The following is a 114,754-nucleotide window of genomic DNA, read 5'->3' as shown; positions in this document are numbered from 1 at the left end:
GCCGCCGTGCGCCTCGGTGATCGCCGCGGCGATGGCCAGGCCCAGGCCCGAACCGCCCGCCTTGCCCGCCGTGCGGGAGCGGGAGACGTCGGCCCGGGTGAAGCGCTCGAAGATGGCGGGGAGAAGGCCGGGCGGGATGCCGGGACCGTCGTCCCGTACGCGGATCACGCACCCTGGTACGGAGTCCGCCGCTTCCGTGGTCTCCAGCGTCTCCAGCGTCTCCACGACGACCGTGATCTTCGTGCCCGCGGGTGTGTGCACACGGGCGTTGGCCAAGAGGTTCGCCACCACCTGATGGAGCCGGGACGCGTCGGCGATGATCGACACCGGCCCGTCGAGGCGCAGCGCGAGCTGCCAGTCGTGCCCGGCGCCCGCGGCCTGCGCGTCCCAGACCGCCTCGGCGACCAGCGTCGCGAGATTCACCTCGGTCAGTTCCAGCGGCCGTCCCTCGTCGAGGCGGGCGAGCAGCAGCAGGTCCTCGACGAGATCGGTCATCCGGGCCGACTGGGCGCAGACGCGGTGCCAGGCCAGCTCCGGATCGATCGTCCGGTGGTCGCCCCTCATGTATTCGGCGTAGCCCGCGATGGAGGCGAGCGGCGTGCGCAGTTCATGGCTGGCGTCGGCGAGGAAACGCCGCATGCGCTGCTCGGTCCGGCGGCGTTCGGCGAGGGACGATTCGACGTGCTCGATGAGCCGGTTGAGCACCGCGCCGACCTGGCCGGCCTCGGTACCGGGGTCGGTGTCCCGCGCGTCGACACGGGTGAGCGGGGCGACCTCGCCACGGTCCAGGGGTACCCGGGCGACCTCGGCGGCGGTGGCCGCGACCCGGCCGAGGGGGCGCAGCTGGCGCCGTATGACCACCGCGGAGGCGCAGGCCGCGGCGGCGAGGCCCGCGCAGGCGATCACCGCTTCGACGGCGACCAGCCGGTCGATCACCCGCTGGACGTGCCCCATGGGCAGTCCGGCCAGCACCGGGACGCCGTCGCCGCCGATGGCGGTCACCCGGTACGTGCCCAGGCCGGGGACGGTACGGGTGTGCAGCTCCCCGTTCGCGGTGATGCCCTTCAGGGCGGCACGCTGGTCCGCGGTCAGCACCTGCTGGTGGCCGTCCTCGGTCACCACCTCGGCGGCGACGACCTTCCCGGCGGCGAACCGGGCCGCCAGCGTGCCGGTCGGCTGGCCGCGCTCGTTGAGGAAGCCCAGATCCGTCGCACCGCCCGCCCGACGCTGCAGCCCGCCCTGGCTGCGCTCCGCCGCGTCGGTGACCCGCTGGTCCAGATCGCCCAGCAGATAGACGCGTTGGACGAACACCGTGGTCAGCGCCATCGCCGTACACACCACGACCAGGGTCACGGAGACGAAGAGCACCAGTCGGACACGGAGCGAGCGCCAGCCCAGAGCGGGGCCCGGTCGGCCCGTCACGCCCCGGTGTCCGCGGCTCTGATCGCGTACCCCACCCCGCGCACCGTACGGATCATCGGAGCCCGCCCCTTGTCGATCTTCGCGCGCAGCCCGTGGATGTACACCTCGACCAGGTTGCCCTCACCGTCGAAGGAGGCGTTCCACACGTGGTCGAGGATCTGCGCCTTGCTGAGCACCTGGTGCGGATGGTCCATCAGGAACTGCAGGAGGTCGAACTCCTTGGTGGTCAGCGTGACGGGTGTCCCGCCGCGCTGCACCTCGCGGGTGTTCTCGGCCAGGACGAGGTCGCCCAGCACCCGTACGCCGCCCCGGTCGGAGGTGTCGGCGGGGCCCGATCGGCGCAGCAGACCGCGCAGCCGCAGCATCACCTCCTCCAGGGAGAAGGGCTTCGTCACATAGTCGTCCGCACCGGCCGACAGACCGTCGAGCCGGTGTTCGAGCGCGTCGCGGGCCGTGAGCATCAGCACGGGCAGCCGGGCGTTCTCGCTCCGCAGCCGGCGCAGGACCTGCACCCCGTCGACATCGGGCAGCATCCCGTCCAGGACGACGAGGTCCGGAGCGCAGTCCCGCGCCAGGCGCAACGCGCTGCGCCCGTCCTCCGCCGCGAGGGAATGCCACCCCGCCTCGGTCACGGCCGCGGAGAGCAACTCGGTGAGCTCGGGCTCGTCGTCGACTATCAGCACGCGAATCGTGCCGTCACGGGTACCGGAGGCGCCAGACATGCACCGATCCTCTCTCGAAGAGCCATGAGAACCCGGTGCGTGAGCTGAGTGTGCGCCGTGCGAGACCGGAAACCCGGGTGCGGGCCGGTCGCCGGGCACGGGACGATGCGCCGATGGGACAACCGCTTGACGTACCTGACCTCGCCGCCGGGGGATACACGCTCCGGCCGTGGCGCCTGTCGGATCTCGACCTTGTCCGTGAGGCGTCGGAAGACGCCTACATCCCGTTGATCACGACAGTGCCTTCGTCCTGGTCCGAGGCGGAGGGTGTCGCATTCGTCGAGCGGCAGTGGGCTCGTGCGACCACGAGGGCGGGCTATACGTTCGTCATCGTGAGCCCCGGCGGCCGGCCCGTCGGGCAGGTGGGGCTGTGGCTGCGGAACCTGCGACAGGGCCGGGCGTCGCTGGGCTACTGGGTCGTCGAGTCGGCGCGTGGCCGGGGCGCGGCCGTGGCCTCCGTCCGGGCCGTGGTCGACTGGGCCCTGCGTGAGCTGCGGATCCCCCGGCTCGAGCTGTGGGTGGAGCCGTGGAACACGGCCTCCGTGCGGACCGCCGAGCGTGCGGGTTTTCAGCTGGAGGGGCTGCTGCGGGGTTGGCAGCAGGTGGGCGACGAGCGCCGGGACATGTTCATGTACGCGCTGCTGAACGGCGAGCTGTGACGGTTGCGGCGGCATCCGTGGCCTGAGCCGTCAGGGCCGCGTGGAGGGCCGGGCGGTACAGGCCCGTCGGATGGTCGCCTGCCGCCGAGCGGCCGCCCGCCTGGCCGCCTCCCGGCTCACGCGCTCGCCGACCCCAGCACCAGCACCTGGATCGCCAGCACCGCCGCACCCCGGGCCCAGTCGTGGAAGTCGGAGACCTTCGTCTCCAGGTCGACCGGCGCGGCCAGCGGGTGCCGGTTGCGGCGGATGGTGTCCCGGACCGTCTCCCCGGCCACGTCCATCAGACCGACCCCTTCCCCTGCGAGCAGGATCTTCTGCGGCATGGCGAAGTTGGCGATCTGGGCCACGAGCGTGCCGAGGGCGCGTGCGGCCTCGTCGATCACCCGGGCCGGCATGGGGTCACCGGCCACGGCGAGCCGGAGGATCTCCTCGTAGCTCGTCTCGCGGCCGGTCGCGGCGTGGATCTGGTAGCGGATGCTGGAGATGGTCAGCAGGGAGACCGCGCTGCCGCGCCGGCCCTCGGGGGTGAGCGGGCCCTGGGGGTCGAGGATCCAGTGCCGGCCGAAGCCGCGGTCCTCCTCGGGGGCGGGCACCCGCCTGCCCCCGAGGACGAGCCCGTAGCCGATGCCCGCGCCGATGGTGAGCACCACGAAGCGGTCGAGGCCCCGTCCGGCGCCGAACCACGTCTCGGCCTCGACCAGGGCGGCGACGTCGTTCTCGACGACCACCGGCAGCCCGGTGCGCTCCTCGACGAGTTGGGCCAGCGGCACGTCCTGCCACTGCAGGAAGGGCGACTCGCCGACCACGGCGCGGCCCCGCACCAGGCCGCCCACCCCTATGCCGATTCCGGCGAGACGCGGATGGACGCGGGCCAGTTCGGCGGTCATCTCTGCCAGCAGATCGGCGACCTCGGCGGGGTCGTGCGTGGCGAGGGGACGGTCGTGGCGGGCGACGATGTCACTCCTGAGCGTGGTGACGACGCCGTAGACCATGTCCTCGGTGATCTTGAAGCCGAGGAAGGAGCGGGAGTCGGCGACGACGTCCAGCGGCTGGGAGGGGCGGCCCTGGCGTGCCTCCGCGGAGGTCCCCGCCTCGGGGACCTCCACCAGCAGGGCCGATTCGATCAGCGGCTTGGTCAGCCGGGTGAGGCTGCCGGCCGACAGGCCGAGGCGCCGGGCGAGTTCCGTGCGCGACAGCGGCCCGTGGACGAGCACCTCGATCGCCACGGAGCGTTCGCCCGGGCTCAGGGGAAGCCAGCTGGCGGCACCTGCGGTCATGACGGTCGCTCCCCTGATTTTTTCCTGGTTTTTTTCGACACGGAAACAACAAGGCCACTCTAGATCGCCGCGCGGCGGCCGGGAAAGATGTTTGCACGCCCCTTGACGGCTGGATTGTTTCGCATCAAAAGTAAGTGCCACCCGAGCACGAGCCGCCGCAAGCGAGGGAGTAGCCCCATGACCATCGCCTCCAGCAGCCCTCCGTCGCGCCTGCCGCTGAGCGGCGCCCAGGGGGCGAAGGGCAGGCCGAGGACACGCCGTACCGCGGCAGGAGAGAGCAGGGGGGACGGACGCCTCGCCGCGGTGTTCATCGCACCGGCACTGCTCGGCTTCCTGGTCTTCCTGCTCTGGCCCACGCTGCGGGGCATCTACCTGAGCTTCACCCGCTACAACCTGCTGACGCCGGCCGAGTGGGTGGGCCTCGACAACTACGTCCGCATGGTCAACGACCCCATCTTCTGGGACTCGTTGAAGGTCACCGTCGAGTACGTCGTCATCAACATCGGTGTCCAGACGGCCGCGGCGCTGGCCGTCGCGGTGCTGCTGCAGCGGCTGACCCGGTCGGCGCTGCTGCGCGGCATCGTGCTCACCCCGTACCTGATGTCGAACGTCGTGGCCGGCGTCGTCTGGCTGTGGATCCTGGACACCCAGCTCGGCATCGGCAACGAGATCGTCTCGGGGCTCGGGTTCGACCGGATCCCGTTCCTGGCGGACGAGACCTGGGCCATCCCGACCATCGCGCTGATCAACGTCTGGCGGCACGTCGGCTACACCGCACTGCTGCTGTTCGCCGGTCTGCAGGCGATCCCGGCCGGGCTCTACGAGGCCGCCAAGGTGGACGGCGCGGGCGAGTGGCGGATGTTCTGGCGGATCACCCTGCCCCTGCTGCGACCGGTGCTCGCCGTCGTGCTGATCATGACGGTGATCGGTTCCTTCCAGGTCTTCGACACCGTCGCCGTGACGACCGCCGGCGGACCGGCCAACGCCACCAACGTGCTCCAGTTCTACATCTACGGCGCAGCCTTCGGCCGTTTCCAGTTCGGCTACGCCTCGGCGATGTCCGTGGCCCTGCTCGTCGTGCTGAGCGCGATCACCTTCGTCCAGTACCGGCTCACCCGGGCCGGCCAGAGCGACCTCGGCTGACGGAAGGGAGCGACCGACATGACTGCCGTGACAACGACGACGACCGTACGGCCCACCTGGCGCCGGCCCTCCATCGGCCGGATCGCGGCCTGGGCGGTGATGACCGCGATCGTGCTGGTCACCCTGCTGCCGTTCTACTGGATCCTGCGCACCGCGCTGTCCACCAACACCGCACTCGCCGCCCACCCCGGCGACCCCTTGCCCGTGGACCTCACGGCCGGCGGCTTCGAACGGGCCCTGGGACTGCAGTCCACCAAGGAGGCGATAGCCCAGGGCGGCTCGGGCGGCGGGCTGAAGTTCTGGCGCTATCTGCTCAACTCCGTGGTCGTCTCGACCCTGATCACCGTCTGCCAGATCCTCTTCTCCGCGATGGCCGCGTACGCCTTCGCGCGGCTGCGGTGGCGCGGCCGGGACACGGTGTTCGGGCTGTTCCTGGCCGGGCTGATGGTACCCGCGATCTTCACCCTGCTGCCGAACTTCGTACTCATCAAGCAACTCGGCCTGGTGGACACCCTGTTGGGCATCGCCCTGCCGACGATGTTCATGACGCCGTTCGCCGTGTTCTTCCTGCGGCAGTTCTTCCTGAACATCCCCCGGGAGGTCGAGGAGGCGGCCCTGCTGGACGGCGCCGGGAAGGTACGGGTCTTCTTCAGGGTCATGCTGCCGATGGCGTCCACGCCCGTCCTCACCCTGGCCGTGCTGACGTACATCACCTCCTGGAACGACTACTTCTGGCCGCTGATGGTGTCCTACAGCGACAGTTCGCGCGTGCTGACGGTGGCACTGGCCATCTTCCGGGCACAGACCCCGCAGACCGGCTACGACTGGTCGGGCCTGATGGCGGCCACGCTGATCGCAGCGCTCCCGATGCTCGTCCTGTTCGGCGTCTTCGCCCGCCGCATCGTCGGCTCCATCAGCTTCACCGGAATCAAGTAAGGGGACAGGTATGCGAGTTCGTATGCGTACGGTCATTGCGCTGACCGGAACTCTGGCGCTGTCCCTGACGGCCGGCTGCGCACAGGGCGGGGCCGCCGGAGCGGGCGCGGACACGGTGACGTACTGGCTGTGGGACGCCAACCAGCTGCCCGCCTACCAGGCCTGCGCGAAGGGCTTCCAGAAGGAGAACCCGGGCCTGAAGGTGAAGATCACCCAGATGGGCTGGAACGACTACTGGACCAAGCTGACCGCGAGCTTCATCGCGGGCACCCAGCCGGACGTCTTCACCGACCACATCCAGAAGTTCGGGCAGTTCGCCGACCTGAAGGTGCTCGAGCCGCTGGACGACCTCGGCATCGACCCGGCGGACTACCAGGCGGGGCTGGCCGACAACTGGACCGGCCAGGACGGCCACCGGTACGGGGCGCCCAAGGACTGGGACACCGTCGCCCTCTTCTACAACCGGAAGCTGACCGAGAAGGCCGGCCTGACCGCCGGGCAGCTCGACGACCTGAGCTGGAACCCCGAGGACGGCGGCACCTTCGAGAAGGCCGTCGCGCATCTGACGGTCGACCGCAACGGCAAGCGCGGCGACGAGCCCGGCTTCGACAGGCACCACGTCAAGGTCTACGGCCTCGCCAGCGGCGGCGGGGGCGACGGCGACGGACAGACGACCTGGAGCAGTTTCGCCGCCTCGGCGGGCTGGACCTACACCGACAAGAAGCGGTGGGGCACCGAGTACCGGTACGACAGCAAGACCTTCCAGTCCACCGTCAAGTGGTTCTTCGGGCTGGCGAAGAAGGGGTACATGGCACCGCTCACGGACTACAGCGAGGGCGCCAACCCGGCCAACGCCCAGCTCGCCTCCGGCAAGGCGGCGACCGCCCTCGACGGGGCGTGGATGATCTCGACGTACTACGGCTTCAAGGACCTGAAGGTCGGCACCGCCGTCACGCCGGCCGGCCCCACCGGCAGGCGCGCCACGATGATGAACGGACTCGCCGACTCCGTCACGAAGAACGCCCGGAACAAACAAGGTGCGTTGCGCTGGGTGAAGTACCTGTCGTCCGACAAGTGCCAGAAGAAGGTCGGGAGTTACGGCATCGTCTTCCCGGCCACCCCGGCCGGCACCGAGGCCGCCGTGGCCGCGTACCGGAAGAAGGGCTACGACGTCTCGGCGTTCACCGACCCGGTCGCCGACAAGAAGGACTTCACCACCTTCTCCTTCCCGATCACCAACTACGCGGCTGACGTGTACGCCCTCATGCACCCCGCCATGCAGGCCGTCTACGGCAACGGCAAACCCGTGAGCAGCCTCGACCAGACCAACGACCAGATCAACCTGATCCTCGACCAGTGACTCGACCACTGAATTGAAGGGCACGCCATCCATGACGTTCTCGATCGGCATCGTCGGCGCCGGCCAGTTCTCCGGCCAGTTCGCCACGCTGTTCCAGGCCCACCCCGGCGTCGGTGACGTGTACGTCACCGATCTGCTGCCGGAGCGGGCCGAGCAGCTCGCCTCGGCCCAGGGGCTGGCCGGCACCTTCCCCTCGTACGAGGCGATGCTGGAGTCACCGGCGGTCGACGCGGTGGCCGTCTTCACCCAGCGCTGGACCCACGGCCCCCTGGTGCTCCAGGGCCTGAACGCCGGCAAGCACGTGTACTCCGCGGTCCCCATGGCGATCACCACGGAGGAGATCGCGGCGATCATCGACGCGGTCAAGGCGACCGGACTGACGTACATGATGGGGGAGACCAGCCAGTACAACCCGGCCACGGTCCACGCCCGCAACCAGATCGCCAAGGGCGCCTTCGGACGGCTCTTCTACGCCGAGGGCGACTACGTGCACGACATGGACCTGGGGTTCTACGAGGCGTACCGGTACAGCGGCGGGGACAACTGGAAGGCGACCGCCAGCTATCCGCCCCTGCTGTACCCGACGCACTCGGTGGGCGGGGTACTGGGCGCCTGGCAGACGCACGCGGTGAGCGTGTCGGCCATCGGGGTGGCCGACGACCGGGGTGACGGTGTCTTCGACCGGTCGGTCAGCCAGTTCGACAACGACTTCTCCAACGCCACGGCACTGTTCGAGGTGGCGGGCGGCGGGGCCTTCCGTACGAACGAGTTCCGGCGGGTGGGCTACCCCTCGCACATCCGGGAGTCGCGCTTCCGGTTCTTCGGCACGGAGGCGAGCATGGAGCAACTCGCCACGGCCGCTCTCTGGCAGGACAAGAACGGGGTCGAGGACATAAGCGAGCTCCTCGAACCCAAGCCCACCATGGCGCCCGACGACCCCTCCCTCCAGCACATCGCGCCGGAGCTGCGGGCCGCCTTCACCTCCGGCTCTGCGCCCGTGCACGACCGGTCGCGGCTGCCCCGGGAGTTCGACAACCTGCACAACGGGCACGAGGGCAGCCACCACTTCCTGGTGGACGACTTCGTCACCGCGGTCACCACCCGCACCCTGCCGTCGGTGAACGCGTGGACGGCGGCCCGCTACACCCTGCCGGGCATCATCGCCCACCAGTCCGCGCGGCAGGGCGGGGCCCGACTGGAGATCCCGGACTTCGGAGCCGCGCCGGAGGCCTGACCCGTCCCGTCAGCGCAGTCCCGTCCGCCCGTCGGCCGTCGGTCCCTTGTCACGTCACGACGAACCTCCGTCCCCCAGGACTCATCTCCCGCAAACAGAGCGGCGATCACCTGGGGACGCTCCCGCATCGCTGCCATATTCGAGAACCACTTCGGAGGTGGCAGCGATGCGCGAGGCGACGACATCCCGGACGGCGCGGACGACACAGACGACACAGACGGCGGATCGCACCGCCGCACGCCTGGCGGACCTGGCGAACCGGCACTCACAGGCGGTGGCGGCGGGCCCGCCGAGGAGAGCCGGGGCCCTGAGCGCCCGGGAGCGGATCGAACGGCTGGTGGACGAGGGCTCCTTCACGGAGACCGGGCTGTTCGTCCGGGCCCGGCCCACGGGGGAGGACGGCCGCCGGCCCTATGGCGACGGAGTCGTCACCGGGTACGGCACGGTCGACGGACGGCCGGTGTGTGTGTTCGCCCAGGACTCCACGGTCTTCGGCGGCAGCATGGGCGAGGCGTTCGGCGAGAAGACCGTGGCCCTCATGGACCTCGCGCTGAAGACCGGCTGTCCCGTCATCGGTCTCAACGACTCCGGCGGCGCCCGCATCCAGGAGGGCGTCGCCTCGCTGGCCCTCTACGCCGAGCTGGTCCGCCGCAATGTGCGGGCGTCCGGGGTCGTCCCGCAGATCTCGGTGATCCTCGGCCCCTGCGCCGGCGGAGCCGCGTACTCGCCTGCCATCACCGACTTCACCGTGATGGTGGACGGCGTCTCGCACATGTTCGTCACCGGGCCCGACGTCATCGAGGCCGTCACCGGCGAACGCACCACCGCCGAGGAACTGGGCGGCGCCCGCGCCAGCAACTCCGTCAACGGCAACGCCCACTTCCTCGCCGCCGACGAGGAGGACGCTCTCGACACCGTACGCGACCTGCTGTCGTACCTCCCGGCCAACAACCTCGGGCGGCCGCCGGAGTACGCGCCCGGCGGCGCCCCCGCCGACGACCGCCTCGACCGGGTCGTCCCCGACCGGCCCGGGCAGGCCTACGACATGCGCGACATCCTGCACGCGCTCGTCGACGACGGCGAACTGCTCCAGGTGCAGGAGCTGTTCGCCCCGAACATCATCTGCGCCCTGGCCCGGATCGAGGGCGCCACCGTCGGCGTCGTCGCCAATCAGCCGCTGCACTCCGCCGGTGTCCTCGACATCGACGCCTCCGAGAAGGCCGCGCGGTTCGTACGGTTCTGCGACGCGTTCGGCATACCGCTGCTGACCTTCGCCGACGTCCCCGGCTACCTCTCCGGCGTCAGCCAGGAGCAGGCCGGCATCATCCGCCGCGGCGCCAAACTCCTCTACGCGTACGCCGAGGCGACCGTCCCCAAGATCACGGTGGTGGTCCGCAAGGCGTACGGCGGCGGGTACGCGGTGATGGGTTCCAAGCATCTCGGCGCCGACCTCAACCTCGCCTGGCCCACCGCCCGCATCGCCGTCATGGGCGCGGAGGGTGCCGTAGGAGTACTGCACCGGCGTGAACTCGCCGCCGCCGACGACCCCGAGGCGCTGCGCGCCCGCCTGGTCGCCGCGTACGAGGCCACCCACGGGACGCCGTACCCCGCCGCCGAACGCGGCTACGTCGACGCCGTCATCGCCCCCCGCGACACGCGCGCGCAGCTGTGCCGCGCCCTGAGAGCCCTGCGCGGCAAACGCGCCCCGATGCCGGAACGCCGGCACGGCAACATCCCGCTCTGATCCGCCCGACACCGTGACGTGAGGAGCAACGCCCGATGGACGACAGCCGGACTCTCCCCGAGTACGTACGGCACTGGGCCGAAACCACCCCCGACCGCCGGGCGTTCACGTTTGTCGAACACCCCGTCCCGAACGCACGCGGCATCCACCGCACCCTGACCTGGCGACGCCTGGACCAGAGGGTACGAGCGGTCGCCGCGCGGCTCGCCGAGGAGGCCGAGCCCGGGGCGCGGGTCGCACTGCTGTGCCCCCAGGGTTTGGACTACGTCACCGGCTTCCTGGCGGCGCTGACGGCCGGGCTGGTCGCCGTACCGCTGTATCCTCCCGGCCTGCCCGGGCAGGGGGACCGGCTCGTCGGGGTGCTGGCCGACGCCCGTCCCGCCGCCGTGGTGACCACCAGCCCTGCCCTGGAGCAGGTGGCGGAGCACTGCGAACGCGCGAACGTGGCCGTGATCGCGGCGGACCTGGTCCCCGACAGCGCCGCCCGGGACCGGCCCGCGCCCGTGCCGGACCCCGGGACGACCGCCTATCTGCAGTACACCTCCGGATCCACCCGTGCCCCGGCGGGCGTGGAGATCACCCACGCCAACGTGGCCGCCAACGCCCGCCAGGCGCTGACCGCCTACGGCGCCGACACGGATCCGGTGACCTGCGTGGGCTGGCTGCCGCTCTACCACGACATGGGCCTCGTGCTGAGCGTCGCCGCCCCCGTCGTACGGGGGCTGCTGTCGGTCCTCATGGACCCCGCCGCGTTCCTGCACGAGCCGGCCCGCTGGCTGCGGCTGCTCGCCGCGCACCCGCGCACGGTGAGTGCCGCGCCCAACTTCGCCTACGACTACTGCGCCGCCGCCGTCACCGAGGCGCAGAAGGCGGACCTGCGGCTGGACGGCGTCGCCGCGCTGATCAACGGCAGCGAACCGGTCCGGCCCGCCACCGCCGACCGCTTCCACGCGGCGTTCGCCGCCCAGGGGCTCGCCGCCGACACCCACTGTCCGTCGTACGGGCTCGCCGAGGCCACCGTCTTCGTGAGCGCGGCCCGTCCCGGGGAGCCCCTGCGCCGGTTCACGCTCGACCGCGACGCCCTCGCCGCCGGCAAGGCCCTGCCCGCGCGACCCGACGACCCCCACGGCGTGCCGCTGGCGGGCTGCGGCACCCCTGCGGGACAGGAGGTCCGGGTCGTCGATCCCGTCTCCTGCGCCGTCCTGTCCGACGGGGAGGTCGGCGAGATCCGGGTGCGGGGGCCGAATGTGGGGCGCGGCTACTGGAACGGCGGCGAGCACTTCGGGGAGCACTCGGGCGGCTGGCTGCGCACCGGTGACCTGGGAACGGTGCTGGACGGTCAGTTGATCGTCACCGGCCGGCTGAAGGACCTCATCGTCGTCGACGGCCGCAACCACTACCCGCAGGATGTGGAGGCCACGGTCCAGGAGGCGCATCCGGCGGTGCGGCGCGACCGGCTGGCCGCCTTCGGCACGGCGGGCGACGACGGTGAACGCGTGGTCGTCGTCGCCGAGCACACCCGGGCCGCACGCTTCGCCGAGATCGACGTACCGGCCCTGGCGCGGGCCGTGCGCGCGGCGGTGTCCGTCCGGCACGGGCTGCGGCTCGCCGACGTCGTCCTCGTACCGCCGGGCACCGTGCCCCGGACGTCGAGCGGCAAGGTGTCGCGTGCCCTGACCCGGGCCCGGTATCTGGCGGGCGCCTACCCGGCGGAGGGCGCGCGATGAGCTCCGCGGACGCGGACGCGCTGCGGCGCCTGATCGCGGAACGGATCGCCGGGTGGACCGGCGGCGAAGCACCGACGGACGTGCCGCTGGCCGACCTCGGCATGTCCTCGCGGGACGCGGTCGTCCTGGCCGGGGAGCTGTCGGCGGCGACGGGACGTGAGCTGCCGGCGACGCTGCTCTGGGCGGCGCCGACGGTGGAAGCGCTGGTGGCGCATGTGTGCGGCGACGCCGAGGAGCGGCCCGTGCCCGAAGTCCGGGCGGCGCCCGACGAGCCCGTCGCGGTCATCGGGGTCGGCTGCCGGCTGCCGGGCGGGGTGCGCGGCCCGGCCGACTACTGGCGGCTGCTGGTCGACGGGGTCGACGCGATCGGACGGGTCCCCGGGGACCGCTGGCGCGACTTCACCGCCTTCCCGCCCGCCGACGCCCCCGTGTACGGCGGCTACCTCGACGACATCGCCGGCTTCGACGCCGACTTCTTCCGCATCAGCCCGCGCGAGGCCGCGGTGATGGACCCTCAGCAGCGGATCCTCCTGGAGGTCGTCCGCGAGACCCTCGACCACGCCGCCGTGCCGGTCACCGCCCTGGCCGGCTCGGCCACCGGTGTCTTCGTCGGGATCTCCGCCCCGGAGTACGGACAGCTCACCGGCGCCGACGCGGCCGCCGTCGACCCGTGGGCCCCGGCGGGCGCGGCGCTCAGTGTGGCCGCGGGCCGACTGGCCTACGTCCTGGACACCCGCGGGCCGTGCATGGCCGTCGACACCGCCTGTTCGTCGTCCCTCGTCGCCGTCCACCAGGCCTGTGTCAGCCTGCGCACCGGCGAGAGCGACACGGCGATCGCCGCGGGGGTCAATCTGCTGCTGTCGCCCGTCGTCGGAACCGCGTTCGAGCGGGCGGGCGCTCTGGCTCCCGACGGGCACTGCAAGCCGTTCTCCACGGCCGCCGACGGCATCGGGCGCGGCGAGGGCTGCGCTGCCGTACTCCTCAAACGGCTGTCCGACGCCGAGCGGGACGGCGACCGCGTCCTTGCCGTCGTCCGCGCCACCGCGGTGAACTCCGACGGCCGCTCCAACGGTCTGCTGGCCCCCAACCCCTCAGCCCAGCAAGCCCTGTTGAGGACGGCCTACGCGCGGGCCGGACTGGCCCCGTCCCACCTCGATCTCGTCGAGGCGCACGGCACCGGTACCCCGCTCGGCGACCCGATCGAGGCGGGCGCGCTCGGCGCGGTCCTGGGCGCGGGACGCGACCCCGACCAGCCGCTGCTGCTCGGATCCGTCAAGGGCAACCTCGGCCATCTGGAGTCCGCGGCGGGCCTCGCCGGCCTGGTGAAGACGGTCCTCGCGCTCCACCACGACCTCGTCCCGCCGTCGCTGCACTGCGCGCACGGCAGCGCCCTGGACGACGTACGGCTGCGGGTGGTGACCGAGCCCGAGCCGTGGCCCCGCTACGGCGGCACGGCCACCGCCGGGGTCTCGGGATTCGGGTTCGGCGGCACCAACGCCCATGCCGTACTGGAGGAATGGCGGCCCGACGTCCTGCCTCCCCCGGTCGAGGAGCCGGCCGCGCGCCTGCACCTCCTCTCCGACGTCGACACCGGGCGGGTCCGGGACACCGCCGCCCGGCTCGCCGCCTGGCTGCGCACGCCCGAAGGAGGCCGAGCCCGCCGGGCCGACGTGGCCCGCACCCTTGCCGGGCGCACCGGCCGGGGAACCGTGCGGGCCGCGGTCGTCGCGCGCGACCGGGACGAACTGGCCGACGCCCTGGGCGCGTTGGCGCAAGGCCGGCCGGACGCCCGGGTGGCCACCGGCGACGGCGACCGCATCGGACGCGGCCCGGTGTGGGTGTTCTCCGGGTACGGCAGCCAGTGGCCGGGCATGGGGCGGCGTCTGCTGGCCGAGGAACCGGAGTTCGCCGCGGCCGTGGAGAAGCTCGACGCCCAGCTCGCCGACGAGTTCGGCTTCTCCTTCCACGACCGGCTGGCGTCCGGCGGGGACCTCGACCGCCTTCAGGTCGCCCAGCCCGTCCTGTTCGGGCTGCAGTTGGCGCTGGCCGAGTTGTGGCGGGCCCACGGCGCCGAACCCGCCGCCGTGATCGGCCACTCCCTGGGCGAGGTGGCCGCCGCCGTCTGCGCGGGCGCCCTGGACGTGCCGGACGCCGCCCGCGTCGTCGCCGTACGGGCCCGGCTGCTGAGCGGACTGCACGGCGGCGCGATGGCCGTCGTGGACCTCGACGACGACGAACTCGACCACCTGGAAGGGGACTTCCCGGGCGTGCGGGTCGCCGTGCACTCCTCGCCCCGGCAGAAGGTCGTCACCGGCGACGAGGCCGCCGTCACCCGGCTCGTGGGCCGGCTCGAGGAGCGGGGGCGCACCGCACGGGTCATGCGGGTCGTCGGCGCCGGACACTCCCCTCAGGTGGACCCGCTGCTGCCGGAACTGACCGGCGCCCTGTCCGACATCCGGGGCCGGCGTCCGCGTGTCCCGGTCTACTCCACCGTCCTCGACGACCCGCGCGGCGACTGCGCGTTCGACGCCGGGCACTGGGCCGCCAACCTGCGCCGCCCGGTGCGCCTCGACCGGGCCCTCGCGGCAGCCGCGGCCGACGGCCACACCGCCTTCGTCGAGATCTCGCCGCATCCGGTCCTGGCCCGTTCGATCACCGACACCGTGCCCGGCGCCCTCGCCGTGGGCACGCTCCGCCGCGCCGCGGACACGTCCGCCGCGTTCCTGTCGGAGGTGGGCGCCCTGTACGCCGCGGGCCTGCCCCTGCCGCCGCCGTCCGGCCGTGTCGTCGACGTGCCCGTACCGCGCTGGCGGCCCGTCCGATACTGGTGGACGGACGGCCGGGCGGCCGTTCCGACGCCCACGGCGGACCGATGGACGGAGCCGGACCCACGGGCCGAACCCGCCGAGCCGGCCGGCGTCTCCGCTTCGGTCACGGCCCGTCTGACCCGGCACATCGCCGCCGTCACCGGCCATCCGGCGGCCCGCATCACACCCGCCACACCGCTGTCCGACCTCGGTCTGGACTCCCTGATGGCCGTCCGTGTCCGCACCGCCGTGGAACACGACTTCCGGATCGAACTGCCGCTGCGCGACCTGCTCACCGCCGCCACGGTCGCCGAGGCCGCCGACCGCATCCGACGGACGACGGGCGCGTCCTCCCCGCTGCGGGCCCTGCGCACCACCGGATCCCGGCCCCCGCTGTTCCTGTTCCACGCGGCCGGCGGCCCCACGAGCGTCTACCGCGCGCTCGCCGAACGGCTGGGCGACGAGCGTCCGGTGCACGGACTGGAACGGCTGGACGACGCCCGTACCGTGCCGGAGAAGGCGAGCCGCTACGCCGAGGCCGTCACCGCCGCCCACCCGACCGGGCCCGTGCTGCTGGGCGGCTGGTCCTTCGGCGGCTTCCTCGCCCAGGAGACGGCACGCCGTCTCACCGCCGACGGACGAGACGTGCGGCTGGTGGTGCTCATCGACTCCGTACGGCCCCTCCCCGGCCCCGACCGCGTCCGCGCGCACCTCACGGGCTTCGCCCGTCACATCGCCGACACGTACGGCGTCGAACTGCGGCTGCCGTACGACGAACTCGTGGCGACGCAGGACGACGCCGAGCGCATCGACCTGGTCCTGCGGGCCCTGAGCGGGGTGGTGGACGTACCGGCCGCCGCGCTGGAGCACCAGCGTGCCTCCTACCTGGACCTCAGGGTCGGCGAGGCCCACCGTCCCGGCCGCCACGACGGCCCGGTGGTCCTGTACCGGGCCACCGAACCGGCCCCGCACACCGTGCGCGACCCGGCCTACGAACGGGACGACGAGGCCCTCGGCTGGGACGAGGTGTGCCAGGACCTGACGGTCGTACCGGTCCCGGGGCACCACCTGTCGCTGCTCGACCCGCCACACGTCGACGAGCTCGCCGCCCATCTGCGGCGCACGCTCGCCGCGGCGGACAGCGCCGACCGAGGAGTTCGACGAGCCCGAGGATCCTGAGGAGCCGCCATGCCGCATCACACCCCCGGAATGTCCCGACGCGCCGTCACCAGGGCGGCGGTCACGGGTCTTGCCGCCCTTCTCGGCGCCGGCGCCGCCGCACGCGCCCGGGCCGCCACCCAGGTCGGACCGCGCACCTTCGACGTGTCCGTGTCCTCCCCGGCCCTGGGACGCACCGCGCCGGTCCGGCTGATCCTGCCGTCGGACTTCGACGCCCGGCCGACGCGGACCTACCCGGTCCTGTACCTCCTGCACGGCGCCCACGACGACTACACGTCCTGGACCCGGGAGACCGACATCGAGGCGTTCACCGAGGGCCGCGACCTCATCGTGGCCATGCCCGACGCGGGCCCCACCGGCATCCCCACCGCCTGGAGAAGTGGTCCCGACTACGAGACCTTCCAGATTCAGGAGGTCCCGGCGCTGCTGGCCCGCGACTACCGGGCGTCCGGGGTACGGGTCGTCGCCGGGGTCTCCACCGGCGGCTACGGCGCGATGGCGCACGCGGCCCGCCATCCGGGCGTGTTCGCCGCGGCGGCCTCCTACAGCGGCATCCTCGACACCACCGCCCCCGGTGTGCCCACCCTGGTGGACGCCATCGTGGCCCGCGAGAACCTGCTGCCTCTCTCCCTCTGGGGCAACCCGGTCCTCAACGCCCTGACCTGGCGCGACTTCAACCCGCGCGCCCGCGCCACCGGACTGCGCGGCACACCCCTGTACGTCTCCAACGGCAGCGGGATACCCGGCGACCTCGGCGACTGGCTGCCCGGGGCGCTGGAGAGCACCCTCTGGCCGTCCGCGCACCTCTTCACCGACTTCCTCGCACTCCTGGGCATCCCGGTCACCACGCACTACTACACGGGGGGAGGACACAGCTGGACCTACTGGAAGCGGGAGTTCACCGCCTCGTGGCCGATGCTCGCCGGTGCGCTGGGAGTGGCGGAGTGACGCCGGTGCAGCCGGGGCACGGAACGGAGCGCAGGGGCCGTCCGTCCAACACGGGACGTCCCCCTCGTCCCACGGGCAACAGCGCGTGGGCGAGCCGCCTCCGGGTGAAAGGAGTGTCCGTCGTGGCCGGCCCCACACCGCGCGGCGTGCCCACCGACTCCGCGGCCGCCTCTGTTCCGAAGGACCTCGCCGATCTGCTGCGCGCCCAGCTGGAGGGCGTCGCCGACGAGGTGGAGGAGGAGGTCCGCAGACAGGTCCCCGAGTACGCGCGGCCGGGCGACGGGGCCTACGGCCGTAATCTGCGGGCCGGGGTGGTGCAGGCGCTCACGCTGTTCGTCGACCACATAGCCGACCCGCGCGGCCAGTCGGCCGCCATCGCCGCGACCTACTACGAACTCGGGCGCGGCGAGGCCGTCGAGGGCCGCAGCCTGGACGCCCTGCAGTCCGCGTTACGGGTGGGCGGCCTGCACGCCTGGCGGCTGATGGGCTGCACGGCGGAGGAACTCGGGCTGGACTCGACGGTCGTGGCCGCGCTCGGCGAACTGGCGTTCCGGACCGTGCACGAGGTCGCGGAGGCGGCCGCCGCGGGCTACGCGGAGGCGCAGTCGCACAGCACGGACGAGCTGGAACGGCGCCGCGGACGCCTGCTGGATCTCCTGCTGGGCGACGGGCCGGTGTCCCCGGAGGCGGTGCAGGACCTGGCGCACGGCGCACGCTGGCGGGTGCCCGCGCGGGTAGCCGTCGTCACCCTGGCGGCCGCCGCGGACCCGAACACGGGGGAGCGGCCGCCGGCGATTCCCGGCGCCCTGGCCGACATGGAGTCCCGGCCGCCGCGCGTCCTGCTGCCGGACCCGGACGCCTCCGGCCGGTTCGGCGGCCGATCGTTCGTCCTCGGTCTCCAGGGCCGCCCCGCGGCGATCGGCCCGACGGTCCCCGTCACCGAGGCCGCCCAGTCCCTGCGCTGGGCCACGCGTGCCCTGGGGCTGATGGGCCGCGGGATCCTGCCCCGGCAGGGCGTGGTGCGCTGCGCCGACCACCTGTCCACCCTGCTGCTGCACAGCGACGAGCAGCTGCTCGCCCGGGTTCAGGCGCGCGCCCTCGCGCCCCTCGACGCCGCTTCCGGGGGACAGCGCGCCCGGCTGGCCGAGACGCTGCTGGCCTGGCTGCTCAGCGGCAGCAACGTGCCCGATGTCGCCGCCCGGCTCCACATCCACCCGCAGACGGTCCGCTACCGCCTGCGCCAGCTGGAGAAGCTCTTCGGCGACGCCCTGCACGACCCCGACACCCGCCTCGACCTGATTATCGCCCTGCGCTCCGCCGCACCGACACTAACTTCGAAACAATAACGAGCGGGATTTCTGAATTCCCGTCCATAACACCAGTCCGGGATACGCGAATACCTTCGGGACCGTCCTTTTCATCAGGCGCTTCACGCGCCCCACCCGCAAAGGATCCCCATGCGTATCCGCTTGTGCCTCGCCGCGCTCTCGCTTGTCGGCGGGGCCGGACTGGCCACCCTGCCGGCCCCCACAGCCTCGGCCGCCACCTGCTCGGACATCGACGTCGTGGCGGCCCGCGGCACTTTCGAACCGGGCACCCTCGGCCTGATCGTGGGCGACCCGGTGTTCTCCGCGCTCCAGAAGAAACTGACGGGAAAAAACCTTTCCAGCTACGCGGTGAACTATCCCGCGGACCTCTCCCTCACCTCCGCCGCGCAGGGAAACGCGGACCTGGTGAACCATGTCAGGACGCAGGCGGCGGCCTGCCCGAGTCAGCGTTTCATTCTCGTCGGCTATTCGCAGGGCGCGAACGTCGTCGACAACTCCATCGGAATCAGCAGCGCGGGCGCGGTCGTCGGCAGCCCCATCGTGGCGACCCTGCCCGCGGCGGTCGAGCCGAAGGTCGCCGCCGTGCTGCTCTTCGGCAACCCGATCCGGGCCCTCGGCAAGAGCGTCACCGGCACCTACCAGAGCCGCACCATCGACTTCTGCGCCACCGGCGACCCCATCTGCGAGAACGGCGGCGACGACGTCCTGGCGCACCTCGGCTACACCTCCGACGCCACCGCGGCGGCGACATTCGCCGCGAGCAAGGTCTGAACCGGCCGTACGGGGAAGGGGCCCGGGAGGAGTCTCCTCCCGGGCCCCTTCTGCCGGGTCCGGTCTACTGGGGCGACCTGGCGAACGCGGCGAGGCTGCCGGAGACGGGCTCGGGCCGGCCGTCGTTCTGCACGGGCGCCGCGGTCAGCACGTCGAGGTGCTGGTAGCCGGGGGCCACCACGGGGTGCAGATCGGCCGGGACACGGCCGGCGAGCAGCCCGTCGCCCGCGAGCACCGTGAGCGTGGGCCGGGCCGTCAGCCCCTCCGGATGCACGAGGAGCCTCTGCACCTGCGGCGAGGTGGCCAGTTCGATGTCGGTCACCAGCTTGGTCGGGAAGTACTGCTCGGTGAAGTCGAGCGGCTGCTCCACCAGACTGCGCGCCAGCTCCTGGAGGTCGGTGACCTCCTTGCCCGCGGCGGTGAACGGCGTGCCGTCGGCGGACCGGTACCCGGGGTCGTCGGCGTCGCCGACACGGTCGTACTCGCGCCAGGTGTACAGCGGCCCGTGCGGTTGCGCGGGGATGGCCTTGTACTCGACGCCGAACAGCTGCGTCGGCTGCGAACTGCCGTTGGCGGCGGGGAAGTTCTTGTCCGTGATCGGCCCGCCGTCGAAGAGCCCCACGCTGCTCTGCAGGAACGCCAGCGGGACGGAGTTGTCGTCCATCAGCGCCCCGAGCACCGCGGCGTTGGTGAGCCGGAAGTCCTTCACGCCGGGCGAGCCGGTGAGGAACGTGGCGGTGTCCTCGGAGAACAGGAACCGGTTGGTGGCCTCGATGTTGACGTCGGACGGCAGATAGGACGGGAGGTCCGCCTCGCCCTCCGGGTCCTGGAGGGCGCCCACGCCGGCGATGGCGAGCAGGGTCATGGTCGCCGGGTTGAGCAGGACCGGCGCGGACAGCGAGCGGGGCAGCACCCCGGTGTCCAGCCCCGCCTGCACCGCCGCGTAGCCGAGCCCGACGTCCGGCAGGCCGGTGTCGTCCGGAATGCTGCCGCTCAGGTCGGCCAGCGAGGTGGAGATCGTCGTGTCGAGGGCGAAGTACCCGGCGCACTGGTTCTGTCCCGCGTCCGCCGTCGTGGCGGGGTCGCCGTCGAAGTCGGCCGCGGCGAAGAACCCGGTGACCACCCCGCCCAGCGAGTGGCCGCCGCACAGCACCTTCTCCCGGCGTGCCGCCTGGTCGGGCAGCTCCCGGGTGAGCAGGTCGTACTCGTCCCGCACGGTCTGTTCGATCCCGAGTTTCGCCATCCACCCGAGCCGGTCGTTCCCGGCGAACCCGTCGAAGGTCCGGCCGTCGACCGCCCTGCCCCGGTAGTAGTAGTCGACGGCCGTGTGCTGGTCGCCGGAGGCGATGCCGGTCCGGTCCTCCAGACAGTTGGAGCGCCGGTCCAGTGCCCAGAACTCGATGTGCCGACCCTCGGCGGCGGCCTTGGCGACGGTCTGCCGCGCGACGCTGTCGAACGCCCCCGCACCCTCCAGGATGCCCGGCTGGGCCACGAGGATCCGGTCGGCGTCGGCCGACGCCTCCGGTCCGCCGGCCGAGCGATAGCGCAGGTACGACAGCCAGTCGCACGCCGCCGGACGGGTGCCGAACGACGGCGGCAACGGCACCTTCACCCGCACCGTCGTCTCGGTCACGCCGTCGGCCGGGTGCGTGGACGCCACGGGCGTCTCGGTCCGTGCGCCGGCGCCCTGGGCGTCCGGGGCGGCTGCGGTGAGCGCCCCCGAGGTCAGCAGCACCGCCAACGCGGCGCTGCGCCAGGTCCTTCCTCTGCTGCGACTCGTGTTCATAGCCGGACGGTAGAGCCGTCGAAAGCCCGTGGTCCGGCGGTGCTCACAAGAACGCAGCGCCCGGGACCGCCCTTGTCACCGGCCGCAGAGAACGGGAAGGCAGGAGTAGGACAAGATTCCCTGGGTAGTCGCGCCGTGTCGGTGGGGAAGCGGCGGAGCGCCTGGGGAGGTCGACGCCGCTTCCCCGCCCACCGTCCCGCCGCAGGTCTTGAGGGGCACTCGCATGGTGGACATGGACGCGTTCATCGACCGGCTGAACCCCGACATGTGCGTGGTGACGGCCGCGGCCGGCGGCGAGCGGGCGGGCTGCCTGGTGGGGTTCGCCTCACAGTGCTCCATGCGGCCGGTGCGGTTCGTGGTGTGGCTGTCGAAGGTGAACCGGACCTATGAGGTGGCCCGTGCCGCCGACTTCCTCGCCGTGCACCTGCTGACACCGGAGCAGCACGGACTGGCCGCCCTGTTCGGCGGCGAGACCGGTGACCGGGTGGACAAGTTCGCGCACACGGCCTGGACCGAGGGCCACGGCGGGGCCGTCGTCCTGCGGGAGGCGTGCGCTTGGTTCGTCGGCGGGATCGGGGAGCGGATCGACGGGGGCGACCACGTCGGCTTCGTCCTGGAGCCCGTTCAGTGCGGCGAGCACGGGAAGGCCGACGGCCGGTCGCTGCTGCGGCTCGCGGACACCCTCACCATCACCCCCGGGCACCCCGTGGACTGACCTGTCGCTCACCCCGGGCCTGACCGGCGGTCGGGCCGAAGGGTTGATTCCGGTCATGCGCCCGCGTATAAATAAGCAACTTTCTTTCTTACAGAGTGCTGATGGCGCGCTGATGGCGAGATGAGGGCTCGGTGACCCGCCGGTATCCAGCAGGTCCGCAGCGATTGCTGCGTTCGCTCAACGGTCGCGCCGTTCTGGAGGCGATCGACGAGGCGGGCCCGGTCACGACCACCGACCTGGCCGGTCGGATTCCGCTGTCGCGCCCCACCGTGGCCGCCGCGGTCGGGCTGCTGCTGGAGCGCGGTGTGATCACCGAGGTGGGGCCGGCCACGGGCCGCAAGGGTCCGGCGCCGGCGCAGTACGGGGTGAACGCCGACTGCGCCTTCGCGATCGGCGTGGACGTCGGACACCGGAAGATCCGCGCGGCGGTCGCCGACGTCACCGGCCGGGTGCGCGGGCGGGCCGAGTCCGAGCGGCGGGGAGCCCGGGACGCGGACGCACTCGTCGGACAGATCCTGGACATGTGCGTCGACCTGGCCGGACAGGTGGGGCGCCCCCTGGGGGAGATCACCCAGGTCGTCGCGGGAATGCCGGCCGCGGTCGGCCCGGACGGACGCCACCTGTCGTACGCCACCGGCCTGCCCGACTCCGGGCGGGGGTTCGGCGAGGCACTCGGCCGGGCCATGCCGGTGCCGCTGGTCCTGGAGAACGACGTCAATCTCGCGGCGCTGGCCGAGCGCACCCATGGCCGCGGCACCGACACCGACGACTTCGTCCTGGTCAGCCTGGGGGTCGGACTCGGCCTCGGACTGGTCGTGGACGGCCGTGTCCGGCGCGGCGCCACCGGCGTCGCCGGAGAGGCCGGCTATCTGCCCAGCGACCGCATGGTCGCGCCGGTCGGGCAGCGCCGGGACCTCGTACAGGAACATCTGGGCGCGCGCCACATCAGCGCGGAGGCCCAGCGGCTCGGACTGCCCGGTGACGGCAGCCCGCGCACCGTCTTCGAACTCGCCCGCGCCGGAGACCCCGGCGCGCTGGAGATCGTGGACGACACCGCACGCAGCGTCGCCTACGTGGTGGCCTGCGTCGTACCCCTGATCGACCCGGCACTCATCGTGCTGGGCGGCGCCATCGGCGCCAACGGCGATCTGCTGCTGGAGCCGGTCGCCCGTCATCTGGCCGATTTCAGCACTTTCCGGCCGCCCATCGTCGCGTCGGGCCTCGGCCAGGACGCCGTGCTCACCGGAGCGACCACCATGTCGGCGGAGCTGGCCCGCGAGGCCGCCTTCGCCGCCGCCACCACTCCCGTCCCACAGCCAGAGCCGTCGTCGACTCTGTCCTGAAACACCGCGGCGACGCCGTCTTGCCGGACAGCGCCGCCGCTCGGGGTCACCGGGCGTTGCCGCGCCCGATCGACCTACGACCGATCCGTCACCCAGGGAATCCCGTCTCCGAGGAAGGACGATCAGTGTTCAAACCTATCACCGGGGCCGCGGCCGTCACGGCCGCCGGCGTGCTGCTGCTGGCAGGCTGTACCTCCGCAGGACCCGCCTCCTCCCAGCCCGGCTCCGCCATCTCGGCGGGCGCCTCGCACCAGGCCACCACCGTCACGGTCTGGACGTTCAACCACCTCCCCAACGAGGTGGCGGCATTCAAGGCGACACTGGACCGGCTGCACACCAAGTACCCGTGGCTGACCGTGAAGTTCGTGTCCAACAAGGATGACGCCGCCTACGCCAAGGCGGTCGCCGCGGGGAACCCGCCGGACGTGTTCATCAGCTCCACGCCCGACAACGTGGCCAAGTTCTGCTACAACGGCACCGTCGCCGACCTCGGCCCCTATCTGTCCTCGGCCAAGATCGACACCGCGAAGACCTTCCCGTCCGCGACCCTCGTCTACACCCGCTACCAGGACAAGCAGTGCGCGCTGCCGCTGCTCACCGATGCCTTCGCGCTCTACTACAACAAGAAGATGTTCGCCGCGGCCGGCATCACCAAGCCCCCCACGACGCTCGCCGAACTGACCGCCGACGCCAAGAAGCTGACCGTGAAGAACGCGGACGGCTCCATCAAGACGTACGGCTTCGTCCCCCGCTCCGACTACGACGTCAACCGGTACCTCTATGTCGGAGCGCACAGCGGCACCGACTTCTACGGCAAGGACGGCAAGACCACCTTCGCCTCCGACGCCAAGTGGCAGCAGCTGCTGAAGTGGGACCAGGACCTGATCGACTACTACGGCGGGGCGAACGTCCAGAAGTTCGTCGGCCGTTACCAGCCGCACGCCGACGACGCGGGCAACCCGCTGCTCACCGGCGCCGCGGCGATGGAGTACGACGGCGAGTGGCACGTCGGCGAGATCGCCTCGGAGAAGAAGGACTTCGACTACGGCGTGGTGCCGATGCCGGTCCTGGACGGATCGTCGGGCACCTACGGCGCGGGCAGCACGCTGGGCACCGTGGCGTACATGTCCGCCGGCTCGAAGCACAAGCAGGAGGCGTTCTTCGCGCTCCAGCAGCTCACCACCGACACCACGTTCCTGAACACCCTCGCCGACACCGTCTACAACATCCCGACCACGTTCGCCGCGCTCAAGGCCTGGGACCAGCGCGACGACCCGCACTGGAAGCCCCTGGTCGACGTCTTCGAGAACCCGCACTCCTCCTACAAGACGCTCACCCCGGCGGGCATCGAGGACATGGACACCTGGCGCGCGTTCCTGCTCGACTACGAACAGGGCAAGGTGAAGGACGCCGCGAGCGGGCTCGCCGACGTCGGCAAGAAGATAGACAGCCTCAACTCCGAGAGCGGACAGTAGAGATGACGACCGTTCTCGCCCCCGTGGGCGACGCCCCGGGCACGGCGCATCCGCGCCCTGCCCGGGGCGGGCGGCGCCGTCCGAGCAGGGCCCGCTGGTGGGTGGTCCTCGCCTTCCTGTCCCCGTTCGTCATCGGGTTCGCCGTCTTCGTGCTCTACCCCGTGGCCGCCACCCTCTACTACTCGCTCACCGACTTCCAGGCCGGTTCCTACCGGCCGGTGCAGTTCGTCGGACTGCGCAACTACCGCGCCCTGTTCACCCAGTCCGACACCTTCTGGGTGGCCGTGCGCAACACGTTGTGGATGGTCGTCGTCATGGTGCCGCTGCGCACCGCCTGGGCCATGCTCACCGCCTGGGTGATCATCCGGGTCAAGCGCGGCAGGGCCGTGTACCGCACGCTGTTCTTCCTGCCGTCCATGGTGCCGGTGGTGGCCGCCGCCCTGTCGTTCATCGTGCTGCTCAACCCGGTCGGCCCGCTCAACCGGCTGCTCGGCCTGGTGGGCGTGGGCGGCCCCGGATGGTTCTCCGACCCCGCCTGGTCCAAGCCCAGCCTCGTCCTGATGGCGCTGTGGGCCAGCGGCAACGTGATGGTCATCTTCTCCGCCGCCATGCTCGACGTACCACGCGAGCTGTACGAGGCAGCCGAACTCGACGGCGCCGGCACACTGCAGAAGTTCCGCAGCGTCACCCTCCCGGCGATCTCCCCGGTCATCTTCTTCGCCCTGCTCACCGGGATGATCTACACCTTCCAGTACTTCACCGAGGCGTTCGTCGCCTCCAGTTCCGCGAACGCCACCTCCTCCAGCAACGACCTGATCGGCTACCCCGCGGGCTCGCTGCTGTTCTACTCCACGGAGCTGTACCGGCAGGGCTTCGGGTACTTCAAGACCGGCTACGCCTCCGCCATGGCCTGGCTGCTGTTCCTGGTCATCTTCGCGGCGACCGTGGTGTTCATCCGCGCCTCGCGCCGCTTCGTGCACCACGCCGGCGGTGGCCGATGAGCACCCTCGAACTGACAGAGCGTCAGTCCCGTCAACCCCGTCCCGGACGACGCCTGTTGTACCTCCTGGCCGAGCACGCGCCGGCCGTCGCCATCGCCCTGTGCTTCCTGCTGCCGCTGACCATCGGTGTGCTCACCGCGTTCATGACCCAGCAGCAGGCCGGCACCGGTTCGCTGTGGCCCTCGCCCTGGGAGTTCGGCAACTTCCGCAAGGTCTTCTCGGCCATGCCGTTCGGCCGCGACCTGCTCAACACCATGGTGTACGCCGGGCTTTCCACCGTGGGCGTCGTCGTCTCCTCGGTGCCCGTGGCCTACGCGCTCGCGCGGCTGCGGTGGCGCGGCCGGGAGGGCGTCTTCCTGGTCGTCCTCGCCGCGATGATGATCCCGGCACAGGTCACCAGCCTGCCCCTGTACGTCATGTACGCGCACATCGGCTGGGTGGGCACACTGAAACCGCTCATCGTGCCGTCCTTCTTCGGCGACGCGTTCAGCATCTTCCTGCTGCGTCAGTTCTTCCTCACCATCCCCGACGAGTTCACCGAGGCGGCACGGGTCGACGGGGCGGGAGAACTCCGCATCCTGTGGCGGGTACTGATCCCGATGGCCAAGCCGGCGATCGCCGCGGTGGGGCTGTTCGCCTTCCTGTACGCCTGGAACGACTTCTACAACCCACTGCTCTACACCGGGAACAGCGACACCGGCCAGACCCTCGCGGTGGCCCTCAGCCAGCTCGCCAAGAACGGGCACCAGAACGCCTACGAGCTCCAGATGGCGGCCTCGCTGATGTTCCTGCTGCCCGTCCTGGTGCTGTTCTTCCTGGCACAGAAGGTCTTCGTCGAGGGCATCGCGCTGACCGGCGTCAAGGGCTGAGACCGCGCCTACGGCCCCGGCGCCCGCACACACCCATGGGAGCACGATGAAGATCACCGTTGTCGGCGGTGGCAGCACCTACACACCCGAACTGATCGAGGGCTTCGCCCGGCGCGCCGACGTGCTGCCGGTCGACGAACTCGTCCTGCACGACATCGACACCGAACGCCTCACCGTGATCGGCGGCCTGGCCCGCCGCATCCTCGCCCGGCACGGCTTCCCCGGCCGCCTGACCACCACGACCGACCTCGCCGCGGCGGTGGACGGAGCGGACGCGGTGCTCGTCCAGCTCCGCGTGGGCGGACAGGCGGCCCGCCTGGTGGACGAGACCCTCCCGAACCGCTTCGGACTGCTGGGCCAGGAGACCACCGGCCCCGGAGGTTTCGCCAAGGCCCTGCGCACGGTGCCGGTGGTCCTCGACATCGCCGCCGAAGTCCGCCGGCGGGCCCGGCCCGGCGCCTGGATCGTCGACTTCACCAACCCGGTCGGCATCGTCACCCGCGCCCTGCTGGACGCCGGCCATCGCGCGGTCGGCCTCTGCAACGTGGCGATCAAGTTCCAGCGGCAGCTGGCCGCCCGCCTGGGCACCGACCCCGAGCGCGTACGGCTCGGCCACGCCGGCCTCAACCACCTGTCCTGGATCCGCTCGGTCACCGTCGACGGAGTGGACCGCCTCCCGGAACTCCTCACCGGCGACGCGCTGGAGGAACTCGCCGCACAGACCCGGGTCCCCGCCGGAGCCCTGCGCGACCTCGGCGCCATCCCCTCCTACTACCTCCACTACTTCTACTGCACGGAGGACGAGGTCCGCACCCAACGGGCCGGAACCCACCGTGCCGACCAAGTCCTCGCCATCGAGCGGGAGCTGCTCACCCTGTACGCGGATCCGAGCCTGGACCGCAAACCCGGCCTGCTGGAGCAGCGCGGCGGGGCGTACTACAGCGAGGCCGCCGCCGCCCTGGTCACCAGCCTGCTCACCGGAGACGGCGCCCACCACTACGTGAACGTACGCAACGAAGGAGTCCTGCCCGGCCTGCCCGACGAGGCCGTGGTCGAGGTGCCGGCCCACGTCGACACCGCCGGACCCCACCCCGTTCCCGTTCCGCCCCTGCCGCCCGAGATGCTCGGGCTCGTCCAGGCCGTCACGGCATACGAGACCCTCACCGTCGAGGCGGCTCTCACCGGTGACCGTACGGTGGCCCGGCGTGCCCTCATGGCCAACCCGCTCGTCCGCGAATGGGCCGTCGCGGACGCACTTCTCGACGCGCTGCTGGAGGCCAACCGCCGCCATCTGCCCCGGTTCCCCGCGAGCGAGGCCGCCGATGCCTGACCTCGTGGTGGGGGTCGACGGAGGGAACTCCAAGACCGATCTCGTCCTCGCGGACACCGAGGGACGCCTGCTGTCCTGGGTACGGGGCGCGGGCACCCGCCCGCACACCGAGGGCATGGACCTCACCACCGAACGTCTCGCCCGCCTCGGCCGGCACGCGCTCGCGGAGGCGGGCCTGGCCGGCACCACCCCCGTCTCGGTCGGCGCGTACTTCCTCGCCAACGTCGACCGTCGCGCGCACGAGGGGCTGGCGCTGCGGCAGCTGACCCGGCTGGGCGTGGCCGGGCGGACCGTCGTACGCAACGACACGTTCGCCGTGCTGCGGGCCGGCGCACCGGACGGCTGGGGCGTGGCGGTGGTGTCCGGCGCCGGGATCAACGCGGCCGCGGTCCATCCCGGGGGCCGCTCGGCCCGCTTCCTCTCCCTCGGCGACATCACGGGGGACTGGGGCGGCGGGCTCGCCGTCGCCCGGGCCGGCCTGGGCGCCGCGGTCCGCGCGGGCGACGGCCGCGGACCGGCGACCCGGCTGCGGCAGGACCTGCCGGGGCACTTCGGCCTGAACAGCGTGGAGTCCGTCGCGCTGGCGGTCAGCAGCGGGGACATACCGGTGACCGCCCTGCACGGCCTGGCACCCCTGGTCTTCGCCACCGCCGCGGGCGGCGACACCGTGGCCCGGGGCATCGTGGAACGCCTCGGCGACGAGATCACCGCCATGGTGACCGCGTTGCTGCGCCGACTGCGCCTCCTGCGCACCCCCACACCGGTGGTGCTGGGCGGCGGCACCCTGCAGAACGACCAGGTCCTGCTGCGGGACCACATCCGGGCCCGGCTGGCCGTCGAGGCCCCGCTCGCCCGGCCCCGGGTCCTCGACGTACCTCCGGTCGCGGGCGCGCTGGGGGAGGCACTCCTGACCGCGGGCGCCCCGGCCGCCGCGCAACGCCGCCTGCGCGAGGCCGTCGCCGACCGGAAACCACCGCCCCTGCTCGCGGCGCCCGGGGGGACGGTGCCGTAGCCGGGGCCGAGGCCTGTGCCGCCGGCCTCCGCGCACGGTCAGCCGTCGGCGCACACGAAGGCAGGCTTGGGCCGGGCGACCGCCGGGACGCTCGGCCCGGCTGCCGCGGACGTCGGCTCCTCCGGGCCGGTCAGGGGTGCGGCGCGATGTCGTGCCGGCGCGCCGCGGGCCCCGGGCGGACGGTGACCTCGGCCGACGTCAGCTCGGTGTGCTCTGCGCAGCACTCGACGACCACCCGCACGGCGGACCCGCAGGTGTCGTGCCTGATGTCCAGCACGGGTCCCACCGGGTCGCCGGCATACGTCTCGCCCCACTGCCGCAGCGCCAGGAGGACGGGCCACAGATCCCGGCCCTTGCCGGTCAGGCGGTACTCGTGCCGGGTCCTGCTGCCCTGTTCCTGGTAGGGGACCGTCTTCAGGATCCCGGCCGCGACCAGTTTGCGGAGCCGGTCGGCGAGGACCGCGTCCGAGAGCCCGACATGGCGGCGGAGGTCGTCGAAGCGGCGGACCCCGTTGAAGGCGTCACGCAGGATCAGCAGCGTCCACTTCTCGCCGACCACCTCGAGGCTGCGCTGGACCGGGCAGTTCTCGGTGCCCATCTCGAGCCACTTCATGCCGTCATCGTAGAGAGGCGATCTGGCTTTGTCATTGACAGCCAGCTCTCGGCGGAGCTAACTTCACCGAACAGAGCCAGGGATCGAGGAGGATGCGCAGCCGCATGGAACGGTCACGTACGTACGACTGGGAGGACCCGGCCGTCTCGGCGGCCGCCGTCGGGCAAGGTTCGGGGCTGGAGTTCCTCCGGGACATCCTCGCCGGCCGGCTGCCCGCGGCGCCGATCGGTGCCACGGTGGGCCTTGCGCTCGAAGAGGTGGAGCACGGACGGGTGGTGTTCTCCCTGGTGCCGGGGGAGGAGCACTACAACCCCATCGGCAGCATGCACGGCGGGATCTACGCGACGATGCTCGACTCGGCGGCCGGCTGTGCGGTCCAGTCCACCCTGCCGCAGGGCATGGGCTACACGTCGCTCGACCTCACCGTGAAGTTCCTCCGTCCGGTCACGGCCGACACGGGCAAGATCCGCGCTGTCGGCGGCGTCCTCAGCGGCGGCCGGCGCACCGCACTCGCCGAGGCCCGGCTGCTCGACTCCGAGGACCGACTGCTGGCGCACGCCACCAGCAGCTGCATGCTGTTCCCCATGCCGGCCGCCTGACTCAGGCGCGACGGCTCCTCGGTCGCGCTGCTACGGGGTGGGTCCGGGAGGGGCGACCAGGTTGTTGCGGTAGGCGTACCCCACGGCCTGGGCGCGGTCGTTCGCGCCGATCTTCGTGAAGATGCGGTTGACATGCGTCTTCACGGTGGCCTGGCTGACGACGAGCCGGGCGCAGATCTGCGCGTTGGACAGGCCCTGGGCGATGAGCGTGAGCACCTCGGTCTCACGCGGGGTGAGGCCGTCGGGCAGCTGGTCCGGTGCGCGTCGCCCCGGAACGGGCGCGGCGGCCGCGGGCGGGGTGTCGCCGGTCCGCAGGGCGGTGACCAGGCGGGCCTGTACCTCGGGATCGAGCCAGGTGCGGCCGCTGTGCACGTTGAGGATGGCCGTCTCGACCGCGTCGTCGTCCGCGTCCTTGGTCAGATAGCCGCGTGCACCGGCCCGCAGCGCCGGGAAGACGGAGTCGTCGTCCGCGTAGGTCGTCAGCACGAGCACCGCGCTGTCCGGGACGCGCTCCCGCAGGGCGGCGGTGGCCGCGACGCCGTCGAGCACCGGCATGTTCAGATCCATCAGCACCACGTCGGGCCGCAGCCGCTCGGCGAGGGCCACCGCCTCGGCGCCGTCACGGGCCGCGCCGACCACCTCGATGCCGTCCAGCATGCCGATCAGCAGGACCAGCCCATTGCGGACGACGTGCTGATCGTCCGCGATCAGGACTCTGATCCTGCTGTCCTGCGGATTCGTCTCGTCGGGCTCGCTCACGTGGGGATCTCCATCCTTACCTTCCATCCGTCCGGGGTCGGCCCGGCGCTGACGCCGCCCCCGGCCTCGGCCAGCCGCTCGCGCATACCGGTCAGGCCGAGACCGGAGCCGCCGGCCAGGGCCGCCGGGGCCGGGCCCGGCCCGGTGCGCCGGTCCTCGACCGTCAGGACCGTGGCCCGCGGTTCGTAGCAGAGCGTCACGGTGGTGCGCGCGTCGCGTGCGTAGCGGACCGCGTTGGTCAGCGCCTCCTGCGCGCCCCGGTACAGGGCGAGGCCCGCTTCGGTCGGCAGGTCGCGGCGCGGCCCGGTGACGGACAGCGTCACGTCGAGTTCCAGGTCCACGCGGTAGCGCTCGATCAGCTCGGGCAGCCGGTCCAGCGAGGGCATGCGGTCGCCGCGCAGCGCGCCCACGGCCCGGCGGGCGTCGCCCAGCCCTTCCTTGACCAGCTTCCCGGTGCGGTCCAGCAACTCCCGCAGTTCCTCGCCCGCCTGTTCGCGCCGAGCCATCCTGCGCGCGGCCTGCACCTGGACGGCCAGCCCGGACAGGGTCTGTGCGAGGACGTCGTGCAGGTCCTGGGCGATACGGGTGCGCTCGGCCAGCGCAGCCGCCTCGGCCTCTGCCTCCCGGGCGTCCTCCAGCTGTGCGAGCAGCAGCTCGGCGCGCTCCTCGCTCCTGCCGGCCTGCCGCAGACTGATCGCCATGAGCGCCAGGACCACGGAGAACAGCAGCTGGTGGAGCAGGTTCTCCGTGCCGCCGTCCGTCCCGGCGACGGCGGCGCCGACCAGACCGGCCATCATCACGCCACTGAGCACGGCGGCCATCAGCGGTCTCAGCAGAAGAAAGGCGGTCAGTACGGCCACCGACGGCGGCAGGGTGGACATCGAGCCGGGCTGGACGATGCCCAGCGCGAACCCGAACCCGTCGACCAGCACACAGAACACCACGCACTGCACGGCGGTCGCCAACCGCCACAGACCTGATGCGACCGCGGCCAGCGGCAGCAGACAGCCGGCGAGCACGAGCGCGACCGCGAGGTGCTTCCCGGCCGTGCCGGGTGCGGGCGTCGAGTGCAGTGACTGGACGGCGATCGCGACCAGGGTGCCCCACAGAACGGGCAGCAGGCGTCGCCCCCTGCGCTCGCGCCGGGCCTGGGCGTCGGCCAGCGCCGCGGTCAGCCGCGGACTGGCCACGGCCGGTGAAGCGTCCGGTGTGTCCGTCACGCTCTGAAGGATAGGGGCGAGTCGCGCCCCGAGCCCCAACCCCCCGGGCCCGGGCCCGCGTTGACGGGGCCGGGCCGACGTGGGGGTCCTGGGCGCGGGACGCGGCGGACCCGGCTGCCGCACGGTTCAGGCTCCGGTCACGGCGGGGGCGGCCTCGATCGCCTCGGGGACGGCAGCGGGGATCCGGTGTGCCCGGACACGCACCACGACGAGGCGGCACAGGACCTGGGTGACGGCCATCAGCAACAGCGCGGCGGTCCAGGCGGCCGTACCGGTGATCAGGTTGTCGCGGCTGAACCGCGCGACCGCGGACGCGCCGCTGTGCGTGGCCCAGAAGACGAATCCCGAGCGCGATCCCATGCCTATGACCCACAGCAGGGCGGCGACCGCCCCCGCCTTGGCGTACCCGGCGCCGTCCGCGGTGCGGCTGACGCGGGTGGCCAGGCCGCTGGCGACACCCAGGGCGGCGCCGGCCGCGACGCCGACGAGATCCAGCCGGACGTCGTGCCCCTGCGTCGGGAACGACCTCAGGTAGTGCGCGGCCGCGGCACCCACGGCCAGCACCGGCAGCAGTACGGTCCGCAGTGTCAGGCGGCTGCCGAGCATCTGCGGAATCACGAGCAGGACCAGTCCGGCGGAGATGAGGTAGTCAGTCGTCGTCATGACCACGAGCTTGTCGTGCCCGGCGCCGCGCGGCCTCGGCTCCCGGGTTGACCTAGGGTTGATTCCCGGCCTCCACCCACGGGTTGACGCCGGCCCGCGACAGCGCCGCCGGACACCGTCATCCGCCCGGCCCCCGCCGCGCGGCCGCCCTCCGGTCACCGGAATCACGTTGCCGCGAACGATCCCGCTCATTACGGTCGGGCCCATGGCGGACGACGAACCCACACGCGCGGCACGACTGCTGGAAGCCCAGGCGAAGGCCGAACAGCTCTTCTCGGAGATCGAGCGACGCGGGCTGGTCGCCCCCGGGGAGGGCGAGCGGGCGGTCAGCGACCGGATCCGGGACCTGGCCAACGAACTGTTCGGCACCACCCGGCACTGGCACAAGCGGATCGTGCGCTCCGGCCCGAACACCCTGAAGCCCTACAAGGAGAACCCGCCGGACCGGCTGATCGGCGCGGACGACATCGTGTTCGCCGACTTCGGGCCGATCTTCGAGGAGTACGAGGCCGACTTCGGCCGGACCTTCGTCCTCGGCGACGACCCGGTCAAACAGCGCCTGCGGGACGACCTGCCCGAGGTCTTCGCGGCCGGCAGGCGGTTCTTCGAGGACGACCTCCACATCACCGGCCGGCAGCTCCACGCCGAGGTGGAGCGGCTTGCCGCCGAGGCCGGCTGGGAACTGGGCGGCTGGCACGCCGGCCACCTGGTCGGCGAGTTCCCGCACGAGTGGATCGACGGCGCGGACACGGAGTCGTACATCACCCCCGCCAACGACACCCCGCTGCGGCGCACGGACAAGGCCGGGCGTCGCTGCCACTGGATCCTGGAGATCCATCTCATCGACCGGCAAAGGGAGTTCGGCGGCTTCCACGAGGAACTCCTCACGCTCTGACCCGACAGCGCCGGGCCGTCGAGCGCACGGATCACAGCGGACGTCGTCCCCCCTCCACCGCAGCAGGAGACCGTCGTCGTCGGCCGCAACTCGGGCCAATGGGGCGGGTGTTGCCATACTGTGGAGGGATGGCGCTGCATCACCACAGCGAGAACCCGTGGCGGGTGAGGGTGGACGACGAGAGCGGAACCCCGTGTGGCGCCGGGGTGCTGCTCGACGACCGGCACATTCTGACCTGCGCGCACGTCGTCCGGCACGCCGGAGCGGAGCCGCACGGCCCCGCCGCCCGGGTGCGGATCAGGAGCGTGGCGTGCAGTCCGGAGTGGACCCGCACCGCGCAGGTGGTTCCCGGATCATGGGTGCACGAGCACGGCACCCGGCGAGGTGACGTGGCACTGCTGGCACTCGACGACCCGGTCGACTGCGGAACCAGGACCACGCTGTGGAAGGTACCCATCTCCGGCGGCCGGGTGCGGGTGTACGGCTTCCCGCAGGCCGAGCCGTACGGCATGGTCACGGACGCGGAGCTGGCGGGTTCCGGCGGGCGGCAGGGCGAATGGGGGCTGCTGAGGCAGATCCGCGCCGGCGACCCGTGGATCGAGAAGGGCTACTCGGGCGCCGGGGTGGTGGCGCTGGACGGCGAGTTCGAGGGGAGCGTCATCGGCATCGTCGTGGCCGACTACGTCGACGGCGACGCCAGGGCGGCCTGGATGCTGCCGACCGAGACCCTGCTGACCTACCTGCCCGGCATCAGGGAGTTCACCGGCGGCCACCGCACCGACGAACTGGGGCCGTCCGGCGGCGGGCTGCCCCGGGACGTGCTGGGCGACCCGCTGCGGCTCGCCCTGACCCAGGAACTCACCCGGCTGCTCGACGACGGCTGGTCGGGCACCGTCGTCGTCGGCACGGACGCCTCCGTCGGGGCGGGCTCCTCGTGGCTGGTGCGACTGGTGCGCACCGCCGACCCGGCGGCCCGGGCGGCCGTCTCCGACGCCGAGCTGACCGGGGCGCCCAGGGACACGGTCCTCGGCCTCGGCTCCATCGACGCGGCCTACGACGCCTGCGGCAGGTCCGTCGCCGAGGTGCGCGGCTATCTGATGGGCCGGTTCGGGCTCCGCGCGGACAACGACCGCGAGGCGGTCCGCCGGCTGGTGCGCCGCAGACCGCCCGCCTGCCTGGTGGTGGGCCGCGTCGACCGGGCCGCGGACCCCGGCGCACTCCTGCGGGACCTGCTCGCGCCGCTCGCCGCCCGGGCCCGCTCCCGCGGCCTCCGTCTCGTCCTGGGCTTCGAGGACCGGCCGCCCGCCGACCTCGTCCATGACGTGTCCCTCGACCCCGCGCCCCTCGGCGGGTCGGCCTTCCGGAGCGTGACCTCGGCTCAGGCCCAGGCGGTCGTCGCACAGCTCGCCGCCGAGGAGGAGGCGGCGGCCCGGCTGCGCACGCGATGGGGAGAGAAGTTCTTCGCCGCGCCGCGGCTGCCGCACAGCGTCGCCCCCCGCCTGCGGGTCCGGCTGGCCGTCGCCCGCACCACCGAGCCGAACCCCGAACTCACCGCCGTCCACGACCGCGCCACGGAGGCCCGGGCCGAGGTCGCCAGGTTCGACCGCGCCCTGCGGCGGCTGGTCGCGAGCCACGAGGACCTCAGCACGAGCCTGGAACTGCACCGGGTGCGCGCCGCGCGGTTCTTCGGCGACGAGGACCGGCGGCTCGCCGGGCTCCACGCCCCCGCGGCCCGGGCGCTGCAGACCGTCCCCATCGACCTCGCGGCCGCCCGCACGCTGGTCCGGAGCTACACCGACGAGGTCAACCGCCGGATCGACGAAGGGTGACGCCGTGCCGATGTGCAACCGCCCCGACTGCGGCCTGGACGAGATCGACGAGCAGGGATTCTGCCCGGCCTGCGACCGGCAGCCGCTGCCACGGCAGGGTGCCGCCTCCCCCGGCGGCGCGGCCGGTCCGGTGCGCGGCGTGGGTGTCGGCGTGGCGCAGGTGCGCCCGGACCCCTGGTACGGACTCGGCCTGGTCGATTCCGGCGACGTCCCCGAACCCCTCGACGTACCGCCGCCCACGGTGGGGCCGGTCCCCGAGGAACACCGCTTCTGCGCGAACCCGGTGTGCGGGCAACCCGTCGGCAGGGGCCACGGCGACGAGCCCGGCAGGGCCGCCGGATACTGCGCCCACTGCGGCACCCGTTTCGACTTCGCCCAGCCTCAGGGCCTCACCATCGCAGGGCGCTACGACGTCGAGCGCGTCCTCGGCTCCGGGGCGTACGGGGCGGCGTACCTCGCGCACGACCGCAACCTGAGGACGCACGTGGTCCTCAAGGCCCTGAACCGGTCGGTGGCCAGGACGGCCGAGTACGAGCGGGACGTCCTGGTCGGGCTGCGGCACGACAGCATCGTCCGCATCCTGGGCTACGAACCCGAGGGACCGCACCTCGTGCTCGAGTACGTCCCCGGCGTGCCGTTCTCGGCCCGGGACGGCGACCGGCTCGAGACCCTCCTCGCGCACGGCGTCCGCGTGCTCCAGGCGCTCGACTACCTGCACGCCCGAGGCCTGCTGCACTGCGACGTCAAACCCCTGAACATCATCCGGTTCCGGGAGGAGGGCTCCGCGGGCGCCGCCCGCCCGCTCGACCGGGTACGCCTCATCGACTTCGGCGCCGTGCGGTCCCAGGGGGAACCCGGACCGATCGTCGCGTACACCAAGGCCTACGCGCCCCCGGAGGAAGATCCGGAGCACGTGAGGCCCACCCCCGGCTTCGACCTCTACGGACTCGGTATGACGCTGCGTGAGGTGTGTCGCTCGCACGGCACCGACCGGGCGGCACCCGGCGTCGACTCGCTGATGCTGCTGCTGGACCGCGCCACCGACACCGCCGTGCCCCAGCGGCGCTTCGTCTCGTCGCATCAGTTCGGGGAGCAGCTCAGCGGAGTGATCCGGCAGATCGTGGCCGCCCCGCCCACCCGCCGTCAGGTGGCCCGCCCGTCGGCGCTGTTCGGGTCGATCACCGATCCGCTGCACGGCGGCCTGGGAACGGCGCGCCCGCTCGACCACTGGGTGCGGGCGGCCGTGGCCGGGGACGCACGGCTGACCATGCCCGCGCCCTTCTCCTGCCCCGGCCCGCGGGACATGGTGGCGGCACTCCCCACCCCCCTCTCCGATCCCGACGATCCACGCATCGGCGACGCGGCCGGGAACGCGCTGGCCGAGAGCCGGCTCGCCCTGCGCCGGAGCGACGTGCCACGGGCCGCGCAGGCGCTCGCCCGGGCGGGCCTGCCCGACTGGCACTGGCTGCACGCCTGGTACTCCGGCCTGATCGCGCTGGCACGCGACGACGTGCACAGAGCCGCCGGCCACTTCACCGAGGTGCGACGGACGCTGCCGGGCGAACTGATCCCGCAGCTCGCGCTCGGCCTGTGCGCCGAGTGGCGCGAGGACCGCGAGGTCGCCCGCGCGCACTACGGCACCGTCCTCGACACCGCCCCCGCGCTCGGCGCGGCGGGCTTCGGCCTGGCCCGCGTCCACCTGCTGGCCGGCCGGCGCGCCGAAGCGGTGGCCACCGCCGAGCGCCTGACCCAGGAATTCCGCTACGAGCGCGAGGCACGGGTCGCCGCCGTACGACTCCTCGTCACCGTCCTCGCGGCGCCCGCCCCCGCCGAGCCCACCCGGGACGACCTGGCCCGGGCCCGCGCCGCGCTGGACGGCCTGCACGCGGACGACGCCGCGGCCGCCGGGCTCGGGGCCGAGATCCAGTACGCCGAGTTCCTGCGCACCCACGACCGGCTGCGGCTCTCCGAGGCGGTCCGGGGACTCGGCGCGCACGCCTCCACCGAACGGGAGTACGTGGCACTGGTCGACCTGGCCAACCGGCTGCGCCCGGCGCTGGAACCGAGGTGGCGAGCGCGCCGCAGCCGAACTCGTCATTCCCGTTTCGGAGTCACACCCGACACGCTAAGCTCCTGACCCGCTACGCAGGGACAGACCGGGGACGCGCAGCGACACACGGGACACAGTCGGGTGGTGCCGGTGGGGGACAGGCCGCCGTTGACAGGGCTCAGTACAGGACTCGGCACAGGGCTCAGCTTCGAAGTGGACGTCGACGCGCCGTCGGACCTGGCCTACGACGAGACACGCGCGGACGCCCTCGTCACCGTCAGGGCACGGTCCGCCGCCGACGCGGCCCGGGGAACGCGGACCGCCGAGATCCTCATCATGGACAAGTCGCTGTCCATGGCCGGCCGCGGCAAGCTGGACGAGGCGAAACGCGCGATGTGCGCGGCCGTCGACACCCTGCGGGACGGGACCCTGCTGGGGATCGTCGCGGGCAACCACCAGGCCGACGTGGTCTTCCCGGACACGGGCGGCCTCGCGACGGTCGACGCCGCGGCCCGGCAGGAGGCCAAGAGGCGGATCGTCGGCCAACTGGCCGAGGGCGGCACGGCGATCGGGCAGTGGCTGGCCTGCGCCGACCGGCTCTTCGCGTCGGTGACCTCCCCCGGCACCGTGCGCCACGCCGTGCTCTACACGGACGGCAAGGACGAGCACGAGACGCCCGAACAACTGGGCGGCGTCCTCGAGGCGTGCAGCGACCGGTTCGTGTGCGACGCGCGCGGACTCGGCGAGGACTGGAACTACGCGGAGCTGCTGCGGATCACGGAGGCACTGCACGGCAGCGCCGAGGCCGTCGTCACCGTGTCCGACCTCACGGAGGACTTCACCCGGATCATGCGGCAGGCGCAGCGCATCGTGGTGGCCCGCGTCTACCTGGGGCTGCGCCTCAACCACCGGTTCCGGCTGGGCTTCGTACGCCAGACACGTCCCGTGGAGGCGGAACTGACCGCCCGCCCGCGCGAGGACGGCGAGATCCACGTCCCGCTCGGTTCCTGGCCGCCGGAAACCCGCCAGTACCAGGTGTCGCTGCGCTTCGATCCCAAGACGCTGACCGTGGAGGAGAACCTGCGCGCCGCCCGGATCACGCTGTATGCCGAACAGCCCGACGGGACACGCCTCCCGTGCTCCGAGCCCCGGGCCATGGTCGTACGGCGGCGGGCGACACCCGGCTTCGGGATCCCGCAGTCCCCCCAGCTCACCCGCGTCGAGAACGAGCACGAGCTCGGCATGGCCATGCGGGCCTGCGCCGACGCGCAGCAGCGCAAGGACTTCGAACGCGCCGACCGTGAGCTGCGCATCGCGATGGGACTCGCCGAGGATCTCCGGGACATCGCGCGCCTGCGGCTGCTGCGCTCGGTGTCGGTCACCGGCCCCGACGGCAGGCTGCGGATGCGTCGCGACGCCTCCCGGGGCGAGGTGCAGCGGCTCGGGCTGGAGTCGACCAGGACCGCGGCCCCGCCGGTCGACGCGATCGACGCGGCCGGCGGGGGCGACCTGCCGGCCGCCGACGGCCCGTCCACACGCAGCTGCCCCCGGTGCGGCGCGACGACCTCGGCACGCTCCGCCAGGTTCTGCGAGGAGTGCGGCGGCCGCTTCGACGAACCCGCCGCGGGCAGCGCACCGGCGGACGCCCCGTGAGCGAGGCGGCCGTGACATCCCGGCGGTCCCTCCGGGAGACGGTGACAGGCTGGCGAACCCGGGTCCTCGCGATCCATCCGGTGCGGGTGCTGCGCTGGCTGAGAGCGATCGTGTTCACCATGGTGCTGGCCACCGCGCTGCTGTATCTGCTGGTGTCCACGCGGGCCGGCGAGCAGCTGGACGCGGCGCGCCGCACCGACGACGCCATCGAGGACATCGCCCAGGCACACGACACCGCCGTCGCCGCGGACAGGGCGCTCGCGAAGGCCGCCGACACCGGCCAGGTCACCCTGATCAGCACGGGCACGGAGTTCGCCAACGACACCGCGCGCGTGAACACCCTCGTCACCTCGGCCGTCGAGGGCAACGCGGCCGGAAACCGGGGACGGACCCAGTTCCAGTTCGTCCAGGGCCAGTTGACCACCTGCGTGGGGCTCGCCAACACGGCGGTGCGCGATGACGCCCGCAGCGGCGGGGCGGGTCTGGACTCCGCCCGGCAGGCCCTGACCGCCCCACGCGCGAAGGAACCCGGGACGGGCCACCCCATCCCCGGCACGGGCGGCCTCACGGCGTCGCTGACCGACCTCGAGGACATGCAGCGCCAGGCCCTCGACGATCAGCGCCGGTCGTACTGGCTCAACCCCGCCTACGTCTGGTCCCTGCTCGTCGGGCCGACGGCCGTCATGCTCCTCTGCGTCCTCGCCACCCGCCGTGTCGTCGCGCGCCATTTCCGCCGCCGGATCAGCCCGCGGCTGATGGCCGCATCGGCGGCCGCCGCGGTGTCCGGGATCACCACCAGCCTGCTGTGCCGGCACGACGCGCGGGCGCTGAGCGAGGACCCGCTGGTCGGACACTGGCTGACGACGACGCTCGCGCTGGGCCTCCTGGCGGCCGCCCTGGTGCTCGCCCACCTGGGCTACCGTCCCCGCCTCGCCGAGTACAGGTTCCCGCGGTGATGAGCACGCTGACGGCCCGTCTCGCGCGCTGTGTCCTGGTCCTGTGCGTGCTGCTGGCCGCGGCGGGGTGCGGCGGCGGGCCGGGGCGCCAACGGGTGACGATCATGATTCCCTGGTCCGGCGACGAGTTCCAGGCGTTCTACTCGGTGCTCAGGTCCTTCGAGGACGACACCGGCATCGAGGTGGACGTACAGGTCACCCGAGCCCTGACCCAGCAGCTCGACGCGGCGGTGGCCGCCGGGGCGCCGCCCGATCTCGCCATGCTGCCGAGTGTGGGGGCCATCTACAGATACGCGGGCGGGGCGGCCGGAAGAGGCGGGAAGCTGCGGCCGCTCCAGGTCCCCACGGGCGCGTACCTGGAGCCGTTCCGCGGGCTGACGGAGGTGCGGGGCGAGGTCTACGCCGTGCCGGTCAAGGTGGATGTCAAGAGCCTCGTCTGGTTCGACCCCACGGTCACCGGCCGGCCGTCGCCGACCGCCCCGGGCAAGCCCGGGACCTGGTGCCTGGGGCTGGAGTCAGGGCCCACCTCCGGCTGGCCGGGCGCCGACTGGATCGCCGACATACTCCTCGCCCAGAACGGCGTGGACGCCTACCAGAAGTGGCTCTCGGGCACCTTGCACTGGAACTCGCCCCCGCTCAGGAAGGCCTGGACCACCTGGCGGAACCTGGTGGGGACCAGCGTCAAGGACGCGGCCGTCCGGAACTTCGGCGAGGCGGCCTCGGGCATGACCGCGACGCCCCGCAGATGCTCCCAGGCGCACGGCGCGCTGTCCGCCATGGGGTTCAGGGCGGGCCGGAGCCATGACTACGTGCCGTCCTCGTCGACCCATCGGCTGGAGGTCTCCGCGGACTTCGTGGGCATGTTCACCGACGACAACCCGAGCGCCGAGGCGTTCATCGAATACCTCGCGGGAACGGAGGCCCAGCAGTCCTGGGTGAACCAGGGCGAAGGGTCCGCGTTCTCCGCCGACAGCAAGGTCACCCACTACGACGACGCCGTTCAGCGGCGGATCGCCGGAATGCTCCGGCCGGGCTCGGGCTACACGCTCTGTTTCGGCGCCGCCGACGCGATGACCCCCGACGTGTCGGCCGCGTTCTACCGGGCCGTCCTCGACTACGCGACGGACGGAACGGAAGACCCCACCCCTCTCCTCGGCGATCTCGACGAGGTCCAGAACAAGCTGGGGGATTCCCCCGTACCCGCCGACAAGCTCTGCGCCAAGCTGACAAGTTGACACATTCACGAATCGACAAGTTGGCCTGATTCCATGATCCACCGAGGAGCCCCATGCCGGACGCAGTCCAGTTCACCCTCGCCGACGGAACCGTCGTCCTCGTGGCACCGCCCGCCCGTGCCGGCACGGGCGCGGTCGGCCTCGGCACCCGTCTGGAGAGCGCGGAGAGAACCCTGCGCCAGGCCCTGGCGCCGATCACCTCCGCCGCGGCCGAGGTGATCGACGAGTTCCGCTCCCTCAGCCGCCGCCCCGACGAGGTGGAGGTCAGCTTCGGCGTGGTCCTGGACGGCAGACTCGGCGCGGTGATCGCGAGCGCCCACGCCAGCGCGCATCTGGACGTCAGCCTCCGGTGGAGCGGCACGGAAGCTCCGCCGAACCCCGCAGACACCGGCCCTTCCTGACGTCCGCCTTCCTGCCCTGGTCGCCCCGTGGACCTTGCCGTCCGGCCCGCGGAAGCGGCCGGAGGCGCAGCCGGTGTCCAGGCGTGTCCAGTAGCCGCCGTCCGGCTCCTCGGCGCCGATGACGAGCGCCTCGGCGATCTCGGGGAGCCGTTCGACGACGTCGTGGATGTCGGCGCTGCCCAGGCGTACGCCGTTGCGGTTGAGGGGGGAGTCGGAGCGGCCGTGCACGATGACCGAGCCGTGGTCCGGGACCGTGATCCAGTCGCCGTGCCGGGGTAGGAGGAGAAGCAGGCCTCGCGGTGGCGGGTGCCGTCGGGGTCGTCCCAGAAGTACAGGGGCATCGACGGCATCGGGCGGGTGACGACCAGTTCGCCGACCCGGCCGGTGACCGGGAGGCCCTCGGCGTCGTAGGCGGCCGGCGTCACTCCCAGGTGCGGCGCGGACAGTTCGCCCGCCCAGACCGGGGTGGTGGGCGCCGAGCCCGCGAAGCCGGACACGATGTCGGTGCCGCCGCTGACGGAGGCGAGCAGGACGTGCTCGCCGACGTGCTCGCGGACCCAGGGGTACGGCGTGTTCATCGGGTCGTGCTCCTCGACAGGCCTTTCGGGGCGGTCCGTGGGGAGGGAAGAGGGCTTCGGGTGGTGTGCAGCAGGGAGGCCCAGGCGGCCGTGGCCGTGAAGTCGCGGCCGCCGGCGGGGACGACATCGAGGACGACGCGGTCCGGCCGCAGCAGCACGGCGTCTGCCCGCCCCGCGCGCAGCCAGTCGCCGAGCCGGCCGTCGTCACCCAGCTCCGCCACGGGCAGGATCCGGGCGCCGAGGCCGTCGACGACCGCCTTCGGGGCGGGGGAGAGCGGTACGCCGGCCAGGACGGCGAAGGAGTCGCCGAGCACCTCGTCCAGGCGGGTGCGCGGTCCGTCGACGCTCACCCACGGCTGCGGACAGAAGGCACCCACGAGAGGCCGGCCGCCCCAGCGGCGGCGACGGGGGACCAGCGGCCCGGCGGTCAGCGCAGGACTGAGGTCGCGGGCGGCCGCCGCACCGAGGCCGGGAATGCGGACGGCCGCGCCCAGGAGACCGCGGCGGACGAAGGCCGCGCCGTCCTGGCCGCCGGTCATGGCCCAGCCCATGGCGACCGCGAGCCGGATGACGTGCCGGGCATGCGGCTTGCGCTCGGTCTCGTACGTGTCCAACAGCCGTTCGTCTGCGCCCTGCCGGAGCACGCGGGCGAGCTTCCAGGTCAGGTTGTGGGCGTCGCGCAGGCCGGCGCACAGACCCTGTCCGATGAACGGTGGCGTGAGGTGCGCCGCGTCGCCGAGGAGGAAGACCCGACCGCGACGCCAGCGGTCGGCGATGCGGGCGCGGAAGGTGTACCGCGCCTGCCGCACCAGTTCGAAGTCGGCGCCGTGCCCGGGGTCCGCCCAGGGCGCGATCAGCTCCCGCAGCCGCTCGTGATCGAGTTCCGCGTCGTCCCGGAGCCGGAACTCCCACCGGTAGCGGTCCTCCCCGATGCGCATGAAGGTGGCCGGGCGCTCGGGGTCACAGATCTGTTCGACGCCTTCCCAGCAGCGGACCGGGAGGCCGGTGCGCACGTCGACGACCGTCCAGCGTTCTTCGAAGCGCAGATCCTCCCACCCGGTGCCGATGGCGTCGCGGGTGACGCCGCCCGCGCCGTCGCACCCGAGGACGGCGTCCGCGCACAGCACATGTTCACCGTCGGCGTCGCGGTACGTCACCCGGACCGGACCGTCGCCGTCCTGCTGGACGCCGAGGACCTCCACCCCGCCGCGCAGCTCGCACTCGGGGGTGCGGGCCAGGGCGTCGCGCAGCACCCGTTCCAGTTCGGGCTGGTCGAACATGCTGGTCTGCGGGAAGCCGTGGGTGCCCTCGGCGGCGCGCGGGAACTCGGCCATCACCCGGTGCCCGGCGTCCAGCAGCCGCAGCCCGCGCGCGGGGCGGGCGATCGCGGCGAACTCCTCCTGGACGCCGGCGGCCTGGAGGATACGGCGCACCTCGTCGTCGGTGGCGACGGCGCGGGGCAGGGGATAGAGATCGCGGTGGCGTTCGAGGACGGCGGTCCTCACCCCATGCCGGGCCAGCAGGAGGGCGGCGGTCACGCCCACGGGGCCGGCGCCGACGATCAACACGGGTACGTCTGCCGAGGCGGGCTCGACGGTCATGTGCGGCTCACTTCGATCTCGGTGCGCGTCGGTCGGTTCGCGTCGGTCACGGGGGTGCGCTGCTCGCCGAGGTCGATGCGCCCGTCCGGGGTGGCGATGGAGACGGTGACCGCGTCACCCGCGTGCAGGTAGTGCGGGTTCCTGGCCTGGCTCTTGAAGAACGCCTTCCACTTCAGGGCGGGCGGCAGCAGCGAGCCGATCTTCTCGACGGCCTTCGCCGGAGCCCTGAGGGCCGTGCCGCCGGGGGTGCCGGTCAGCAGCAGATCGCCGGGCTCCAAGGTCTGGAAGCGGGCCAGCAGCGTCAGTGCCCGCGCCGGACGGACGATCATGTCGGCGAGGGTGCGGTCCTGGCGCGGATCGCCGTTGACGCTCAACTTCAGCCGCAGGTCGAGGAGACGGGCGAAGTCCGCCGGCTCGAGCAGGGCCAGGTACGGCCCGGTGGGTGTGAAGGTCGGGTACGACTTGCTCTCGTAGAACTGCGTCTTGGTCAGCTGTACGTCACGCGCGCTGACGTCGTTGGTGATCACGAGCCCGGCGACGTACGAGGGCAGGTCCCGCTCCTCGACCACGGTGCCGACGGGCAGCGGCGCCCCCATGACCAGGCCCAGTTCCACCTCGTAGTCGAGGAACTTCACATGCGACGGCCGCACGATCGCGTCGCCGGGGCCGCTCACCGAGCCGGACGCCTTGCGGAAGAAGGCGGGCGGGATGTCGCCGGTGAAGCCCGACTCACGGGCGTGGCTGCGGTAGTTGACCATCTGCGCGACCACACGGCAGGGGGTGGTGACGGGGGAGAGGGCGACCAGGTCGGCGACGGGAGTGCCCGCCTCCCCTGAGGCGGCGGCCTCGCCGACGGCGGCTCGGTCCGCCAGCAGTTCGGCGGTGGTGACGGCCTCGGTGTCGATGCGGACGGCGTGCGCGTCGCGAACCACCCACCAGCCGTCGGCGGTTCGCAGGACGTTGGTGCTCATGTCAGTGCCTTCGTCAGAGAGGGGAGGGGCGAGGGGGGAGGGGCGAGGGTGCGCGAAGGGGTCAGGAGTTCGCGGCCTTGAGCAGGCCGAACAGGCGCGCCGGATCCATTTCGTTGTCCCCGCGCAGGGCCTGGACGACGTCGCGGATCCGCCGCGGAGAGGGGCCGGCGCCGAGGAAGTCGCGGGTGGCAGGCGGCCCCCACTGGGCGAGGCCGCCGGCCGACATGGGCGCCCAGCCGGGCTCGAGGTCGCAGGAGAACAGGTCGCCGTCGGCGAAGTGCTCCAGCATCAGGTGATCGGGGTCGCGCCAGTAGTCGAAAAGCTGGCTGCCCTGGATGTGCCGGCCGATGCCCCAACTGCGCCTGTAGCCGCGCTCGGCCAGGTACTCCCCGCCCGCGGCGATCGAGTCCAGGTCGGTCACCTGGTAGGCGGAATGGACATAGCCGTTGCCCGGGCCCAGGTGCATGGCCAGCGTGTGGTGGTCCACGGCCAGGCCGCCCTGGTCACACCGGACGAAGGCCATCGTCGGGCCGCGGTCGCGCCGGCCGTCCAGGAACAGGAAGTCGGACACGATCATCCCGAGCGTGTCCAGATACCAGTCCAGCGCACGGCCGAACACCCTTGTCTCCAGTACCACGTGGCCGAGCCGCTGGATCCGGGACGGTTCGCGCGGCGGGCGCTGAGCGGCATTCGTACGACGGTGACCGGTGCCGAAGTTGAGCGGCAGCGGCTGCTGTCCCGGCAGCTCCGGCAACTGTTGCGCGCAGTGCACGACCCGGACCGGGAAGCCCGACGGGTCGAGCAGGGTGACCGCACGGCCGCCGCCGGGCACGTCGGCGTTGCGCACATCGGTGCCGGTGGCGCGGGCCAGCCGGTCCAGGTCGGCCGGGTCGGCGGCGCGGAACGCCGGCCCGATGAAGCGGGACCGACGGCCCCTGCGGATCACCATGCAGGGCGAGCCCGCGAAGGTGCCCCGCAGCCACAGCGCGTCCGCGGTACGGGCCGCCACCGAGAAGCCGAAGTCGAGTGCGAAGACCTCCGCCCGGGCCAGGTCGGGCTTCTCGAACTCCAGCCATGCCAGGTCCGCCACCTTGATCACGGGGTTCCGGGACCGGCCGGGGTGCTCGCCGCGCAGGGCGCCCCGCTCGCTGTGGAGGTCCTGATGGGCCGTTCTGACGTCGGTGGCGTCGGCCGCGGTGACGCGGGTTCTGGACATGGGGTCCTCCAAGCGACATTACTAATGATGAAATCATCAGCTTTGACGCATCGATCGTCAATAGTCGACGCCAAGGTGGCTGATGAATTCCTCAGAGATGTACTGATCGATTCATCAGAATTGGAGTGCTGATGTTGCCGTTGCTAGACTCCCCGGCATGTCGACGTCAGCCATGCCCCGCAACCGCTTCGAACGGCGGCGCGCCGAGACCCGCCAGGCGCTGGTCCGCGCGGCCCGGCAGATCCTCGCCGAGAGCGGGGACACCAGCGCCAGCATCCAGGCGATCGCCGAGCGCGCGGACGTCGGCTTCGGCTCCTTCTACAACCACTTCGAGTCCAAGGCGGAGCTGTTCGACGCGGCGGTGCGGGACGCCCTCGAAGAGTTCGGCCAGGCCTTCGACGAACACCTCCGGGGCATCGACGACCCCGCGGAGCTCGTCGCGGCGGGCTTCCGCCTCAGCGCGCGCATGGCCGACTCCCGGCCCGAACTGATGCAGGTCCTGCGCCACCGCGGCCTCGGCCACATCCACGCCGACTCGGGCCTGGCCCCGCGCGCCGTCCGCGACCTGGAGGCCGGCATCGCCACCGGCCGCTTCACCATCACCGACCCGACCGTCGCGCTGACCGCCCTGGGCGGATCCCTGCTGGCGCTGGTCGAGCTGCGGTTCGCCCGCCCGGAACTCGACGGCGACGAGGCCGCCTCGAACCTCGCCGAGATGCTGCTGCGCATGCTGGGCGTCCCACCGCAGGACGCCCACGACGTCGCCCGCCGCCCGCTCCCCGACCTCGGCTGACGGGAACCGAGCGGACGACAGGACCTGTCCGCGAGACCGGGCCGGGCGGCGCGCGTGTCCGGTTGGTCCGTTCCGCGATGGGCACTTGGCTGTGAAGCGAGGCGGGGGACCAGGGTTTCCCCGCTGACGCCCTCTCTGCGACCCGGCGGAGCCGTAGGCGTGGGGTTCTGGGGAAGCAGGGGAAGCGGAAGGGACGAGCCGTGGACGACAGCCCCGTCAAGGACCGCACCGTCGTGGTGACCGGTGCGGCACGCGGCGTGGGAGCGGCGCTGGCGAACGCACTTGCCCGACGAGGTGCGCGGCTGGCCCTGCTCGACCACGACGGACCGGCACTGGAGGCCGCGGCCGCCGAGCTGCCGGGCACGGCACTGGCCATCCCGGCCGATGTCGCCGACGGCACGGCTCTGAGCGATGCCGCCGAAGAGATTCGCGGACGCCTGGGTCCGCCCTCGGTCGTCGTGGCGAACGCGGGAATCGCCGAAGGCGGCCCCTTCGCCCTGTCGGACCCCGCGAACTGGCGCCGGGTGATCGACGTGAACCTGGTCGGCAGCGCCCAGACGGCCCGGGCATTCCTGCCGGACCTCGTGCTGACCGCCGGCTATCACCTCCAGATCGCCTCGCTGGCCTCGATCGGCGCCGCTCCCATGATGAGTGCCTACTGCGCCTCCAAAGCCGGCGTGGAAGCCTTCGCGCACTCCTTGCGCGCCGAGGTGGCACACCTCGGTGTGGCCGTGGGCATCGCCTATCTCAGCTGGACCGACACGGACATGATCCGCGACGCGGGCCGCCACCCGGTGCTGCGGGAACTGCGTGCCCACATGCCGCCGCCCGCCCGGCGTGTCCACCCGGCCGACGCCGTTGCCGCCCGCCTGACACATGCCGTGGAGCACCGGCGCACCGCCGTCTACGTTCCCGCGTCGCTGCGCCTGGCCCAGGTGGCCCGGGCCGCGCTCCCGCCCCTCGTCCTGCGGCTGACCCGGCACGCGCTGCCCCGCCTGGAGGCCGGGGAGCCGTTGCGCCCCACCGGCCTGCTGGGTGCAGGCGGCGACGCCGACCGGGCCGCCGTCCGGCGGCGGTGACCGGTGCCGCCAGGGGTGTCGGTGTGCCGTCTGCGAGGATGGGCCGTATGGACGTGCGGCACAGGAACCAGGTGACGGTGACCGGGCGGTCCGGTGCGCCGGTGGTGATGCCGGCGCACGGTCTCGGGTGCGACCGGAACATGTGGCGCCCGGGGCACTGTCCCCAATCTCGCAGGGCGATACATCTGGCCGCCCCCGAGGAGACCGCCGCGGCCATCGCCGGGTTCGCGGGGAACGTCCGGTGACGGGCAGGGCCCACCACGAGGACGACAGCGGCCCGCAAGGAGGCGACGGGCCGGCGGACGAGCAGGCGGAGTTCTCCGCACTGCTGGAGGACAGTGCCGAGGACCTGTACGAACACGCGCCCTGCGGCTATCTGTCGACCCTGCCGGACGGCCGGATCGCCAAGGTCAACACCACCCTGCTGGACTGGCTCGGCTACCGGCGTGGTGACCTCGTGGACCGCAGGCACTTCTCCGACCTGCTGACCGCCGGTGGCCGGCTCTACCACGAGACCCACCTCGCCCCGCTGCTGCGGATGCAGGGCGAGGTCCGCGCCATCGCGCTGGAGCTGATGGCCGCCGACGGCTCCCGGCTGCCGGTCCTGGTGACCTCGACGGTGAAGACGAGCAGCGACGGGCAGCCGCTGCTGATCCGCAGCACGGTCTTCGACGCCCGCGACCGCCGCGCCTACGAAATCGAGCTGCTGCGTGCCCGCAAGGCGGCCGAAGAGGAGCGGGAGCGCCTACAGCGCCTGGCCACCACCCTGCAGAAGACCCTGCTGCCGCCGACCCTGGCGAACGTGCCCGGCCTCGACGTCTGCGCGTATTACCACATCGCCTCCGCCGACCAGGTCGGCGGCGACTTCTACGACCTGTTCCCACTGGCGGCCGGTACCTGGGCGCTGTTCCTGGGCGATGTGTGCGGCAAAGGCGCCGCCGCCGCGGCCGTCACCTCCCTGACCCGCTACACCCTGCGCGCCGCCGCCGTCTACGACCCCGACCCGGCCGCGGTCCTCGGCAATCTGAACACGGTCCTGAACCACGAGTACAACGGTGACGACCCCCGCTTCTGCACCGTCGTCTTCGGCCACCTCGCCCCCGACGCCGACCGGGGCGGCTTCCACGTCGTTCTGGCCAGCGGCGGCCATCCTCCCGCCCTGCTGCTGCGCGCCGACGGCACGGCCGACTACCTGCCCACCCCCGGCGGCCAGCTCATCGGCGTCCTGCCCGATCCCCAGATCGCCACCACCAAGATCCATCTGGCGCCCGGCGACACGCTGTTGCTGCACACCGACGGGCTCACCGAAGCCCACATCAGCGCCCGCACCGGGGACGGCGAACGCTACGGCGACGACGCCCTCCTCGCGTTCGCCCGCGCGCTGGCCCCCACCACCGCGGCGGACACGGTGGGCGCGATCCGTGACCTGCTCGCCACCTTCGGCACCGGCGTGGACGACGACACCGCCGTCCTGGCCATCCACGTGCCCCGACCCCCCAGTGAAGAGCGGCCGTGACCCCGTCCCTGACCCTGCACACCCGGGCCACCCCTGCCGGGGTGGTCATCGAACTCGTCGGGGACCTGGACCACGACACCGTCGGCGACTTCCGCGCGGCGCTGCCCGGCCTCGGCCTGCGGGCCGGCCAGCAGCTCGTCCTCGACCTGGGCGGCCTCACCTTCTGCGACTCCAGCGGCATCACCGTGCTGATCGCCGCCCGCAACCACGCCCTGGCGGCCGACGCGGGCATCGCCCTGGCAGCGGTCCCCGACCGCGTCAGCCGCGTCTTCCGCATCGTCGGCCTGGACCAGGTGTTCCCCACCCATCCCACGGCCCGGGACGCCGAGACCACCTGGCGCCCCACCACCGGCTGACGGCGACCCGCCCGGACCGCGCTTTTCAGCCTCTGCGGGACGCCGGAGAACCGGCCGTGTCACAGGACGCGGGGCCACCTCGTCTCAGGGGTGTAGACACCGACGACAGCAGAGGGAGCACTCCATGGACGCGCGACTCGACTACTTCGCCGACCCGACCGCGGGCAGGGCCCTCAAGTACTTCATGTCGGCGGGCAAGGCGCTCAGGGACTCGGCGCTGCCCGCCGCGACGCGGGAACTCGTGGCGCTTCGCGTGAGCCAGATCAACGGCTGTGCCGTCTGTATCGACATGCACACCAAGGACGCCGCCGCCGCGGGCGAGACCCCGGTGCGGCTGAACCTGGTCGCGGCATGGCGGGAGGCCACGGTCTTCACCGAGGCCGAGCGCGCCGCGCTGGAACTGGCGGAGCAGGGGACGCGGGTCGCGGACGCGGCCGGCGGGGTCGGCGACGAGGTGTGGGCGAACGCCGCCAAGCACTACGACGGGGAGCAGCTCACCGCCCTGGTGGTTCTGGTCTCCTTCATGAACACGGTGAACCGGCTGAACATCATCACCCGTCAGCCGGCCGGCAGCTACGAGGCCGGGCAGTTCCACTGAACGGCGTGAGCGAGGTCGAGGAGTTCGAGGAGCTGCGGCCACTGCTGTTCTCGATCGCCTACCGGATTCTGGGCAGTGTGGCGGAGGCCGAGGACGCGGTGCAGGAGACCTGGCTGCGCTTTGACGGCTCGTCCACCCGGCCCGAGTCGGTGAGGGCCTTCCTGTCGGCTGTGGTGACCCGGGTCTCGATCGATGTGCTGCGCTCCGCCCGGGTACGGCGGGAGGAATACGTGGGCCCGTGGTTTCCCGAGCCGCTGCTGAGCGACCCGTACCAGGACCCGGCGCGGTCGGTGGAGCTGGCCGACTCGGTGTCGATGGCGGCACTGCTGCTGCTGGAGCGGCTCAGCCCGCTGGAGCGGGCGGTGTTCGTGCTGCGGGAGGTGTTCGGCTTCGGGTTCGACGAGGTCGCCGCGGCGGTGGGGCGGGCGGAGCCGGCATGCCGGCAGTTGCTGGTGCGGGCGCGGCGGCACATGCAGGCCGGGCGGCCCCGCTTCGAAACGGTCCGCGAAGAACGGGAGGAACTGGCGTCGCGGTTCTTCGACGCCCTCCGTGAAGGCGACGTCGCCGGTCTGCGGGACCTGCTCGCCGCCGATGTGACGATGGCCGGCGACGGCGGTGGCAAGGCGCCGCAGCTGGCCGGTGCCGTCGTCGGGGCCGGCAAGGTGGCCCGGTTGCTGGCCTCCGTCTTCCCCCGGATGGCCAGGATCGACGTGACGTTCGAGCCGCGGGAGATCAACGGCCAGCCGGGCGCGGTCTTCCGCGACCGGGACGGCAGAGTGCTCCACACCCTGGCGCTCGACGTACTCGACGGGCAGATCCAGGCCATCCGCTCGGTGATCAACCCCGACAAGCTCGCCCACCTCGGGCCGGTCGCCGACGCCTGGGCGGTCGACCGCGAGGTCAAGCAGGCCCGTCGGCAGCCGGACTGACTCCTTCCCGGGACGGTGGTCGTCGTGGGCCGTCGCCGGATCATCGGTCGAGTCACGCCCGAGCGCTCGGGGCCTTCGGGGTCGGGCCCACCGGCTCCGAGGCACCCGCGCTCGAATTTCGCGTGCGCCGCCGTCGGCGGACGTAGCAGACTCCCCGGCATGGTCGACATCGGCATGTTCCGGGACGAGGTCGCAGGCTGGGCGGCCGGTGGCTCCGGCGAGCGGGCGAGGGAGCTGGCGGAGGTCCTGGGGGTGCACACGGCGGTCCTGCTGGAAGGGCTGAGCGATCTCGCCGCCGTCGAGGCGCTGGCCTCGGGGCGGGGCCGTGATCTGGCGGCCGAGGGGGTGTGCGCGGTGTCGATGGGCGGGGCGATGAGCGTCGGCCGCTACGCGGGGCTCCTCGGGCCGTCCGGTCTCGGTCTGCGCCTGGTCGGTCTGTGCGACGAGCGCGAAAAGCCCTTCTTCGACCGGAGCCTCGATCCGGACCGGGCGCCCCGCCCGGGTGTCTTCGTCTGCGCGGCGGACCTGGAGGACGAGCTCATCCGTGCGCTGGGCCCGGCGCGGATCGAGCGGATCGTCCGGTCCGAGGGCGAGCTGCGCGCCTGGCAGACCTTCGTGCAGCAGCCCGCCCAGCACGGTCGTCCCCGGCACCAGCAGCTGCGGCGCTTCATCGGCACGAAGAAGGGCCGCAAGATCCGCTATGGCCGCCTCCTGGTCGAAGCCCTCGCCCCCGACCAGGTGCCCGCCCCGCTGGACGCCCTCCTCGCAAGCCTGTGACGGCCTGCCCCGAGTGGGCAGGGGCGCGCTCTCCGGCGCCCCCCGATTGATCGCTTGATCGAATGATCGGTAGAATGGGACGCGACGCGGGCGTTCGTTCGAAAGCGGTGGGGCATGCGGGAGTCGGCGGAGAAGCGGCAGTCCCGGATCGCGGAGCTGGTGCGGGGGCGTGGGGTGGCGCGGATCACCGATCTCGCCGACGAACTCGGTGTCTCCGTCGTCACCGTGCGCCGGGACGTCGAAGAGCTGGCCCAGCGCGGAGAGGTGCGCCGGGGGCACGGGGTGGCGCGTTCGCTGCGACCGGTGCCGGACGAGAGCGCCCCGGACGGCGACGCGGTCGCCATGATCGTGCCCGAGCGGAACACCTACCTCACCGAGGCCGTCCAGGGCGCCCGCGAAGCCGCCCGCAAGGCCGGGCTCCGGCTCGAGCTGCACATCGCGGCCGACGACGACGGCGCGGAGGGCGAGGCGGTCCGCCAGGCGCTCGCCGGCGGCGCGCGCGGTCTGCTGCTGTCGCCGCACTGGCGCACCCGCGCGGAGGAGACCGACGCGGACCACTCCTGGCTCACCGCCCTCGAAGTCCCCGTCGTCCTCGTGGAACGGCGCCCGGCCCGCACCAGCGCCATCTACCCGCTGGACTGCGTCCGCTCCGACCACGCCTACGGAGTGCACCTGGCGCTGGAACACCTCACCGGGCTCGGCCACCGGCGCATCGTCCTGGCCGCACGCGACGACAGCCCCACCGCACGGGTGATCCGCGCCGAGTTCGCCGCCCAGACCGCCGCCCGCGGCCTGGCCGAGGGATGCCCCACGCTCCTCAGCTCGCGCTCCGCGGGCCCGGACCCCTCCGCCGCCGACCCGCGCTCCGCGGACCTGGTGGAGGCGGTGCGCCGGGCCGGCGCGACGGCCGCGCTCATCCACAGCGACATGGACGCGCTGGTGCTGGTGCGACGACTGCAGGCCGCCGGCATCGACGTGCCGGGCGACTGCTCGGTGGTCGCGTACAACGACGTGGTCGCCGACATGGCGCCGGTGCCGCTGACGGCCGTGGCCCCGCCCAAGACCGAGCTCGGCCGGACGGCCCTCGGCCTGCTGCTGCGCCGGCTAGACCCGGCCCGCGAGGGACTGCGGCCCGGCCCGACCCGCCACGTGGAACTGCTCCCGGCGCTCGTGGTCCGGGAGTCCACGGCCCTCCTCGGCACATCCTGAGACCGGTTTGTTCGTTTGACCGATTTGGTTTCTTCTGTTCGGTCTCTTGACGCCTTTTTCGTCTCGCGCACAGGATTTCCCTGACTCAGCGAAGACGCGGGAGGGTCCATGCCTGGTCGACGACGCGCACGCCTGGCCGCCGCCGCACTGTTCACCAACGTCATCCTGCTCCTGGCGGGCTGCTCCTCGGGCGGCGGCGACACCGCCGGGAGCGGGCCCGTGCACCTCACCTTCTGGTCGGCTCTGCGCGGCACCCAGCAGGTCGTGGACGAGTACAACCGCGTCCAGGACAGGATCCGGGTCGACTACCAACAGGTCCCCTCCGGCCCCCAGGGCGGCTGGGCCAAGGTCAGCAACGCCGCCCGGGCCGGCAACGCCCCCGACGTCGCCACCATGGAGTACCCCCAGTTGCCCGGCTACGCCATAGACGGCGTGCCCCGCGACCTCACCGACCTGCTGCCCGACTCGGTGCGCCGCAAGTTCCTCCCGCAGGCCCTCGACCTCACCACCCTCGACGGCCGCATCTACTCCCTGCCGGTCGACATCGAGCCGATGATGTTCTTCTACCGCAAGGACGTCTTCACGAAGTACGGCATCCCGGTCCCCAAGACCTGGGCGGAGTTCGAGAGTTCGGCCCGCAAGCTCAAGGAGGCCGACCCCGGCGCCCGGATGGCCAGTTTCTTCACCAACGGCTCCCAGCACCTCGCCGGATTCGCCTGGCAGGCCGGCGCCCGCTGGTTCCGGACCGCCGGCGACACCTGGCACATCACCATGACGGACGCCCCGACCCGCAAGGTCGCCGCGTACTGGCAGGGCCTGGTCGACCAGGACCTGGTGCGGGTCGAACCGGTGGACAGCCAGCAGTGGCGGGCCCACCTCCAGAGCGGCGAGACCGTCGGCTACATGGCCGGCGCCTGGGCGGCCGGCTCGCTGATGAACTCCACACCCGGCGGCAAGGGCAAGTGGGCGATCGCCCCGCTCCCGCAGTGGGACCCCGCCCACCCCTCCCTCGGCACCCAGGGCGGCTCGACCTTCGCCGTCACCAAGGACAGCGAACACCCCAAGGAAGCCCTGGAGTTCATCACCTGGATGGTGACCAGCCCGGACGCCCTGCGCGCCAAGCTCTCCAGCGGCATCAGCAGCGCCTTCCCCGCCGTACCGGCACTGGTCCCCGTGGCCCGCAAGGAGATGGACACCGCCTACTACTCCGGCCAGGACATCTTCGGCCTCTTCCAGCAGTCCGCCGGGCTGATCTCCCCGAACTGGGAATGGGGGCCGCGCATGACGTCCACGATCACCTCCGTCGAGGACGGGTTCGCGAAGGCGGGAGCGGGCAGCGGCAGCATCCTCGGCGCGCTGCGCGAAGGGGAACGCAGAACCCTCCCCGACCTCAAGAGCCTCGGCCTGTCGGTCACTACGAACTGAGGTGCAGCCGTGAGCACAGTGCTCTCCCCGGAAGAACGCACGGGAACCCCGAAGCCCCTCCCGCGCACACCCCGCCCCCGTCGCGCCGGACGCCGCCAGCAGGGCCTCGCCTGCGCCGCGCTCCTCGCCCCGTTCACGGCCCTGCTCGTCGCCGTGTTCCTCGTCCCCGTCGGCTACGCGATCTACCTCAGCCTCTTCTCCGAGGACCACAAAGGTCTCGGCTTCGGCGGCGGCACCACCGTCTTCACCGGCCTGCGCAGCTATCTCGCGGTCCTCGGCGATCCCAGCTTCCGCTCCGGATTCGGGGTGATCGCCCTCTACTGCGTGATCTTCGTCCCGGTGGTCGTGGCCGGCGCGCTCGCACTCGCCCTGCTCCTCGACTCCGGCCTCGTGCGGCTGCGCCGCACCGCGCAGATGATGCTCTACCTGCCGCACGCCGTGCCGGGCATCATCGCCGCCGTCATCTGGCTGTACCTCTACACCCCCGGCCTCAGCCCGGTCGTCAGGCTGTTCGCCCGGGCGGACGTCCAGGTCGACTTCCTCGGCCTGCACACCGTCCTGCCCTCCATGGTCAACATCGCCCTGTGGAGCGGCCTCGGCTACAACATGGTGATCTTCTACGCCGCCCTCCAGGCGCTGCCGCGCGAGGTGATCGAGGCGGCCACCATCGACGGCGCCGGCGGTCTGCGCACCGCGCTCCAGGTGAAGGTGCCCATCATCCGGGGATCCGTCGTGATGGTGTGTATGTTCGCGCTGATCGGCGCGCTCCAGCTGTTCACCGAGCCCACCCTGATGAACCAGGCCACACCGATGGTCAACTCCCGCTACACGCCCAACATGTACATCTACGACGCCGCCTTCCGCCGCAACAACTACGGCCTGGCCTCCGCCGCCTCCGTCATCCTCCTCGTCGTCACCTGCGCCCTGTCGTACGCGGTGACCAGGTGGGCGGGCCGCCGGGAACGGAGCGCACGATGACCGCCCTCGCACCGCCCCCCGCCCGCTCCCTCGGCGGCAGACTGACCAGCCGTGGCGTCGCCAACGCGGTCGTCCTGCTGGCCGCCCTCTACACACTGCTGCCCGGCCTGTGGCTCCTGCTGGCCGCCACCAAGAACTCCGACGCCCTGTTCGGCAGCGACATCCTCTCCTTCGGCGACTTCTCCCTGGGGCGCAACCTGACCGACCTGTTCTCCATGGAGGACGGCATCTACGGCCGCTGGTACGTCAACAGCCTGCTGTACGCCGTCGTCGGCGCCTTCGTCGGCTCGTTCGTCAGCGTCGCCGCCGGATACGCCTTCGACAAGTACGAATTCCCGCACAAGGAGAAGCTGTTCGGGCTCGTCCTCACCGGCGTCATGGTCCCGCCCACGGTCCTCGCCCTGCCGCTCTACCTGGTCGCGTCCAACATCGGCCTGGTGAACACCTTCTGGGCGGTGTTCGTCCCGGTGCTGTTCAACCCGTTCGGCGTCTACCTGGCCCGCCTGCTCAGCAGCGGCTATGTGCCGAACGAGGTGCTGGAGGCCTCCCGGGTGGACGGCGCGGGGGAGCTGCAGACCTATGTGCGGGTCAGCCTGCGCATGCTCGGCCCCGGATTCGTCACCGTCTTCCTCTTCCAGCTCACCGCCATCTGGAACAACTTCTTCCTCCCGATGGTGATGCTCTCCGACGAACACCTGTATCCGCTCAGCCTCGGCCTCTACACCTGGAACAGCTCCGCCACCGTCTCGCCCGAGTACTACCCGCTCGTCGTCATCGGCTCGCTGCTCGCCGTCGTCCCGCTGATCGTCGCGTTCGTGACGCTCCAGCGGTACTGGAGGTCGGGCCTGACCGCAGGGAGCGTCAAGTGACCGGCCCCGGACCCGCCCACCGGCCCCGCGCCGTCCTCGCCATGGCGCAGAAGACCGCCCGCCAGGTCCTCGACGACGACATACGGGCCCGCCTCGCGGACCTCACCGACATCGACCCGCACCTCGTCCTGGACGATCTGACCACCCCCGCCGCGCACCGCGCGCTCGCCGACGCCGAACTGCTCGTCACCGGCTGGGGCTGCCCGCCCCTCGACACGGCCGTGCTGGACGCCGCGCCCCGGCTGCGCGCGGTCGTGCACACCGCGGGCACGGTCCGCCACCACATCACGCCCGCCTGCTGGGACCGAGGACTCCAGGTGTCGTCGGCCGCCGCGGCCAACGCGGTCCCCGTCGCCGAGTACACCCTCGCCATGATCCTGCTCGCCAACAAACGCGTCCTGGAGACCGCCCGCGTCTACCGCGCCGAACGCCGGCGCGTCGACTGGAACGAACGCCACCCCGACGCGGGCAACTACCGGCGCACGGTGGGCATCCTGAGCGCCTCGGTCATCGGCCGCCGGGTCATCGAACTGCTCCGACCGCACGACCTCACGGTCCTCCTCCACGACCCCTACGTCACCGACACCGAGGCCCGCGCCCTCGGCACGCACCCCGTCCCGCTCCCGGAGCTGTTCGAGCGCGGTGACGTCGTCAGCGTCCACACACCGCTGCTGCCGGAGACCCGCGGCCTGGTCAGCCGGGAGCTGCTGGCACGGATGCGCCCGGGATCGACCCTGATCAACACCGCGCGCGGCGCCGTCGTCGACCAGGACGCCCTCGTCGACGAGGTGCTCCCCGGCCGCATCCACGCCGTCCTGGACGTCACCGAACCGGACCTGCTGCCCGCCGACTCGCCGCTCTACGACTGTCCGCACGTCCTGCTCACCCCCCACATCGCCGGTTCCAAGGGCGGCGAGCTGCGCCGCCTCGCCGAACTGGCCCTGGCCGAGGTCGAGTCGTACGTCCTCGGCCGGCCCTTCGCCCACCCGGTCCGCCCCGAACGCCTGGCCCGCCTCGCCTGAGGCAGCCCGAAACGAACAGGAGACGTGGCCCGGCCATGCCCGAACTCCCGCTCCCCCTCCCGCCCGAGGACCGCACGCTCAGCCCCCGTACCGGCTACACCCGCGCCCACTGGGAAGCGACGGCCGACCACCTCCTCACCGCCGCTCTCCGCTACGCCACGCCCGGCCACGCCCTCGTCGACCTGCCCGGACCGCCCTCGAAGTCCGGCGTCCGCTCCGACGGCCTGGAAGGCTTCGCCCGTACGTTCCTGCTGGCCGCCCTGCGCACCGCCGGAGACTCCGGCAAGGACCCGCACGGCTTCCTGGAGCGCTACACCGCCGGCATCGCCCACGGCACCCGCACCCCCGGCCGTGAAGACACCGAGTCCTGGCCCGGGATCGGCCACCACGGCATCCAGGGCCAGCCCATGGTGGAGTCCGCCTCGGTGGCCCTCGCCCTGCGGCTCACCAGGCCCTGGACCTGGGACACCCTGCCCGCCGCCGACCAGGACCGGGTGGAACGCTGGCTGCGCGGCGCGCTCACCCACACCCCCGCGCCCAACAACTGGTACCTGTTCCCGCTGACGGTCGCGGGTTTCCTGGAGTCCGTCGGACGCGGCGACACCGACACGAGCCGCGCGATCGAACGGGGCCTCGGTCTTCTGGACGGCTGGTACCGCGGCCAGGGCTGGTACTCCGACGGCGACGGCCGCGCCTTCGACCACTACAACGGCTGGGCCCTGCACCTCTACCCCCTCCTGCACGCCCACCTCGCCCAGGACCTCCCCCTGCTCGACCGACTCGGCGCCCGGCTGCGCGAGTTCCTCGACGGCTTCGCCCTCCTCTTCGACGCGAACGGCGCCCCGATCCACCACGGCCGCTCCCTGACGTACCGCTTCGCCGCGACCGCCGCGGTGGGACTCGGTGCCCTCACCGGCCACACCCCGCTTGCTCCCGGCGCCACCCGCCGCATCCTCAGCGGAGCCCTGCGCCACTTCCTCGACCGGGGCGCCCTCACCTCGGACGGCGTCCTCACCCTCGGCTGGTACGGCCCGCACGAGGCGACCCTCCAGCGCTACTCGGGTCCCGGCTCCCCGTACTGGGCGTCGAAGGCCTTCCTCGCCCTGCTCCTGCCGCCCGAGGACCCGGTGTGGACGGCACCGGAGGAGCCCGCCCCCGCCGAGGCCGCCGACCGGGTGCTCGCGCTGCCCGCTCCCGGGCTGCTCGTCCAGACGACCTCCGCCGACGGCCTGGTACGCCTGCACAACCACGGCAGCTGCAAACTCCACCCGAGCGAACCGGAGCAGGCCCCGGGCAACCCCCTCTACGCCCGCCTGGCCTACTCCACCCGCACCGGCCCCACCAGCGCCGCCAACACCCCCGACAACCACATCGCCCTGGAGGCCCGCGGCACCCGCAGCGCCCGCGTCCGCATCCACCCCCTCGCCGCCGGCCCGGACTGGCTCGCCTCCTGGCACCGCCCGGTCTTCCCCGAAGGCGGACCCGTCCTGCCCGCCGCCCGCATCGAGAGCCTGACGCTGGCCCGCGGCAGCCTCGAACTGCGCGTCCACCGAACCGTCGGGGTGCCGCCGGGCACAGCGGTCCATCTCACCGGCTGGGCGGTCGCCCTGCCGCCGGAAGCCGCCCCCGCCGAGACCGAGGAGATCCGCCTCGACGGCCCCGAGGTGACCGGCCGGCTCCTCGGTCTGCACGGCTGGCACACGCACCGCACCGTCCGCGCCCCGCAGGGCACCGCGTACGGCCCCTGGGCCCTCGTCCCCGAACTCACCGGAACCGTCGGCGAAGACGAGGCCGGCACGGTGTTCGCCGCGCTCGCCTCCCTCACCGCCGAGCCCGACCCGCCCCCGCTCGCCGGCCAGGTCACCGCCGGCGCCGACGGCCTCGTCCTCACCGCCCGCTGGGCCGACGGCACCCGCACGGTCGTCCGCCTCGGTGAAGGCGGCCCCGAGGTCACCGAGGAGCGGGCATGACGGCACGCCTGGGCCTGTGCTCCGTCACGCTGCGCCATCTCGACGTGGCAGACGTGCTGAAGGCGGCGGCGGAAGCGGGCCTGGAGTGTGTGGAATGGGGCGCCGACATCCACGTACCGGCAGGCGACACGGACACCGCGGCGCGGGTGCGGGACGCCACCGAGGCGGCGGGCCTGACGGTGGCGTCGTACGGCTCCTACTACCGTGCGGGACACTCCGACCCGGCGGAGTTCGGGCCGGTGCTGCGCGCGGCCGTACGGCTGGGCGCGCCCCGTGTCCGCATCTGGGCGGGCGCCACGGGCACCGAGGCGACGAGCCCGGAACGGCGGGCGGCGGTCGTGGCGGACACCCGCCGGGCGGCGCGGCGCGCGGCCGACGCGGGCATCCGACTCGCCTACGAGTTCCACCGGAACACCCTGACCGACGGCGCCGGTCGCACCCTCCGCCTGCTGGAGGAGGTCGGACGCCCCGACGTCCGCACGTACTGGCAGCCGCCGCTCGACCTCCCGGACGCGGAGGCGTTGGCCGGCCTCGACACGGTGATCGACCAGGTGGCCGCCGTGCACGCCTTCTCCTGGTGGCCCGGGACGACCCGCCAGCCCCTCGCCGCCCGCGCCGACCTGTGGCGCGCGGCCCTCGCACGCCTGGACGGCAGAGCCCTCGACGTCCTCCTGGAGTTCGTCCCGGACGACGACGAGAGGCTCCTCGCCCGCGAGGCCCGGACCCTCCGGGAACTCGCGGGCGGGCCGTCGCTCACTGACCGGGCGTGAGGATGTAGGTGTTGAGGGTGTCGACCGTGCTGAGCGGAGTGGGGGAGCCCAGGTCGTAGCGGTCCACGGCGAGGTAGTTGGGCTTCTTGCGCGCGGCGGGTGTGCAGAAGTTCTGCGCACGGTTGAGGAGTTTGCCGTTGTCCGTCTGGGCCGTCGAGCCGATCGTGTAGTCCCTGAAGTGGTTCATCACGGACAGCGGGTGGAAGGCGGCCGAGTCCACGGTCAGCGGCCGGCCGGTGCCCCAGCGGCTGTAGCAGGACCAGTCGGAGTTGCCGAGCCCGCCGCCCATGGACCAGTAGTTCTCGACCGTCCACTCGCGCTGGTACATCACGCCGAAGGTGTCCCGGGTGGTCCAGCCGTTCGCGGTGTCGCTCGCCCGGGTCCGGTCGCTGAAGATCAGGAGCTGCTTTCCGCGTGCGGCGAGGTCGGCCATGGTCGGCCAGCCGGTGGTCGCCACGCCGTCCTGGTCGGGCCGGTACAGCACGTCGTACAGCCCGCTCACGGAGGCCAGGGAGGACTTCAGCACGTCGGAGGAGGCGTAGTCCTCGAGGAACACGGTGACGAACCGCCCGGGGTCGGCCTTGAGGAAGTCGACGACGCGCTGCAGGTCGGTGGCGAGCGGGACGGGGCTGCTCACGCCGTCACAGCTGTTGTGGCAGAGCACGGCCTGTCCGGAGACGGCGTAGTCGTCGAGCATGAAACCGCGGACGCCGTCGGCGAGTTGTCGGCTGACGCCGTAGTTCTGGTTGGGGAACAGATTCACCGGGAACGAGGCGAAGTCGCCGTCGACGCCGTTGGCGAAGGCGTTGTGCGCGGTGAGGAACGTGACCTGGTCCAGGGTCCGGGCGTCCGCGGACGGCATCTGGGCCGTCGCGTACGCCACCGGGGTGAGGTACCAGCGGGCGAGGTCGCCGGATGAGCCGAGCTGTACGGCGCCGGAGTCGGACGAGGATGCGGAGAGGTACTGCGAAGTGCCGGGGACGCTCACGGTGTAGGTGCCGTCCGCGCCGGCGGTGATCGTCCAGGTGGTGCCCTCCGCCCCGCAGGCGGCGGTCACCGCGGACGTGCCGCTGCGCCCGAGGCAGGTGCCGGACTCGTCGGCGTTCCGCAACTGGTAGCCGCCGTCGACGCCGGCCGGGGTCCATTGCTGGTGGTCCTCGTTGCCCTTCGGGTTGTGCGCGGCGACGGTGCCGCCGCTGTCGGCCGCGTTCAGGCCGGTGGCGTAGTTCTGCAGATAGACCGGGTAGGCGGGGACGGCGGCCGATGCCTGGCCGGCCGACAGGACGGGCAGGGTCAGGGCGAGCGCGGCGGTGCCGCACAGGGCGCGCAGGGGGCGCAGACGCACGGGAGTTCCTTTCACTCCGGCACTTCGGGTGGTGGCAGAGGCATGACATATCGAAACTGCCGGGTGCCGCGCCAGTCCTTACGCCCGAACTCACAGCAGGAATCGTGAGTTGAGGATTTCGTGGGTGCGCACCCCGCTGATTATGATCTTGGTCATGACTGTGCAGAACTCCGACAAGACGCTTTCCCGCAAACAGAGACTCCAGGAGAAGCAGCGCCGCCAGCTGTCGGTGGTCGACACCGTGGACAAGGCCGAGGCCAAGGTCCACAAGGCGGAGGCAGAACTGGCCGTGGCGGTCACCGAGGCGGTGCAGGTGTTCGGCGACGAGAAGAGCGCGTCCGACGGGCTCGACATGCCGGTCGAAACGATCCGGCGCTTCCTCCGCATGGCGAAGGACGACGCGGCCGGCGCCGACGACGCCGGCGAGGTCGTCGGCAACCCCTGAAGGCCGTGATCCCACGCCGCGCGCGCACCTTGGACCGGCCACCACGGCCCGTCGCCGCCCGGCGGGACGTGGTGGCCGGCTGCCGGGCGGCCCCTCCCTCGTGGCACGCAGTCCCCGGAGGCCGTGCGCGAACCGGGGCCGGACCCTAGCGGCCGATCTTGTCCAACTCGGCGAGGTCGTCGGCGGAGAGCGGGAGTCCCGCGCCGGCGACGTTCTCGCGCAGGTGCGCCATCGACGAGGTGCCGGGGATGAGCAGGATGTTCGGCGACCGCTTCAGCAGCCAGGCCAGCGCGACCGACATCGGACTCGCGTCCAGCCGGGCGGCCACGGCGGAAAGCGCCGTGGACTGCAGCGGGGTGAAGCCGCCGAGCGGGAAGAAGGGCACGTAGGCGATGCCCTTGCCGACGAGATCGTCGATCAGGTCGTCGTCGCGGCGGTGGGCGAGGTTGTACATGTTCTGCACGCACACGATCGGGGCGATCGTCTGCGCCTCGGCGACCTGTTCCACCGTCGCGTTGCTCACTCCGAGGTGCCGGATCAGGCCCTGCTGCTGGAGTTCGACGAGGGTCTCGAAGGGCTCGGCGAGCGAGCCGGGCTGCGGGCCCTGGGCGTCGCCGAGCCGGAGGTTGACCACGTCGAGCGCATCGAGGCCGAGGTCCTCGAGGTTCTCGCGGACGGCGCGGCGCAGGTCCTCGGGCTTCCGGGCAGGGGGCCAGCCGCCCTCCTGGTCGCGGACCGCGCCGACCTTGGTCACGATGTGCAGCGATGCCGGACGGGGCTGCAGCGCTTCACGGATCAGCTGGTTGGTGACGCGTGGTCCGTAGGCTCCGGAGGTGTCGATGTGGGTGATCCCGAGGTCGGCGACCTCGCGCAGGACGGCGAGCGCACCGTCGGGGTCGGCGGGCGGGCCCATGACCCAGGGGCCGGCGAGCTGCATGGCGCCGTAGCCGAAGCGGGTGACGGTCAGATCGCCCAGGGTCCAGGTGCCGCCGGGCAGTGACGTGGAGGGTGTGTTCATGCCTGTGTCTTTCGTGCTGAGCCGGATACTGCGGAGGGCTGTTCGCTCCTGGCGCGCCGTTCGTCGACGGCACCCCGCGTCCGTGCCGGTCACCGGCGCGGACCTCGCTTCCCCCCTGCCGTCGATGGTCGCTCGCGGACGAGTGGTGCATCCAATACCGACCTGGTGCCCTGTCATACCCGTCCGGTATCACCGGGGTATGGTGTGGCCGTGGACACCTTGGAGACCCGCGAGTTGAGGTACTTCGTCGCCGTCGCCGAGGAACTGCACTTCGGCCGCGCCGCCGAGCGCCTCGGCATGGCCCAGCCACCGCTGTCCCGGGCGATCCAGCAGCTCGAGCGGCGCCTCGGCGTCCGCCTGCTGGAACGCAACCGCCGCGGCGTCGCCCTGACCGGCGCCGGAGAGATGCTGCTGCACGAGGGCCGCGCGGCCCTCGACGCGACCACCGCCGCCGCCCGCCGAACCCGTCGCGCCGGCGGCGCCGACAGCGCGGGCGCCCCCCGCAACCGACTGGTGCTGGCGGTGAAGGCCGCCGCGTCCCACGAGCTGCTGCACAAGCTCCTCGACGCCTACGCGGCCGAGCCCGACGCCGCCGAGATCGAGGTGCTGCCGAGCGGCACGTGCGAGCAGGGAGAGATGCTGCGCGACGGCCGCGCCGATGTGGCGCTCATGCACGCGCCGTTCAACTCCCTCGCCGGATTCGACAGTGAGGAACTGCTGACCGAGGGGCAGATCGCCATCCTGCCCGCCGGGCACCCCCTCGCCGCACACAGGACCCTGTCCCTGGCCGACGTCAGCGACATCCCCGGTCTTCCGCTCGCCCGCTGGTCCCACGACGGCACGTATCCGCCCGGCCCGGGCCCCGAGATCCACGACCAGACGCAGCTGGCCCAGTTGATCGCCCTCGGACGCACCGTGGCCGTCTTCCCCGACTCCGCCCGCGCCTGGCTCTGGGCCGAGCACACCGCCGTCCCCCTCACCGACGCACCCCCCGTCGTCACCCACATCGCCTGGCCCGCGCACAGCCGCTCCCTCGCCCTCGCCGGACTGATCCGCACGGCCACACGGCTGTGACCCTCGCGGCCCTGCGCGCCGGTCGGCGTCGTGAGGGTCCCAGCCGTGCGGATGAAAAGGACGTCGTCCAGCTGCCGGCCCGTCGCCCGAGCGGTGATCCAACACCGAACCGGTGCGCTGTGATGCCTGACAGGTATCACCGTGGCCGGGAAATCGGTCGCGCCCCGTGAACTGAGCCGTTAGCTTCCGCCTGGGCGCGGTGAGATACGCGACGCGATGACGAGGGGAGCCACGCGTGGAGACCGAGGGTGCGCGAACGGACCGTCTGGGCTTACTGCTCGAGCAGTTCGACAAGGCCAGGGAGATGGCCCAGGTGCGGCTGACAGGGCTCGGCGACGAGGAGTACCTGTGGGAGCCGGTGCCCGGTTGCTGGTCGCTCCGGCGCCGGGGCGAGGCGGTGACACCCAGGGCGTTCGGACCGGGAGACTGGGTGCTCGACCTGGGCGCCCCGGACATCCCCGCGAGCGAGTACGCCGAGGTGGCCCGGCAGGCCGCCGACGGGATGACCCTCGCGAAGATCGCCGAGGACTGGAACGTGAGTGTCGAGCGGGTCGAGCAGGTCCTCGCCCACAACGGTGCGCCGGAGCCCGACGTGACACCGATCACGACCATCGCGTGGCGGCTGGGCCACCTGCACTTCGAGTTCGCGGGCGGATGGGAGTGGGCGTTCGGTGAAAAGCGGCAGGATCCGAAGCTGATGGTCGACTTCACCCCCTCCGCCGCCTTGACCCTTGAGCGGTTCTGGGCGGTGATCGACCGCTGGCGCGACAGCGTCGCCACCGTCACCGACGAGCAACTCGACACGGTCGGCTTCTCGCAGTACCCCTACGGCTCCGACCCCGACGACCCGTTCATCACCGTGCTGGCGGGGGCCAACCTCGAGTTCATCCACCACATGGCCGAGATCGCGCTGCTCCGCGACCTGTGGCGAACCCGCTTCACCCGAGGTCCACTCCCGTCATGATTTCCGCGAAGCCGCGGGCCGCGGTGGGGGAAGTGAAGAGCCGGTCGAGACGGGCGCGGGCCACCCCGCGCAGGTACGAACCGGAGCCGGTTGCGTCACCGGCGTCGTGCAGCGCGCGGGTCAGCCAGTGGGAGAACTCCTGATCGTTCCACACGCGGCGCAGGGCACGCTGCGAGTAGGCGCGCAGGGCGGTGTCGTCCCGGTCGCGTACGAAGTCCCGGACGGCGCGGGCGAAGATGTCGGCGTCGTAGAGGGCGAGGTTCATGCCCTTGCCGCCCATGGGCGAGATGATGTGCGCGGCGTCGCCGACGAGGAAGAGGCGGCCGTACTGCATGGGTTCGTGGACGAGGCTGCGCAGCCGGAACATCTCGCGGTCGGTGATCGGGCCGGAGACGAGGGCGGGGTCGGCGAGCCGGCTGCGCAGTGCGTCCCAGACGCGGGTGTCGGGCCAGGCGTCCGGCTGGTCGTCGGGCGGACACTGCAGGTAGTAGCGGCTGGTGTGCGGGCCGCGGGGGAAGTGGGCGGCGAAGCCCTGCGGGCTGACGGCGAAGAGGGGGTGGGCCGGGGGCGGGGAGTCGGCGAGGACGGTGAGCCAGCTGATGCCGTGGTCGAAGGCGTGAGCGGTGAGGACCCCGTCGGGGACGGCGGTGCGGCTGATGCCGTGGTCGCCGTCGCAACCGGCGACGAAGCTGCAGGTGATGGTGTGCAGGACCCCGTCGGCGGCGCGGTAGCGGACGACCGGGCGGTCGGTGGTCAGGCCGTCCAGGGAGACATCGGCGACCTCGAACCGGAGGTCGCCACCCTCGGCGAGGTAGTTGGCGGTCAGCCTCTGCACCAGGATCTGCTGCGGACACAGGCGGGCCGCGGGGCCCTCGGAGCCGTCGCTGTCGGACACGAGGTGGGTCTCACCGTCCACCCGGAACTCCAGGATGCCGTCGTACGGCACACCGCCCAGGACACGGTCGGCCAGCCCCCAGGAGTCGAACATCCGGACCGCGCGGGTCTCGACGATGCCGGCCCGCTGGCGCTGCGCCACATACTCACGACTCCGGCGCTCCAGAACGACACAGTCGATCCCGCAGCACCGCAGCAGGTTGGCAACCGTCAGACCGGCCGGGCCCGCGCCGATGACCACGACGGTCGTGGACTGCGATGACCCGCCCAACTCAGCGACCTTCTCGACCACTTGACCACCTCCGACGCCAGCCTAGTGCCGCGGCAGGCAACGTTCGCCCCGTCGCGACGCCGCCAGGCCTGCCCTTCGGGCAGACGACGCCACTTTCGAAACACGCCCTAGAGCTCGCCGCTCCGACGGGCCGGACAGTTGGGGGACGAGACCGGGCGACCTCTCGGCGGGGCATCAGCCCACCGGCGCCCGGCTGCGGCGTGGACGGGGCGGAGACGACGCCCGCCGCTGCCGCCGCAGACGGCCCATGGACCGCCCGGGTCCAGGCCGTCGCCTTGCCGGTGGGCCGCCCCCACCTGCGCGGGACGTCCGAGCGAGCCGTTGGCCGTCAGCCCGCCGGCGGTCCGCTGCTCTCGCGCACGACCAGTTCCGTGGCCACCTCCACCCGCGTCGTCTCCGGTTCCTGCCCCGACAGCAGCCGCAGCACCATGCGGGCGGCGAGCGCGGTCATGTCGGCGAGAGGGGTGCGTACGGTCGTCAGCCGCGGGGTCACCCAGTCCGCGAACGGCAGGTCGTCGAAGCCGACCACGCTCACCTCCTGGGGGATGCGCAGTCCCAGCTCGGCCGCCGCACGGTAGGTGCCCAGCGCCTGGTGGTCACTGCCCGCGAAGACGGCGGTGGGGCGGTCGGGCAACGCCAGCAGATCCAGGGCGTGCCGGTAGGCGAGACCGTGGGTGAAGTCGCCGTAGCGGACCAGTTCCGGATCGAAGGGCAGCCCGGCCTCCGTCAGCGCCGAGCGGTAGCCGTCCACCCGGGCGCGTGAGGTCAGCCTGCGTTCGGGACCGCTGATCACGGCGATGCGCCGGTGACCGAGCTCGACGAGGTGACGGGTCGCGGCCAGCCCGCCGGGCCAGTTGGTGGCACCCACCCAGGGCGTGCCGGGTGCGGGTTCGTCGATCGGCGCGACCAGGGCGTACGGAATACCGAGACCCGCGAGGTCCCCCTGCTGCTCCGGGGTGAGTTCGGGGACGATCAGGATCGCGCCGCGCGTCGGGCGCGTGGCCAGCGAGTCGAGCCACTGGCGCGCCCGCTTCTGCCGGCCGTGCGTCGCCGACACGACCAGACCCATGCCCGCCTCGTGCAGCACGTCCTCCGCGCCCCGGATCAGCTCCACCGCCCACGGGCTGTCCAGCTCGTTGATGACCAGGTCGATCAGCCCGCCGGGCGGAGCCGCGGTGGCCGAGGGCCGCTGCCGCGCGAGGTAGCCGTGCTTCTCCAGCAGGCGCTGCACCTTGGCCCTGGTACCCGCCGAGACATCGGATCTGTCGTGCAGCACCTTGGAGATGGTGGACACGGAAACGCCCGCCTCTTCGGCGATTTCGGCCAGGGTGCGCCGTCTCGGTTCGCCGGATCCTGTCCCGACTGTTGACGTCATCCGATGAATCTCCTACGTTTCCGAAGCGGTCGTGGATTGCGAAAACTATCGCAATCCAACCCTCCCGCGTAGAGGTGGCAGGTGGTTGTCGATGAAGAGATGGCGTCCGGCCCAGAGTTGGCGCACCCCGACGTTGGCCATTGCGACCGCGGCGCTGCTGCTGGCCGGCTGCGGCGGCACCGGTGGTGGCGACTCGGCTGACGGCAAGGGCGAGTTGCTGGTGTGGGTCGACAACACCCGCACCGCGGCGGCCCAGCAGTACGAGAAGGCGCATCCGGACGTGAAGATGCGCATCGTCACCATCCCGCCCGACGCGGGCTACGTCCCCACGAAGGTGTCGCTCGCCAACCGCAGCAAGAGCGGCTGGCCCGACGTCGTCTTCCTCGCCAACCCGGCCGAGGCGGCGACCCTCGCGAGCGACAGGTTCGGCTACGCGGCCCCGCTCGACGGCCTGGTCCCGAAGTCGGTCCGCGACGGGTTCGCCCCCGGCTCCCTCGACACCTGCACCTTCGGCGGCAAGACGTACTGTCTGCGCAACGACATCGCACCGACCGTCCTCTGGTACGACGCGAAGCTGATGAAGAGTTACGGCTACGACGTCCCCAGGACCTGGGCCGAGTACCGGCAGGTGGGGCTGAAGGCGGCCGAGGACCACCCCGGCACCGTCGTCGGAGCGATCAACGGCAAGTACGGCGCGGGCGTCTACTTCGGCAGCAGCGGCTGCCCCACCCGCGACACCCTCAGCCTCACCAAGGTCCGGATCGACCTCACCCAGCCGAGCTGCACCCGGGTCGCCGACCTCCTCCAGCCGCTCGCCGAGGCCAAGGCGGTCACGATGGTCGTACCCACCGACCCCGCCTTCGCCAAGCTCGGCACTCAGAACAAGATCCTCATGCTGCCGGGCCCCGCCTGGTTCGGCGACTTCATGTTCGGGCCCGCCTTCAAGATCCCCAAGGGGCGGATCGCCGCGGCCGCCATGCCCACCTGGCCCGGCGAGACCAAGTCGTACGCCGGGCAGGTCGGTGGCGGCGCCTTCCTCGTCTCCGCGCACGCGGGCGGCCGTACGAAGGAGGCGGTGGACCTCGTCCGCTGGATGACCACCGATGTCACCCTGCAGGCCGCGCAGCCCACCTACCCCGCGTTCACGGCAGCCGCCCGGAAGTGGGGCGAGACCAAGTCCCGGGACCCCTACTACGCCTCCGATCCCATGCCCGCCCTCAGCGCGGCCGCGAACGCGCTGCGCCCCGGCTTCGGCGCCGTCCGCTTCGAGGCCGACTGGCAGACCACCTTCAACGACACCGTCGGCAAGGCGGCCGAATCCGGCGGCGACCTCAGGAAGGCCCTCCCGAGCTGGCAGGACAAGCTGGACGCGGCGGCCGGAACCAGCGACTACACGGTCGGACCATGACACTGACCGCACCCCGCCCCCGGACGACAACCACCGCACCCGCACCGGTGCGGCCCCGGCGCCGCGGCCGCACCACCGCCGTATGGATCCTCGTCGGCCCCTACACCCTGTTCCTCGCCGTCTTCGGGCTCGCCCCCGCCGGATACGCCCTGTGGACTTCCTTCGTCCACGACGGCTCCTTCGCCGGCGGGCGCAACTGGACGGCCGTCCTCGACGACTACCGGCTCGGCCAGGCGGCCCAGAACGTCACCCTCTACCTCCTGCTCTGGCTGCCGGTCCTGCTCCTGACGGTCCTCTCCCTCGCCTTCACCCTGCACGCCCGGCCGGGCCGGGCGTCCGGCGCCATCCAGCTCGTCTACTACCTGCCGGGCGCGGTCACCGGATCCGCGGCGGCCCTGCTGTGGCTGTTCATGGTCAGCCCGGCAAACAGTCCGTTCGGGCCGCTGCTGAAGCTGCTGGACGTCAGCAGCGCCACGGACGCGCTCTCCGGCGGCAGCCTGATCGCCGTCCTCGCCGCGATGGGCGTCGCGGTGCACGCGGGCGGCTGGATCGTCGTCCTGTACGGAGCGCTCACCGCACTGCCCAAGGACGTCCTGGAGGCCGCCCAGGTCGACGGCGCCTCGGCCTGGCGCACCATGTGGCACGTCAAGCTGCCCATGGTCCGCACCTACGTCGCCTTCGTCCTGATCTCCAGCTTCGCCTCCGGCAGCCAGGTGTTCGTGGAACCCACCGTGCTCGGCACCGGCGCCCCCGGCCAGATCAGCCCCACCTGGTCCGTGAACCAGCTCGCCTACGTCTACGCCACCCAGGACGGCGACTTCGGCAAGGCCGCCGCGCTGTCGCTGGCCATGCTCGCGGTCGGCCTGCTGGCCGCCTGGACCGTGATCACCCGCACCCGCATGTACGCCACCCGGTGAGTGAGCCGATGACCGTTCTCTCCCGCGGCGCCCGCGCCCTGTTCCTGCTCGGCGCCGCCGCCTTCTTCGGACTGCCCCTGCTCTGGCTCCTGCTCGCGCCCACCCGCACCGCCGACGACCTGACGACCGGCGCACCGCTCGGCTTCGGCGCGCTCGGCAACGTCGCCGACGCGTGGTCGCACCTGACGTCGTACAACGACGGCGAGATCACCCTGTGGATCGGCAACTCCGTCATCTACGCGGGCGCCAGCGTGGTCCTCGCCCTGCTGCTGTGCGTGCCCGCCGGGTATGTGCTCGCCAAGCACGACTTCGCGGGCCGCCGCACACTGCTCACCCTCTCGGTCGTGACCATGATCCTGCCGCCGGCCGCACTGGTGCTGCCCCTGTACCTGGAGATGTCGGCGGTCGACCTCACGGGCACGGTCTGGGCGGTGATCCTGCCGCTCTCCTTCTACCCGTTCGGCGTCTACCTCGCCTTCCTGCACTTCCAGGCCAACCTGCCGGACAGCCTGCTGGACGCCGGACGCGTCGACGGCGCGAGCGAACTGCGGCTGTTCTGGTCGGTGGCGGTGCCCCTGGCCCGCCCTGCCATCGCCCTCATCGCCTTCTTCGGGTTCGTCCGCTGCTGGACCGACTTCTTCCTCCCCTTCGTGATGCTCTCCGACGACCGCACCTTCACCCTCCAACTCGGCCTGATGTCCCTGCTCCAGGCCACCGGCGCGGTGAACAACTCCAGCGGCTTCGCCGACCTCGACATCCACCAGCCCGAAGCCGCGCTCGCAGGCCTGGTCGCGGGCGCGCCCCTCCTCATCGGGTTCGTGCTCGCGCAGCGCTTCCTGCGGACGGGCCTGCTGGCCGGAGCGGAGAAAGGCTGATGAGACAGCAACTACAGGAAGAAGCAAAGCGGTTGGTGGCGCCCCTCGTGCCGCGCTTCAGTGCGGGACGAGCCCGCGTACGACTCGGCGTCAACACCGCCATCCATGACGACACCGCGGCCGAACTGGAGTCCTTCGCCCGCCCGTTGTGGGGCCTGGCCCCACTCGCCGCGGGCGAGGGCGAGGTCCCGCACGCGGAACTCTGGCAGCGGGGGCTCGCCGCGGGCACCGATCCCGGCCACCCCGAGTACTGGGGCGAACCCGGCGACCGCGACCAGCGGATCGTCGAGATGGCCGCGATCGGCTTCGCGCTGGCGCTCGCACCCGGGACGTTCTGGGACCCGCTCACCGGCCCCGAACGCGACCGCCTCGCCCGCTGGCTGCTGAGCGCCCTGCCCCGCGAGACCGCGGACAACAACTGGCACTTCTTCCCGGTGCTGATCGGACTCGGCCTCGACCGGGTCGGGGTGACGTACGACCATGAGCCGGTCGCCGCCCGCCTCGCCCGCCTGGAGACCTTCTGGCTCGGCGACGGCTGGTACTCCGACGGACCGACCGAACGCCGCGACTACTACGTGCCGTGGGCCATGCACTTCTACGGCCTGCTCCATGCCCGGCTCACCGGGAAGGGCGATCACTTCCGCGAGCGCGCGGCCCGCTTCGCGCTCGACTTCCGGCACTGGTTCGCCGACGACGGCGCCGCCGTCCCCTACGGCCGCAGCCTCACCTACCGCTGGGCGCAGGCCGCGTTCTGGGGAGCGCTGCCCTTCGCCGGGGTCGACGTGCTGCCGTGGGGCGAGGTCAAAGGGTATCTGCTGCGGCATCTGCGCTGGTGGCAGGGGCGCCCGGTGACCGGCCCCGACGGACTGCTGTCCATCGGGTACGGCTATCCGCAGCCCGCGCTCGCCGAGCAGTACAACGCGCCGGGCTCGCCGTACTGGTCACTGAAGGCGTTCCTGCCCCTGGCCCTGCCCGCCGCACACCCCTTCTGGACCGCCCGGGAGGAACCCGCTCCGACGCTGCCCGCGGTCAGTGCCCAGACGCACCCCGGCGCGATCCTGATGCGCGCCGGCGGCGACGTGACCCTGCTCGCCGGACGGCAGCACCACGCCTGGGTGCGGCACGGCGCGGAGAAGTACGCCAAGTTCGCCTACTCCTCGCGCTTCGGCTTCAGCCTGCCGAACGGGACGCTCGGGCTGCGGCAGGGCGCGTACGACTCGATGCTCGCACTGAGCGACGACGGCGGCGCGCACCACCGCGTGCGCGAGGAGCCCGTCGACCCGGAGACCATGGCCGACACCGTCCGCAGCACCTGGCGGCCCTGGCCCGACGTGGAGATCACCACCTGGCTGACCGCCGCGCCGCCCTGGCACCTGCGCCGGCACCGCATCCGGACCGCCCGTGCGCTGCACACGGCGGAGGGCGCCTTCGCGGTCGACCGCGACGCGGGCGTGGACCGCTCGAGCGGCACCGGACACGCGCGGGCCGGCGCAACCGCCGGCCTGTCCGGCATCCGGGACCTCGACGGGCTGCGCGAGGGCGAGGTCGTCGACTGCCTGCCCGGTACGAACGTCCTCGCCCGCCGCACCGCACTGCCCCTGCTGACCGGTCGACTCCCGCCAGGCGAGCACTGGTTGAGATGTGCGGTGCTCGGGACCGGCAACGGCCCCGAGGCCGAGGCGGCCTGGCGGCAACCCCCGACACCTGGAGACGGGACATGAGACTGAAACACCTGTCCGTACTGGCCGCCGTGACGGCGCTGTTGGCGCTCCCGGTGCAGGCACAGGCGACCGGCGCAGGCCGGACCTATGAGATCGCCCCCTGGGGCAGCGACCACGCACCCGGCTCCCGGTCCGCCCCCCTGCGCACCATCGGCGCCTGCCTCGCCCGCGTCCGCCCCGGCGACACCTGCCTGATCCACCGCGGCACCTACCGCGAACAGGTGACCCCGCCCTCCGGCACCGAGGACGCCCCGATCACCCTCGCCGCGTACGGCGACGGCCCGGTGACCGTCGACGGCACCGAGCCGGTGACCGGCTGGAAGGACGCCGGCGGCGGACTGGTCGCCGCCGACGCGAACCTGCCCCTCGACCCCGACTTCAACGCGGTGTTCCTGGACAACGACCGTGCGGCGGAGGGACGTTGGCCCAACTCCGGCTCCGACCCGCTCAACACCACCTGGGCCGAGGCCGATTCCACCTCCACCGACCAGCACATCGACGACTCCGACCTGCCCGACACCGACTGGACCGGCGCGACCGTGCATCTGTGGGCGGGCTCCAACCCCTGGGCCCAGCAGACCGGCACGGTCACCGCCGCCTCGCCCGGCAAGCTGGACTTCAAGGGCGGCAACTACCGCTGCCCGCCCCTGTGCATGGGCAACCAGAACTACCGCAACTACTACCTGGTGGGCTCGAAGGCCGCCCTCGACCAGCCGGGGGAGTGGTACTACGACGAGACCGCGCACCGGCTGTTCATGGTTGCGCCGAAGGGCGGCATGACCGGGCACACCGTGACCGCCAAGCACCGCCTCTGGGGCGTCGACCTCAGCGACAGCTCGCACGTCACGGTCCGCGGCCTGAACCTGTGGGGCACCTCCCTGCGCACCGGCAGGTCGAGCACGGGAGTCGTGGTCGACGGACTGCACGCCACCTACATCTCCGAGTTCTCGACCCTCCCCATGCCGCCGGACAGCGACCTCGCGATCCCTCCGTTCGAGGGGCACATCGTCGCCTCCCGGATCCTGGACTCGGGTGTGCAGATCCTCGGCACCGGCAACACCCTGAAGAACAGCGAGATCTCGCAGTCCGCCGGTGACGGCGTCCTGTTGCGCGGCACCGGAAACACGGTGACCGACAACTACATCCACGACGTCGGCTGGATGGGCAGTTACACCCCCGGCATCGAGATCAACGGCAACGACCACACGGTCACGCACAACACGATCCGCCGCACCGGACGCGCCTCCATCGACACGGCCTGGCAGCTCAACGGCACCGAGTTCCACGGAAACCGCATCGCCTACAACGACCTCTCCGAAGCGATGCGCACCTCGCGCGACGGCTCGCCCTTCTACGTCTGCTGCAGCCTGAACGGTTCGGGCACCTCCATCGACCACAACACCTCGCACGACGCCGACGGCCAGGTGGGCTACTACGTCGACAACTACTCCGGGAACTTCCTGCTGCACCACAACGTCGCCTGGAACGCCGGCAGCCGGGGCACCTTCTTCAACGGACACACCGGCCCGAGCCTCGCCAACCAGGACCACAACTCCAGCTACGGCGTGGGCATCAACGGCAACTCGGTGCTGCTGAGCGGTGCGACCGACGCCTCCGGCTCCTACATCAGCAACATCGTCGGGCCGAAGCCGGTCAGCGTGACCCAGATCGGTGACCCGCTGCCGGTGGTCCGCTCCAACCTGATCAGCGAACAGCCCGGCTACACCGATCCGGTGAACGGCGAACTGTGGCCGACAGCCGGCTCACCGGTCATCGACGCGGGCGAGACGATCGACGGCATCACCACCGACGTACGCGGCACGGCCCCCGACATCGGCGCATACGAGTACGGCGAGCCGGTCTGGTCCACCGGCTGCTCCCTCCCCGGCTGCCGGCAGGGCGTCCGGCACGGCGACTGGACCGCTGCCGCGAGCGACGGCACGGACGCCTCCGCCACCGTCGACGGTGACATCAACACCCGCTGGACGGCCGCCGCCGCACAGTCCCCCGGCCAGTCCCTCACCGTCGACCTCGGCGAGACGAAGACCTTCGACCGGATCTCCCTCGACGCCGGACGCGACACCGGCGGACAGCCGTACGGCTTCGCGGTGTCCGTCAGCCGCGACGGAACCCGGTGGAGCGGCGCGCTCGCCCGGGTCTCCGGCCGGTCCTTCACGCAGGACGCGGCCTTCCCGACCCGGACGGCCCGCTACGTCCGGATCACCCTCACCGCGAGCGGCCCCGTCCCCTGGGTGGTCAACGACCTGCGGCTGTACGGCGAGGGCCCCGACGCCGCCGCCACGCTCCAGGCCGAGCAGGCCACCGCCGTGCACGGAACCCGGCGCGGCACGGCCGCCACCGGCGTGCTGGGCTCGGGCGACTGGATCGGTTACCGGCGGACGAGCGTGAACGGCGGCCGTCTGGCCGTACGCCTGGCCTCCACCTGCGCCACCGGCTGCGCACTCGAACTCCGCGTGGACTCCCCGGAGGGCCCGGTGGCCGCACACCTCCCCGTGCGCGCCACCGGCTCCGCGGCGATGTGGCGGGAGCAGTCGGTCAGCCTGTCCCACCACCTCACCGGCGTCCACACCCTCTACCTCGTGGCGAAGGGAGGCCCTCAGGTCGCGGCCGTGGACTGGCTGACGGTCCGTCCCTGACGGCGGCGCCCGCACCCGGCTACAGGTCGCGCTGCGCCACGTGGAGGTTGCGCGGCCGTACCGCGTGCGGCCTGCCGTACAGCTCCAGACGTGTATGCAGATCACCCGTGAAGTCGGGGACGTCGATCTGGTCGAAGTCCCCGACCTCGTCGATGCCGACGGTGGCGGAGTACGGTGCCAGGGCGTCGAGTCTGACCAGGCCCGCCCGGGCGTTGGTGACGCGGATGTTCCAGTGCGTGAAGCGGGCGCCGAACAGGGGACCGGCGCTCGCGTCACCACCGTGGCGGCCGTTGTTGTTGACGGTGATGTCGGTGCGCACATTGGCGAAGGGCAGGCCGCGGTGGCTGTCGAACGTGCCCATCCGCATGTCACCGCGGGACCAGACGTTGTACGAGGACAACCCCTCGACGTTGATGCCGTGCAGTTGGGTGTTCGCGGGCGCGGGGCTGGTGCGCTCCTCGATCGTGAAGTCCTCGATGAGGTTGTCGTGCGAACCCTCGCGGCAGAAATAGGGGTGATGGGAGCCGCGGCCCGTGACGCGCGTGCGGCGCAGGGTGCACGCGGAGGCGGCCACGAGGCCGAAGCCGTTGTCGACGTGGCGGACTGTCACGTCGTCCACCCAGCAGTCGTACGCGCACTGGAGGACGACGCCGTTGTAGCCCTTGTCCAGCAGGTGCGGCTGTTGTGGGGTCTCCGTCGCCTCCAAGGTCAGTCCCTCGACACCCGAGCCGGTCAACGCCTGTACGTGAGTGGTCAGTTGTGGGTCCCACTCGGGGCGTACGTCGAGCGGGAGCGGGCGTTCGAGGGTGACCTTCCGGCCGTGGACCCGGGAGATGCGGACGGGCCATTCGTAGGGGACGTACGAGGTCAGTTTCGTCTTGTCGTCCCAGGAATAGGCCTCCGGTCCCGGGCCGCCGCCGCACATGTGCTCGAGGAGCGAGTGGCCGGCGTCGTCGGCGAGGCGGAGGAGGACGAGGGCGCCGGGGCGCAGCGACGACGCGTCGGACACCGTGATCGTCCATGAGCCCCGCCGCTCCGGAGCGACCGTCGCGAGCCGGCGCCACTCGTCGCGGTTGTTGCCGGTCCAGCCCTCGAAGGGCCAGGCCTTCGCCCTGATCGCGGTGACGAGAGAGGCCCAGCGGGCCCTGGGGGCGAGCCAGACCAGACCGCCCGCCCAGGACCAGCCCGACTTGTCGCCGCCGTAGCGGGAGCCGTACGCGCCGATCAGCTCGGTGAGGTTCTTCGTCGCGTACAGGGTCGTACGGCCGCTGCCGGCGCCCTTGAGGATCACGTTCGACCAGCCCAGGCGGATCACGTCGTCGATCCGGAACGTGCCGGGCGGGACGGTGACCGTGCCACCGCCGGCCCTGCCGGCAGCGGCGATGGCCCGGTTGATCGCGGGGGCGGAGTCCGTCGTGCCGTCCCTCACGGCGCCGAAGTCGCGTACGTCGGCTACCACGGGCCGGCGGGGGAGACGATCCGCCCCACCGTCGCAACCGGCGCGGCCGATGTACGGGATCTGCGGGTGGGTGAAGGGTGCGCGTGTGAACTCCCGCCAGAGGAGCGGCGATTCGGCTGACGAGGTACCCGAGTCGGCTGCCGTCGAGGGGCCGGCGCCGGCCGCCAGGACGACGGCGCTCCCCAGGACGGTTCGACGAGTCATGCTCATGACATTTTTGATGCCTGTGGTGGCGTTGTGCGCGTCTCTCATGACCGTTCGCCCTTCCCATGGACATTTCATGGATGTGAACGACGTTCAGATGTGCGTCGACGGGTGAGCATGCCACGAGGTTCTCGGGTGTGAAAGGGTCCGCGCACCACCTTGTCGGCACTACGCGCCGGGCAGCCCCCAGCGGGGCGCGTCCGCGTTCGGGCGGACGGGAGTGACCGTCAGGTCCGGCCGGTCGCCCCTGGCGGTGATCAGCGCCGAATCGCCCTTGCGGAGGCCGAGTTCCACCGTGCCGTCGCCGGCGTCGGAGTACCGCATGGGGCGGCCCCGGCCGTCCCGTACGTCGACCGGTCCAGTGATCCCGTGCCGTACCACGCAGGGGGCGCCCGCCTCGCTGACCAGCCGCACCCAGCGGGTACTGCCGCCCTGACGGCGTGCGCCGAGAAGGAAGGCGCCCTGGGTGCGGAAGTCGTGCACCTCCAGGTCCGCCCAGGCGGCGGGCAGCGCGGGAAACACCCTGATGACCCCGCCCCACGACTGGCAGACCATGTCGTGCAGTGACTGGGCCGCCGACAGGGGTGTCTCGATGACGGGCCCGGACTCCTGGTACATGGTGTTGGGCTGGATGAACCGGGTCATCAGCTCGCCGAGATACCGCAGCGCGTCCTCGCCCTTGCCGAGCAGGGCCGACATCGAGGCGGCGCCCGTGAAGGTGTATCCCTGGAGGGCGCCCTCGAAGCCCACCCAGTGCGCCAGGGACTTCTCGATCAAGGAGCGTTCTTCGGGGGTGCGCCCGGTCACCTCGTACAGCGGGTAGACCGCGAGCAGGTGGGAGTAGTGGCGGTGGGACTTCGCGAAGGGAATGTCCGCGCCGATCATGAAACCGTTCGCGTCCGTCGGATACGGCACCCGCCTGGCCAGCACCTCGCGCCAGCGGGGTGCCGACGCGTCGTCGATCCCGAGGAGTTCGACGGACTCGAGAAGGGTACGGCAGCCCCAGGTGAGCAGCATCAGGTCGTAGTTGCAGTCCCGGGAGTCGCCGCCGTACTCGGGGGAGAAGGTGGCGGGCAGATGGAGTCTGCCGTCCGGCCCGGTTTCGAGGAAGTGCAGATAGTAGCTGACCGCCTTGCGCAGCAGCGGGAACAGGACGTCCCGGAGGATCCGCTCGTCCATCGTGTGGCGGTAGCTGAGCCACACGTTGTGCAACGCCCAGGTCAGATTGCCGACTTCGGGGGTCGGCGGGTCCTGGCCGGGGATACCGACGCCGTACCCCATGAGGGCGCTGGCCGCGCCGTTGACGAGGTGGGGGTCGGTGGTGCGGGGGATGCCGAGGGAGTCGGCGCGGTACGGCGTCGGCACCTCCTTGGCCAGGTTGTCGCGGAACTCGCTCAACGCCCTAGTGATCGCGTCGAGTTCGAGGTGGTTGGAGCCGTGGATGAGCCAGTACTCCAACTGGGCGTTGAGGTTCCACCAGGTGTTGGGCCAGGGCGTGGGCTCGAGCCAGGGACCGCACGTCGCCATCACCGGGGCGTCGCGGCGGGCGGCGGAGGCGGTCTTGTAGAGCTGGATCCAGTAGAAGCGCTGGATACGGGCGTCGGGGAGGGACAGGAAGCTCCGCCGGTAGTAGGCGTGCCACCAGGCGCGGTGGGCCACCGCAAGGGCGGAGTAGGGCAGCGCGGCCGCGGCGCGGACCGACCGCAGGGCCCGGCCGAGGGCGGTGGTCCCCGGATACGAGTGGGCGACGTGCACATACAGGGTCCGCGTCCGGCCCCAGGTCCGCTCCCGCCACGCGGTGACGTGCTGCCCACCCGCCAGCAGCGGTTGCACGGCGGCGGTCACATCGCCGTGGGCGGAGACCTCGGCGGGCGGGTTGCCCGCGTAGCCGTCCGGCAGCGGCTTGAAGGCGGCCCGCGGACTGATGGCGTCCGCGGGGTGGAACACCCACCGGAAGTCCCGCTCGCCGTCACTCGGCGTCACATCCACGGCGAGGACCGAGCGGTCGTTGTGGACGAGGGCGCGCAGGGCCAGCGTGCCCTTCTCCGTGGTGAGCGTTCCGGTCAACTCGGCCTCGCGCAGGGACAGTCGCCAGTCGAGACCGGTGATCGCGCCCACCGGCTCCAGCGTGAAGTACCCGATGGGCAGCCGGGCCAGCCCGAAGAGAGAACCGAACTCGGGCCGGTGGTCCTGCACTTCGGAGTGCTGGACGTTGAAGCGCACGGCCGTCGACGCGGCGCCCGGCTCGGCGTACACCCCGGAGCCGAGAAACCCGTTGCCGAGGAACGGGCCTTCGGACCACGTCGTCGGCATCCGCTGCCAGACCAGGTCGGCGTCCTCGAGGACGGTGCGCCATGGATCGGCGGGAAGTGAGCCGGCCGAGGACCGGACATCCGCCGCCGCCGGCGTGGCCAGGCCCGACGTCAGGAGTGCGCCGCCCAGGGCGGATCCGGTGGCGAGGACGGCACGCCTGGACGGATCGGGCGCGGAGGGACAGGACACGTTGCCTCCAGGCGAGCTCGTTCGCGGCTGCTTGAGTCATCGGAGCTATCTAGCGATGCAAGATAGAGACGAGGAGAAGAGGCGTCAACGCATAGGGATAGATCCGATGTATCCAGGAGGTGTCAGGGGTCTCGGCCGCACCGGCCCCTGTGGCGAAGGCCCGGTCGCATGGCGCGACCGGGCCTTCGGTGCCGCATGTCTCTGTCAGGGGCGGGCGGCGCCGCTCGTGAACGGTTCGAAGGTGTGGCTGAATTGCCAGGTGTCCTGGGCGATGCCGGAGCACGAATCGGAGCCGCCGGTGCCCACACAGCCGCCGTTGTCGCGCTGGAGCGCCCAGAAGGAGAGTGTGTTGATCTTCTTGGCCGCGGCCCACTTCTCCACCTTGGCCGCGTCCTCGGTGGTGAAGGTCTCCTCGGGGCCGTAGTCGTCGATGCCGGGCATCTCGATGACGCCGACCATGTTCCACAGCCTGGCGGAGCTCTTCTTCGGGTAGAGCGCGGCCAGTTGGTCGTGCAGCCCCGCGGCGGCCGTCTCGGTGTCGGCGGCCATGTCGTGGGTGGCGCCGTCGTAGTAGTCGAACGTCATGAGGTTGACGACGTCGACCCGCGCGCCGTTGTCGACGGCGTTCCGCAGCAGGGCCAGACCGTTGTCCTCGAGACCGGTCGTCGAGGTGGGCAGGGTGTAGGAGAACTGCACACTGCGGCCGGTGTGGTCGGCCCAGTGCTGGACCTCGGCGATCGCCTTGTTCCGGCGGTCGATTCCCGCGGCGTTGTCGATGGAGTCACCCTCGACGTCGAGGTCGATCCGGGTGATGCCGTACGTCGTGACGAGGCTCTCGTACACCTTGGCGATGGCGTCGACATCGGTGCAACTGTCCGCCAGTTCGGTGCCGGTGGTGTCCGCGGTCCAGCCGCCGAAGGACGGGACGACGTTGCCACCGCGCGCCTGGATCGTGGCGATGTCGCGGCCGAAGGTGGTCCGGGAGATCGGCTGGTCGGCCTCGCCGTTCCAGTACGCGGTGCACGATCCCGCCGTGGCCGTCTGGAGGAAGGCCATGGTGAGGTACTTGTTGCCGGAGGCGGCGGCGAGCGCGGCCGGGCTGTCGCCGGTCCACGCTTCGAAGTAGGGCGCCGCCACGTGGGTCGGCATGGGCTTGCCGGTGACCGGGAGCGGGTGCGGCGCGGCGAGCGCGCTACCTCCGCCGAGGACGGCGAGCCCGGCGGACACGGCGGTGACGCTCAGGCAGGACAACAGCGTGGGAAGAGGACCAGGTCGTCTCACTGACGCTCCCATGAGAAAGGGGCAGGCGGGTACAGCGGAAAGACAGAACCGCGGAACGAACAGGGACAGTGTTTGGACTAGACCAGTTAACTGTCAAGGTTCTTTACAATCAGCTGACCGAGCTGGATACCGCCGCCGCGGCCGTGGCCGGGTCGCCGGGCGCGCGCGGCCGCCCGGGACGGGGAGGGAGCGGGTGTGGATCGCGGTTCCTCTACCGGTCCGCGTGCTGCGGGTCGAAGTCCGTTCCCCGGGAGATGCTTTCCCACGCGGTGAGCTCGGCCCGTACGGAGTCGAGGTGTCGGGTGAGGAAGTCGACCGCGTCGTTGCCCAGCGCGAGGCGGAGCGGGGTGTTCTCGGCGTCGAGAGCCAGCCGGATCGCCGCCGCGGCCTTGTCCGGGTCGCCGGGCTGGCTGCCGTCGCCGTTCTCGACCATCCGCCGCGTCGCGCCGACCGTCTCGGCGTAGGCGGGGTTCTCCTCGGAGAAGTAGGCCGCGCCTTTGCCGAACAGATTGGTGCGGAACGCCCCGGGTTCCACGATCAGCACTTTGATGCCGAACGGCGCCACCTCGTCGGCGAGTCCCTCTGAAAGCTGTTCCAGCGCCGCCTTGGTCGCGCTGTAGGCGGAGAACCCGGCGAAGGACAACTGCCCGCCGAAGCTGCTGATGTTGACGACCGATCCGCTGCCCCGTTCCCTCATGTGCGGCAGCAGTGCCCGGGTCAGCCGCGCCGGGCCGAACACGTGCAGCTCGAACAGGTCGCGCAGCGCGAGGTCCGTGGTCTCCTCGAACGCCCCCACCTGGGTGCGGCCGGCGTTGTTGACCAGTACGTCCACCCTGCCGTAGCGGGCCAGGACGTCGGCGGCCACCTCGTCGATCCGCTCGCCGTCGGTGACGTCCAGGCTGATCGCCTCCACACGGTCGGGGTGCGCGGCGACCAGGTCGTCCAGCGCCTCCGTCCGCCGGGCCGTGCCGATCACCGTGTCACCGGCGGCGACCGCGGCCTTCGCGATGGCCCGCCCGAAACCGCTGCCGGCACCGGTGACCAGCCACACCTTGGCGTTCTCGCCCATCTTCTTCCTCCGCGTCACGTGCCGACCGGGACGTCCGGCCGACGGGTCCATCCTTGGCCGGACACCGCGGCGTCGTCCAAGACCTGTTGTGATAGCCATGAGTTATGAACGTCCATGGGCGTGATCTGCGCTACTTCACCGCGGTCGCCGAGGAGTTGAGCTTCACCCGTGCCGCCGAGCGACTGTTCGTCTCCCAGCCGGCGCTGAGCAAACAGATACGGATGCTGGAAAGGCAGCTCGGTGCGGTCCTGTTCGAACGGGACCGGCAGAAGGTGCGGTTGACCTCGGTGGGAGAAGCCTTGTTGCCGCGCGCCCGCGAGGTGCTGGCCGCCTGGCAGGCCGCGGAGGGAGCGGTCGAGGAGGCGAAGGCCGCCGAACGGTGCACTCTGGTGATCGGCATGTCCACGAGCCCGGGCCGCGGTCTGCTGCCCGCCCTGCGGGCCCGCCTCGTCTCCCGGCATCCGGACGCGCGGACCGTCCTGCGCCAGGTCAACTGGGCGGATCCCAGCGCCGGGTTGGCCGACGGATCCACCGACGTCGCGTTCGTCTGGCTGCCGGTGCCGGACGAGGACCGTTACCGGTACGCGGTGGTGGCTCACGAACCGCGGCTGGTCGCGCTGCCCGATGGACACCCCTTGGCGGCACGGGCCGCGTCCGACCCCGAGGGGAAAGTGGACTTCGCCGACCTGCTGGAGGAGCCCTTCCTCGCCCTCCCTGAGGAAGCCGGCCCGCCGCGGGACTACTGGCTTGCCCTGGACGCCCGGCGCGGTCGCCGGCCGCGGATCGGCGGCGTGGTGGCCAGCGCGGAGGAGACCCACGAGGCGGTCGCGGGAGGCCAGGGTGTGGTGCTCCTGGCGTCCGGCAACGCCCCGCTGGTCGTCCGGGACGGGGTGATCGCGGTGCCGGTCCGGGGTGTTTCACCCTCCCGGCTGGCGGTGGCCGCGGGCCGGGAGGACGAACGGCCCCTGGTTCTCGCCTATCTTGCCGCTGCTCGCGAGGTCGGGGCCGCTGCTCGCGAGGTCGGGGCCGCTACTTGCTGAGGCGACCGCGGGGTGCACCAGGCGGAGGATCCGGCGGGTGAGTCCGGCCGCGGCACGCCGTGCGGCCCCGCGGCGGGCGGGTCGTCACGGGCGTGCGATGTCCGTGATGACCTGGTCGTAGCGGCGAACCTTCCCGGTGAAGGTCAGGTTCGGGTACGTCTGCCGCAGCCGGGCGAGGGCCGCGTCGACGAAGGCCCACATGTCGCCGGCGTCGGATTGCGCGTCGAAGATGGCGTGGGCCGCCCATTCCCCCTCGTCGTTGGTCACGAAGGCCTCGTACTTCTGCGCCTCGGTGGTGACGGCCATGGGCGTGTCGGCCTCCTGGTTCATGGTGTGCGGGGTGGCTTCCCCCTGGCCGCCCGCGGTGTCGGCTGCCTGGGCCGTTCCTGACGTGGTGGCGAGCGCTGCCGCGGCGGCTGTTCCGGCGGCGCCCAGTACGGTTCTCCGGGAAATCTCTGGCACGGTTCTCCCCCCTTGCAGGGCACCCTCCCGCTGAGGGGCCGCGACCGACCCTACAGTCAAGTACCCATATATCAACGGTAGTTGGCGTAGTTGTCGGCACCAGCGCCGGACGCCTACGGAAAACCGGGACCGCAGTTCAGGACGGCGGGGACCCGATCCCGGTGTCCGGCGGCGCGATCCTGGAGATCCGCGTCCAGGCGGCGTCGTACGACATGGAGAACCAGAAAGTGACCTACCCGGGCAAGGTCCTTCAAGGTGACCCGACTGGCCGACGAGCTCGTGGTGGACGTCGCCCACTCCTGGTAGTCCGTTTCGCAGGCTCCGCCGAGTTTTGATGCACGTTTTACGTGCAACCCGGAACCTCCGCCCGGACCGTCGTGGTCTGACAGGGAGTGGGCCCGTCAGGGCCGGAGCGAGAGAAGAGCGAGGCAGGCTGTGGGACGGCGCAAGGGCAGCATAGGAATCGCACTCGGCTCGGTCGTGATGCTGGTGGGCCTGAGCGCCTGCGGCGGGGGCGGCAGCGACAAGGCGAGCGGGAGTGACGCGAAGGCGTCGGGAAAGCAGAGCGCGAGTGCCTCGCCCACGCCCACGAAGCCCGCGGGCCCCCCGATGCTGCTGGAGACGATCACCCCGCAGACGGGAACCACGGTCGGCGTGGCCATGCCGATCTCGGTGATCTTCACGGACCCGGTGGCGGCGAAGGCACGGGCCACGGTCGAGAAGCACATGAAGGTCAGCGCCTCGCAGCCGGTGGTCGGCGCCTGGCACTGGATGGGTGACAAGCGCGCCGACTGGCGACCGAAGACGTACTGGCCCTCGGGTACGAAGGTGAAGATCGACGCCGACATGACGGGCGTGAGCAACGGCAACGGACGCTACGGTGTGCACGGTTACACGCACACCTTCACGATCGGCGACGACGTGCGTGCGGATGTCTCGGTGACCGGCCACACCATGAAGGTGACCCGGAACGGCGAGGCGGTGCGCACCCTGTCGATCAATGCCGGCAGCGCCCAGTATCCGACGTGGAACGGCACGATGGCCGTCATCGACAAGCAGGAGAAGGTCCACATGACCTCCTGCAGCGTCGGCATCAGCTGTGACAAGGGCAGCTCGGACTACTACGACCTGACGCTTCCCTGGGACGTCCACCTGACCCAGTCCGGGACCTACGTGCACTACTCCACCGGCGACCCCAACCCGGGCAGCGGCAGTGCCCGTGGCTCGCACGGCTGCGTCCACCTGTCCATGTCGGACGCCAAGTGGTTCTACGAGCAGGTCAAGCAGGGCGACCCCGTCACCATCACCGGCTCGCCCCGTGCCAAGGCCTCGGCCGACAACGGCTACGCCGCCTTCAATCTGGGATGGGACCAGTGGCTCGCAGGCAGCGCGTCGGGGCAGGAGACGACCGCGACCCTGTGACAGGCCGCTGCCGAGCCGCCGGTCCGGCACCGGGGGACCAGCGGGTACGCCCTGCCGGACCGGCGCTCCGGCAGGGCGGGGAACGTGTAGCAGTCCCACGGCCGGGTCCGCGTGCGCCCGCGGTACTCGGCCCGTCGTCGGACCGACCGGCGGTCGGCGCCCCGGGCCTGGGGGTTCGTCCCTCCGTGGCATGCCGTCACCGCTTTGCGCGGGTTACCTGAGCCGAGGGCCGCCTCGACGTCGTCCTGAAGACCGTACGCCGCCCGCCGGGCGCGGGCGGGTTCGTCGTGCTGCCCCCTCGGGTCCGCGCTGGAACGGCGCCTGCCCTGGATCGTGCGGGCCCGCCGCCACTGCCGCGATCGCGAACGACCGCGTCGGGTACGCGAATCGCAGATCGCCCGGGCCGCCGTCACCTTGATGACCCGCCGCCTCACGCCGCGGCCAAGCCGCCGTGCCCCACAGGCTCATGACGCCTGCCCAACTCACCAGTGCCACCCGCCTGCTCGGTGCCGATCCCGTTCGCCTTCTCGTCGCGACCTCGGCTCCGGCCGGCTCCGCCATGCCCGTCTTGACCGACCGTCACTCCAGGAGGCTAAAGTACTAGGCAACTAGATAAATGGAGGAGCTGGTGATTGAGTTCCACCTGAACGGCCGGTCCGGCCTGCCGCCGTACCAACAGCTGGTTCAGCAGGTGCGGCATGCGCTGCGCCTGGGCCTGCTGAACGAGGGGGACAGGCTGCCGACGGTCAAGGATGTGGCGAGGCAGATGGCGGTCAACCCCAACACGGTGCTCAAGGCGTACCGGGAGCTGGAGCACGACGGTCTGGTGGCCGCCCGTCCCGGCGTCGGGACGTTCGTGACCCGGACGCTGGCCGACGGCACGCTCGCCGCGCACGGACCGCTGCGCAAGGACCTGCAGCGCTGGCTGACCAAGGCTCGCCTGGCCGGGCTCGACGAGGAGAGCATCGAGGCGCTGTTCCTGAGCACGTTTCGTGACGCCGCCGGAAAGGACGTGGCATGAGCGCCGTCTTACGAGCCCAGGGTCTGGGCAAGAGGTACAAGCAGCGCTGGGCGCTGCAGAACTGCGACCTGGACGTGCCCGCAGGGCGGGTCGTCGGTCTCGTCGGCCCCAACGGCGCCGGCAAGTCCACCCTGCTCAACCTGGCCTCGGGGATGCTGACCCCGACCACGGGCACGATCGAGGTGTGCGGAGGCCTGCCCGCCACCGGCGCCGAGCAACTCGCCAAGGTCGGTTTCGTCGCGCAGGGCACGCCGGTCTACGCCGCGCTGAGCATCGCCGACCACCTCAGGCTGGGTGCCCGCCTCAACCCGGGCTGGGACGACGCACTGGCCCGGGACCGGATCCGGCGCCTCGGTCTGGATCCCGGGCAGCGGGCCGGCAAGCTGTCCGGCGGCCAGCGTGCACAGCTCGCCCTCACCCTGGGGATCGCCAAGCGGCCCGAGCTGCTCATCCTGGACGAGCCGGTCGCCGCGCTGGACCCGCTCGCCCGCCGGGAGTTCATGCAGGACCTGATGGAGGCCGTCGCCGAGCACGAGCTGAGCGTCGTGCTCTCCTCCCACCTGGTCTCCGACGTGGAGCGGGCCTGCGACTACGTCATCGTCCTCGTCGACTCCCGGGTGGAGGTGGCCGGTGACCTCGACGACCTGGTCGCCTGCCACCACCGGCTCACCGGACCGCGCCGGGACCCGGACACGCTCCCGGCCGGTCAGCACGTCGTCACCGCCAGCCACACCGACCGGCAGACCACCCTCCTGGTGCGCACCGACACCGCGGTCCACGATCCGTCCTGGACCGTGAGCCCGCTCGGTCTGGAGGACATCGTCCTGGCCTACATGGCCCGGCCCGCCGATGCGGTTCGTGACACCCGGCCCGCGCTGGAGGTACTCCGATGATCTGGCTGACCTGGCGCCAGTTCCGCACCCAGGCCGCCGTGGTCTCTGCCGCGGTGGCTGCCCTCGCCGTCACCCTCGCGGTCACCGGCCCGCAGTTGGCCGACCTCTACCGAGCCGTCGGCAGCGGCCTGTTGGACCAGCTCTCCGGTTCGGACCGGACCGTCTACTACACCGGGCTGGTCGCCGTGCTCGCCGTCCCGGCGGTCATCGGTATGTTCTGGGGCGCGCCGCTGGTCTCCCGTGAACTGGAGACCGGCACCCACTACCTCGCGTGGAACCAGGGCGTCACCCGCACGCGCTGGCTGGCGACCAAGCTGGGCCTCGGCGGGGCGGCCGCCATGACCGCTGCCGGACTGGCCTCACTCGCGGTGAGCTGGTGGAGCAGCCCCATCGACCGGGCCGTCAACGGCGGTGGCGCGACGGACACGTACTTCCCGCGGCTCGACCCCGTGGCCTTCGTCGCACGGGGTGTCGCCCCCGTGGCCCATGCCGCCTTCGCGTTCGTCCTGGGCGTCGCCCTCGGCCTGGTCATCCGCCGCACCCTGCCCGCGATGGCCACCACGCTCGCCGTCTACGCCGCGGTACAGATCGTGGTGCCGTTGTGGATCCGGCCCCATTTGGCCGCCACGGACCGGACCACCGTGCCGATCGAGCCCGACGGTGCCCCCATCAGCATCCAGGACGGCGCCAAGGGGATCGTCGTGCACCTCGACCAAATGCCCGGTGCCTGGGTCACCTCCCAGCAGACGCTGAACGCCGCAGGTCGGCCGGCCGCCCTGCCGTCGTCCTTCGCCGACTGCCTGAACGCCGAGCCGGGCGCGTCCCCCCTGCAGGAGTTCGAACGCTGCATCGCCGACCTCGGCGCCCAGGGCTACAAGCAGCAGGTGACATACCAGCCGGCCGGCAACTTCTGGGCCCTCCAATGGGCCGAGACCGGGCTCTACCTCGGCCTCGCCCTCGCTCTGACCGGGTTCTGCGCCTGGTGGATCCGCCGTCGCTGACCTGACCAACGCGCCGGCCCGGCGGCACCTGCCTACCCCACCGTAAAAAGAACAGCGGTTCTTCTTGTAGGGTAGTACCCACAAGCAGAACCGCTGTTCTTTTTGAGGGAGGACCGTGATGCCCCGGCTCACCGACGCGCGCAAGGAACTCCGGCGCGCCCAGATCACAGAGGCCGCCGTGCGCTGCTTCGGACGCAACGGTCTGGAGCGGACCTCGATCGCCGACATCACCGCCGAGTCCGGACTCTCGGCCGGCTCCATCTACGCCCACTACCGCAACAAGGCCGACCTGATCCAGGCAGCCGCCCGCGAGGTGCTCGCCGAGCGTGCCGCCGTCCTCGGCCGGTACGCCGCGAGCGACACCCCGCCCGGCCCCGACGAACTGCTCGCCCGCCTGATCGCCGCCATCGACCCCGCCGAGGCCCGGGTCGGCGTGCAGACCTGGGGCGAGGCGACCACCAACCCGGCCATCCGCGACATCGTCGTCGACATGACGGACCGGATGCGCGCGATGCTGCACGACTGCGTCACCGCGTGGCTGGTCAAGGTCGAACACCACGAACCGGCCGAGGCCCGGGAGCGGGCCGCCCCGGCGGCCCACCGGGTGATGGCGCTCTACCAGGCCGAACTGCTGTACACCGCCTTGCAGTCACCGCCCGAGGAGAATGACTCATGATCGCCCCGACCGCCACGTTCGCCGGCCGTACCGTTTTCCGGATCGGCTACGGCGCGTTGCAGCTCGAGCGCCTGCACGACCGCCGCGGCGAGGCCGTCGCGCTGCTGCGACGCGCGATCGGGCTGGGCGTCGACCATGTCGACACTGCCGAGTTCTACGGCTTCGGTTTCGCCAACGCCGTGATCCGCGAGGTGCTCCGCCCCGAGGACGGCGTCCTGGTCGTCACCAAGGTCGGCGCCGACCCCGACCCGGGCGGTCCCCTGCCGTTGCGTCTGGCCCAGCGTCCCGAACAGCTGCGCGCCAGCGTCGAGGACAACCTGCGCAGCCTTGGCACCGACCAGCTCCCCGTGGTCAACCTCCGCCGCCTCGATTCCGGCCCCGGCCTGCGTCCCGAGGGCGACCAGGTCGTCGACCTCGATGACCAGCTCGCCGTGATGACCGCCCTGCGTGACGAAGGCAAGATCGGTGCCATCGGCCTGAGCGGCGTCACCCTCGATGTGCTTCGCCGCGCCCTGCCGGCGGGCGTCGCCTGCGTGCAGAACGCCTACAGTCTCGCCTCCCGCGACGACGAGGACATGCTGCGGCTGTGCGCGGCCGAGGGCATCGCCTGGGTGCCGTTCTTCCCGCTCGGCGGCTCCTTCTCGGGCCTGCCCAAAGTCACCGAGGAGCCTGCCGTCCACTCGGCGGCCGAGTCCTTGGGCGTCACACCCTCCCAGGTCGGCCTCGCCTGGCTGCTGCACCACGCGCCGAACGTGCTGCTCATCCCCGGCACCGCCGACGCCGCCCACCTCGAGGCCAACATGTCGGTCGGTGAGATCGTCCTCGACGCCGCGACCCTCGCCGCCCTCGACGCCGTCGAGTCCCGCTCCAACGAGGTCCCCATCGGCTGACCACAGCCGACGAAACCCCTCTCCCGGCAACACGCCGGACACCCGCACGAGAACCCCGGCCGTGCCGGGGGCCTCCTTTTCACCGAGCTCTCAGGACGGATCATGAAAGCGATCATTTACCGCGACAACGGTGGCCCCGACGTTCTCCGGCTCGTCGACCGTGCCCTGCCCGCACCCGGCCCCGGCGAAGTACGCGTCCGAGTCGCCGTGTCCGGGGTCAACCCGACCGACTGGCAGGCCCGCTCCGGCCCCGCCCATCCCAAACACTTCCCCGAGGTCACCCCCCACCTCGACGGCGCCGGCACGATCGACGCCGTCGGTGAGGGGATCGACCGCGGCCGGATCGGCCAGCGGGTCTGGCTGTTCATGGCCGCCGCCGGGCGGCCCACCGGCACCGCCGCCGAGTTCACCGTCGTACCGGCCGGACAGGCCGTGCCGCTGCCCGACGACGCCGCTTTCGACGTCGGCGCCTCACTCGGCGTCCCCGCGCTCACCGCGCACCGCGCGCTCACCGTCGCCGAGGACACCCCGCGCCGTCTGCGGCCCGGGGCGCTCGACGGCAAGGTGGTGCTCGCGGCCGGCGGCGCAGGGGCGGTCGGGCACGCGGTGATCCAGCTCGCCCGATGGGCCGGTGCCACCGTGATCAGCACGGTCAGCAGCCCGGAGAAGGCCCGGCTGGCCACCGCCGCCGGGGCCGACCACGTGGTCAACTATCGCGAGGGCGACCCGGCCGCCGAGATCCGCAGGATCGCCCCGGACGGTGTCGACATCGTCGCCGAGGTGGCGCTCGGCGCCAACCTCGCACTCGACCTGAGCGTGCTGCGGTCACGCGGCACGATCGCGACCTACGCCAACGACGGTGGCAAGCCGGTCGAGCTGGACGTACTGCGGAACATGGTGCTGAACACACGCTTGCAGTTCCTGGTGCTCTACACGGCCGGACCGCAGGCGCGTGCCGCGGCAGTCGAGGACGTGGCCGCCGCGGTCCGTGACGGCGCGCTGCCGGTCGGCGAGGAACACGGTCTGCCGCTGGTCCGCTTTCCGCTGGAGCGCACCGCCGACGCGCACCGGGCGGTGGAGAGCGGCGCCGTCGGAAAGGTCCTGGTGGATGTCACCTCCTGACGCCCGCCCGGCCGCCGTGCGAACAATCGTGACTGCCGGCGACTCCTGTTCTCACGGCGTCGGACCTGTCTCCGGTCCTGTGGTGCGTGCGGCGCGGGCGTAGCGGGCGGCGAGGTCGGCGAACGCAGCGGCCAGTGGGGGCGGGCCGACGACTTCGATTTCGGTGTCGAAGCGGCCGATGGCGGCGGCGAGTCCGGTCCACGACCAGGAGCCGAGGGTGAGTCGGCAGCGGCGGGGGCCCAGTTCCTCCACGATGGCGTCCTGGGCGAAGGGGGCGACGTCGGCGGCCGGGAGGCGGAGGATGACTTCGCCTCGGCAGGGCCAGTCGGTGGTGGTGCCGTCGTTGCCGCGGAACCGGCCGGCGATGAAGGTGGAGACGTTGCCGCCGGGGAGATCGCGGGGGGCGAAGCGGGGGCCGGTGGGCGTGCGGGGCCGGATGCGGTCGACGCGGAAGGTGCGCCAGTCCTCGCGGTCGAGGTCCCAGGCCACGAGATACCAGCGGTCTCGCCAGGCGACCAGGTGGTGGGGTTGGACGCGGCGGGGGCGGTCGACCGGGGTGCTCGGGCCCGGGAGGTAGTCGAAGCGCAGTTCCTCGCGCGCGTGGATGACGCGGCTCAGGTCCACCAGGATCTGCGTGCCGACCTGAGGGGTGTCGCGAGCCGCGGGCAGTGGGACGGCGGTGATCCGCAGCAGGTCGATGCGGTGGCGGAGGCGGGGTGGCAGGACCTGGCGGATGGTGGCCAGGGCGCGGGTGGCGTCTTCGGCGATGGCGGCGCCGGTGGTGTCGGCTGCCGCGGTCTGTAGCGCGACGGCCAGGGCGACTGCCTGGCCGTCGTCGAACAGCATCGGCGGCATGTGGGTGCCCGCCTCCAGGCGGTAGCCGCCGGCCGGTCCTTTGACGGTCGTGATCAGGTAGCCCAGTTCGCGCAGGCGGCCGATGTCACGGCGCACGGTGCGCGAGGTGATGTCGAGACGTCCGGCGAGATCCTCGCCGGACCAGTCACGGTGCGTTTGGAGCAGCGAGAGCAGCGCGAGCAGCCGGGAGGATGTCTTCTGCATGAGCTCCATCTTCCCCGCAGTAGAGGACACATCCTGTCCTCTACCTCCGCCCTACGACGTGCCCTCGCAACTGCCGTGGAACCAGGGCCAGAACCGTTCTTCGTCTCCGTACGCGGCGACGATGCCGAGTATGTCGGATCGAAGGTGACCTCACGATCGTTCCGTCACATGGACGAGGTCCGTGCGGCCGGCGACCACGCCGTCGGCGGCGTGATGCAGGAGCGATGGACTCGAGGTGACGTCGACGACTGCGGGGAGTTCGGTTCGGATCCGTTCTCCCAGGGCCAGGCGGTCGAGCAGCGCACTGCGGGTGTCCTCGCCGGTGAGGTGGATGACGTGGGCGCCTTGCCGGACGAGTTCCCGTGCCTGCTGGACGAGTGTGTCGGCGGTGGCACCCCAGGCGTCGGGGCAGTTCACGTGGATGGTGGGGGTGGAGGAACCGGCTCCGCTGTGGAAGCGGTGGCGGTGGCGGTGATGTGGGGTGTCGAGGGGCCGGCTCAGGACCCAGTGCGTGAGCTGCGTGCCGGGTACCTCGCTCGGCGTGACTCCGGCGAAGTCCGCCAGGGCCTGGGTCACCAGCTGCGGGTCCGAGGTGAGCAGGTCGTCGAGCGACACGGCCCCGGCGCGGCTGAGGTAGGCCACGGCCATGCGGGCGGGGCTGAGGTGCCGGCGGATGTCGAACGACTCCCACCACAGCTGACTGCGCGTGGCACGTTCCTGCAGCCGTTCCACCTGCGGGCGCCGGGAGGCCTCGAACCGTTCCAGGCCGATGGAGACCGGCTCGTCCTCGAGGGGCGCCAGCGCGTCGGCGAGTGCGATGGCGCTCTCCATGGCGATCTTCGTGCCGGAGCCCAGTGACGGGTGGGCGGTGGCCGCGGCGTCACCGAGGAGGACGATCTTGTCGTGGTGCCAGCGGGCGCAGCGGACGGTGTTGAACCGTCCCCAGCGGGAGCGGTTGCCGGAGAAGGAGCCGCCGTCCAGCAGTTCGGAGAACGCCTTGGACAGGTACTTCAGTGCCTCGTCGTCCGATTCACCGTTGCTGGACCACTGCCGGTCGCCGAACCCGGCTCGGTCCAGGGTTTCGGCGGAGGCCTCGATCACGAAGGTCGAGCGCGTCTCGCCGTAGGGGTAGGCGTGGGCGACGAACAATCCGTCCTGGGTCGTCGCGGGCAGGAAGACGGTGCTGTCGAGACGGGCCACACCTCCGCACCAGATGTACCGGCCGCGGCCGGGGGTGACCTCGGCGCCGAACTCCTCCCGGAAGCGGTTGCGGGTGGCGCTGGAGACGCCGTCGGCGGCGATCACGAGGTCGGCGTCGTCGAGTAGGTCGACGACGTCGCGTTCCCTGCCGATCTCGACCTTTACGCCGGCGTCGAGCGCCCCGTTGAGCAACAGCCGCAGCATCCGCGTCCGGCTGATCGCACCGCTGTGGAACCGGCCGAGCCGCACATCGCCCTGCGGCAGCCGGAAGCCCCCGGAGGCGAAGGAGTGTGCGGCGCCGGTGATGTCGTCGTACATCTCCGGGTCGGCCTGCCGCAGTGCCCTGAGCAGTCCACCGGTGAGGCCGACCGCGAAGCCGAACGTCTCCTCGGGAGGGTTCCTCTCGTACAGGCGGACGTGCCAGTCCGGGCATCGGAGGGCCAGGAGCCGGGCCGCGAAGAGGCCTGCGGGTCCGCCGCCGAGTATGTGAACGCGCCGAGCAGTCATGTTTCAGGGATAGCCCCGCTCGACGTGTATGTCAATAATTCGCCACACTAGTCAGGCGCGGGGTCTCATGCCATCAGTGCCGCCGCGCCGGCGGCGAGCGTCAGCAGGCCGAGTACGGCAGGAACCGACGTGTTCTTCGCGGAGTCGCCGGCTCGGGCGTGGTAGACGGCCGCGCCCGCCATGAGCAGCGTCAGGCCGGCGGCTGCGGCGAACTGCAGTGGTCGCCGCCACGGCCCCACCAGCAGCCGACGGCGGCGGCGACCTCGAGCAGTCCGACCGTCAGGTGCAGTCGGTGCGAGACGTGCAGCGATTGCGCGCTCTCTTCGACCGCCTTCGTGCCCACCAGCTTCGCCACCCCGCTTCCGAGGGCGTCCGGATCAGTTGCCGCCCAGAGCGGGGGTCGGCGTGAACCGCACGGGCAGTTCCGTCAGCCCTCGCAGCCAGGGCGAGGGGCGCCAGCTCAGGGACTCTGCGGGGACGGCGAGGTCGATGTCGGGCAGTCGGTCCAGGACGACCCCGACGCCTGTCCGGGCGATCACCTCGGCAATCTCCTGGGCCGGGAACGGACAGCGGTGCTCACCGTGGCCGAAGGAGAAGTGGGCGTTGTTGCCGACGCTGAGGTCGTCGCCGACGGGACGCACCTGGGGGTCGGAGTTGGCGGCCTGGAGGCCGAGGATGAGCAGATCGCCGGCCCGGATGTTCTGCCCGCCGAGGTGGGTGTCCCGGGAGGCCCAGCGGCCGGCGAAGTTCGAGGTGGGTGTGTCCTCCCAGAGCACCTCGTTCATGGCCTCCGCGACGCTGTTGCGTCCGCCGAAGAGGGAGGCGGCGAAACGGGCGTCGGTGAGCATCAGCCGCAGCGAGTTGCCGATCCAGGCGGCGGTGGGCTGGTGCCCGGCCCCCAGCATCACGATCAGGTCCTGGGCGATCTCCTCGTCGGTGAAGCCGCGGGGGTCGGCCAGCATGCGGGAGACCACGTCGTCGGCGGGCGCGACCCGGCGGGCGGCGAGCAACTCGGTCATGGAGGCGGCGATATGGCGCTGGCCGGCGAGCGCGCCCTCCCGGCCGTCGACCACATCGTTCAGCGCGGCGACCAGGCTCGGACCCTCCTCGTCGGAGAAGCCGTACAGCCGTGCCAGCACACGTACGGGCAGCAGCATGGCGTACTGGCCGATGAGGTCGGCTGTTCCCTTGGCGCAGACCGCGTCGATCAGCTCGTCGGCGAACCGCTCGGCGTGGCGGCGGAGTTGAGTGGCGTCGCTCGCCTCCAGCGCATTGCTGATCATGGCGGCGCGTTCGCGGTGCCGCTCGCCGACCGTGTAGAGGATCGACGGCTGTCTGCGTCCGATCATCGGCAGCAGCGGCCAGTCACCGGGGATGGTGTCCCACTGGTTCCACAGTTCCGAGTCACGGCTGAACAGGACGGGGTCGCCCGTGACCTGGTGCAGTTCGCGGTAGCCGAGGACGAGCCAGCCCGGGACGTCGCCGTCCAGCAGGACGGGCGTGACGGCACCGTGCTCCGCGCGCATCTCCCGGTACAGCCGGGCGGGTTCGTTCTGGAAGCGCGGCCCGCTGAGCGGAACGGCGTCGGTGTTCACGCGAACTCCCGTGGTGACGTGACAGTGTGGGCCGTCTGCCCGGCGTACCGGCTCTGGACGTACTCCACGAGGGTGATGAGGACCTGCCTGCTGGACTCCCGGGAGCGGGCGTCGCAGTCGATCAGCGGCACCTGCGGGTCGAGGTCGAGGGCCTCGCGGACCTCCTCGTGGGAGTGGTGGGGGCCGCCGAAGTCGTTGCAGGCCACGACGAACGGCGTACCGTGGCGCTCCAGCCGGTCGATCGCGTACCAGGAGTCACCGATACGCCGGGTGTCGACCAGGACGACCGCGCCGAGAGTGCCGGAGAACAGCCGGTCCCACAGGAACCAGAAGCGTTCCTGGCCGGGCGCGCCGAACAGGTACAGCACGTTGCGCGCGTCGAGGGTGATCCGGCCGAAGTCGAAGGCCACGGTGGTCGCGGTCTTCCCGCGTATCTCGCTGATGTCGTCGACCGTCTCACCGGCACTCGTCATCGTCTCCTCGGTGTTGAGGGGACGGATCTCGCTGACCGAGCGGACCATGGTCGTCTTTCCGACACCGAAGCCGCCCACGACGACGATCTTCAGACCGTTGTCGGCGGAGGCACCCAGGGGGGTGCGTGCCTCAGAGGTTACGGAGTCCAACGAGCACCTGTTCCAGGATGTCGGGGTCGGGAAGGACCGAGCTGCGGGGATGGCGGGCACTGACCCGGCCCGCGGCAAGCAGGTCGGACAGCAGGATCTTGGTGATGCTCACGGGAAGTCCCAGTTCGGCGGCGAGTTCCACCACGGCGGTGGGTGCCTTCGCCAGTCCGAGGATCGCCGCGTGCTCGGACTGCATGCCGGGGGTTGCGTCGCTCTCGGCCACCACCAGCGTCACCAGGTCGAAGGGACTGTCGGGCCCGGACCGGCTGCGTCCCTGGGTGAGGGTGTACAGCCGGTCGGGGGCGTCGTCCCGGCCGGGCCGTTTCATGCCGTACGAGGCTGGGCCGTCAGATGCTCCCCAAGCTGTTCCACCAGCTCGCTCATGTTGTGCCCGACGAGGCCGGGTTCGGCCTCGTCGTCGGTGACCACGGCCAGGTGCGCGCCTTCTCCGGCCTCCACGATGAACAGCGTGCCGCCGTAGAACTCGGTCATCGAGGAGCGCACACCCCCGCTCCCGTCACCGAACTCGACCGAGGCGCCGTGCGACAGCGACTGGATGCCGGCGGCGATGGCGGCGAGCTGGTCGGCCTGGTCGACGGTCAGTTCCGGGGTACGGCACAGCCTCAGTCCGTCGCGGGAGAGCACGAGGGCGTGCCGGGCACCGGGGGTGCGTTCCAGGAGACCTTCAATGAGCCAAGAGAGCTTCTCGTCGGCGGTGGTCGTGCCGGTCATGAGGTGGGGTCGCCTTCCGGGTGCGAGGGAGCGGGGACCGTCTGTGTGCGGGGAGACGGCGTGGTGTGCGGGTCGTCGGTGTCGGCCGGCGCCGGGTGCCCGCCGGTGCGCTCCGCCGGGCCGGCCGTGCGGACCGCCTGGCGGAAGGCGCCGAAGCGGCTGGCGCGGGCGCGGATGTCCTCGGGCGGGGCCGTGGGACGCGGGGCGCCCTGTGCGGCCCGCGCGCTCTCGGCGGCGGCCAGCGTACGGCCGCGCCGCCGCTTGGGCAGGCCGCCTGCCGGCGGGGCGGCGTCGGCGTCTTCCTGGGCCCGTACCGCGGACGTGTCATGTGCGAGGGACGCGGGAGTGCCGTGCTCCGCGCTCGGGGCGCGGGTCGGGGCGATGTGCGGGCGGGGGTCCGCCGGAAGCCGTACCGGGGACGGCGCTGCGGTGAGGATGTCCTGGGGAATGAGAATGAGCACCCCGGTGCCGCCCCGGGCAGAGGGCCGGAAGGACACCTTCATACCGTGCTTGTGAGACAGACGTCCGACGACGGCCAAGCCGAGCCGGGTGCCGGTGAGTCCGCCGAATCCGGTCACGGCGCCGGACACGGCCTGTTCGGCGCGGTGCAGCTGAATGTCGCTCATGACGAGCCCGCTGTCCTCCACCGAGACGATGGCCCCGGCGGGCACTTCCTCGACGTAGACGTGCACTTCGGCGTTGGGGGGCGAGAAGTTGGCGGCGTTGTCGAGCAGTTCGGCGAGCGCGTGCATCACTCCCTCGGCCGCGTGTCCGGCCACCGCGACATCGCTGACGGAGTGCAGGCGGATGCGCTGGTAGCCGCTGATCCGGCCCATGGCACCGCGCAGGACCGACTCCATGGAGATGGGACGCGCCCAGCGGCGCCCCGAACGCGCGCCGCTGAGCACGGCGATGGAGTCCGCGAGGCGGCCGGCCTGCGCGGTGCGGTGGTCCAGGTGCAGCAGGTCGGCGAGGACGTCCTCCTCGCTGTGCCGCTCCTCCATCGCACGTAGATCGGCCAGAATGCCGGTGGCCAGGGCCTGCATGCGGGCCGCCGCGTTGGCGGTGGCGGCGACGGCGGTGTCACGCTCGTCGACCGCGCGGGCGAGTTGCTCGGAGAGGCTGCGTATCTCCGCCGAGAGCCGGGCCCGTTCGGCCTCTGCCTCCTTGGCGCGCACAGCGCGCTCCCGTGCGAAGTCCTCGGCAAGCCGGGCCCGTTCGTGGGCGGCGGTGTCGGTGTGCCGCTGGTGTTCGCGGCGCCATTGTCCGGCTTGGAGGTCCCGCTCCCGGCCGGCCCGCTCGGCTTCGGCTGTCATCGTCCGCAGCGCCAGCCGAGTGACTCGTGCGGATCGCCGGGCGTGCGCGGCAATTGTGACGGCCGCGCAGAGCAGGACCGCGGCGGTGGCACCGCCCCAGCCCAGGGTCGTCTGTGCTGAGGCAGGTGCGGAAGTGACTGCCCATAGGACGGCGAGCGCAGCAAGCGCAGCGGTCAGCAGTGGCAGAGGAAGCAGTGAACGAATGGTGGATCGGTCGTCAGAAGAGTCGCGCGCGGTCATCGCTCAGATCCTTGGGGAGCCGCACGAAACGCGGCTCTTGTGTCAGCCTGGAGGGCAAATTGTGCACAGAAGTCTGTAGTCATTGATCAACCGGGAGTCACTATACGAGAGTTTCGATCGCTATCAATAGGCTCCGATCGCCCCTTCCGAGCCTCATTCGCGGAGAGTGTGTGAACATGGCACGGAATGTTGCTTCTTGCGCGCTTCGTTCCCCGGGCTCGGAGATCACCGACCGCCCTGCGCCCCCTTGTCTCCGGCGGCGCGCCGCAGCAGTAGCGGGGTCAGTCGGTGGGGGACCAGTTCACGCATGGCCAGGGCCGTCGTGGTGCGCTCGATGGCGGGGATGGCGAGGATACGCCCGGCGATCCGGTACAGGTCCTCGGCGTCGGCGGCCACGACACGTACGAGCAGGTCGGTCTCGCCGCTGAGTCCGAAGACCTCCACGACCTCGTTGATCGCGCCCAGCTCCTCGGACACCTCCGCCAGCCTGTGCTGGTCCACCCGCGCGGTGACGAACGCGGTGAGCGGATACCCCAACGCCTTGGTGGTGATACGGCGTTCGAAGGAGCCGAGCGCATCGCCCTGCTCCATCCTCCCCAGCCGCGCCTGGACCGTGTTGCGGGACAGCCCCAGGCGTTCGGCCAGGGCGACGACCGTGGCGCGCGGGTCCGTTGTCAGGGCGAGCAGGATCCGGGCGTCGGTCATGTCGAGGGTCCGCTCGCTGTTCACGGTGTTCAATCCGAGACCTCTTCTCCCATGCGGTTTTGAGCAGAATGCTCAATCCTGAAAGGACAACTTGTGCAGCTCGGGATCCATTTGTCTACTGATCGAGCACAAAGTCAAAGCTTAGCGATGGGACTTACCATGAGGGCTCTCAGTGGAGTTCAGCGAGAGTGGTCCGGTGCTCCGGCCGTTCCCCGCCCGTCCGCCCCGTCGGCCGGCCGTGCGCTCAGGGTCGCCGGCGGCAGGATCGGCGAGGTCGTCTCCAGGGAGCAGCCCGAAGGGGGCCTGGGGCGGTCCGAACCCGGCGGATGGGTCCTGAGGGTCACCATCAGCGCCCCGCCCTCCGTCGCGCACCTGGAGAAGCAGCGGAAACTGCTCAACCCGCTGACGTCCTTCGACCCGGGGACCCGCACCTGGAGTGTCATGCTCGGCGCCGTCGATCCGGCCGCCCTGCTCGTGCTGCGGAGCTGCCTCACGGCCGCCCGTGACTACCGTGCCCGCGTGCAGATCGATCCGGTGCCGGCCCCCGACCGGTGGGACGGCCCTGTCCTCGCCCGGCCGTCCGACGACGGTGTCCCCATGGGCTCCGAGCTGCTCGAAAATGTGGGGAGCTGACCAGAGAGTCGCCGACAGCAGGCGGGGTGCGATCACGTCCGACCCGTGGCGCAGGTCGGGGCCCGTCTGCTTGCCTAACAGGCACACAATGCGCGGCCAACCGGCATGAGGCTCGGGAGCAGTCGGCCCTGGCTGTGTGCCCGCCGGCCTGCGCGCCGAGTGGCCGGGTGTCGCGCCCCACCGTCTGCGGGCCGCCCCTGGCCGGCACCCTCGAGCGTCACCCCGGGTTCGATCCTTTGCCGACAGGTGCCTCCTGTGCCTCGGCGCGGTGCGCCAGGCCGTCCACAATGAGGGTCAGGCCCGCCTCGAACGCCCACTCGTGATCGATCACCGGCATGTCGGCCGGTCGCTCCGTGCCGTTGCCGGTCCCGGTGTCCGCCTGCTCTTCCAGGACGCTGCCGACCGTGAAGCGGCCGGCGGCCAGCATCGCCATCTGCGCGTCCCGCTCGGGTACGCCGGAGGCGACGAGGAAGTCCATCTTGTGGCGGATCCGGTCGAGGTCGCTGGTGGGGGTGCTGCCGGCGTGGAGCCGTGCCCCGTCCCGGCGCATCAGCAGGGTCCGTCTGAAGCTGCGGGTGTTGTCCAGGAACCAGTCGCGCCAGTCGTCGTCGGGCGTCGGCAGCGGTGCCGTCGCATGGGGTGCCATCGCCGCCTCCGCCATGGCGGCGAGGAGGTCCTTCTTGGTGCGGAAATACCAGTAGAGCGACGGCTGCTCGACTCCCAGTCGTTTCGCCAGCCGCCTCGTACTGACGCTGTCCAGTCCGACCTCGTCGAGCAGTCCGAGCGCCTCGGTGATGACGGTCTCACGGTTCATCTTGGTCACGTTGACAATCTATCGCTGATAGATGACTCTGAAAAGGAATCATTCACCGATAGATTCTGGGGCGTGGACATGAAAACAAGTTCGCGAACGCGGTCCCTGCGGGTCCTCGTCGCCGGTGGCGGGGTCGCGGGTCAGGCTCTGGCCTTCTGGCTCGTTCGGGGCGGCCACCGGGTGACCGTCGTCGAACGCTTCCCGGCGCTTCGGGCCACCGGGGCACAGGTCGATCTCCGGGGGCAGGGCATCGAGGCCGTCGAGCGGATGGGTCTTCTCGACGCCGTCCGCGGCAGGCTCGTGGACGAGGCGGGCGTCGCGTTCGTCGACGGCCGCGGCAAGGCCAGAGCGACGATCATGGCCAATACCTCCGGCCAGGGCCGCCAGACCCTCACGTCCGAGTACGAGATCATGCGCGGTGACCTGGTGCGCATCCTGAACGACGCGACGAAGGACGACACCGAATACGTCTACGGCAAGAGCGTGGACGGCTTCGAGCAGGACGCAAACAGGGTCGTCGCGCACTTCTCCGACGGCTCCTCCGGCGAATTCGACCTACTGGTCGGCGCGGACGGGCAGGGATCGCGCATCCGGCGGGCGATCCTCCCGGAGGGCTTCGACCCGTACTGGCGCGTCGGTATCCACATGGCCTACTGGTTCGTCCCACGCATCGCGTCCGACAGCAACATCCGGGACACCTACATGGTCCCGGGCGGCCGTCAGATCATGCGCCGCAGCCACAACCCGACCGAGACCCAGGCGTACTTCGTGATGCGGGAGGAGTCCGAGGAGGCCTCGGCGATCCACCGCGCACCCGTCGAGCGCCAGCAGGAGTTCTGGGCCGGCAGGTTCCGCGACGCCGGATGGCAGACCGAACGCTTCATCGAGGGCATGAGGACGAGCCCGTTCTTCTACTCCCAGGAGGTCGTCCAGGTGCGCACCGGAACCTGGTCCAGGGGCCGCGTGGTTCTGGCCGGCGACGCCGCGCACTGCGCCTCCCCCTACAGCGGCATGGGCATCTCCGGCGGCCTGGTCGGCGCCCACGTCCTGGCCGGTGAAATCAACCGGCACCCGGATGACCTGCCGACCGCACTGGCGAACTACGACAGCGTGCTGCGCCCCTTCGTCAACGAGATCCAGGCCGAAGTGAACCCGCGCCTCCTTCGCCTGGGCATGCCGATGACCCGGCGCGCGATCGAAGCCTTCCAGGCCACCACCGCTCTCGCCTGCTTCCTCCACATCCCCGACCTCGCCGCGCGCCTTTCGAAGGAGGACCGCGGCGGCAACTGGCAGCTCCCCGACGACCCGGCGCCGATCAGCACCGTCCCCGAAGCGGCCGGGGCGGGAACCGGCAGGCCGTCATGACCAGGGCTCGGGCACAGGCCGTTCGCCACGGACACCGGCCGACTCGTCTCCGTGGCCGAAGCGTGGTCCGCGATCGAGCACGGTAACTGGAGAGCGCACTCCGCATGTGAGTGCGGCAAGCACTCCCGAGTCCAGGCTGTCGCCGGAGTGCGTTCCGTGCACCCCGCTGCGGTCTGCGCCGGCCATGTCCGTCGCGCGGTCTACGTGGCGGCAACCAGGATGGGTGCGCGGCAGCGGACCGCTGGACGACGGAGGGCGCGCCGTTCGGGACGCTGACGCCCGCGGCGTCAGGCGTCGAGGATCCGCTCCAGATAGTCGAGGTCCTGCCGGAGCAGGGCCAGCGCGGCCTTCGGCCCGGAGATCTCCGGAGTCCGGTCGTCCGGCTGGATCACCATGGCCACTGCCAGGTCGGACACCTGCTCGGCGACTTCCGCGTCCGTGTGGTGGGTGTCGCCCGGGTGATGCCACCAGGCCACCCAGTTGCACATCCCCGCCACGGCGAGCGCGGTCGACCGGGCGTCCACGGGCCGGAACTGGCCCTTCAGGACGCCCTCCTCCATCACGTGCATGAGGCCCGTCAGGGCGGCGCGCATGCCGGTGGTGTGTGCCTTCGCGGCGGCCGGCGGCAGGTCGGCCTCGGACCGGAGCAGCAGCTGGAACCGGCTGGGCTGGGTGGCCCGCTGGAACGCGATCAGGTGGGCGATGCGGCGCAGCTTCGTGGCCGGATCGAGGGAGTCGTCCTTGGCGAGTGCCTCGATCTCCGCGGCGGGACCCTCGGTCATCTGGGCCACGAGCTTGGCGAGGAGATCTTCCTTGCTCTTCACGTAGTAGTAGAGGGCGGGCCGGGTGACCCCCATGGCCTCGGCGATGTCCCGCAGGTTCGTACCGGCGAAGCCTCGCTCCGCGAAGAGACGGGACGCCTGCTCGAAGATCTCGCTCTCGACCAGTTCCCGCCGCGCCGTCGGACGCGTCGAGTTGTCCGCCGCCTGTTTCGGGGAGCGACGTCCCGCGGCGCTCTTGGACCGTCCCCGGCCCCGGCTTTCCGGCGTGGCACCCTCTGCGGCATTCCCCGAGCGTTCCGTCATGGTCCCGATATTAGCGACCGCCGACGGTGTCACGGTGTGGGGCGGGCGGTGCGGTACGGGCACGACCAGGCCGACGACCGGTGCCAGGTACAGCTTCCCCTCGCCCGTCTCCGTCTCGGTCACGGCCCACCACGCGAAGTCGGGCTCCTGTCCTTTGACCAATGACGCAGGCGTCAACCCTCTGAGAGTGTCGAGCCGCTCTCGGCGTTCGTCCGTGCGGTTTCAGGCGGCCCGCTCACCGGGGAGTCAGCGGGCGTATTCGTGGAACCCGCGCCCGGTCTTCCTGCCCAGCAGCCCGGCCTCCACCAGTCGCAGGAGCAGCGGAGGCGGGGCGTACAGCGGCTCCTTGAACTCCTCGTACATCGACTCGGCGATGGCCTTGGTGGTGTCCAGGCCGATCAGGTCGGTCAGGGCCAGCGGGCCCATGGGGTGGGCGCAGCCGAGGACCATGCCGTTGTCGATGTCCCCGGCCGTGGCCACCCCGGCCTCCAGCATCCGGATGGCGGACAGCAGGTAGGGGATCAGCAGGGCGTTCACCACGAAGCCGGCGCGGTCGGGGGAGTGCACCACGGTCTTGCCCAGTTGTCCGGAGGCGAACGCCTCGGCGCGTGCCTGTGTCTCCTCACCGGTCAGCTGGGACGGGATCACCTCGACCAGCTTCAGCACCGGTACGGGGTTGAAGAAATGGACGCCGATCACCTGGGCGGGCCGCTCCGTCGCCATGGCCAGCTTCATGATGGGGATGGACGACGTGTTGGACGCCAGGATCGCGTCCGAGGCCCTCACCGTCTTGTCCAGCGTGGCGAAGACGTCCGTCTTGATCCGTTCGTCCTCGGCGACGGCCTCGATCACGATCTCCTGGTCGGCGAGGTCGCCGATGTCCGTCGAGAACGCCATACGCGCCAGCGCCGCGTCCCGGTCGGTCTCGGTCAGTCTGCCGGACCGCAGTGCCCGGTCCAGGGAGGCGGTGATCCGCTGCCGACCCGCGTGCAGTGCGTCGGCGTTCGCCTCGGTGACCAGGACGTCGAGCCCGGACCGTGCGCAGACCTCGGCGATGCCCGAGCCCATCAGGCCCGCCCCGACGACCCCGACCCTCTTGATGTCGTTCACGGCTGTTCCCCCGCTCAGATGTTGCGGCGGTACTGGCCGCCGACCTCGAAGAAGGCCTGGGTGATCTGGCCCAGCGTGCAGACCTTCGCGGCGTCCATGAGGACCGCGAACATGTTCTCGCCGGTCGAGGCGGCCGCCTGGAGCCGCTTGAGGGCGAGTTCGGCGTCCTCCCGGTGCGCCTCGGCGTACCCGCGGGAGCGCTCGACCTGTGAGCGCTTCTCGTCCTCGGTGGCACGGGCGAGTTCGATCGTCACCGGCTCGGCCCCGGCGTCCTGGGGCAGGAAGGTGTTGACGCCGATGAGCGGCAGCGAGCCGTCGTGCTTGCGCTGCTCGTAGAGCATCGACTCGTCCTGGATGCGGCCGCGTTGGTAGCCCGTCTCCATCGCGCCCAGCACCCCGCCGCGCTCCGTGATGCGGTCGAACTCCGCGAGAACGGCCTCTTCGACCAGGTCCGTGAGCTCGTCGATGACGAACGAACCCTGCAAGGGGTTCTCGTTCTGGGACAGCCCCCACTCCTTGCTGATGATCAACTGGATCGCCATGGCGCGCCGGACCGAGGACTCGGTGGGCGTCGTGACCGCCTCGTCGTAGGCGTTGGTGTGCAGGGAGTTGGCGTTGTCGTACAGCGCGCACAGCGCCTGCAGGGTCGTACGGATGTCGTTGAAGTCCATCTCCTGGGCGTGCAGAGAACGCCCGGAGGTCTGGACGTGGTACTTGAGCTTCTGCGACCGCTCGTCCGCGCCGTAGCGGTCCCGCATGGCGATCGACCAGATGCGGCGTGCCACCCGGCCCATGACCGAGTACTCGGCGTCCATGCCGTTGGAGAAGAAGAACGACAGGTTCGGGGCGAAGTCGTCGATGCGCATGCCGCGTGCCAGGTACGACTCCACGTAGGTGAACCCGTTGGCCAGGGTGAACGCGAGCTGGCTGATGGGGTTCGCGCCGGCCTCGGCGATGTGGTAGCCGGAGATCGACACCGAGTAGAAGTTGCGGACCTGGTGTTCGATGAACCACTCCTGGATGTCCGCCATCATGCGCAGGCTGAACTCCGTGGAGAAGATGCAGGTGTTCTGGCCCTGGTCCTCCTTGAGGATGTCGGCCTGCACCGTGCCGCGCACGTTCGCCAGCGCCCAGCCCGTCAGCTCGGCGCGTTCGGCTTCGTCCGGCTGCCGTCCGTGTTCCGCCGTGAACTTCTCGACGTTCTGTTCGATCACCGTGTTCAGGAAGAACGCGAGGATCGTCGGCGCGGGACCGTTGATGGTCATCGACACCGACGTGCTCGGCGCCGTCAGATCGAAGCCGTCGTACAGCGCCTTCATGTCGTCGAGCGTCGCGATCGACACCCCGGAGGTGCCGACCTTGCCGTAGATGTCCGGCGGGGTGTCCGGGTCGCGTCCGTACAGGGTGACGGAGTCGAACGCGGTCGAGAGGCGGGTGGCCGGCTGGCCTCCGGACAGGTACTTGAACCGGCGGTTCGTCCGGAAGGCGTCGCCCTCACCGGCGAACATGCGGGTCGGGTCCTCGCCCTCCCGCTTGAACGGGAACACGCCGGCGGTGAAGGGGAATCGGCCGGGCAGGTTCTCCTTGCGCAGGAAACGCAGCAGAGCGCCGGGCTCGTCGTGGTGCGGCAGTGCCACCCGGGGGACCTTGTTGCCGGAGAGTGTCTCGCGGGTCAGCGGCGTGCGGATCTCCCGGTCGCGCACGGTGAAGACCAGCTCGTCGCCGGAGTACCGCTCGACGGTCGCCGGCCAGTCGGCGAGCTGCTGCTCGCTGTCGCGGTCGACAGCACGCTGAGCTTCGGCCTCCAGCCGCTCGATGTCCGTGATCGAAGCGCCCGCCGCCTGGAGCTCCCGCCGCACGGCGGACAGGCGGGTGTGCCTGCGCACGGCCTCGACCTGGGACTCGGTCCTGGTGTGGTAGCCGCGAACCGTCTCGGTGATCTCCGACAGATAGCGCGACCGTGACGCCGGCACGATCGTGTGCGCCGATGCCGACGTCTTGCCGGCCGGGACGGGCAGCAGCGGGGCGTCCGCCGTGAGGCCGTGCTCGGACAGGCGCTTCACCAGATGGTGGTACAGCGCGGTCACACCCTCGTCGTTGAAGGTGGCCGCACTCGTCCCGAAGACCGGCATCTCCTCCCAGGAGACGCCGAACGCCTCCCGGTTGCGCACCAGTTGGCGGGCCACGTCCCGCCGCGCGTCCTCGGCGCCGCGCCGCTCGAACTTGTTGATCGCCACGGCGTCGGCCATGTCGAGCATGTCGATCTTCTCGAGCTGCGAGGCCGCGCCGAACTCCGGCGTCATCACGTACAGCGACAGATCCACGAAGGGCACGATCGCCCCGTCACCCTGCCCGATACCGGGTGTCTCCACGATCACCAGGTCGGCTCCCGCCGCCTTGCACGCCGCTATCGCGTCGGCCAGGCCGTCCGGAACCTCCGCGCCGGCCCGGCGAGTTGCCATCGACCGGAAGAAGACCCGGTCACCGTCGAGGGAGTTCATCCGGATCCGGTCGCCCAGCAGAGCGCCACCGCCGCGGCGCCGGGTGGGGTCGATGGCGAGCACGGCGATCCGCAGCTTGTCCTGCTGGTCCAGCCTGAACCGCCGTACCAGCTCGTCGGTCAGTGATGACTTGCCCGATCCGCCGGTGCCGGTGATGCCCAGCACGGGGACCGGCCGGGAGGCTGCCTCGGCGTTGACTGCGACCCGCATCGCCTGCGGTGTCTTCCCCGCCTCGATCACCGTGATCGCCCTGGCCAGGGCGTCCGTGCTGCCCGTGAAGAGCGTTTCCAGCGACACCGAGTCCGGATCGGCCAACGAGGTGTCGCACCGCTCGATCATCGAGTTGATCATCGAGGTCAGCCCCATGCGCTGCCCGTCGGCCGGTGAGAAGATCTGTGCCACACCGCGGGAGTGCAGCAGTTCGATCTCCTCCGGGACGATGACGCCGCCCCCGCCGCCGAACACCTTGATGTGCGAAGCGCCGCGCTCGGCGAGGAGTTCGACGAGATAGGTGAAGTACTCGACGTGCCCGCCCTGGTAGGCACTGATCGCGATCCCTTGGACGTCCTCCTGGACGGCCGCGTCGGCGACTTCCTGCACCGACCGGTTGTGGCCCAGGTGAATCACCTCGGCGCCCTGGGACTGCAGGATGCGCCGCATGATGTTGATCGCGGCGTCATGACCGTCGAACAGACTGGCCGCGGTGACGAAACGGACCGGGTTGACCGGCTTGTGCAGCTCGCTGGTCATCGGGTTTCCCCCTCCGGTACGCGGATCACGAGCGCATCGCCCTGGCCGCCGCCTCCGCACAGCGCGGCGGCTCCGGTTCCGCCGCCCCGGCGCCGCAGCTCCAGGGCGAGGGACAGCACCAGGCGGGCACCGCTCATGCCCACCGGGTGGCCCAGGGAAATGGCGCCGCCATTGACGTTGACCCGGTCGGCGGACACCCCGAGGCTGCGCATCGAGGCGAGAGCGACCCCGGCGAACGCCTCGTTGATCTCGATCAGGTCCAGATCCGCGAGGGATACCGCGCCGTCACGGCGCAGGGCGTCCTCGATCGCGTTCGCCGGTTGGTGCAGCAGGGACGGGTCCGGTCCCGCGACCGTCCCGTAGCCCCCGATCTCGGCGAGCCACGGCAGCCCGTCCCGCTCGGCCCGTTCCCTGCTCATCACGACGACGGCACAGGCTCCGTCGGACAGCTGCGAGGCCGATCCGGCGGTGATCGTGCCGTCCTTGGAGAACGCCGGCCGCAGCCGGGCGAGTTGGTCGAGCGATGCGTCGGGGCGAATGCCCTCGTCGTGCTCCACGACGAACTCGCCGCCCTTGTGGGTGACCGCGACCGGGACGATCTCCTCGGCCAGGAAACCGGCCTTCTGCGCCTGTGCCGCCCGCGCGTGCGACTCCGCCGCGAACTCGTCCTGCTCGGCGCGCGAGATCCCGAGACCCGCCTGGTACCGCTCGGTCGCGGCACCCATGGGAACCCCGTCGAAGCCGCAGGTGAGCGCGTCCACGTCCAAGGCGTCCTGGAACGGCGCACCGCCGTACTTGAAGCCCCGCCGGGCACCGGCCACCAGATGCGGGGCACCGGTCATCGACTCCATACCGCCGGCCACCACGACCTCGTGCCGGCCCAGCGCGACGAGCTGGGCCGCCTGCGCGACGGCGGCGAGCCCGGACAGACACAGTTTGTTCACCGTCATCGCGGGCACCGACATCGGGACACCGCCGCGTACGGCGGCCAGCCGGGCCGGATTCGGGCCGACGCCCGCCTGGACCACGTTGCCCATGATGACGGCGTCGACGTCCGCCCCGGTCAGCCGCGCACGACCGAGCGCCTCCCGGATCGCGAGCGCACCGAGCTCGGGCGCGCCGAACTCGGCCAACGCCCCGAGCAGACGGCCGATCGGCGTGCGGGCCCCGGCGACGAGTACGGCCTGTTGCATCTGATCCTCGTTCCTCACGGCAGGTTGCGGCGGACACGCAAGAGCGCTGAACCCGGTCGGCGGGTTCCTCCACCTGTGTGCTCTCTGTTCGCTGTTCGGTTCTGGGGCAGCGCGTCAGGCGGGGCTCGTCAGCGGCCTTCCGCCCGCCTTGAGCACGCCGCTGGGCAGCGGCCGGCCGACGGCCTCCTGGGCGAACCGCGCCGCTTCGACGAGGACGTCGAGGTCGGCGCCCGTGGCCACACCCATGTCCTCGCAGAGGTAGACGAGTTCCTCGGTCGGCACATTGCCGCTGGCCCCCGGCGCGAACGGGCAGCCGCCCAGCCCGCCGACGGACGCGTCGATGTCGACGACGCCGATCTGCATCGCCGCCAGGATTCCCGCGAGTCCGGCGCCACGGGTGTTGTGCATGTGCAGGCCGACCGGGATGCCGGGGGCGATCTCCCTTACGTCCTCGATGAGTTGAACGACACGGCGCGGTGTGGCTGTCCCGATCGTGTCGGCCAGGCACAGCGTGTCGGCCCCCTGGGACACCGACTCACGCGCGATGTGCAGGACGCGGTCGGCCGGGGTCGGGCCGTCGAAGGGGCAGTCCCAGGCGGTGGCGACGATGACCTCGCAGGTGCCGCCCGCCTGGTGCACCAGGTCGGCGATCCGGGCGACTCCGGCGAGCGCCTCGGCGGTCTTGCGCTTGACGTTGGCGAGGCTGTGGCCGTCCGCGGCGGACACCACGTACTCGAGGTTGCGGACCCCGGCGTCCAGGGCGCGTTGCGCTCCGCCTTCACTCGCCACCAGCGCGGACCAATGGACGTCCGGCCACTGGTGCAGAGCGGCCGCGACCTCGCGGGCGTCCGCCATCGCGGGTACGGCACGAGGGGAGACGAAGGCGGTGGCCTCGATGCGCTTCAGTCCGCTGCTCACGAGCAGTTCCAGCAACCGGAGTTTCCGGGCCGTGGGAATCGGGCGCTCGATCTGCAGACCGTCGCGCGGGCCCACTTCCCGGAGGTTGACGGCGGTCGGCAGGGGCAGCGTGGTCGTCACGGGGGTTCCTTCGTTCCGGCTGTTCATACGACACCTTCACGGCGCAGCTCGGCGATCTCGTCCGGCCCGAGGGAGAGGAGCTGCCCGTAGACCTCTTCGTTGTGCCACCCCGGCTCCGGCGGGCCGGCCCAGCGCACGGAGCCGGGCGTGCCGGTGAGCCGCGGTACGACGCCGGGGCCGAGGACGTCCTCACCGAGGCGTTCGTCGTGATGGGGAACGAGCATGTCCCGGGCCCGGAACTGGGGGTCGGCGACGATGTCGGCGGCCGTGTACACCGGCCCCGCGACGACGTCCGCCTCCTCCAGGAGGGACAGGACCTCGTCGGCCGTCCTCTCGGTCACCCAGTCCGCGACGATCGACTCGATCAGGTCCTGGTGCTCCCCACGGGCCACGTGGGTGGCGAAGCGCGGGTCGTCGGCGAGCTCGGGGCGTTCCATCGCGGCGCACAGCCGCCGGAAGACCGTGTCCTGGTTGGCCGCCACGATCACCCACTTCTCGTCCTTGGAACGGAAGAGGTTCGAAGGGGCGATGCCGTCCAGCCGCGTTCCGGAGGGCTGCCGGACCTTGCCGAGCCGGTCGTACTCGGGGATCACCGATTCCAGCAGGGCCAGGGACGACTCGGTCAGGGCCACGTCGACCACCTGGCCGTGCCCTGTCCGCTGCCGGTGGAGCAGGGCTGCGAGCACGCCCTGCACGGCGAACATCCCGGCGAGCGAGTCCCCGAGGGACACCGCCATCCTGGGCGGAGCCTGTCCGGGGAACCCGTTGATCGACCGTAGCCCGCCCATGGCCTCGGCCACCGAGGCGTATCCGGGCCGGTGACGGTAGGGGCCGGTCTGTCCGAACCCCGACACCCGGGCCAGGACGAGGCCGCGGTTGGCCGCGCTCAGCCGGTCGTATCCGAGGTTCCACTTCTCCAGCGTGCCCGGACGGAAGTTCTCGATCACGACGTCGGCCTGGCGTACGAGGTCGAGGAACAGGCCCTGTCCGCGTTCGGAGCGAAGGTCGAGGGTGACGCAGCGCTTGTTGCGTGCGTGGACGGTCCACCACAGCCGGTGCCCGCGGTAGGAGTGCTGCCCCCAGTCGCGGAGGGGATCAGGCCGTCCGGGTGCCTCGATCTTGATGACGTCGGCGCCGTGGTCCGCCAGCAGTCTTCCGGCGAAGGGGCCCGCGACGATGGAGCCGATCTCCAGTACCCGCACGCCCGTCAGCGCACCGCCGACAGACTCGCTAGGGGAAGCCTCCGCGTCCTCTTCGGCCCGCACCGGCATGACACTCCTTCGGTGGTGCTCCGCCCGGGCACCGGAGGCGAAGGGGGGAGACCCGCAGGGCAGCTGGAGAGTCAGGGGCCCGCTGCCCTGCGGGAAATTGCGGTTGTGGCTGTCAGGCCTGATGGAGTGCGGCGATGGCCGCAGCTGCCACCGTGGTGTCGGAGCGGCGTCATGGTCGGCGCGTCGCACCGGCATGTTTCATGGATACCGCTGCTTGACTCATATGTCAAGAATTTTTCCATCGAGTCAAGTGTGCCCAGCGGGGGACCGCGGATCCATGGGCAAGCCGCCCTCTCCTGCCCCTCCCGTGCCGTTCGTACGGTTGCAGCGGCGGGGCGGTGTGCGGCCCGCAACCCGAAGGAGAGCGCCCCATGAAGCCGACCGGCAACACGATCCTGATCACCGGCGGTACCTCGGCATCGGGCTCGGCCTCGCCCTGCGGCTGCACGAGGCGGCCAACAGGGTGATCGTCGCCGGGCGGCGCAGGGAGCTGCTCGACGAGATCACGGCCGAGCACCCGGGCATCGACGCGCCGAACTCCCGGTCGCCGAGGACCACGTCACGGTCAACCAAGGCCGCGCTGCACTCCTTCTCCGAGAGCCTGCGCATGCAGCTCGCCGACAGCGCCGTCCAGGTGGTCGAGGTGGCCCCGCCCGGTGTGCGCACGACCCTGCTGGGCCAACAGGACCGCGAGGCGTCCATGCCGCTGGAGGACTTCCTTGCCGAGACCCTCGACTGGGTGCAGGCCTCCGAGCCCTGCAACGCCAACGGCATCGTCCCGTCTCGGGACGGCCGAGGGGTGATCGTCGTCCACGCCACCCTCGGCAAGCTGTACCACGTGGATCTCGACACCGGTCATGCCACCGAGATCGCGCTGAAGGGTGCGGACGACGTCATCTGGGGCGGCGGCATTCTCCTGGCCGGGCACAGGCTGTACGTCGTCCAGAACTTCCTGAACCGGGTCTCCGTGTTCGACATCGATGCGCGGGCGCGCACGGCAGTCCTGCGCGACACCATCACCGATCCCCGCTTCGAGGTTCCCTCGGCCGTCGCCCACTTCGGCGACCGTCTCTACCTGGTCGACGGACGCTTCGACATCACCCCGACGCTCGATACGCCGTACGACGCCGTCGCGGTCGAGCTCCGGTGACCTGTGGCCGTCCGGCCCGGCGCCGCCCGGCGAGGGTCCGGACAGGCCCGGCCGATCTCGTCGAACCGGTGGACGCGAACGGATCGAGAACAGCCGGTCGGGGTGTGTTGCAGCCGCCGACAGAGTTATTGACTACAGTGTCAAACTTTCGCTACCTTCGTCGAGCTGCCGGGAGGGGGTCGGATCCTCTGCTGGTGGAGAGGGAGGGGCCCGACCGAAGCCGCGAATCACACCCGCCCGGACCGAGCGCGACAGCGATCCCTCCCACCTCTTTTCTTCGAGCCGGAAAACTGTTCCGTCGCGCCCGTTTCCTGCGTCCACATCGCCACCCTCGAATGAGGAGCCCCGCATGGCCGAGCCGCAAAGCCCGAAAGATGTCGCCAAAAAGTTCTACGAAAGCTACAACGAGCAGGATATTGACGCCAGCTTCGAACGCTACGTCGCCGAGGAAGCGAAGAACCATGCAATGGGAGGTCGCTACGACCGCAAAGCATGGATCGAGATGGACGGCTCCCTGTTCCAGGCCTTCGCGGACTTCTCGATGACGATCCTCGACCAGATCGCCGAAGGCGACAAGGTGGCGACGCGCTGGATGATCAAAGGCACCCAGCGGTCGGAATTCTTCGGGATTCCGTCGAGCGGGCGCCCGGCAGTCCTGACCGGTACAGCGGTCGACCTGATTCGTGACGGCAAGATTTCCGAGCATTGGGTCGAAATCGATCTCGGCAGCTTCCTCCAGCAGTTGGCGGGAACTGAGAGCTGATCCGTTTCTTCACGGGGGTTGAGCAAGGGCAGTCGGTCGAGCGCACCCTCGGCCGCACTCGTCAACAGCGTCGGAAAGGACAAAGATGTCGAAAACGTCGCGGAAGTATGATGTGATCATCGTTGGTGGTGGTCAGGCGGGCTCCGTACTCGCCGCACGCCTGAGCGAGCGATCCGATCGCTCGGTGCTCCTGCTGGAGGCCGGCCCGGCACCGGCGCGGATCGATGAGTTCGGCGAGGCGATCCTCGATCCGAGCAATCTGGAAGCCTCCTATGCGGGCCATCCCGCCAACTGGTCACTGCCGGCCGAATCCACGCCCGGCGCCAAGGTCGCCGTTCCCCGTGGCAAGTTCATCGGCGGATCGGGCTCCATCAACGCCGCGTACTTCATCCGGGCGACCAGGGCGGATTTCGACCGCTGGGTGGCGCTGGGCAACGACGAGTGGTCGTACGACAAGACGCTCGCCTCGTACAAGCGCGGCGAGACCGACCTGGACTTCTCGGGCCCCTTGCACGGATCCGACGGCCCGATGACGATCCGGCGCGAAACTGCCGACCGCGCGCCGGAGTTCACGTCCGCGTTCACCCGGGCCTGTCTTGACCTCGGGTACCCCGAGGAACCCGACAAGAACGGCGACCAGCCCGAGGGCGTGGGTCCGCTGCCGCTGAACATAGGTGACGGTCGTCGGATGAGCGCCGCGATCTCCCATCTGATGCCCAACCTCGGACGCCCGAACCTGGAGGTCCGAGGAGAAACGTTCGTTCGCCGCGTGATCTTCGACGGACGACGCGCTGTCGGCGTGGAGGCCGAGATAGACGGCAGCCCCGTGGTGCTGCACGGCGATGAGATCGTCCTTTCGGCCGGCGTGCTGCGCTCGCCGCAGCTCCTGATGCTTTCCGGGATCGGACCCGCGGAGCAGCTCCGCAGGCACGGCATCGAGGTACTCGTCGACGCGCCCGGTGTCGGCGCCGAGATGCACGACCACCCTGATCTGGTGGTGTCCTATGCCATCGACGCGCCGACGGTGCGGATTCCCGGGCAGGGCATCGTCACCTCGCTCCTTCACTGGAAGGTGCAGAACCCGGGAGGCGACAGCGACGGCAGCGTCGAGATCATGCCGTTCGTCACCACGCCCGGCGCCTCGGTCGGGATGAAGCCCCCGGCCGGCGGAGCGGATCCGGACGACCCGCTGTGGAGCCCGTTCCTGTTCATGCGGCTGATGCAGCAGAACAGCCGCGGGCGCCTGACGCTGGCTTCGCCGGATCCGCACCACGCACCCGGCCTGGTCTGCAACTTCCTGACGGAGGACAGCGACATGCGCCAGTACCGCGAGGTGGTCCGGGTTCTTCACGAGCTTTTCGAGTCGGAGCCGATGCGGGCGATCGGAGGACGCGTGATCGGTCTCGGCCGAGACGATGTCACGTCCGACGATGCGCTCGACGGGTGGATCAGGACCCATCTCTCGGCATTCGGTCCCGGCCATGCCACGTCGACCTGCCGGATGGGCCCGGAGGACGACGCGTTTGCCGTGGTGAGCCAGGATGGGCGCGTACGCGGTGTCGACGGCCTGCGGGTGGCTGACACCTCGATATTCCCGACCGTGCCGTCGCGTGGCACCAGCGCCAGCGCCGTGATGGCCGGGCAGCGCATCTCAGAGCTGTTCGACGGCCCGGTCGCGGCACCTGCGGGCCGGCGGAAGGTCCACGCGACGAGCGAATGAGGTAGGCGTCCGGCCCGGTGTGAGCCCAACTCCCCGGTGTCGGTCTACCGTGCCGCGTCCGGCCGCGACGAAGGCCCAGGTCGGAGACCTGGGCCTTCGATGTTGTCCAGTGCCTCATCAAGCAACGTCCGCCCTGTCGACCACGGCTCGCAGCCGCTCGTCGTTCGCGTGGTCGCAACCAAAACATCGGCGGAACGAGAACACCCAGGACCGACATCTTCGCGAAGTCGTCGACGGGCGAACGTCACCTGATGCGGCATTGGGTCTCGGCGTGCGGGATCAGCTCGGCCGTCGCCTTACGCGCGCCGCTCCTCCCGCGCCGTGCGGAACGCGGCCGTGACCGGCGGGAGGTGGAATCGGGCTCGGGTTCGAGTCACGGTGACGGGCGGAACGGAGCCGGGTGAGCGGTGAGACGCGCCCTGCGGTTATGCGTCGCCGCCGGCCCGTGGGAGGCGTTCCGTGCGCCGATTTCGCGGAGTGGGGCCGGGGGTGTCGCGGCGCGAGTCCGCCCAACAGCCTCGACCGCGGTAGAGCGTGCATCGGCCGCTGCACCATGTCTTCTGAACATGCCGCTGCACCGCGAAACTCCCAGATCCCGACAGGGGGAGACTAGGAGCCGTCGCGGTCTCGCTCGTGGAGCGTGCGCTCGAGGTAGTCGAGGTCCTGGCGGAGCAGGGTGAGGGCGGCCTTCGGTCCCGGCACGTCGGGCGTCCGCAGGCTCGTCTGCAGCACCATGGCCACGGCCAGTTCCGCGAGTTGGTCCGCCACTTCGGCCTCTCGCGTGCCGGGGTCACTGTCCGGGTGGTACCACCAGGCGACCCAGTTGCACATGCCGGCCACGGTGAGCGCGGCCGTCCGTGCGTCGACGGGGCGGAACTGTCCCTTGACGATGCCCTCGTCGATCACGTCGATGAGGTGGTGGAGGGTGTTGCGCTGGGCCGCCTGGTGGGCGTCGGCCACGCCTGGCGGGAGGTCCGCCTCGGATCGCAGCAGCAGCTGGAAACGGCTCGGCTGGCCGGCTCGCTGGAGTGTGATCAGG

At 71.5% G+C, this 114,754-nt stretch carries 99 protein-coding genes and 2 pseudogenes (1 of these 101 cut by a window edge); 62 read left to right on the top strand and 39 right to left on the bottom strand.

Annotated elements, in window-relative coordinates; genetic code table 11:
* Both ABT057_RS00500 and ABT057_RS00495 read right to left on the bottom strand, forming a co-directional pair.
* Positions 1-1,422, bottom strand: partial view of a sensor histidine kinase gene (locus tag ABT057_RS00500; RefSeq protein ID WP_502973739.1) — the 5' portion only. It extends 66 nt beyond the left edge of the window; 1,422 of the gene's 1,488 nt are visible here — the first part of the coding sequence; the start codon lies at positions 1,420-1,422; the stop codon falls past the left edge of the window.
* Entirely contained in the window at positions 1,419-2,144 is a 726-nt protein-coding gene (locus ABT057_RS00495) for a response regulator transcription factor (protein ID WP_352339931.1), read from the bottom strand. Before ABT057_RS00495 ends, ABT057_RS00500 begins: the two co-directional genes overlap by 4 nt.
* Before the next feature lie 113 nt (positions 2,145-2,257).
* Here ABT057_RS00495 and ABT057_RS00490 point away from each other — a divergent pair, with 113 nt between their 5' ends.
* Positions 2,258-2,803 carry a GNAT family N-acetyltransferase gene (locus tag ABT057_RS00490; RefSeq protein ID WP_352339929.1) on the top strand — a complete coding sequence of 182 codons (546 nt, stop codon included), beginning with the start codon at positions 2,258-2,260 and terminating at the stop codon, positions 2,801-2,803.
* Positions 2,804-2,919: 116 nt separating this feature from the next.
* Here ABT057_RS00490 and ABT057_RS00485 read toward each other — a convergent pair whose 3' ends face one another.
* Complete coding sequence (locus tag ABT057_RS00485) at positions 2,920-4,080, bottom strand: ROK family transcriptional regulator (RefSeq protein ID WP_352339927.1); 1,161 nt, start codon at positions 4,078-4,080, stop codon at positions 2,920-2,922.
* 177 nt (positions 4,081-4,257) lie between these two features.
* On the opposite strand from ABT057_RS00485, the gene ABT057_RS00480 reads away from it, so the two are divergent.
* From ABT057_RS00480 to ABT057_RS00435, 10 genes are all read left to right on the top strand, one after another.
* On the top strand, positions 4,258-5,223 hold the full coding sequence (locus tag ABT057_RS00480) for a carbohydrate ABC transporter permease (RefSeq protein ID WP_352339925.1): 966 nt from the start codon (positions 4,258-4,260) through the stop codon (positions 5,221-5,223).
* An 18-nt stretch (positions 5,224-5,241) separates the two neighbouring features.
* Positions 5,242-6,159 (top strand): carbohydrate ABC transporter permease, encoded by a 918-nt coding sequence (locus tag ABT057_RS00475; protein WP_352339923.1) that lies wholly within the window; start codon positions 5,242-5,244, stop codon positions 6,157-6,159.
* A gap of 22 nt (positions 6,160-6,181) precedes the next feature.
* Positions 6,182-7,519, top strand: a complete 1,338-nt coding sequence (locus tag ABT057_RS00470; RefSeq protein WP_352339921.1) for an ABC transporter substrate-binding protein — start codon at positions 6,182-6,184, stop codon at positions 7,517-7,519.
* Positions 7,520-7,550: 31 nt separating this feature from the next.
* A complete protein-coding gene (locus tag ABT057_RS00465) occupies positions 7,551-8,753 on the top strand; it encodes a Gfo/Idh/MocA family protein (RefSeq protein WP_352339919.1) in 1,203 nt (400 codons plus the stop codon).
* A 166-nt stretch (positions 8,754-8,919) separates the two neighbouring features.
* Positions 8,920-10,497, top strand: a complete 1,578-nt coding sequence (locus ABT057_RS00460) for an acyl-CoA carboxylase subunit beta (protein ID WP_352339917.1) — start codon at positions 8,920-8,922, stop codon at positions 10,495-10,497.
* Between the two features lie 35 nt (positions 10,498-10,532).
* Positions 10,533-12,224 (top strand): fatty acyl-AMP ligase, encoded by a 1,692-nt coding sequence (locus ABT057_RS00455; RefSeq protein ID WP_352339915.1) that lies wholly within the window; start codon positions 10,533-10,535, stop codon positions 12,222-12,224.
* Positions 12,221-16,210: a beta-ketoacyl synthase N-terminal-like domain-containing protein gene (locus tag ABT057_RS00450; protein ID WP_352339913.1), complete on the top strand. Its 3,990-nt coding sequence runs from the start codon at positions 12,221-12,223 to the stop codon at positions 16,208-16,210. The genes ABT057_RS00455 and ABT057_RS00450 overlap by 4 nt, the downstream gene beginning before the upstream one ends.
* Before the next feature lie 9 nt (positions 16,211-16,219).
* Complete coding sequence (locus ABT057_RS00445; RefSeq protein ID WP_352339911.1) at positions 16,220-17,158, top strand: alpha/beta hydrolase; 939 nt, start codon at positions 16,220-16,222, stop codon at positions 17,156-17,158.
* 122 nt (positions 17,159-17,280) lie between these two features.
* Positions 17,281-18,504 (top strand): PucR family transcriptional regulator, encoded by a 1,224-nt coding sequence (locus ABT057_RS00440; RefSeq protein ID WP_352339909.1) that lies wholly within the window; start codon positions 17,281-17,283, stop codon positions 18,502-18,504.
* 111 nt (positions 18,505-18,615) lie between these two features.
* Positions 18,616-19,257, top strand: coding sequence for a cutinase family protein (locus tag ABT057_RS00435; protein ID WP_352339907.1), 642 nt, complete (start codon positions 18,616-18,618; stop codon positions 19,255-19,257).
* Positions 19,258-19,321: 64 nt separating this feature from the next.
* Here ABT057_RS00435 and ABT057_RS00430 read toward each other — a convergent pair whose 3' ends face one another.
* A complete protein-coding gene (locus ABT057_RS00430; protein ID WP_352339905.1) occupies positions 19,322-21,043 on the bottom strand; it encodes a hypothetical protein in 1,722 nt (573 codons plus the stop codon).
* Between the two features lie 223 nt (positions 21,044-21,266).
* Here ABT057_RS00430 and ABT057_RS00425 point away from each other — a divergent pair, with 223 nt between their 5' ends.
* The 7 genes from ABT057_RS00425 (at position 21,267) to ABT057_RS00395 (ending at position 28,788) form a co-directional block, all read left to right on the top strand.
* A complete protein-coding gene (locus ABT057_RS00425; RefSeq protein ID WP_352339903.1) occupies positions 21,267-21,758 on the top strand; it encodes a flavin reductase family protein in 492 nt (163 codons plus the stop codon).
* Between the two features lie 164 nt (positions 21,759-21,922).
* The gene (locus ABT057_RS00420) at positions 21,923-23,101 is read left to right on the top strand and encodes an ROK family transcriptional regulator (RefSeq protein ID WP_352339901.1); all 1,179 of its coding nucleotides are present in this window, start codon (positions 21,923-21,925) and stop codon (positions 23,099-23,101) included.
* Positions 23,102-23,226: 125 nt separating this feature from the next.
* Positions 23,227-24,576 (top strand): ABC transporter substrate-binding protein, encoded by a 1,350-nt coding sequence (locus ABT057_RS00415; RefSeq protein ID WP_352339899.1) that lies wholly within the window; start codon positions 23,227-23,229, stop codon positions 24,574-24,576.
* Positions 24,577-24,578: 2 nt separating this feature from the next.
* Positions 24,579-25,577: a carbohydrate ABC transporter permease gene (locus ABT057_RS00410; RefSeq protein WP_352339897.1), complete on the top strand. Its 999-nt coding sequence runs from the start codon at positions 24,579-24,581 to the stop codon at positions 25,575-25,577.
* Entirely contained in the window at positions 25,574-26,446 is an 873-nt protein-coding gene (locus ABT057_RS00405; RefSeq protein ID WP_352339895.1) for a carbohydrate ABC transporter permease, read from the top strand. Before ABT057_RS00410 ends, ABT057_RS00405 begins: the two co-directional genes overlap by 4 nt.
* A gap of 46 nt (positions 26,447-26,492) precedes the next feature.
* Positions 26,493-27,776 (top strand): 6-phospho-beta-glucosidase, encoded by a 1,284-nt coding sequence (locus ABT057_RS00400; RefSeq protein ID WP_352339893.1) that lies wholly within the window; start codon positions 26,493-26,495, stop codon positions 27,774-27,776.
* A complete protein-coding gene (locus ABT057_RS00395) occupies positions 27,769-28,788 on the top strand; it encodes an N-acetylglucosamine kinase (RefSeq protein WP_352339891.1) in 1,020 nt (339 codons plus the stop codon). Before ABT057_RS00400 ends, ABT057_RS00395 begins: the two co-directional genes overlap by 8 nt.
* Before the next feature lie 130 nt (positions 28,789-28,918).
* On the opposite strand, the gene ABT057_RS00390 is transcribed toward ABT057_RS00395, so the two are convergent.
* Positions 28,919-29,401, bottom strand: a complete 483-nt coding sequence (locus ABT057_RS00390; RefSeq protein WP_352339889.1) for a winged helix-turn-helix transcriptional regulator — start codon at positions 29,399-29,401, stop codon at positions 28,919-28,921.
* Positions 29,402-29,505: 104 nt separating this feature from the next.
* Here ABT057_RS00390 and ABT057_RS00385 point away from each other — a divergent pair, with 104 nt between their 5' ends.
* Positions 29,506-30,000: a PaaI family thioesterase gene (locus ABT057_RS00385; RefSeq protein ID WP_352339887.1), complete on the top strand. Its 495-nt coding sequence runs from the start codon at positions 29,506-29,508 to the stop codon at positions 29,998-30,000.
* 30 nt (positions 30,001-30,030) lie between these two features.
* On the opposite strand, the gene ABT057_RS00380 is transcribed toward ABT057_RS00385, so the two are convergent.
* The 3 genes from ABT057_RS00380 to ABT057_RS00370 all read right to left on the bottom strand — a co-directional run bounded on the left by ABT057_RS00380 (position 30,031) and on the right by ABT057_RS00370 (position 32,642).
* Positions 30,031-30,759 (bottom strand): response regulator, encoded by a 729-nt coding sequence (locus ABT057_RS00380; RefSeq protein ID WP_352339885.1) that lies wholly within the window; start codon positions 30,757-30,759, stop codon positions 30,031-30,033.
* Positions 30,756-31,979: a sensor histidine kinase gene (locus ABT057_RS00375; RefSeq protein WP_352339883.1), complete on the bottom strand. Its 1,224-nt coding sequence runs from the start codon at positions 31,977-31,979 to the stop codon at positions 30,756-30,758. The genes ABT057_RS00380 and ABT057_RS00375 overlap by 4 nt, the downstream gene beginning before the upstream one ends.
* A 126-nt stretch (positions 31,980-32,105) precedes the next feature.
* A complete protein-coding gene (locus ABT057_RS00370) occupies positions 32,106-32,642 on the bottom strand; it encodes a hypothetical protein (protein ID WP_352339881.1) in 537 nt (178 codons plus the stop codon).
* Between the two features lie 205 nt (positions 32,643-32,847).
* Between ABT057_RS00370 and ABT057_RS00365 the strand changes: the two genes are divergently transcribed.
* The 7 genes from ABT057_RS00365 (at position 32,848) to ABT057_RS00335 (ending at position 41,661) form a co-directional block, all read left to right on the top strand.
* A complete protein-coding gene (locus ABT057_RS00365; protein ID WP_352339879.1) occupies positions 32,848-33,537 on the top strand; it encodes a M24 family metallopeptidase in 690 nt (229 codons plus the stop codon).
* Between the two features lie 128 nt (positions 33,538-33,665).
* Positions 33,666-35,366 (top strand): S1 family peptidase, encoded by a 1,701-nt coding sequence (locus tag ABT057_RS00360; RefSeq protein WP_352339877.1) that lies wholly within the window; start codon positions 33,666-33,668, stop codon positions 35,364-35,366.
* 10 nt (positions 35,367-35,376) lie between these two features.
* Positions 35,377-37,503 (top strand): tetratricopeptide repeat protein, encoded by a 2,127-nt coding sequence (locus tag ABT057_RS00355; RefSeq protein ID WP_352340577.1) that lies wholly within the window; start codon positions 35,377-35,379, stop codon positions 37,501-37,503.
* A gap of 81 nt (positions 37,504-37,584) precedes the next feature.
* Positions 37,585-39,069 carry a vWA domain-containing protein gene (locus ABT057_RS00350; RefSeq protein WP_352339875.1) on the top strand — a complete coding sequence of 495 codons (1,485 nt, stop codon included), beginning with the start codon at positions 37,585-37,587 and terminating at the stop codon, positions 39,067-39,069.
* A gap of 41 nt (positions 39,070-39,110) precedes the next feature.
* The gene (locus tag ABT057_RS00345) at positions 39,111-40,025 is read left to right on the top strand and encodes a hypothetical protein (protein ID WP_352339873.1); all 915 of its coding nucleotides are present in this window, start codon (positions 39,111-39,113) and stop codon (positions 40,023-40,025) included.
* A complete protein-coding gene (locus ABT057_RS00340; protein ID WP_352339871.1) occupies positions 40,025-41,260 on the top strand; it encodes an extracellular solute-binding protein in 1,236 nt (411 codons plus the stop codon). The genes ABT057_RS00345 and ABT057_RS00340 overlap by 1 nt, the downstream gene beginning before the upstream one ends.
* Positions 41,261-41,313: 53 nt before the next feature.
* On the top strand, positions 41,314-41,661 hold the full coding sequence (locus tag ABT057_RS00335) for a CU044_2847 family protein (RefSeq protein ID WP_352340576.1): 348 nt from the start codon (positions 41,314-41,316) through the stop codon (positions 41,659-41,661).
* Between the two features lie 57 nt (positions 41,662-41,718).
* Here ABT057_RS00335 and ABT057_RS00330 read toward each other — a convergent pair.
* The 4 genes and pseudogenes from ABT057_RS00330 to ABT057_RS00315 form a co-directional block, all read right to left on the bottom strand.
* Positions 41,719-42,227 (bottom strand): annotated as a pseudogene (locus ABT057_RS00330) (acetoacetate--CoA ligase); the annotation flags it as partial.
* Positions 42,228-42,235: 8 nt separating this feature from the next.
* The gene (mhpA, locus tag ABT057_RS00325) at positions 42,236-43,840 is read right to left on the bottom strand and encodes a bifunctional 3-(3-hydroxy-phenyl)propionate/3-hydroxycinnamic acid hydroxylase MhpA (RefSeq protein ID WP_352339869.1); all 1,605 of its coding nucleotides are present in this window, start codon (positions 43,838-43,840) and stop codon (positions 42,236-42,238) included.
* Positions 43,837-44,811, bottom strand: coding sequence for a fumarylacetoacetate hydrolase family protein (locus ABT057_RS00320; RefSeq protein ID WP_352339867.1), 975 nt, complete (start codon positions 44,809-44,811; stop codon positions 43,837-43,839). The genes mhpA and ABT057_RS00320 overlap by 4 nt, the downstream gene beginning before the upstream one ends.
* A gap of 61 nt (positions 44,812-44,872) precedes the next feature.
* Positions 44,873-46,027, bottom strand: a complete 1,155-nt coding sequence (locus tag ABT057_RS00315; RefSeq protein WP_352339865.1) for a VOC family protein — start codon at positions 46,025-46,027, stop codon at positions 44,873-44,875.
* 157 nt (positions 46,028-46,184) lie between these two features.
* Between ABT057_RS00315 and ABT057_RS00310 the strand changes: the two genes are divergently transcribed.
* From ABT057_RS00310 to ABT057_RS00245, 14 genes are all read left to right on the top strand, one after another.
* Positions 46,185-46,820 carry a TetR/AcrR family transcriptional regulator gene (locus ABT057_RS00310; protein ID WP_352339863.1) on the top strand — a complete coding sequence of 212 codons (636 nt, stop codon included), beginning with the start codon at positions 46,185-46,187 and terminating at the stop codon, positions 46,818-46,820.
* 200 nt (positions 46,821-47,020) lie between these two features.
* Positions 47,021-47,899, top strand: coding sequence for an SDR family oxidoreductase (locus ABT057_RS00305; protein ID WP_352339861.1), 879 nt, complete (start codon positions 47,021-47,023; stop codon positions 47,897-47,899).
* A gap of 241 nt (positions 47,900-48,140) precedes the next feature.
* On the top strand, positions 48,141-49,415 hold the full coding sequence (locus ABT057_RS00300) for a PP2C family protein-serine/threonine phosphatase (protein WP_352339859.1): 1,275 nt from the start codon (positions 48,141-48,143) through the stop codon (positions 49,413-49,415).
* On the top strand, positions 49,412-49,771 hold the full coding sequence (locus ABT057_RS00295; protein ID WP_352339857.1) for an STAS domain-containing protein: 360 nt from the start codon (positions 49,412-49,414) through the stop codon (positions 49,769-49,771). The genes ABT057_RS00300 and ABT057_RS00295 overlap by 4 nt, the downstream gene beginning before the upstream one ends.
* A gap of 124 nt (positions 49,772-49,895) precedes the next feature.
* Positions 49,896-50,369, top strand: coding sequence for a carboxymuconolactone decarboxylase family protein (locus tag ABT057_RS00290; RefSeq protein WP_352339855.1), 474 nt, complete (start codon positions 49,896-49,898; stop codon positions 50,367-50,369).
* A 5-nt stretch (positions 50,370-50,374) separates the two neighbouring features.
* A complete protein-coding gene (locus ABT057_RS00285) occupies positions 50,375-51,298 on the top strand; it encodes an RNA polymerase sigma-70 factor (protein WP_352339853.1) in 924 nt (307 codons plus the stop codon).
* A 159-nt stretch (positions 51,299-51,457) separates the two neighbouring features.
* Positions 51,458-52,075 (top strand): TOPRIM nucleotidyl transferase/hydrolase domain-containing protein, encoded by a 618-nt coding sequence (locus ABT057_RS00280; RefSeq protein WP_352339851.1) that lies wholly within the window; start codon positions 51,458-51,460, stop codon positions 52,073-52,075.
* A gap of 114 nt (positions 52,076-52,189) precedes the next feature.
* Positions 52,190-53,284, top strand: a complete 1,095-nt coding sequence (locus tag ABT057_RS00275; RefSeq protein ID WP_352339849.1) for a LacI family DNA-binding transcriptional regulator — start codon at positions 52,190-52,192, stop codon at positions 53,282-53,284.
* 108 nt (positions 53,285-53,392) lie between these two features.
* Positions 53,393-54,709, top strand: a complete 1,317-nt coding sequence (locus tag ABT057_RS00270; protein WP_352339847.1) for an ABC transporter substrate-binding protein — start codon at positions 53,393-53,395, stop codon at positions 54,707-54,709.
* 9 nt (positions 54,710-54,718) lie between these two features.
* The gene (locus ABT057_RS00265) at positions 54,719-55,687 is read left to right on the top strand and encodes a carbohydrate ABC transporter permease (RefSeq protein WP_502973736.1); all 969 of its coding nucleotides are present in this window, start codon (positions 54,719-54,721) and stop codon (positions 55,685-55,687) included.
* Positions 55,684-56,556 carry a carbohydrate ABC transporter permease gene (locus tag ABT057_RS00260; RefSeq protein WP_352339845.1) on the top strand — a complete coding sequence of 291 codons (873 nt, stop codon included), beginning with the start codon at positions 55,684-55,686 and terminating at the stop codon, positions 56,554-56,556. Before ABT057_RS00265 ends, ABT057_RS00260 begins: the two co-directional genes overlap by 4 nt.
* A 41-nt stretch (positions 56,557-56,597) precedes the next feature.
* Positions 56,598-57,578 carry a hydroxyacid dehydrogenase gene (locus ABT057_RS00255; protein WP_352340574.1) on the top strand — a complete coding sequence of 327 codons (981 nt, stop codon included), beginning with the start codon at positions 56,598-56,600 and terminating at the stop codon, positions 57,576-57,578.
* A gap of 35 nt (positions 57,579-57,613) precedes the next feature.
* Positions 57,614-59,548, top strand: a complete 1,935-nt coding sequence (locus tag ABT057_RS00250; protein WP_352339843.1) for a DUF2264 domain-containing protein — start codon at positions 57,614-57,616, stop codon at positions 59,546-59,548.
* A complete protein-coding gene (locus ABT057_RS00245; RefSeq protein ID WP_352339841.1) occupies positions 59,545-60,318 on the top strand; it encodes a sugar phosphate isomerase/epimerase family protein in 774 nt (257 codons plus the stop codon). The genes ABT057_RS00250 and ABT057_RS00245 overlap by 4 nt, the downstream gene beginning before the upstream one ends.
* Here the strand turns inward: ABT057_RS00245 and ABT057_RS00240 are convergent.
* A complete protein-coding gene (locus ABT057_RS00240) occupies positions 60,302-61,657 on the bottom strand; it encodes a phosphoinositide-specific phospholipase C-related protein (protein WP_502973758.1) in 1,356 nt (451 codons plus the stop codon). The two genes, ABT057_RS00245 and ABT057_RS00240, sit on opposite strands and share 17 nt — an antisense overlap.
* A 160-nt stretch (positions 61,658-61,817) precedes the next feature.
* Between ABT057_RS00240 and ABT057_RS00235 the strand changes: the two genes are divergently transcribed.
* Complete coding sequence (locus ABT057_RS00235; protein WP_352339837.1) at positions 61,818-62,108, top strand: hypothetical protein; 291 nt, start codon at positions 61,818-61,820, stop codon at positions 62,106-62,108.
* Positions 62,109-62,253: 145 nt separating this feature from the next.
* Here ABT057_RS00235 and ABT057_RS00230 read toward each other — a convergent pair whose 3' ends face one another.
* On the bottom strand, positions 62,254-63,126 hold the full coding sequence (locus tag ABT057_RS00230) for an aldo/keto reductase family oxidoreductase (protein WP_352339835.1): 873 nt from the start codon (positions 63,124-63,126) through the stop codon (positions 62,254-62,256).
* A gap of 210 nt (positions 63,127-63,336) precedes the next feature.
* Here ABT057_RS00230 and ABT057_RS00225 point away from each other — a divergent pair, with 210 nt between their 5' ends.
* Complete coding sequence (locus ABT057_RS00225; protein WP_352339833.1) at positions 63,337-64,200, top strand: LysR family transcriptional regulator; 864 nt, start codon at positions 63,337-63,339, stop codon at positions 64,198-64,200.
* 235 nt (positions 64,201-64,435) lie between these two features.
* On the top strand, positions 64,436-65,164 hold the full coding sequence (locus ABT057_RS00220; RefSeq protein WP_352339831.1) for a DinB family protein: 729 nt from the start codon (positions 64,436-64,438) through the stop codon (positions 65,162-65,164).
* On the opposite strand, the gene ABT057_RS00215 is transcribed toward ABT057_RS00220, so the two are convergent.
* Entirely contained in the window at positions 65,139-66,350 is a 1,212-nt protein-coding gene (locus ABT057_RS00215) for a 4-hydroxybenzoate 3-monooxygenase (RefSeq protein ID WP_352339829.1), read from the bottom strand. The genes ABT057_RS00220 and ABT057_RS00215 overlap by 26 nt on opposite strands.
* Before the next feature lie 328 nt (positions 66,351-66,678).
* The gene (locus ABT057_RS00210) at positions 66,679-67,725 is read right to left on the bottom strand and encodes a LacI family DNA-binding transcriptional regulator (RefSeq protein ID WP_352339827.1); all 1,047 of its coding nucleotides are present in this window, start codon (positions 67,723-67,725) and stop codon (positions 66,679-66,681) included.
* A 91-nt stretch (positions 67,726-67,816) separates the two neighbouring features.
* On the opposite strand from ABT057_RS00210, the gene ABT057_RS00205 reads away from it, so the two are divergent.
* From ABT057_RS00205 to ABT057_RS00185, 5 genes are read left to right on the top strand one after another with little or no spacing between them, the layout of a single operon-like run.
* Positions 67,817-69,133, top strand: a complete 1,317-nt coding sequence (locus tag ABT057_RS00205) for an ABC transporter substrate-binding protein (protein ID WP_352339825.1) — start codon at positions 67,817-67,819, stop codon at positions 69,131-69,133.
* Positions 69,130-70,050, top strand: coding sequence for a carbohydrate ABC transporter permease (locus ABT057_RS00200; protein ID WP_352339823.1), 921 nt, complete (start codon positions 69,130-69,132; stop codon positions 70,048-70,050). Before ABT057_RS00205 ends, ABT057_RS00200 begins: the two co-directional genes overlap by 4 nt.
* An 8-nt stretch (positions 70,051-70,058) precedes the next feature.
* A complete protein-coding gene (locus ABT057_RS00195; protein ID WP_352339821.1) occupies positions 70,059-70,925 on the top strand; it encodes a carbohydrate ABC transporter permease in 867 nt (288 codons plus the stop codon).
* Positions 70,925-72,646, top strand: coding sequence for a DUF2264 domain-containing protein (locus ABT057_RS00190; protein WP_352339819.1), 1,722 nt, complete (start codon positions 70,925-70,927; stop codon positions 72,644-72,646). Before ABT057_RS00195 ends, ABT057_RS00190 begins: the two co-directional genes overlap by 1 nt.
* Positions 72,643-75,303 (top strand): discoidin domain-containing protein, encoded by a 2,661-nt coding sequence (locus tag ABT057_RS00185; protein WP_352339817.1) that lies wholly within the window; start codon positions 72,643-72,645, stop codon positions 75,301-75,303. The genes ABT057_RS00190 and ABT057_RS00185 overlap by 4 nt, the downstream gene beginning before the upstream one ends.
* A gap of 19 nt (positions 75,304-75,322) precedes the next feature.
* Here ABT057_RS00185 and ABT057_RS00180 read toward each other — a convergent pair whose 3' ends face one another.
* The 4 genes and pseudogenes from ABT057_RS00180 to ABT057_RS00165 all read right to left on the bottom strand — a co-directional run bounded on the left by ABT057_RS00180 (position 75,323) and on the right by ABT057_RS00165 (position 81,818).
* Entirely contained in the window at positions 75,323-76,972 is a 1,650-nt protein-coding gene (locus ABT057_RS00180) for a glycosyl hydrolase family 28-related protein (protein ID WP_352339816.1), read from the bottom strand.
* Between the two features lie 162 nt (positions 76,973-77,134).
* On the bottom strand, positions 77,135-79,468 hold the full coding sequence (locus tag ABT057_RS00175; protein ID WP_352339814.1) for a glycosyl hydrolase family 95 catalytic domain-containing protein: 2,334 nt from the start codon (positions 79,466-79,468) through the stop codon (positions 77,135-77,137).
* Positions 79,469-79,675: 207 nt separating this feature from the next.
* Positions 79,676-80,761 (bottom strand): annotated as a pseudogene (locus ABT057_RS00170) (chitinase); the annotation flags it as partial.
* 199 nt (positions 80,762-80,960) lie between these two features.
* Positions 80,961-81,818 (bottom strand): oxidoreductase, encoded by an 858-nt coding sequence (locus tag ABT057_RS00165; protein WP_352339810.1) that lies wholly within the window; start codon positions 81,816-81,818, stop codon positions 80,961-80,963.
* A 104-nt stretch (positions 81,819-81,922) separates the two neighbouring features.
* Here ABT057_RS00165 and ABT057_RS00160 point away from each other — a divergent pair, with 104 nt between their 5' ends.
* Positions 81,923-82,858, top strand: a complete 936-nt coding sequence (locus tag ABT057_RS00160) for a LysR family transcriptional regulator (RefSeq protein ID WP_352339808.1) — start codon at positions 81,923-81,925, stop codon at positions 82,856-82,858.
* 84 nt (positions 82,859-82,942) lie between these two features.
* On the opposite strand, the gene ABT057_RS00155 is transcribed toward ABT057_RS00160, so the two are convergent.
* Complete coding sequence (locus ABT057_RS00155) at positions 82,943-83,320, bottom strand: hypothetical protein (protein ID WP_352339806.1); 378 nt, start codon at positions 83,318-83,320, stop codon at positions 82,943-82,945.
* A 161-nt stretch (positions 83,321-83,481) separates the two neighbouring features.
* On the opposite strand from ABT057_RS00155, the gene ABT057_RS49140 reads away from it, so the two are divergent.
* The 8 genes from ABT057_RS49140 (at position 83,482) to ABT057_RS00120 (ending at position 90,345) form a co-directional block, all read left to right on the top strand.
* Positions 83,482-83,655 (top strand): hypothetical protein, encoded by a 174-nt coding sequence (locus ABT057_RS49140; RefSeq protein WP_502973734.1) that lies wholly within the window; start codon positions 83,482-83,484, stop codon positions 83,653-83,655.
* Positions 83,656-83,803: 148 nt separating this feature from the next.
* Positions 83,804-84,742 (top strand): L,D-transpeptidase, encoded by a 939-nt coding sequence (locus ABT057_RS00150; RefSeq protein ID WP_352340573.1) that lies wholly within the window; start codon positions 83,804-83,806, stop codon positions 84,740-84,742.
* A gap of 616 nt (positions 84,743-85,358) precedes the next feature.
* On the top strand, positions 85,359-85,763 hold the full coding sequence (locus ABT057_RS00145; protein WP_352339804.1) for a GntR family transcriptional regulator: 405 nt from the start codon (positions 85,359-85,361) through the stop codon (positions 85,761-85,763).
* On the top strand, positions 85,760-86,656 hold the full coding sequence (locus tag ABT057_RS00140; RefSeq protein WP_352339802.1) for an ABC transporter ATP-binding protein: 897 nt from the start codon (positions 85,760-85,762) through the stop codon (positions 86,654-86,656). Before ABT057_RS00145 ends, ABT057_RS00140 begins: the two co-directional genes overlap by 4 nt.
* Positions 86,653-87,657: an ABC-2 membrane transporter-related protein gene (locus tag ABT057_RS00135; protein WP_352339800.1), complete on the top strand. Its 1,005-nt coding sequence runs from the start codon at positions 86,653-86,655 to the stop codon at positions 87,655-87,657. The genes ABT057_RS00140 and ABT057_RS00135 overlap by 4 nt, the downstream gene beginning before the upstream one ends.
* A 118-nt stretch (positions 87,658-87,775) precedes the next feature.
* Positions 87,776-88,333 carry a TetR/AcrR family transcriptional regulator gene (locus ABT057_RS00130; protein ID WP_352339798.1) on the top strand — a complete coding sequence of 186 codons (558 nt, stop codon included), beginning with the start codon at positions 87,776-87,778 and terminating at the stop codon, positions 88,331-88,333.
* Positions 88,330-89,223 carry an aldo/keto reductase gene (locus ABT057_RS00125; protein WP_352339796.1) on the top strand — a complete coding sequence of 298 codons (894 nt, stop codon included), beginning with the start codon at positions 88,330-88,332 and terminating at the stop codon, positions 89,221-89,223. Before ABT057_RS00130 ends, ABT057_RS00125 begins: the two co-directional genes overlap by 4 nt.
* 102 nt (positions 89,224-89,325) lie before the next feature.
* Positions 89,326-90,345 carry an NADPH:quinone reductase gene (locus tag ABT057_RS00120; protein ID WP_352339794.1) on the top strand — a complete coding sequence of 340 codons (1,020 nt, stop codon included), beginning with the start codon at positions 89,326-89,328 and terminating at the stop codon, positions 90,343-90,345.
* A 51-nt stretch (positions 90,346-90,396) separates the two neighbouring features.
* On the opposite strand, the gene ABT057_RS00115 is transcribed toward ABT057_RS00120, so the two are convergent.
* The 10 genes from ABT057_RS00115 to ABT057_RS00070 form a co-directional block, all read right to left on the bottom strand.
* On the bottom strand, positions 90,397-91,404 hold the full coding sequence (locus ABT057_RS00115) for a helix-turn-helix transcriptional regulator (RefSeq protein ID WP_352339792.1): 1,008 nt from the start codon (positions 91,402-91,404) through the stop codon (positions 90,397-90,399).
* A gap of 150 nt (positions 91,405-91,554) precedes the next feature.
* Entirely contained in the window at positions 91,555-93,111 is a 1,557-nt protein-coding gene (locus ABT057_RS00110; protein WP_352339790.1) for an FAD-dependent monooxygenase, read from the bottom strand.
* A gap of 65 nt (positions 93,112-93,176) precedes the next feature.
* A complete protein-coding gene (locus ABT057_RS00105; protein WP_352339788.1) occupies positions 93,177-93,293 on the bottom strand; it encodes a hypothetical protein in 117 nt (38 codons plus the stop codon).
* Between the two features lie 8 nt (positions 93,294-93,301).
* A complete protein-coding gene (locus tag ABT057_RS00100; RefSeq protein ID WP_352339786.1) occupies positions 93,302-93,466 on the bottom strand; it encodes a hypothetical protein in 165 nt (54 codons plus the stop codon).
* A 22-nt stretch (positions 93,467-93,488) separates the two neighbouring features.
* A complete protein-coding gene (locus ABT057_RS00095; RefSeq protein ID WP_352339784.1) occupies positions 93,489-94,706 on the bottom strand; it encodes a cytochrome P450 in 1,218 nt (405 codons plus the stop codon).
* A complete protein-coding gene (locus ABT057_RS00090) occupies positions 94,703-95,329 on the bottom strand; it encodes a GTP-binding protein (RefSeq protein WP_502973732.1) in 627 nt (208 codons plus the stop codon). The genes ABT057_RS00095 and ABT057_RS00090 overlap by 4 nt, the downstream gene beginning before the upstream one ends.
* A complete protein-coding gene (locus ABT057_RS00085) occupies positions 95,310-95,657 on the bottom strand; it encodes a DUF742 domain-containing protein (protein ID WP_352339782.1) in 348 nt (115 codons plus the stop codon). The genes ABT057_RS00090 and ABT057_RS00085 overlap by 20 nt, the downstream gene beginning before the upstream one ends.
* Positions 95,654-96,061, bottom strand: a complete 408-nt coding sequence (locus tag ABT057_RS00080; RefSeq protein ID WP_352339780.1) for a roadblock/LC7 domain-containing protein — start codon at positions 96,059-96,061, stop codon at positions 95,654-95,656. The genes ABT057_RS00085 and ABT057_RS00080 overlap by 4 nt, the downstream gene beginning before the upstream one ends.
* Complete coding sequence (locus ABT057_RS00075) at positions 96,058-97,617, bottom strand: sensor histidine kinase (RefSeq protein ID WP_502973731.1); 1,560 nt, start codon at positions 97,615-97,617, stop codon at positions 96,058-96,060. Before ABT057_RS00075 ends, ABT057_RS00080 begins: the two co-directional genes overlap by 4 nt.
* 225 nt (positions 97,618-97,842) lie before the next feature.
* Positions 97,843-98,346 carry an Lrp/AsnC family transcriptional regulator gene (locus ABT057_RS00070; RefSeq protein WP_502973757.1) on the bottom strand — a complete coding sequence of 168 codons (504 nt, stop codon included), beginning with the start codon at positions 98,344-98,346 and terminating at the stop codon, positions 97,843-97,845.
* 135 nt (positions 98,347-98,481) lie between these two features.
* On the opposite strand from ABT057_RS00070, the gene ABT057_RS00065 reads away from it, so the two are divergent.
* Entirely contained in the window at positions 98,482-98,955 is a 474-nt protein-coding gene (locus ABT057_RS00065) for a hypothetical protein (RefSeq protein WP_352339776.1), read from the top strand.
* A 217-nt stretch (positions 98,956-99,172) separates the two neighbouring features.
* Here the strand turns inward: ABT057_RS00065 and ABT057_RS00060 are convergent, their stop codons facing one another.
* Positions 99,173-99,769, bottom strand: a complete 597-nt coding sequence (locus ABT057_RS00060) for a TetR/AcrR family transcriptional regulator C-terminal domain-containing protein (RefSeq protein ID WP_352340570.1) — start codon at positions 99,767-99,769, stop codon at positions 99,173-99,175.
* A 78-nt stretch (positions 99,770-99,847) separates the two neighbouring features.
* Here ABT057_RS00060 and ABT057_RS00055 point away from each other — a divergent pair, with 78 nt between their 5' ends.
* Entirely contained in the window at positions 99,848-101,134 is a 1,287-nt protein-coding gene (locus ABT057_RS00055) for an FAD-dependent monooxygenase (protein WP_352340569.1), read from the top strand.
* 287 nt (positions 101,135-101,421) lie between these two features.
* Here the strand turns inward: ABT057_RS00055 and ABT057_RS00050 are convergent, their stop codons facing one another.
* The 6 genes from ABT057_RS00050 to ABT057_RS00025 form a co-directional block, all read right to left on the bottom strand.
* Positions 101,422-102,342, bottom strand: coding sequence for a TetR/AcrR family transcriptional regulator (locus tag ABT057_RS00050; protein ID WP_352339774.1), 921 nt, complete (start codon positions 102,340-102,342; stop codon positions 101,422-101,424).
* 123 nt (positions 102,343-102,465) lie between these two features.
* Complete coding sequence (locus ABT057_RS00045; RefSeq protein WP_352339772.1) at positions 102,466-103,329, bottom strand: 3-hydroxybutyryl-CoA dehydrogenase; 864 nt, start codon at positions 103,327-103,329, stop codon at positions 102,466-102,468.
* A 14-nt stretch (positions 103,330-103,343) separates the two neighbouring features.
* The gene (gene icmF, locus ABT057_RS00040) at positions 103,344-106,580 is read right to left on the bottom strand and encodes a fused isobutyryl-CoA mutase/GTPase IcmF (protein ID WP_352339770.1); all 3,237 of its coding nucleotides are present in this window, start codon (positions 106,578-106,580) and stop codon (positions 103,344-103,346) included.
* Positions 106,577-107,773 (bottom strand): acetyl-CoA C-acyltransferase, encoded by a 1,197-nt coding sequence (locus tag ABT057_RS00035; RefSeq protein ID WP_352339768.1) that lies wholly within the window; start codon positions 107,771-107,773, stop codon positions 106,577-106,579. The genes icmF and ABT057_RS00035 overlap by 4 nt, the downstream gene beginning before the upstream one ends.
* A gap of 114 nt (positions 107,774-107,887) precedes the next feature.
* Positions 107,888-108,811 (bottom strand): hydroxymethylglutaryl-CoA lyase, encoded by a 924-nt coding sequence (locus ABT057_RS00030; protein ID WP_352339766.1) that lies wholly within the window; start codon positions 108,809-108,811, stop codon positions 107,888-107,890.
* Positions 108,812-108,834: 23 nt separating this feature from the next.
* On the bottom strand, positions 108,835-110,082 hold the full coding sequence (locus tag ABT057_RS00025; RefSeq protein ID WP_352339764.1) for a CaiB/BaiF CoA transferase family protein: 1,248 nt from the start codon (positions 110,080-110,082) through the stop codon (positions 108,835-108,837).
* A 277-nt stretch (positions 110,083-110,359) separates the two neighbouring features.
* Between ABT057_RS00025 and ABT057_RS00020 the strand changes: the two genes are divergently transcribed.
* The 3 genes from ABT057_RS00020 (at position 110,360) to mftG (ending at position 113,715) form a co-directional block, all read left to right on the top strand.
* Entirely contained in the window at positions 110,360-111,232 is an 873-nt protein-coding gene (locus tag ABT057_RS00020) for a hypothetical protein (RefSeq protein ID WP_352339762.1), read from the top strand.
* A gap of 349 nt (positions 111,233-111,581) precedes the next feature.
* Positions 111,582-111,995, top strand: a complete 414-nt coding sequence (locus ABT057_RS00015; RefSeq protein WP_352339760.1) for an ester cyclase — start codon at positions 111,582-111,584, stop codon at positions 111,993-111,995.
* Positions 111,996-112,080: 85 nt separating this feature from the next.
* Positions 112,081-113,715, top strand: coding sequence for a mycofactocin dehydrogenase MftG (gene mftG / locus ABT057_RS00010; RefSeq protein WP_352339758.1), 1,635 nt, complete (start codon positions 112,081-112,083; stop codon positions 113,713-113,715).
* Positions 113,716-114,324: 609 nt separating this feature from the next.
* On the opposite strand, the gene ABT057_RS00005 is transcribed toward mftG, so the two are convergent.
* On the bottom strand, positions 114,325-114,754 hold a 430-nt coding region (locus ABT057_RS00005; RefSeq protein ID WP_502973729.1), incomplete at its 5' end, for a TetR-type transcription factor C-terminal domain-containing protein.

Source organism: Streptomyces sp. NPDC002588 (assembly GCF_040295925.1).
Lineage (GTDB): Bacteria > Actinomycetota > Actinomycetes > Streptomycetales > Streptomycetaceae > Streptomyces.
This window is presented reverse-complemented; position numbering and strand designations above follow the sequence as displayed.

Bases quoted from the DNA above. Each gene is read 5' to 3' on its own strand.
- ABT057_RS00495 (WP_352339931.1), bottom strand. From the start codon at position 2,144: ATGTCTGGCGCCTCCGGTACCCGTGACGGCACGATTCGCGTGCTGATA.
- ABT057_RS00490 (WP_352339929.1), top strand. From the start codon at position 2,258: ATGGGACAACCGCTTGACGTACCTGACCTCGCCGCCGGGGGATACACG.
- ABT057_RS00485 (WP_352339927.1), bottom strand. From the start codon at position 4,080: ATGACCGCAGGTGCCGCCAGCTGGCTTCCCCTGAGCCCGGGCGAACGC.
- ABT057_RS00480 (WP_352339925.1), top strand. From the start codon at position 4,258: ATGACCATCGCCTCCAGCAGCCCTCCGTCGCGCCTGCCGCTGAGCGGC.
- ABT057_RS00475 (WP_352339923.1), top strand. From the start codon at position 5,242: ATGACTGCCGTGACAACGACGACGACCGTACGGCCCACCTGGCGCCGG.
- ABT057_RS00470 (WP_352339921.1), top strand. From the start codon at position 6,182: ATGCGTACGGTCATTGCGCTGACCGGAACTCTGGCGCTGTCCCTGACG.
- ABT057_RS00465 (WP_352339919.1), top strand. From the start codon at position 7,551: ATGACGTTCTCGATCGGCATCGTCGGCGCCGGCCAGTTCTCCGGCCAG.
- ABT057_RS00460 (WP_352339917.1), top strand. From the start codon at position 8,920: ATGCGCGAGGCGACGACATCCCGGACGGCGCGGACGACACAGACGACA.
- ABT057_RS00455 (WP_352339915.1), top strand. From the start codon at position 10,533: ATGGACGACAGCCGGACTCTCCCCGAGTACGTACGGCACTGGGCCGAA.
- ABT057_RS00450 (WP_352339913.1), top strand. From the start codon at position 12,221: ATGAGCTCCGCGGACGCGGACGCGCTGCGGCGCCTGATCGCGGAACGG.
- ABT057_RS00445 (WP_352339911.1), top strand. From the start codon at position 16,220: ATGCCGCATCACACCCCCGGAATGTCCCGACGCGCCGTCACCAGGGCG.
- ABT057_RS00435 (WP_352339907.1), top strand. From the start codon at position 18,616: ATGCGTATCCGCTTGTGCCTCGCCGCGCTCTCGCTTGTCGGCGGGGCC.
- ABT057_RS00430 (WP_352339905.1), bottom strand. From the start codon at position 21,043: ATGAACACGAGTCGCAGCAGAGGAAGGACCTGGCGCAGCGCCGCGTTG.
- ABT057_RS00425 (WP_352339903.1), top strand. From the start codon at position 21,267: ATGGTGGACATGGACGCGTTCATCGACCGGCTGAACCCCGACATGTGC.
- ABT057_RS00410 (WP_352339897.1), top strand. From the start codon at position 24,579: ATGACGACCGTTCTCGCCCCCGTGGGCGACGCCCCGGGCACGGCGCAT.
- ABT057_RS00405 (WP_352339895.1), top strand. From the start codon at position 25,574: ATGAGCACCCTCGAACTGACAGAGCGTCAGTCCCGTCAACCCCGTCCC.
- ABT057_RS00400 (WP_352339893.1), top strand. From the start codon at position 26,493: ATGAAGATCACCGTTGTCGGCGGTGGCAGCACCTACACACCCGAACTG.
- ABT057_RS00395 (WP_352339891.1), top strand. From the start codon at position 27,769: ATGCCTGACCTCGTGGTGGGGGTCGACGGAGGGAACTCCAAGACCGAT.
- ABT057_RS00390 (WP_352339889.1), bottom strand. From the start codon at position 29,401: ATGAAGTGGCTCGAGATGGGCACCGAGAACTGCCCGGTCCAGCGCAGC.
- ABT057_RS00385 (WP_352339887.1), top strand. From the start codon at position 29,506: ATGGAACGGTCACGTACGTACGACTGGGAGGACCCGGCCGTCTCGGCG.
- ABT057_RS00370 (WP_352339881.1), bottom strand. From the start codon at position 32,642: ATGACGACGACTGACTACCTCATCTCCGCCGGACTGGTCCTGCTCGTG.
- ABT057_RS00365 (WP_352339879.1), top strand. From the start codon at position 32,848: ATGGCGGACGACGAACCCACACGCGCGGCACGACTGCTGGAAGCCCAG.
- ABT057_RS00360 (WP_352339877.1), top strand. From the start codon at position 33,666: ATGGCGCTGCATCACCACAGCGAGAACCCGTGGCGGGTGAGGGTGGAC.
- ABT057_RS00355 (WP_352340577.1), top strand. From the start codon at position 35,377: ATGTGCAACCGCCCCGACTGCGGCCTGGACGAGATCGACGAGCAGGGA.
- ABT057_RS00340 (WP_352339871.1), top strand. From the start codon at position 40,025: ATGAGCACGCTGACGGCCCGTCTCGCGCGCTGTGTCCTGGTCCTGTGC.
- ABT057_RS00335 (WP_352340576.1), top strand. From the start codon at position 41,314: ATGCCGGACGCAGTCCAGTTCACCCTCGCCGACGGAACCGTCGTCCTC.
- mhpA (WP_352339869.1), bottom strand. From the start codon at position 43,840: ATGACCGTCGAGCCCGCCTCGGCAGACGTACCCGTGTTGATCGTCGGC.
- ABT057_RS00320 (WP_352339867.1), bottom strand. From the start codon at position 44,811: ATGAGCACCAACGTCCTGCGAACCGCCGACGGCTGGTGGGTGGTTCGC.
- ABT057_RS00315 (WP_352339865.1), bottom strand. From the start codon at position 46,027: ATGTCCAGAACCCGCGTCACCGCGGCCGACGCCACCGACGTCAGAACG.
- ABT057_RS00310 (WP_352339863.1), top strand. From the start codon at position 46,185: ATGTCGACGTCAGCCATGCCCCGCAACCGCTTCGAACGGCGGCGCGCC.
- ABT057_RS00290 (WP_352339855.1), top strand. From the start codon at position 49,896: ATGGACGCGCGACTCGACTACTTCGCCGACCCGACCGCGGGCAGGGCC.
- ABT057_RS00280 (WP_352339851.1), top strand. From the start codon at position 51,458: ATGGTCGACATCGGCATGTTCCGGGACGAGGTCGCAGGCTGGGCGGCC.
- ABT057_RS00275 (WP_352339849.1), top strand. From the start codon at position 52,190: ATGCGGGAGTCGGCGGAGAAGCGGCAGTCCCGGATCGCGGAGCTGGTG.
- ABT057_RS00270 (WP_352339847.1), top strand. From the start codon at position 53,393: ATGCCTGGTCGACGACGCGCACGCCTGGCCGCCGCCGCACTGTTCACC.
- ABT057_RS00260 (WP_352339845.1), top strand. From the start codon at position 55,684: ATGACCGCCCTCGCACCGCCCCCCGCCCGCTCCCTCGGCGGCAGACTG.
- ABT057_RS00255 (WP_352340574.1), top strand. From the start codon at position 56,598: ATGGCGCAGAAGACCGCCCGCCAGGTCCTCGACGACGACATACGGGCC.
- ABT057_RS00250 (WP_352339843.1), top strand. From the start codon at position 57,614: ATGCCCGAACTCCCGCTCCCCCTCCCGCCCGAGGACCGCACGCTCAGC.
- ABT057_RS00245 (WP_352339841.1), top strand. From the start codon at position 59,545: ATGACGGCACGCCTGGGCCTGTGCTCCGTCACGCTGCGCCATCTCGAC.
- ABT057_RS00235 (WP_352339837.1), top strand. From the start codon at position 61,818: ATGACTGTGCAGAACTCCGACAAGACGCTTTCCCGCAAACAGAGACTC.
- ABT057_RS00230 (WP_352339835.1), bottom strand. From the start codon at position 63,126: ATGAACACACCCTCCACGTCACTGCCCGGCGGCACCTGGACCCTGGGC.
- ABT057_RS00210 (WP_352339827.1), bottom strand. From the start codon at position 67,725: ATGACGTCAACAGTCGGGACAGGATCCGGCGAACCGAGACGGCGCACC.
- ABT057_RS00205 (WP_352339825.1), top strand. From the start codon at position 67,817: ATGAAGAGATGGCGTCCGGCCCAGAGTTGGCGCACCCCGACGTTGGCC.
- ABT057_RS00200 (WP_352339823.1), top strand. From the start codon at position 69,130: ATGACACTGACCGCACCCCGCCCCCGGACGACAACCACCGCACCCGCA.
- ABT057_RS00195 (WP_352339821.1), top strand. From the start codon at position 70,059: ATGACCGTTCTCTCCCGCGGCGCCCGCGCCCTGTTCCTGCTCGGCGCC.
- ABT057_RS00190 (WP_352339819.1), top strand. From the start codon at position 70,925: ATGAGACAGCAACTACAGGAAGAAGCAAAGCGGTTGGTGGCGCCCCTC.
- ABT057_RS00185 (WP_352339817.1), top strand. From the start codon at position 72,643: ATGAGACTGAAACACCTGTCCGTACTGGCCGCCGTGACGGCGCTGTTG.
- ABT057_RS00180 (WP_352339816.1), bottom strand. From the start codon at position 76,972: ATGAGCATGACTCGTCGAACCGTCCTGGGGAGCGCCGTCGTCCTGGCG.
- ABT057_RS00165 (WP_352339810.1), bottom strand. From the start codon at position 81,818: ATGGGCGAGAACGCCAAGGTGTGGCTGGTCACCGGTGCCGGCAGCGGT.
- ABT057_RS00160 (WP_352339808.1), top strand. From the start codon at position 81,923: ATGAACGTCCATGGGCGTGATCTGCGCTACTTCACCGCGGTCGCCGAG.
- ABT057_RS00150 (WP_352340573.1), top strand. From the start codon at position 83,804: ATGCTGGTGGGCCTGAGCGCCTGCGGCGGGGGCGGCAGCGACAAGGCG.
- ABT057_RS00145 (WP_352339804.1), top strand. From the start codon at position 85,359: ATGGAGGAGCTGGTGATTGAGTTCCACCTGAACGGCCGGTCCGGCCTG.
- ABT057_RS00140 (WP_352339802.1), top strand. From the start codon at position 85,760: ATGAGCGCCGTCTTACGAGCCCAGGGTCTGGGCAAGAGGTACAAGCAG.
- ABT057_RS00135 (WP_352339800.1), top strand. From the start codon at position 86,653: ATGATCTGGCTGACCTGGCGCCAGTTCCGCACCCAGGCCGCCGTGGTC.
- ABT057_RS00130 (WP_352339798.1), top strand. From the start codon at position 87,776: ATGCCCCGGCTCACCGACGCGCGCAAGGAACTCCGGCGCGCCCAGATC.
- ABT057_RS00125 (WP_352339796.1), top strand. From the start codon at position 88,330: ATGATCGCCCCGACCGCCACGTTCGCCGGCCGTACCGTTTTCCGGATC.
- ABT057_RS00120 (WP_352339794.1), top strand. From the start codon at position 89,326: ATGAAAGCGATCATTTACCGCGACAACGGTGGCCCCGACGTTCTCCGG.
- ABT057_RS00115 (WP_352339792.1), bottom strand. From the start codon at position 91,404: ATGCAGAAGACATCCTCCCGGCTGCTCGCGCTGCTCTCGCTGCTCCAA.
- ABT057_RS00110 (WP_352339790.1), bottom strand. From the start codon at position 93,111: ATGACTGCTCGGCGCGTTCACATACTCGGCGGCGGACCCGCAGGCCTC.
- ABT057_RS00105 (WP_352339788.1), bottom strand. From the start codon at position 93,293: ATGGCGGGCGCGGCCGTCTACCACGCCCGAGCCGGCGACTCCGCGAAG.
- ABT057_RS00085 (WP_352339782.1), bottom strand. From the start codon at position 95,657: ATGAAACGGCCCGGCCGGGACGACGCCCCCGACCGGCTGTACACCCTC.
- ABT057_RS00080 (WP_352339780.1), bottom strand. From the start codon at position 96,061: ATGACCGGCACGACCACCGCCGACGAGAAGCTCTCTTGGCTCATTGAA.
- ABT057_RS00075 (WP_502973731.1), bottom strand. From the start codon at position 97,617: ATGACCGCGCGCGACTCTTCTGACGACCGATCCACCATTCGTTCACTG.
- ABT057_RS00065 (WP_352339776.1), top strand. From the start codon at position 98,482: ATGAGGGCTCTCAGTGGAGTTCAGCGAGAGTGGTCCGGTGCTCCGGCC.
- ABT057_RS00060 (WP_352340570.1), bottom strand. From the start codon at position 99,769: ATGAACCGTGAGACCGTCATCACCGAGGCGCTCGGACTGCTCGACGAG.
- ABT057_RS00055 (WP_352340569.1), top strand. From the start codon at position 99,848: ATGAAAACAAGTTCGCGAACGCGGTCCCTGCGGGTCCTCGTCGCCGGT.
- icmF (WP_352339770.1), bottom strand. From the start codon at position 106,580: ATGACCAGCGAGCTGCACAAGCCGGTCAACCCGGTCCGTTTCGTCACC.
- ABT057_RS00035 (WP_352339768.1), bottom strand. From the start codon at position 107,773: ATGCAACAGGCCGTACTCGTCGCCGGGGCCCGCACGCCGATCGGCCGT.
- ABT057_RS00025 (WP_352339764.1), bottom strand. From the start codon at position 110,082: ATGCCGGTGCGGGCCGAAGAGGACGCGGAGGCTTCCCCTAGCGAGTCT.
- ABT057_RS00020 (WP_352339762.1), top strand. From the start codon at position 110,360: ATGGGCAAGCCGCCCTCTCCTGCCCCTCCCGTGCCGTTCGTACGGTTG.
- ABT057_RS00015 (WP_352339760.1), top strand. From the start codon at position 111,582: ATGGCCGAGCCGCAAAGCCCGAAAGATGTCGCCAAAAAGTTCTACGAA.
- mftG (WP_352339758.1), top strand. From the start codon at position 112,081: ATGTCGAAAACGTCGCGGAAGTATGATGTGATCATCGTTGGTGGTGGT.